General features: G+C 40.8%; 111 protein-coding genes and 4 tRNA genes (1 of these 115 running past the window's edge). 63 read left to right on the top strand and 52 right to left on the bottom strand.

Annotated elements, in window-relative coordinates:
• Positions 1-52: 52 nt before the first annotated feature.
• Positions 53-2,137, top strand: a complete 2,085-nt coding sequence (gene fusA / locus KK487_RS15085) for an elongation factor G (RefSeq protein WP_013466210.1) — start codon at positions 53-55, stop codon at positions 2,135-2,137.
• A 183-nt stretch (positions 2,138-2,320) separates the two neighbouring features.
• Here fusA and mdoH read toward each other — a convergent pair whose 3' ends face one another.
• From mdoH to KK487_RS15015, 14 genes are all read right to left on the bottom strand, one after another.
• On the bottom strand, positions 2,321-4,285 hold the full coding sequence (gene mdoH, locus KK487_RS15080; RefSeq protein WP_036957039.1) for a glucans biosynthesis glucosyltransferase MdoH: 1,965 nt from the start codon (positions 4,283-4,285) through the stop codon (positions 2,321-2,323).
• Positions 4,257-5,876, bottom strand: a complete 1,620-nt coding sequence (locus tag KK487_RS15075; protein WP_028834694.1) for a glucan biosynthesis protein G — start codon at positions 5,874-5,876, stop codon at positions 4,257-4,259. The genes mdoH and KK487_RS15075 overlap by 29 nt, the downstream gene beginning before the upstream one ends.
• A 323-nt stretch (positions 5,877-6,199) precedes the next feature.
• A complete protein-coding gene (locus KK487_RS15070) occupies positions 6,200-8,857 on the bottom strand; it encodes an ExeM/NucH family extracellular endonuclease (protein WP_138764458.1) in 2,658 nt (885 codons plus the stop codon).
• Positions 8,858-9,131: 274 nt separating this feature from the next.
• Positions 9,132-10,139 (bottom strand): porphobilinogen synthase, encoded by a 1,008-nt coding sequence (gene hemB / locus KK487_RS15065; RefSeq protein ID WP_008108557.1) that lies wholly within the window; start codon positions 10,137-10,139, stop codon positions 9,132-9,134.
• Positions 10,140-10,152: 13 nt separating this feature from the next.
• A complete protein-coding gene (locus tag KK487_RS15060) occupies positions 10,153-12,012 on the bottom strand; it encodes a sensor domain-containing diguanylate cyclase (RefSeq protein WP_128583422.1) in 1,860 nt (619 codons plus the stop codon).
• Complete coding sequence (locus KK487_RS15055) at positions 12,012-12,797, bottom strand: TatD family hydrolase (protein ID WP_128583421.1); 786 nt, start codon at positions 12,795-12,797, stop codon at positions 12,012-12,014. The genes KK487_RS15060 and KK487_RS15055 overlap by 1 nt, the downstream gene beginning before the upstream one ends.
• Positions 12,797-13,306: a hypothetical protein gene (locus KK487_RS15050; RefSeq protein ID WP_090495089.1), complete on the bottom strand. Its 510-nt coding sequence runs from the start codon at positions 13,304-13,306 to the stop codon at positions 12,797-12,799. The genes KK487_RS15055 and KK487_RS15050 overlap by 1 nt, the downstream gene beginning before the upstream one ends.
• A 1-nt stretch (position 13,307) precedes the next feature.
• Positions 13,308-14,048: a twin-arginine translocase subunit TatC gene (gene tatC / locus KK487_RS15045; protein WP_013466202.1), complete on the bottom strand. Its 741-nt coding sequence runs from the start codon at positions 14,046-14,048 to the stop codon at positions 13,308-13,310.
• Positions 14,049-14,097: 49 nt separating this feature from the next.
• A complete protein-coding gene (gene tatB, locus KK487_RS15040) occupies positions 14,098-14,430 on the bottom strand; it encodes a Sec-independent protein translocase protein TatB (RefSeq protein WP_013466201.1) in 333 nt (110 codons plus the stop codon).
• Between the two features lie 5 nt (positions 14,431-14,435).
• Positions 14,436-14,696: a Sec-independent protein translocase subunit TatA gene (gene tatA, locus KK487_RS15035; protein WP_013466200.1), complete on the bottom strand. Its 261-nt coding sequence runs from the start codon at positions 14,694-14,696 to the stop codon at positions 14,436-14,438.
• A gap of 79 nt (positions 14,697-14,775) precedes the next feature.
• Complete coding sequence (ubiB, locus tag KK487_RS15030) at positions 14,776-16,377, bottom strand: ubiquinone biosynthesis regulatory protein kinase UbiB (RefSeq protein WP_013466199.1); 1,602 nt, start codon at positions 16,375-16,377, stop codon at positions 14,776-14,778.
• A gap of 17 nt (positions 16,378-16,394) precedes the next feature.
• Positions 16,395-17,054: a ubiquinone biosynthesis accessory factor UbiJ gene (locus KK487_RS15025; RefSeq protein ID WP_013466198.1), complete on the bottom strand. Its 660-nt coding sequence runs from the start codon at positions 17,052-17,054 to the stop codon at positions 16,395-16,397.
• A gap of 12 nt (positions 17,055-17,066) precedes the next feature.
• A complete protein-coding gene (gene ubiE, locus KK487_RS15020) occupies positions 17,067-17,822 on the bottom strand; it encodes a bifunctional demethylmenaquinone methyltransferase/2-methoxy-6-polyprenyl-1,4-benzoquinol methylase UbiE (RefSeq protein ID WP_008108541.1) in 756 nt (251 codons plus the stop codon).
• 108 nt (positions 17,823-17,930) lie between these two features.
• Positions 17,931-18,890: a GGDEF domain-containing protein gene (locus KK487_RS15015; protein WP_013466197.1), complete on the bottom strand. Its 960-nt coding sequence runs from the start codon at positions 18,888-18,890 to the stop codon at positions 17,931-17,933.
• 342 nt (positions 18,891-19,232) lie between these two features.
• Here KK487_RS15015 and KK487_RS15010 point away from each other — a divergent pair, with 342 nt between their 5' ends.
• Positions 19,233-21,011, top strand: coding sequence for a DUF885 domain-containing protein (locus tag KK487_RS15010; protein ID WP_013466196.1), 1,779 nt, complete (start codon positions 19,233-19,235; stop codon positions 21,009-21,011).
• Positions 21,012-21,088: 77 nt separating this feature from the next.
• Positions 21,089-22,570, top strand: a complete 1,482-nt coding sequence (locus KK487_RS15005) for an FMN-binding glutamate synthase family protein (RefSeq protein ID WP_016899068.1) — start codon at positions 21,089-21,091, stop codon at positions 22,568-22,570.
• A 70-nt stretch (positions 22,571-22,640) separates the two neighbouring features.
• Here KK487_RS15005 and mtnK read toward each other — a convergent pair whose 3' ends face one another.
• Entirely contained in the window at positions 22,641-23,858 is a 1,218-nt protein-coding gene (gene mtnK / locus KK487_RS15000; protein ID WP_249365139.1) for an S-methyl-5-thioribose kinase, read from the bottom strand.
• Positions 23,859-23,988: 130 nt separating this feature from the next.
• On the opposite strand from mtnK, the gene mtnA reads away from it, so the two are divergent.
• Entirely contained in the window at positions 23,989-25,014 is a 1,026-nt protein-coding gene (mtnA, locus tag KK487_RS14995) for an S-methyl-5-thioribose-1-phosphate isomerase (protein ID WP_016899069.1), read from the top strand.
• A 63-nt stretch (positions 25,015-25,077) separates the two neighbouring features.
• Here the strand turns inward: mtnA and KK487_RS14990 are convergent, their stop codons facing one another.
• Genes KK487_RS14990 through KK487_RS14980 form a run of 3 tightly spaced genes read right to left on the bottom strand, consistent with a single transcriptional unit; the run spans position 25,078 to position 26,917 of the window.
• Positions 25,078-25,620 (bottom strand): 1,2-dihydroxy-3-keto-5-methylthiopentene dioxygenase, encoded by a 543-nt coding sequence (locus KK487_RS14990; RefSeq protein WP_128583419.1) that lies wholly within the window; start codon positions 25,618-25,620, stop codon positions 25,078-25,080.
• Complete coding sequence (gene mtnC / locus KK487_RS14985) at positions 25,617-26,303, bottom strand: acireductone synthase (protein ID WP_016899071.1); 687 nt, start codon at positions 26,301-26,303, stop codon at positions 25,617-25,619. The genes KK487_RS14990 and mtnC overlap by 4 nt, the downstream gene beginning before the upstream one ends.
• A complete protein-coding gene (locus tag KK487_RS14980) occupies positions 26,300-26,917 on the bottom strand; it encodes a methylthioribulose 1-phosphate dehydratase (RefSeq protein WP_013466190.1) in 618 nt (205 codons plus the stop codon). Before KK487_RS14980 ends, mtnC begins: the two co-directional genes overlap by 4 nt.
• A 106-nt stretch (positions 26,918-27,023) precedes the next feature.
• Here KK487_RS14980 and KK487_RS14975 point away from each other — a divergent pair, with 106 nt between their 5' ends.
• The 3 genes from KK487_RS14975 to KK487_RS14965 are packed head-to-tail and all read left to right on the top strand — an operon-like array spanning position 27,024 to position 30,410.
• Complete coding sequence (locus KK487_RS14975) at positions 27,024-28,166, top strand: methionine aminotransferase (protein ID WP_013466189.1); 1,143 nt, start codon at positions 27,024-27,026, stop codon at positions 28,164-28,166.
• Positions 28,154-28,927 (top strand): amidohydrolase, encoded by a 774-nt coding sequence (locus KK487_RS14970; RefSeq protein WP_016899072.1) that lies wholly within the window; start codon positions 28,154-28,156, stop codon positions 28,925-28,927. The genes KK487_RS14975 and KK487_RS14970 overlap by 13 nt, the downstream gene beginning before the upstream one ends.
• A gap of 58 nt (positions 28,928-28,985) precedes the next feature.
• Positions 28,986-30,410 carry a mannose-1-phosphate guanylyltransferase/mannose-6-phosphate isomerase gene (locus KK487_RS14965; protein WP_016899073.1) on the top strand — a complete coding sequence of 475 codons (1,425 nt, stop codon included), beginning with the start codon at positions 28,986-28,988 and terminating at the stop codon, positions 30,408-30,410.
• Between the two features lie 89 nt (positions 30,411-30,499).
• On the opposite strand, the gene KK487_RS14960 is transcribed toward KK487_RS14965, so the two are convergent.
• From KK487_RS14960 to KK487_RS14950, 3 genes are all read right to left on the bottom strand, one after another.
• Positions 30,500-32,656, bottom strand: coding sequence for a response regulator (locus KK487_RS14960; RefSeq protein ID WP_013466186.1), 2,157 nt, complete (start codon positions 32,654-32,656; stop codon positions 30,500-30,502).
• Between the two features lie 80 nt (positions 32,657-32,736).
• Positions 32,737-33,393 (bottom strand): helix-turn-helix transcriptional regulator, encoded by a 657-nt coding sequence (locus tag KK487_RS14955; protein WP_008108518.1) that lies wholly within the window; start codon positions 33,391-33,393, stop codon positions 32,737-32,739.
• Positions 33,394-33,606: 213 nt separating this feature from the next.
• Positions 33,607-33,978 carry a histidine triad nucleotide-binding protein gene (locus tag KK487_RS14950; protein WP_013466185.1) on the bottom strand — a complete coding sequence of 124 codons (372 nt, stop codon included), beginning with the start codon at positions 33,976-33,978 and terminating at the stop codon, positions 33,607-33,609.
• A gap of 92 nt (positions 33,979-34,070) precedes the next feature.
• Here KK487_RS14950 and KK487_RS14945 point away from each other — a divergent pair, with 92 nt between their 5' ends.
• Positions 34,071-34,673: a DUF2057 domain-containing protein gene (locus KK487_RS14945; protein WP_013466184.1), complete on the top strand. Its 603-nt coding sequence runs from the start codon at positions 34,071-34,073 to the stop codon at positions 34,671-34,673.
• Positions 34,674-34,730: 57 nt separating this feature from the next.
• Here KK487_RS14945 and KK487_RS14940 read toward each other — a convergent pair whose 3' ends face one another.
• Positions 34,731-36,572: a M1 family metallopeptidase gene (locus KK487_RS14940; protein WP_096038836.1), complete on the bottom strand. Its 1,842-nt coding sequence runs from the start codon at positions 36,570-36,572 to the stop codon at positions 34,731-34,733.
• A gap of 142 nt (positions 36,573-36,714) precedes the next feature.
• Here KK487_RS14940 and murB point away from each other — a divergent pair, with 142 nt between their 5' ends.
• From murB to KK487_RS14895, 9 genes are all read left to right on the top strand, one after another.
• Positions 36,715-37,725: a UDP-N-acetylmuramate dehydrogenase gene (gene murB / locus KK487_RS14935; RefSeq protein WP_096038835.1), complete on the top strand. Its 1,011-nt coding sequence runs from the start codon at positions 36,715-36,717 to the stop codon at positions 37,723-37,725.
• Positions 37,722-38,714 (top strand): bifunctional biotin--[acetyl-CoA-carboxylase] ligase/biotin operon repressor BirA, encoded by a 993-nt coding sequence (gene birA, locus KK487_RS14930; RefSeq protein WP_024602235.1) that lies wholly within the window; start codon positions 37,722-37,724, stop codon positions 38,712-38,714. The genes murB and birA overlap by 4 nt, the downstream gene beginning before the upstream one ends.
• A complete protein-coding gene (locus KK487_RS14925) occupies positions 38,711-39,409 on the top strand; it encodes a type III pantothenate kinase (RefSeq protein ID WP_024602234.1) in 699 nt (232 codons plus the stop codon). Before birA ends, KK487_RS14925 begins: the two co-directional genes overlap by 4 nt.
• Before the next feature lie 126 nt (positions 39,410-39,535).
• Positions 39,536-39,611, top strand: a tRNA-Thr gene (locus KK487_RS14920).
• Between the two features lie 39 nt (positions 39,612-39,650).
• A tRNA-Tyr gene (locus KK487_RS14915) sits at positions 39,651-39,735 on the top strand.
• A 46-nt stretch (positions 39,736-39,781) separates the two neighbouring features.
• Positions 39,782-39,856 (top strand) — tRNA-Gly (locus KK487_RS14910).
• 10 nt (positions 39,857-39,866) lie between these two features.
• A tRNA-Thr gene (locus tag KK487_RS14905) sits at positions 39,867-39,942 on the top strand.
• 135 nt (positions 39,943-40,077) lie between these two features.
• Positions 40,078-41,262, top strand: a complete 1,185-nt coding sequence (gene tuf / locus KK487_RS14900; RefSeq protein ID WP_013463851.1) for an elongation factor Tu — start codon at positions 40,078-40,080, stop codon at positions 41,260-41,262.
• Between the two features lie 320 nt (positions 41,263-41,582).
• Positions 41,583-41,723 carry a hypothetical protein gene (locus KK487_RS14895; RefSeq protein ID WP_164907914.1) on the top strand — a complete coding sequence of 47 codons (141 nt, stop codon included), beginning with the start codon at positions 41,583-41,585 and terminating at the stop codon, positions 41,721-41,723.
• A 158-nt stretch (positions 41,724-41,881) separates the two neighbouring features.
• Here KK487_RS14895 and KK487_RS14890 read toward each other — a convergent pair whose 3' ends face one another.
• The 4 genes from KK487_RS14890 to KK487_RS14875 all read right to left on the bottom strand — a co-directional run bounded on the left by KK487_RS14890 (position 41,882) and on the right by KK487_RS14875 (position 45,453).
• On the bottom strand, positions 41,882-42,793 hold the full coding sequence (locus KK487_RS14890) for a hypothetical protein (protein WP_036957063.1): 912 nt from the start codon (positions 42,791-42,793) through the stop codon (positions 41,882-41,884).
• A gap of 174 nt (positions 42,794-42,967) precedes the next feature.
• Complete coding sequence (locus KK487_RS14885) at positions 42,968-44,158, bottom strand: dipeptidase (protein WP_036957064.1); 1,191 nt, start codon at positions 44,156-44,158, stop codon at positions 42,968-42,970.
• Positions 44,159-44,218: 60 nt separating this feature from the next.
• Positions 44,219-44,464 carry a YheU family protein gene (locus KK487_RS14880; RefSeq protein WP_008114225.1) on the bottom strand — a complete coding sequence of 82 codons (246 nt, stop codon included), beginning with the start codon at positions 44,462-44,464 and terminating at the stop codon, positions 44,219-44,221.
• Positions 44,461-45,453, bottom strand: a complete 993-nt coding sequence (locus KK487_RS14875; RefSeq protein WP_036957066.1) for a hydrolase — start codon at positions 45,451-45,453, stop codon at positions 44,461-44,463. Before KK487_RS14875 ends, KK487_RS14880 begins: the two co-directional genes overlap by 4 nt.
• A gap of 588 nt (positions 45,454-46,041) precedes the next feature.
• Here KK487_RS14875 and KK487_RS14870 point away from each other — a divergent pair.
• Complete coding sequence (locus KK487_RS14870) at positions 46,042-46,542, top strand: hypothetical protein (protein ID WP_013466172.1); 501 nt, start codon at positions 46,042-46,044, stop codon at positions 46,540-46,542.
• Positions 46,535-46,768 (top strand): helix-turn-helix transcriptional regulator, encoded by a 234-nt coding sequence (locus KK487_RS14865; protein ID WP_013466171.1) that lies wholly within the window; start codon positions 46,535-46,537, stop codon positions 46,766-46,768. Before KK487_RS14870 ends, KK487_RS14865 begins: the two co-directional genes overlap by 8 nt.
• A 77-nt stretch (positions 46,769-46,845) precedes the next feature.
• Here KK487_RS14865 and KK487_RS14860 read toward each other — a convergent pair whose 3' ends face one another.
• Positions 46,846-47,262, bottom strand: coding sequence for a TIGR02444 family protein (locus KK487_RS14860; RefSeq protein ID WP_013466170.1), 417 nt, complete (start codon positions 47,260-47,262; stop codon positions 46,846-46,848).
• Positions 47,249-49,168 carry an ATP-binding cassette domain-containing protein gene (locus KK487_RS14855; protein WP_013466169.1) on the bottom strand — a complete coding sequence of 640 codons (1,920 nt, stop codon included), beginning with the start codon at positions 49,166-49,168 and terminating at the stop codon, positions 47,249-47,251. The genes KK487_RS14860 and KK487_RS14855 overlap by 14 nt, the downstream gene beginning before the upstream one ends.
• Positions 49,169-49,300: 132 nt before the next feature.
• Between KK487_RS14855 and KK487_RS14850 the strand changes: the two genes are divergently transcribed.
• Positions 49,301-49,504 carry a YheV family putative zinc ribbon protein gene (locus tag KK487_RS14850; RefSeq protein WP_008114218.1) on the top strand — a complete coding sequence of 68 codons (204 nt, stop codon included), beginning with the start codon at positions 49,301-49,303 and terminating at the stop codon, positions 49,502-49,504.
• Between the two features lie 11 nt (positions 49,505-49,515).
• On the opposite strand, the gene KK487_RS14845 is transcribed toward KK487_RS14850, so the two are convergent.
• Positions 49,516-49,731, bottom strand: a complete 216-nt coding sequence (locus tag KK487_RS14845) for a SlyX family protein (RefSeq protein ID WP_013466167.1) — start codon at positions 49,729-49,731, stop codon at positions 49,516-49,518.
• Entirely contained in the window at positions 49,718-50,716 is a 999-nt protein-coding gene (locus tag KK487_RS14840) for a WD40 repeat domain-containing protein (RefSeq protein WP_013466166.1), read from the bottom strand. The genes KK487_RS14845 and KK487_RS14840 overlap by 14 nt, the downstream gene beginning before the upstream one ends.
• A gap of 195 nt (positions 50,717-50,911) precedes the next feature.
• On the opposite strand from KK487_RS14840, the gene fkpA reads away from it, so the two are divergent.
• Positions 50,912-51,664 carry an FKBP-type peptidyl-prolyl cis-trans isomerase gene (gene fkpA, locus KK487_RS14835; RefSeq protein ID WP_013466165.1) on the top strand — a complete coding sequence of 251 codons (753 nt, stop codon included), beginning with the start codon at positions 50,912-50,914 and terminating at the stop codon, positions 51,662-51,664.
• A 59-nt stretch (positions 51,665-51,723) separates the two neighbouring features.
• Here fkpA and KK487_RS14830 read toward each other — a convergent pair whose 3' ends face one another.
• On the bottom strand, positions 51,724-52,194 hold the full coding sequence (locus tag KK487_RS14830) for an Rsd/AlgQ family anti-sigma factor (protein ID WP_013466164.1): 471 nt from the start codon (positions 52,192-52,194) through the stop codon (positions 51,724-51,726).
• Between the two features lie 507 nt (positions 52,195-52,701).
• Between KK487_RS14830 and hemE the strand changes: the two genes are divergently transcribed.
• On the top strand, positions 52,702-53,766 hold the full coding sequence (gene hemE / locus KK487_RS14825; protein WP_013466162.1) for a uroporphyrinogen decarboxylase: 1,065 nt from the start codon (positions 52,702-52,704) through the stop codon (positions 53,764-53,766).
• A 73-nt stretch (positions 53,767-53,839) separates the two neighbouring features.
• On the opposite strand, the gene sthA is transcribed toward hemE, so the two are convergent.
• Together sthA and KK487_RS14815 are read right to left on the bottom strand one after the other, a co-directional pair.
• Positions 53,840-55,270 (bottom strand): Si-specific NAD(P)(+) transhydrogenase, encoded by a 1,431-nt coding sequence (sthA, locus tag KK487_RS14820; RefSeq protein ID WP_016900074.1) that lies wholly within the window; start codon positions 55,268-55,270, stop codon positions 53,840-53,842.
• Between the two features lie 13 nt (positions 55,271-55,283).
• Positions 55,284-56,417, bottom strand: coding sequence for an acyl-CoA desaturase (locus tag KK487_RS14815; protein WP_013466160.1), 1,134 nt, complete (start codon positions 56,415-56,417; stop codon positions 55,284-55,286).
• Between the two features lie 130 nt (positions 56,418-56,547).
• On the opposite strand from KK487_RS14815, the gene fabR reads away from it, so the two are divergent.
• The 5 genes from fabR (at position 56,548) to leuD (ending at position 62,243) form a co-directional block, all read left to right on the top strand.
• The gene (gene fabR / locus KK487_RS14810; RefSeq protein WP_013466159.1) at positions 56,548-57,165 is read left to right on the top strand and encodes an HTH-type transcriptional repressor FabR; all 618 of its coding nucleotides are present in this window, start codon (positions 56,548-56,550) and stop codon (positions 57,163-57,165) included.
• A gap of 395 nt (positions 57,166-57,560) precedes the next feature.
• The gene (leuA, locus tag KK487_RS14805; RefSeq protein ID WP_036957067.1) at positions 57,561-59,114 is read left to right on the top strand and encodes a 2-isopropylmalate synthase; all 1,554 of its coding nucleotides are present in this window, start codon (positions 57,561-57,563) and stop codon (positions 59,112-59,114) included.
• Entirely contained in the window at positions 59,111-60,187 is a 1,077-nt protein-coding gene (leuB, locus tag KK487_RS14800; protein WP_013466156.1) for a 3-isopropylmalate dehydrogenase, read from the top strand. The genes leuA and leuB overlap by 4 nt, the downstream gene beginning before the upstream one ends.
• Positions 60,188-60,243: 56 nt before the next feature.
• Positions 60,244-61,644 carry a 3-isopropylmalate dehydratase large subunit gene (gene leuC / locus KK487_RS14795; protein ID WP_008465616.1) on the top strand — a complete coding sequence of 467 codons (1,401 nt, stop codon included), beginning with the start codon at positions 60,244-60,246 and terminating at the stop codon, positions 61,642-61,644.
• Entirely contained in the window at positions 61,644-62,243 is a 600-nt protein-coding gene (gene leuD, locus KK487_RS14790; protein ID WP_028834822.1) for a 3-isopropylmalate dehydratase small subunit, read from the top strand. The genes leuC and leuD overlap by 1 nt, the downstream gene beginning before the upstream one ends.
• 51 nt (positions 62,244-62,294) lie before the next feature.
• Here the strand turns inward: leuD and KK487_RS14785 are convergent, their stop codons facing one another.
• The gene (locus KK487_RS14785) at positions 62,295-62,588 is read right to left on the bottom strand and encodes a hypothetical protein (RefSeq protein WP_036957068.1); all 294 of its coding nucleotides are present in this window, start codon (positions 62,586-62,588) and stop codon (positions 62,295-62,297) included.
• Between the two features lie 385 nt (positions 62,589-62,973).
• Here KK487_RS14785 and KK487_RS14780 point away from each other — a divergent pair, with 385 nt between their 5' ends.
• Positions 62,974-63,570: a hypothetical protein gene (locus KK487_RS14780; protein WP_028834823.1), complete on the top strand. Its 597-nt coding sequence runs from the start codon at positions 62,974-62,976 to the stop codon at positions 63,568-63,570.
• 74 nt (positions 63,571-63,644) lie between these two features.
• Here the strand turns inward: KK487_RS14780 and KK487_RS14775 are convergent, their stop codons facing one another.
• Positions 63,645-64,025 carry a hypothetical protein gene (locus KK487_RS14775; protein WP_013466152.1) on the bottom strand — a complete coding sequence of 127 codons (381 nt, stop codon included), beginning with the start codon at positions 64,023-64,025 and terminating at the stop codon, positions 63,645-63,647.
• A 95-nt stretch (positions 64,026-64,120) separates the two neighbouring features.
• Here KK487_RS14775 and KK487_RS14770 point away from each other — a divergent pair, with 95 nt between their 5' ends.
• Complete coding sequence (locus KK487_RS14770; RefSeq protein ID WP_013466151.1) at positions 64,121-64,564, top strand: tellurite resistance TerB family protein; 444 nt, start codon at positions 64,121-64,123, stop codon at positions 64,562-64,564.
• Between the two features lie 7 nt (positions 64,565-64,571).
• Here the strand turns inward: KK487_RS14770 and KK487_RS14765 are convergent, their stop codons facing one another.
• Entirely contained in the window at positions 64,572-65,138 is a 567-nt protein-coding gene (locus KK487_RS14765) for an NADPH-dependent FMN reductase (protein WP_013466150.1), read from the bottom strand.
• Between the two features lie 116 nt (positions 65,139-65,254).
• Here KK487_RS14765 and KK487_RS14760 point away from each other — a divergent pair, with 116 nt between their 5' ends.
• Entirely contained in the window at positions 65,255-66,151 is an 897-nt protein-coding gene (locus KK487_RS14760) for a LysR family transcriptional regulator (RefSeq protein ID WP_028834824.1), read from the top strand.
• Between the two features lie 5 nt (positions 66,152-66,156).
• Here KK487_RS14760 and norR read toward each other — a convergent pair whose 3' ends face one another.
• Positions 66,157-67,722 carry a nitric oxide reductase transcriptional regulator NorR gene (norR, locus tag KK487_RS14755; RefSeq protein ID WP_028834825.1) on the bottom strand — a complete coding sequence of 522 codons (1,566 nt, stop codon included), beginning with the start codon at positions 67,720-67,722 and terminating at the stop codon, positions 66,157-66,159.
• 165 nt (positions 67,723-67,887) lie between these two features.
• Here norR and hmpA point away from each other — a divergent pair, with 165 nt between their 5' ends.
• A complete protein-coding gene (gene hmpA, locus KK487_RS14750; protein WP_028834826.1) occupies positions 67,888-69,069 on the top strand; it encodes an NO-inducible flavohemoprotein in 1,182 nt (393 codons plus the stop codon).
• 39 nt (positions 69,070-69,108) lie between these two features.
• Here hmpA and KK487_RS14745 read toward each other — a convergent pair whose 3' ends face one another.
• On the bottom strand, positions 69,109-69,762 hold the full coding sequence (locus KK487_RS14745; RefSeq protein ID WP_028834827.1) for an endonuclease: 654 nt from the start codon (positions 69,760-69,762) through the stop codon (positions 69,109-69,111).
• Between the two features lie 252 nt (positions 69,763-70,014).
• Between KK487_RS14745 and KK487_RS14740 the strand changes: the two genes are divergently transcribed.
• Complete coding sequence (locus KK487_RS14740) at positions 70,015-70,395, top strand: hypothetical protein (protein WP_013466145.1); 381 nt, start codon at positions 70,015-70,017, stop codon at positions 70,393-70,395.
• Positions 70,396-70,424: 29 nt separating this feature from the next.
• Here KK487_RS14740 and KK487_RS14735 read toward each other — a convergent pair whose 3' ends face one another.
• The gene (locus KK487_RS14735) at positions 70,425-70,868 is read right to left on the bottom strand and encodes a PaaI family thioesterase (RefSeq protein ID WP_013466144.1); all 444 of its coding nucleotides are present in this window, start codon (positions 70,866-70,868) and stop codon (positions 70,425-70,427) included.
• Between the two features lie 198 nt (positions 70,869-71,066).
• Here KK487_RS14735 and lexA point away from each other — a divergent pair, with 198 nt between their 5' ends.
• The 5 genes from lexA to KK487_RS14710 all read left to right on the top strand — a co-directional run bounded on the left by lexA (position 71,067) and on the right by KK487_RS14710 (position 76,353).
• Positions 71,067-71,684 carry a transcriptional repressor LexA gene (gene lexA, locus KK487_RS14730; protein WP_008114166.1) on the top strand — a complete coding sequence of 206 codons (618 nt, stop codon included), beginning with the start codon at positions 71,067-71,069 and terminating at the stop codon, positions 71,682-71,684.
• Between the two features lie 493 nt (positions 71,685-72,177).
• Entirely contained in the window at positions 72,178-73,320 is a 1,143-nt protein-coding gene (gene coxB / locus KK487_RS14725; RefSeq protein ID WP_013466140.1) for a cytochrome c oxidase subunit II, read from the top strand.
• Complete coding sequence (gene ctaD / locus KK487_RS14720) at positions 73,320-74,912, top strand: cytochrome c oxidase subunit I (RefSeq protein ID WP_028834828.1); 1,593 nt, start codon at positions 73,320-73,322, stop codon at positions 74,910-74,912. The genes coxB and ctaD overlap by 1 nt, the downstream gene beginning before the upstream one ends.
• Positions 74,912-75,442, top strand: coding sequence for a cytochrome c oxidase assembly protein (locus KK487_RS14715; protein ID WP_013466139.1), 531 nt, complete (start codon positions 74,912-74,914; stop codon positions 75,440-75,442). Before ctaD ends, KK487_RS14715 begins: the two co-directional genes overlap by 1 nt.
• A gap of 35 nt (positions 75,443-75,477) precedes the next feature.
• A complete protein-coding gene (locus tag KK487_RS14710) occupies positions 75,478-76,353 on the top strand; it encodes a cytochrome c oxidase subunit 3 (RefSeq protein WP_028834829.1) in 876 nt (291 codons plus the stop codon).
• Here the strand turns inward: KK487_RS14710 and KK487_RS18650 are convergent.
• Complete coding sequence (locus tag KK487_RS18650; RefSeq protein ID WP_081745118.1) at positions 76,256-76,564, bottom strand: DUF2909 family protein; 309 nt, start codon at positions 76,562-76,564, stop codon at positions 76,256-76,258. The two genes, KK487_RS14710 and KK487_RS18650, sit on opposite strands and share 98 nt — an antisense overlap.
• A gap of 14 nt (positions 76,565-76,578) precedes the next feature.
• Between KK487_RS18650 and KK487_RS14700 the strand changes: the two genes are divergently transcribed.
• The 13 genes from KK487_RS14700 to KK487_RS14640 all read left to right on the top strand — a co-directional run bounded on the left by KK487_RS14700 (position 76,579) and on the right by KK487_RS14640 (position 89,014).
• A complete protein-coding gene (locus KK487_RS14700; protein ID WP_013466137.1) occupies positions 76,579-77,319 on the top strand; it encodes an SURF1 family protein in 741 nt (246 codons plus the stop codon).
• Complete coding sequence (locus KK487_RS14695; protein ID WP_013466136.1) at positions 77,309-77,803, top strand: hypothetical protein; 495 nt, start codon at positions 77,309-77,311, stop codon at positions 77,801-77,803. Before KK487_RS14700 ends, KK487_RS14695 begins: the two co-directional genes overlap by 11 nt.
• A 12-nt stretch (positions 77,804-77,815) precedes the next feature.
• Entirely contained in the window at positions 77,816-78,805 is a 990-nt protein-coding gene (locus KK487_RS14690; protein ID WP_024602181.1) for a COX15/CtaA family protein, read from the top strand.
• Between the two features lie 12 nt (positions 78,806-78,817).
• Complete coding sequence (gene cyoE, locus KK487_RS14685) at positions 78,818-79,747, top strand: heme o synthase (protein ID WP_013466134.1); 930 nt, start codon at positions 78,818-78,820, stop codon at positions 79,745-79,747.
• A complete protein-coding gene (locus KK487_RS14680) occupies positions 79,744-80,361 on the top strand; it encodes an SCO family protein (RefSeq protein ID WP_028834830.1) in 618 nt (205 codons plus the stop codon). Before cyoE ends, KK487_RS14680 begins: the two co-directional genes overlap by 4 nt.
• A gap of 163 nt (positions 80,362-80,524) precedes the next feature.
• Positions 80,525-80,797, top strand: a complete 273-nt coding sequence (locus KK487_RS14675; RefSeq protein ID WP_024602184.1) for an STAS domain-containing protein — start codon at positions 80,525-80,527, stop codon at positions 80,795-80,797.
• A gap of 8 nt (positions 80,798-80,805) precedes the next feature.
• A complete protein-coding gene (locus KK487_RS14670) occupies positions 80,806-81,168 on the top strand; it encodes a response regulator (RefSeq protein ID WP_013466131.1) in 363 nt (120 codons plus the stop codon).
• A gap of 14 nt (positions 81,169-81,182) precedes the next feature.
• Positions 81,183-83,258 carry a chemotaxis protein CheA gene (locus KK487_RS14665; protein WP_013466130.1) on the top strand — a complete coding sequence of 692 codons (2,076 nt, stop codon included), beginning with the start codon at positions 81,183-81,185 and terminating at the stop codon, positions 83,256-83,258.
• Positions 83,240-83,725, top strand: a complete 486-nt coding sequence (locus tag KK487_RS14660; protein WP_013466129.1) for a chemotaxis protein CheW — start codon at positions 83,240-83,242, stop codon at positions 83,723-83,725. Before KK487_RS14665 ends, KK487_RS14660 begins: the two co-directional genes overlap by 19 nt.
• A 48-nt stretch (positions 83,726-83,773) precedes the next feature.
• Positions 83,774-86,473 carry a methyl-accepting chemotaxis protein gene (locus KK487_RS14655; RefSeq protein ID WP_096038831.1) on the top strand — a complete coding sequence of 900 codons (2,700 nt, stop codon included), beginning with the start codon at positions 83,774-83,776 and terminating at the stop codon, positions 86,471-86,473.
• Between the two features lie 69 nt (positions 86,474-86,542).
• A complete protein-coding gene (locus KK487_RS14650) occupies positions 86,543-87,373 on the top strand; it encodes a CheR family methyltransferase (protein ID WP_024602187.1) in 831 nt (276 codons plus the stop codon).
• Entirely contained in the window at positions 87,357-87,974 is a 618-nt protein-coding gene (cheD, locus tag KK487_RS14645) for a chemoreceptor glutamine deamidase CheD (protein ID WP_013466125.1), read from the top strand. The genes KK487_RS14650 and cheD overlap by 17 nt, the downstream gene beginning before the upstream one ends.
• Positions 87,975-87,982: 8 nt before the next feature.
• Positions 87,983-89,014 carry a protein-glutamate methylesterase/protein-glutamine glutaminase gene (locus tag KK487_RS14640; protein ID WP_028834833.1) on the top strand — a complete coding sequence of 344 codons (1,032 nt, stop codon included), beginning with the start codon at positions 87,983-87,985 and terminating at the stop codon, positions 89,012-89,014.
• A gap of 3 nt (positions 89,015-89,017) precedes the next feature.
• On the opposite strand, the gene KK487_RS14635 is transcribed toward KK487_RS14640, so the two are convergent.
• Positions 89,018-90,043 carry a polysaccharide deacetylase family protein gene (locus KK487_RS14635; protein WP_128583457.1) on the bottom strand — a complete coding sequence of 342 codons (1,026 nt, stop codon included), beginning with the start codon at positions 90,041-90,043 and terminating at the stop codon, positions 89,018-89,020.
• A 42-nt stretch (positions 90,044-90,085) separates the two neighbouring features.
• On the opposite strand from KK487_RS14635, the gene KK487_RS14630 reads away from it, so the two are divergent.
• Complete coding sequence (locus KK487_RS14630) at positions 90,086-91,357, top strand: MATE family efflux transporter (protein WP_033102781.1); 1,272 nt, start codon at positions 90,086-90,088, stop codon at positions 91,355-91,357.
• A 4-nt stretch (positions 91,358-91,361) separates the two neighbouring features.
• On the opposite strand, the gene KK487_RS14625 is transcribed toward KK487_RS14630, so the two are convergent.
• Together KK487_RS14625 and nfuA are read right to left on the bottom strand one after the other, a co-directional pair.
• Entirely contained in the window at positions 91,362-91,631 is a 270-nt protein-coding gene (locus KK487_RS14625; RefSeq protein ID WP_033102769.1) for a hypothetical protein, read from the bottom strand.
• Positions 91,632-91,644: 13 nt separating this feature from the next.
• Positions 91,645-92,220, bottom strand: a complete 576-nt coding sequence (gene nfuA / locus KK487_RS14620) for a Fe-S biogenesis protein NfuA (RefSeq protein WP_013466120.1) — start codon at positions 92,218-92,220, stop codon at positions 91,645-91,647.
• 146 nt (positions 92,221-92,366) lie between these two features.
• Between nfuA and KK487_RS14615 the strand changes: the two genes are divergently transcribed.
• Complete coding sequence (locus KK487_RS14615; RefSeq protein ID WP_138764171.1) at positions 92,367-94,916, top strand: M14 metallopeptidase family protein; 2,550 nt, start codon at positions 92,367-92,369, stop codon at positions 94,914-94,916.
• 2 nt (positions 94,917-94,918) lie between these two features.
• On the opposite strand, the gene KK487_RS14610 is transcribed toward KK487_RS14615, so the two are convergent.
• Positions 94,919-95,596: a ComF family protein gene (locus KK487_RS14610; RefSeq protein ID WP_036957090.1), complete on the bottom strand. Its 678-nt coding sequence runs from the start codon at positions 95,594-95,596 to the stop codon at positions 94,919-94,921.
• A 74-nt stretch (positions 95,597-95,670) separates the two neighbouring features.
• On the opposite strand from KK487_RS14610, the gene bioH reads away from it, so the two are divergent.
• The 3 genes from bioH (at position 95,671) to KK487_RS14595 (ending at position 97,673) form a co-directional block, all read left to right on the top strand.
• On the top strand, positions 95,671-96,408 hold the full coding sequence (gene bioH / locus KK487_RS14605) for a pimeloyl-ACP methyl ester esterase BioH (protein WP_036957092.1): 738 nt from the start codon (positions 95,671-95,673) through the stop codon (positions 96,406-96,408).
• A gap of 92 nt (positions 96,409-96,500) precedes the next feature.
• The gene (locus KK487_RS14600; RefSeq protein ID WP_008112879.1) at positions 96,501-96,809 is read left to right on the top strand and encodes a hypothetical protein; all 309 of its coding nucleotides are present in this window, start codon (positions 96,501-96,503) and stop codon (positions 96,807-96,809) included.
• 6 nt (positions 96,810-96,815) lie between these two features.
• Positions 96,816-97,673 (top strand): putative metalloprotease CJM1_0395 family protein, encoded by an 858-nt coding sequence (locus tag KK487_RS14595; protein ID WP_013466116.1) that lies wholly within the window; start codon positions 96,816-96,818, stop codon positions 97,671-97,673.
• 66 nt (positions 97,674-97,739) lie between these two features.
• Here the strand turns inward: KK487_RS14595 and KK487_RS14590 are convergent, their stop codons facing one another.
• From KK487_RS14590 to greB, 4 genes are all read right to left on the bottom strand, one after another.
• Complete coding sequence (locus tag KK487_RS14590; protein ID WP_013466115.1) at positions 97,740-100,064, bottom strand: Tex family protein; 2,325 nt, start codon at positions 100,062-100,064, stop codon at positions 97,740-97,742.
• A 168-nt stretch (positions 100,065-100,232) separates the two neighbouring features.
• A complete protein-coding gene (locus tag KK487_RS14585) occupies positions 100,233-100,811 on the bottom strand; it encodes a CBS domain-containing protein (protein WP_013466114.1) in 579 nt (192 codons plus the stop codon).
• Between the two features lie 55 nt (positions 100,812-100,866).
• Complete coding sequence (locus tag KK487_RS14580) at positions 100,867-101,172, bottom strand: hypothetical protein (protein WP_024602195.1); 306 nt, start codon at positions 101,170-101,172, stop codon at positions 100,867-100,869.
• A gap of 124 nt (positions 101,173-101,296) precedes the next feature.
• Positions 101,297-101,770, bottom strand: coding sequence for a transcription elongation factor GreB (gene greB, locus KK487_RS14575; protein WP_024602196.1), 474 nt, complete (start codon positions 101,768-101,770; stop codon positions 101,297-101,299).
• 183 nt (positions 101,771-101,953) lie between these two features.
• Between greB and ompR the strand changes: the two genes are divergently transcribed.
• Both ompR and envZ read left to right on the top strand, forming a co-directional pair.
• Positions 101,954-102,673, top strand: coding sequence for an osmolarity response regulator transcription factor OmpR (ompR, locus tag KK487_RS14570; protein ID WP_016899332.1), 720 nt, complete (start codon positions 101,954-101,956; stop codon positions 102,671-102,673).
• Between the two features lie 5 nt (positions 102,674-102,678).
• A complete protein-coding gene (envZ, locus tag KK487_RS14565; protein ID WP_016899331.1) occupies positions 102,679-103,992 on the top strand; it encodes a two-component system sensor histidine kinase EnvZ in 1,314 nt (437 codons plus the stop codon).
• 41 nt (positions 103,993-104,033) lie between these two features.
• On the opposite strand, the gene KK487_RS14560 is transcribed toward envZ, so the two are convergent.
• Together KK487_RS14560 and speE are read right to left on the bottom strand one after the other, a co-directional pair.
• Positions 104,034-106,076: a glycoside hydrolase family 97 protein gene (locus KK487_RS14560; RefSeq protein ID WP_016899330.1), complete on the bottom strand. Its 2,043-nt coding sequence runs from the start codon at positions 106,074-106,076 to the stop codon at positions 104,034-104,036.
• 139 nt (positions 106,077-106,215) lie between these two features.
• Entirely contained in the window at positions 106,216-107,079 is an 864-nt protein-coding gene (speE, locus tag KK487_RS14555; RefSeq protein ID WP_013466096.1) for a polyamine aminopropyltransferase, read from the bottom strand.
• A 199-nt stretch (positions 107,080-107,278) separates the two neighbouring features.
• Between speE and speA the strand changes: the two genes are divergently transcribed.
• From speA to KK487_RS14535, 4 genes are read left to right on the top strand one after another with little or no spacing between them, the layout of a single operon-like run.
• Positions 107,279-109,159, top strand: a complete 1,881-nt coding sequence (gene speA, locus KK487_RS14550; protein WP_013466095.1) for a biosynthetic arginine decarboxylase — start codon at positions 107,279-107,281, stop codon at positions 109,157-109,159.
• A 60-nt stretch (positions 109,160-109,219) separates the two neighbouring features.
• Complete coding sequence (gene yihG / locus KK487_RS14545) at positions 109,220-110,092, top strand: 1-acylglycerol-3-phosphate O-acyltransferase, YihG family (RefSeq protein WP_008109502.1); 873 nt, start codon at positions 109,220-109,222, stop codon at positions 110,090-110,092.
• An 18-nt stretch (positions 110,093-110,110) separates the two neighbouring features.
• A complete protein-coding gene (gene yihG, locus KK487_RS14540) occupies positions 110,111-111,031 on the top strand; it encodes a 1-acylglycerol-3-phosphate O-acyltransferase, YihG family (protein WP_013466094.1) in 921 nt (306 codons plus the stop codon).
• Positions 111,028-112,287 carry a mechanosensitive ion channel family protein gene (locus KK487_RS14535; RefSeq protein WP_016899329.1) on the top strand — a complete coding sequence of 420 codons (1,260 nt, stop codon included), beginning with the start codon at positions 111,028-111,030 and terminating at the stop codon, positions 112,285-112,287. The genes yihG (KK487_RS14540) and KK487_RS14535 overlap by 4 nt, the downstream gene beginning before the upstream one ends.
• On the opposite strand, the gene chrA is transcribed toward KK487_RS14535, so the two are convergent.
• Positions 112,247-113,398: a chromate efflux transporter gene (gene chrA, locus KK487_RS14530; protein ID WP_024602198.1), complete on the bottom strand. Its 1,152-nt coding sequence runs from the start codon at positions 113,396-113,398 to the stop codon at positions 112,247-112,249. The two genes, KK487_RS14535 and chrA, sit on opposite strands and share 41 nt — an antisense overlap.
• Before the next feature lie 184 nt (positions 113,399-113,582).
• Between chrA and KK487_RS14525 the strand changes: the two genes are divergently transcribed.
• Positions 113,583-114,215 (top strand): YiaD family glycine zipper/OmpA-like lipoprotein, encoded by a 633-nt coding sequence (locus tag KK487_RS14525; protein ID WP_016899327.1) that lies wholly within the window; start codon positions 113,583-113,585, stop codon positions 114,213-114,215.
• Positions 114,216-114,319: 104 nt separating this feature from the next.
• Positions 114,320-114,985, top strand: coding sequence for a hypothetical protein (locus KK487_RS14520; protein ID WP_036957095.1), 666 nt, complete (start codon positions 114,320-114,322; stop codon positions 114,983-114,985).
• 14 nt (positions 114,986-114,999) lie between these two features.
• On the opposite strand, the gene KK487_RS14515 is transcribed toward KK487_RS14520, so the two are convergent.
• Positions 115,000-115,343: the end of an ABC transporter transmembrane domain-containing protein gene (locus tag KK487_RS14515; RefSeq protein WP_036957096.1), read on the bottom strand. Its footprint extends 1,435 nt past the window's final position; the window shows 344 of its 1,779 coding nt (coding positions 1,436-1,779); its start codon lies off the right edge, out of view — the gene reads right to left on this strand; it ends in the stop codon at positions 115,000-115,002.

Genomic DNA, 115,343 nt, shown 5'->3' with positions numbered 1-115,343 from the left:
TAATGCTATACTCCCGCCGAATAATTTATCGACTTTATTAAGAGTAAAATTAATGGCAGATTTATCGAAGTACAGAAACATTGGTATTTTCGCGCACGTTGATGCGGGTAAAACCACAACTACTGAGCGTATCCTAAAGCTTACAGGTACTATCCACAAAACAGGTGAGGTTCATGATGGTGAATCGACTACCGATTTCATGGATCAAGAAGCTGAGCGCGGTATTACTATCCAGTCTGCGGCAGTAAGCTGTTTCTGGAAAGATCACCGTTTTAACGTTATCGATACTCCTGGACACGTTGACTTCACCGTTGAAGTTTACCGTTCACTTAAAGTATTAGATGGCGGTGTGGGTGTATTCTGTGGTTCTGGTGGTGTTGAGCCACAATCAGAAACTAACTGGCGCTACGCGAATGAGTCAGGTGTTGCACGTATCATCTTCGTAAACAAATTAGACCGTATGGGTGCTGATTTTTTCCGTGTAACAGCGCAAGTACAAAAAGTACTTGGTGCTACTCCACTTATCATGACTTTACCAATCGGTATCGAAGATGAGTTCTGTGGTGTTGTTGATGTTTTAAACAAAAAAGCATACATCTGGGATGAGACAGGTCTTCCAGAAAACTACACTATTGAAGACGTTCCTGCAGACATGGTAGAGAAAACTGATGAATACCATGAAATGCTTATCGAAACTGCTGTAGAGCAAGACGATGACCTAATGGAAGCGTACATGGAAGGTGAAATCCCTTCAATCGAAGACATCAAGCGTTGTATCCGTAAAGGTACTCGTGACCTTGCGTTCTTCCCTACATTCTGTGGTTCTGCATTCAAAAACAAAGGTATGCAACTTGTACTTGACGCAGTAGTAGATTACCTACCTGCTCCTACAGAAGTTGATCCTCAACCTCTTATGGATGAAGAAGGTAACGAAAACGGCGAGCATGCAATCGTATCTGCTGACGAACCTTTCAAAGCGTTAGCATTTAAGATCATGGATGACCGTTTCGGTGCATTAACATTCGTACGTATCTACTCTGGTGTGCTTAACAAGGGTGACACTATCCTTAATGCATTTACTGGTAAAACTGAGCGTGTTGGCCGTATGGTTGAGATGCAAGCAGATGAGCGTAAAGAGCTTACTTCAGCGCAAGCGGGCGATATCATCGCTATCGTTGGTATGAAGAACGTGCAAACTGGTCACACTCTTTGTGATCCTAAGCACCCAGTAACACTTGAGCCAATGGTATTCCCAACTCCAGTAATCTCGATTGCTGTACAGCCTAAAGATAAAGGCGGTAATGAGAAAATGGGTGTTGCTATCGGTAAAATGGTTGCAGAAGATCCATCTTTCCAAGTTGAAACTGATGAAGATTCAGGTGAAACTATCCTTAAAGGTATGGGTGAGCTTCACTTAGATATCAAAGTAGATATCCTTAAGCGTACTTACGGTGTAGACCTTATCGTTGGTCAACCACAGGTTGCTTACCGTGAAACTATCACTCGTGAAATCGAAGATAGCTACACGCATAAGAAACAATCTGGTGGTTCTGGTCAATTCGGTAAAATCGATTACCGTATCAAGCCTGGCGAAGTGGGTTCTGGTTTCACGTTCACATCTTCAGTTGTTGGTGGTAACGTACCTAAAGAATTCTGGCCTGCAGTTGAGAAAGGCTTTAAGTCAATGATGAACGAAGGTGTTCTAGCTGGCTTCCCAGTACTTGACGTTGAAGTTGAACTTTTCGACGGTGGCTTCCACGCCGTGGATTCATCAGCAATCGCATTCGAAATCGCAGCTAAAGGCGCTTTCCGTCAGTCTATCCCTAAAGCGGGTGCACAACTTCTTGAGCCAATCATGAAAGTTGACGTGTTCACGCCAGAAGATCACGTAGGTGACGTAATCGGTGACCTTAACCGTCGTCGTGGTATGTTAAGCGACCAAGAAGCTGGTTTAACTGGCGTTCGCATTAAAGCAGACGTACCGTTATCAGAAATGTTCGGTTACATCGGTTCACTACGTACAATGACATCAGGTCGTGGTCAGTTCTCTATGGAGTTCTCACACTACGCACCATGTCCACAAAACGTAGCTGACACAGTAATCGCTGCAGAAAAAGAGAAAAAAGCGGCTAAGTAATTAGCACTTTAACTCTTTAAAAAAAACCCGCACTTGTTGCGGGTTTTTTATTGTCTGAAGGTTATTAAGCTCGAAAATTAAAACGTGCGGTCATAAAAAAGGAACAACAGTTAGTTGCTCCTTTTTTATTTATTATGACTATACCAATCTTCAAAATAGCTGACTTAATTAAGCGAATTGGTATTAATTTAGCTTATTAGCTGTTTTTGTGATGAGTGCTTTAAACTTCTTACGATGTGATTCACTACTAAAGCTCTGAATAGGCATGGTTACTTTATGTTCTTGTGGTAACAGCGGTATTGCTGTTGAATAACGCCCTGCAGGTGGAACGGTTATCTCTTTGAGGTGTACTTTAAGTGCCGCTAATGTTGCATCATTATCGACTTCACTCGGGCAGAGAAAAATCCCCCATTTTCTGAGCTTAACGCCTAGCTTGATACTACTTGAATAGCGCACAATAGGTGCAGCGAGTATGAGCCCTAATAAAATAGGAGATAACCACCAAAAAAAGACTGGCGTAAAGTAATAAGCAACGCTACCCCATACAATGGCAATCAGCGAAGAAAGCAATGTATAACTAAACGCTTCTTTCCATGGCACCATTCTGCCTTCACGCGGTTGAGCGTCCCATTTTACTTTTTTACCTAAAAATACACAGACTACAAAATATGCATGAAAAACCATCATTAATGGTGCCACAATAATGGCAAACACGGTTTCAATTATAGACCCTAAAGTAAGTTTTAATGCACCACCAAAGCGCTGCTTACGGTGTACTAAGGTAACAATCACGCCCATGAGTTTAGGCAATAATAAAATAATGATAGTTAGGTAAAGTAATGAGTCAATGAGTTCTGTTTTGGCTATTTGCCAAGTTGGAAATAGTTGATAGGCGCGATTAAAATAGACATCGCTATTTAAAGCGCGTGTTACCGCATCTATGGTACTTAACGCCAGCATAGATAACCAAATGAGTGATGATATATACGCGGTTGCACCCAGTAAAAAATGCAGCTTACTCATTAGCTTTAATTTTGCTGATGATAATAAGCCAAGGTGTTGAATATTACCTTGAACCCAGCGTCTATCGCGTACAGCATAATCTAATATGTTGCTCGGAACTTCCTCGTAACTGCCTTCAATATCGGCAAGTAATAATACGTCCCAATTCGCGCTATGTAATAAAGAGGCTTCCACAAAATCATGACTTAAAATTTCACCACCAAAAGGCGCTTTACCTTTTAGTGTTGGCAAGCCACAGCAATCAATAAATGCTTTGACGCGAATAATGGCATTATGGCCCCAGTAATTGGCTTTGTCGGTCTGCCAAAAAGCAGAGCCGGTAGCTAACATTGGACTATAAAGAATTGAAGCGAACTGTAAAAAGCGTCCAAAAAAGGTATCTTGGCGCACAGGAATAGGGATAGTCTGAATCAATCCCGTTTGTGGATTATTTAGCATACTGGTAGTGAGCTCTAGCATGCATTGGCCAGTCATTACACTATCGGCATCCAATACAATCATATGCTCGTATTGGCTACCCCAGCGCTCACAAAAGTCGGTTAAGTTACCCACTTTACGATGTTTGTTATCTTCACGGCGACGATAAAATACCTGCTTTGCAGTATCACCTAAGCGCTCACATAACGCATGCCATGCACTTAATTCATTACTAGCAATAGTTGCGTCTTGTGTATCGCTTAGTAAATAAAAATCAAAGTGTTTTAATTGCCCTGTCGCTTTTAATGATTGTAAGCTGACTTCAAAGCCTGCAATCACTCTGTGCGTATCTTCGTTATATATAGGCATAACCACAGCTGTTTTTTGCTGTGATAGTGCTTCACTGTTAATAGAGACCGGCTTTATTTTTTTAAGTGTGAGTGGATCTATCCGAAATAGCTGCAGTATAAAACCAATACAACCACTACAAAATGCGGTGACTATCCACGCAAAAGTAATAGAAAATAAAGCAAGAAGTGCATACTCAAGCAAGGTCATGCCATTTGAGTTTAAAATTTCAAACATAATTGAAATGCCATAGCCTGAAAGACCAATAGCAGCGATAGCAAATAACCACACACGAAGTGTTTTAAAAGGCATCGGCGTGCCTGCGCTTTGTTTACTTGATGTCATTTGGATACCAAACATAGCTCCATACCTCGCTCACTTCTTTATTACGTAGCTTTAGCGATAAACGCATATCTACAGGATCACTACCTTGGGGAGCGACTTTAAAAGCAACACGCCAACCTAATGATTTTGGTAATTTTTGCACTGTAATATCGCGGGCTTCACCGGTAGTCAGCTGAAGATCTGCGCTAAGTGCTAATTTTGCTGATAACTGATTGATATCAGGGCCGGTAAAGTCAACAGTAAATTGACGATGGCTTTTTGGCGGTGGATTATCTTCACCAGGTAATGCGGCACTACCGATACGCGTTCTAGCTACTTTGGCCAAATTATTTTGGCTTAGATAATCATTAAACGTCGTCATCTTATAGCTAAACTTTAATGCCTCTCCAGCTTTGAACGGCTTTTCAGGAACCCAATAACTTACAATATTATCGTTTGTTTCAGTATCTGTTGGAATTTCTACTAGCTCAACACGGCCATTGCCCCATTCACCTTGTGGTTCTATCCAAAGGCTAGGGCGGTCATGGTAATGCGCTTCTATATCAAAGTAGTTATTAAAGTCACGGTCACGCTGCACAAGGCCAAAGCCTTTTGGATTCTCATATGAAAAAGAGGTTACACTGAGTTGGGATGGATTATTAAGCGGACGCCACACCCAATTACTCTCTTGTGACTGCGTGAGCAAACCATCTGAATCATGTACTTCAGGGCGGTAATCATCAAAAAACTTAGTGCTATTTTCACCGTGATAAAACATGCTCGTTAATGGCGCTATACCTAGCTTTTTAACATCTTTACGCGCAAAAATTTGCATGTCGACGTTAACTCGTGTCTGTGTGTTTGGGTCTATTTCAAACTTGTAGGCTCCCGCTACCGATGGGCTATCGAGTAAAGCAAAAATAGTAATATTAGTTTGCTCTGGTGTTGGTTTTACTAACCAAAACTCTTTGAATGAAGGAAACTCTTCACCAGATGTTTGTGCGGTATCAATTGCCAATCCGCGTGCTGATAAGCCATAAACTTGATTAGGTCCAACTAGGCGAAAATAAGAAGCGCCCTGAAACACCATAATTTCATCTTTATAGTCATCGTTATTTAGTGGGTAGTGCAATCTAAAACCAGCATGCCCTAACTGTGTACCTTCAACACTTTTCGCTATTTCATCTTTTAGGTGTGCTGCTGTTCCATCATATTGATAAAAGTCTGTGCTAAATGGGAGACGGCTAAGCTTGGCATCTTGATCAACGATATTGATTTTGACTGGGGTTTTATATAAAAAACCTGGGTGAAATAGTTGCAGCTCATAAAGCCCTTCATCTTTCCATACCGATTGATCGTGTTTGAAGCGGATTGAGCGGTAGTCTTGATAATCAATACTATTAAGCGCCTCTATTTGTATGTTTTTAGGTGCAATGTAATCTTGCTCAGCAAGCTTTTTAGCACGCGCACTTATCACATCAAATAAGCTGCCTTGTGGTATTGCCGCTTCTAATGAGGTTGCTGCAATGGCGTTGTTCGTTCCCCACAGTGAAAAAACTATCAACATCCCTACCAAAGGTTTAAAAGCCCTTTGACAAGTTGATATAAGGTGAATGCGTTCTTTCATTTTGAATCCTTTATAAAAATATATTTACAGCGAGAGTAACGTCTATCTCAATGGTTTTTATATGGGTTAGCAGGACTGGGCAATTATCGTTTTAGCGCAGGTGTAGTAACGCAGCTTCACACTTTGTATTTATTAAACAATAAATGAAAGGTGTGAAATTTGATAAAGGCCATATCAAGGTTTGCATAGATAGTAAGCAATGTTTGCTGAAGCTTGTCTGAATTACATTTGTATAAAAAATAAAAAAGCCGCGAAAGCGGCTTTTGAGTAACTATATAGATATTTTAGGTCACAATACCTAATTGTTAACCGACTAATTAAGCTTAATCAGCATACTTTGTTGCTTTGTACGTTAATTTAACATTACCAAAAGGAATGGCGCCGTTTACACGCACTCGCCACTTACCTTCTTTAGGGTTGGTAAATGAACAGCTTTCGCTATTACCGAAGCTTATTGAGGCGCAATCTTTTCTGAAAAGAGTCGGGTTTCTTTTATGGCGTACAAATAAGTTTGCATCACCCCAGCCACCGTCAAGGCTAACCGTTAGCTCGTCATAACCTTGTGGGATTTCAAAGCTGTAGCTTTTCCACCAAAACCACCCGCCAATATTATTAATTTCGCCAATAATTACTTCAGGTTCTGGCTCAGGTGGCGCGATAATGGTCGAGCGAATATCGACAATAACAGGGTCATGATCTGACGCTCTGTAAGGACCTTGAGCATATAAGGTTGATTGTTGTGCGTCAGATTTAAACTCAACGTTATAATCAAGCGAGATAGGCTCATCGGCATTAATGTGCCAATCGGTTGCACTGACTACTTTATTTAATAAGCTTGGACTGACTAGGGCGTGATCTAAACTACCCGCTCGGCCAGAAAAGCTATAAGAGTAACCTAAAGTGTTGCCATCTAGCTCAGCAACCACATTTTTAAGGCCTTTATCAGCAAATGCACGGATAGGATCTTCCATTGCATAGGCGTTCATGTCGCCAACAAGAATGATATCTTCATCATCAACCCCTGTTGGTTTGCTATTTAACCAATCAGCAAATGCATTGGCGCCAGCAGTTCGAATTTCGTTCCAACATGCTTGGCCGTCATTTTGATCAGCGTTTCCACCAGTTGCACTTCCACAACCACCTTTAGATTTTAAGTGAGCAACGGCAACAGTAAAGACTTCTTCTGTCTCTAAAGACTTAAAGCTTTGCGCAATAGGTGCGCGATTGCTGTAGTCAAAAGGCGCGTCAGTTGTAATCGCTGCTGTTCCTACTTGCTGTACTTTATCAGCACGATAAATAAGCGCGGTAGTAATAGCGTCGGTGCCGATTTTATCAACGCCAAAGTCCACAAATGCATATTGATTTTGACTGTCGGCATCATTAAGTGCATTTACTAAGCTTGCAACTGCGCTAAATTCGCCAAAGCCGTCATTTTCAATTTCCATTAAGCCAATCACATCAGCTTGCATAGCACTGATAGCACTAACTAGTTTGGCCTGTTGACGAATTAATTCTACTTCTGAGTCAGCGCCTCGGCTAGTTGGGAAACCGCTGCCTTGGCCGTCGCCATTAAAGTAGTTAAGTACGTTAAAGCTGGCAACACGTAAATCAGCGTCAGGGTTTAACTCTGGTGCATCGGTACGCGGATTCGTTGCTATAAACTGAGGTGTGACCGTTGGGTGAATACGGTAAGTGCTAAAACTGTACGCTAGGGCGCCAGTAACGGTATTTACTGTATCGCCAGTACGCAGCGTATTCTCTGCTGATAATCCAGGTACAGGGTAAGCAATAGGGTCGCGATTTTGACGAGTTGAGCCATCATCTACGAGTATTTTTTTAGTTAGATTTTGCGCTTCAACCGCATTTGCTGCCGCACCAGGAAGTGCAACTTGTGTCCCTTGATATAAACGTTCGGTGGCAAGCTCTAATTCACCGTAACGACCTAAACCATAGTTATTCGTGACAACTAATGGCTGCTCTAGGGTCACCAACATACCTTCAAATGCTTCTAACTCACTTTGATCGATAACGGGTAAAGTGATTTTAGTCGGATAAGCTGAAAGGCCGGTATCACAAATAGCAACTTGGCTAACATCACCAATTTGGGTGGCATCAAAGTACTCTTCAACAGTACCTTGTACGCGAACATGGTCGCCAACATTAACATCAGTATTGGTAAAGTAAACAAATACACCTTCAGAAGTAAGGGGATTTGCATCTTCATCACTATTAAGTGAATTTACAAAAAAGCCTTTGAGCTGATCATCTGCTTGGAAATCAGCTGTCACAACGCCTTCAAATTCAACCACAGTGTTAACCAGTCGACTGCTTGCGCCTTCACCTTGAATACTGCTAATTAATGTTTTATCAGCGCCACATAGTAAAGGATCTTCAGGTTCTGGCTCAGGATTAGGTGAAGAATTCCCTGCAAAGATACCTAGATCACTAAAATCATCTTGATCAAATTGCAGCCATAGCTCACTTGGATTAAAAGCGCCATCGGCATCAGTGCGTCCGTTTAATTGAGTTTCTTTACGGCGCAGTGTTTTATTTTGTGTTTGTACGCCACCTTCAGACCAAAATGAACCTGGATCTACGCCGCGTTGACCAAAGCTATCAATAACGGTTGAGCCTTGCGTAAGTACCAGTGCGTCATCACCATTAAAGTTAGTGACGGCGCTGAGTTGATCTGCTTTTTCTTTTAATTCAACTGAAGCATTACCATTAACAATGACATACGTGCTATTAGCAGCAAGTTCACCGGTTAAATCGAGCGTATTGTTTGCCTCTGTATTGCCATTTGAATAGAGACTTAGGGTGTAGCCATCCAATGACAGTGGGGTTGTCGAATTATTAAATAGTTCTACTGCTTTATTATAGCTACTGCCCTCTACGTATTCTGATATAACGAGGTTAGCGGTAGCGGGTGCACTGAGGCTTGCTAACACAAGCGCCAATGGCGTTATTTTTGTTTTCAACATTATTATTTTTTCCCGTGTTTTTGTTTCCCCAAATGGGACGCTTAGTGTAATGAAAAATGATTACAAATAGAATACAGAATGTTAACAATATTAAGTTTTGTTATTTTTTGAGGTAGAACGTACAGTTGTGTGTTTGGTTTTAGGTAAGGCAGAGCCTGTGTAGTGTGATTACTATCTATAAAAATAGGGGGTAACGCTGCATAAATGCCAACTATGTGTTGTTCTTAAAAATAAAAAAAGGGCAATAAAGCCCTTTTATATCAATATGCTTTTATTATTTATTTAAATAGCGGGCAGCCTGCTTTGCAAAGTAAGTCAGAATGCCATCAGCACCTGCACGTTTAAATGCTAATAAAGATTCCATAATAGTGGCTTCCTCACTCAGCCAGCCGTTATCAATAGCGGCTTTATGCATCGCGTACTCACCACTTACCTGATAAGCAAATGTTGGTACACCAAATTCATCTTTAACGCGGCGTACAATGTCTAAATAAGGCATACCTGGCTTAACCATTACCATATCGGCGCCTTCTTGCAAATCAAGAGCCACTTCGCGAATAGCTTCATCAGAGTTGGCAGGATCCATTTGGTAAGTTTTTTTATCAGCGCCTTTTAAGTTTCCTGCTGAACCGACAGCATCTCTAAATGGGCCATAGTAGCTTGATGCATACTTTGCTGAATAGGCCATAATGCGAGTGTGAATAAAGCCATCGGCTTCAAGGGCTTCACGAATTGCACCAATACGCCCATCCATCATGTCTGATGGGGCAACAACATCAGCACCTGCATGTGCGTGTGATAGCGCCTGCTTAACTAAAATTTCGGTAGTGACGTCATTAATTACATAACCTGCATCATCAATAATGCCGTCTTGACCATGCACAGTAAATGGGTCAAGTGCAACATCGGTGATCACGCCAAGCTCTGGAAAGGTTTCTTTTAATGCGCGAACAGTTCTTTGTGCTAAGCCATCATCGTTATACGCTTCTTCAGCGAGTAGAGATTTTTTATCTGCAGGGGTAACAGGGAAAATAGCGAGCGCAGGGACGCCTAAATCAACTAATTCTTTAGCTTCTTCTAGCAGTAAATCAATTGATAAACGTTCAATGCCGGGCATCGATTCAATGCTTTCACGACGATTTTTACCTTCAAGCACAAAAACAGGATAAATAAGATCATTAACACTCAGCTGGTTTTCAGCCATAAGGCGACGAGAGAAATCATTACGGCGCATTCTACGCATGCGAGTATATGGGAAAAGGTCTAGTCCAGATTGGGCCATAAGTTATACGCTCCTACTGTGAGATTGGAAAATTAACCACTTGATTGCGGCCATGTTGTTTTGCTAGATAGAGTGCCTTATCGGCACGCTCAGTAAATGTTTCAGGGTTATGAACATCATCGGCAATATGAGTATAAACACCGGCACTAATGGTGTATTTAATCGTAGTACCTGCAACACTGACAGTGTTTTTTTCTATTGCGCACCGTATTTGCTCGGCAATAGCTAACGCACCTTGATTATTAGTATTGGGTAGCAGGACGACAAATTCTTCACCACCATAACGCGCCACTTCATCAAGAGGACGTTTTAATTGTTGTTTAATAACATCACAGACTGCTCGAATTACCTGATCGCCGGTTAAGTGGCCATACGTATCGTTGATTGCTTTAAACTTATCTATATCAAGCATAATGATGCTCAAGGGTGTTTGCTCACGGCGTGAACGGCGAATTTCCATGATTATTTTTTTATCAAAAAAGCGTCTATTTTTTACCCCTGTTAGAGCATCTTCCATATTGAGTTGTTCAAGCTCACGGTTTTTATCTTCAAGTTCCCTAAGCGTGACTTGTAACTCAAAGGTGCGCTCATCAACTTGGTTTTCAAGTTCATGACGAGTGCGCTCTTGTAATTCAATCCGCTCATTTAAGAGCGCATCTTGCGCTGCACTTTTTGCAATCAATGCCTGTTGTGTTGTGACTTGCTCATCGCGTTGTAATATAAATAATTTTATGACGGTGTAGCTTAAACAAAATGAGCAGCTTAAAGAGGCCGCGAAGGTGAGTATTAAGCTGGATCTAGTGACGGTATACAGGCCTGTTAACGCAACGGAAAAATGAATGACTACAATTAAAAAGAACCCAAGTGCCATAAATAGAGATTTATTGGGGCTCGTGGGGTTTTTTCGTAGGTAAAATAATGTTGTGACAACATGATAACTTAAAATGACAGGAATGCTTAAAATAGCAAACAAAGCCACGCTTGGAGTAGGCAGCAACCCTATAAGTACAATAACCAATGCATATAAGGTGGTAATTATTGTTTGCCCTTTAACTAAGTTGGATTTAATGGGTATGCAAACATGGCGCTGTAAAGGAAGAAACAATACCGTGATCAGCATTAGCAAAATAGGCAGCATTAACTGTTGCAAGGCTGCTATGCTTGGGGGGGCATAACGAAACCCAAACCCGCCTAAATATGCTAAAAATAGGCTAAGCATCAGTGTAATCACACCGGCATAGGCAAAATAATGTTTACGTGAAAAAGCAAATAAAACCAAGCTACTGATAGCCAAAGAAAAAATAAATCCAATCAGTAATCCATAGTGCAAGTTAAGCATACTTTTATGGGCTAATAATGTATCTTGTTGCCATAAGGTGAGGGGGACGCGAAGCCCGATTCCCGCATTATTATTAACGTTAAGATAAACGGTGGTTTCGCTGTTAGCGGGAAGTGTTAATTTAACCAGCAAAGACTCACTTTTAATCGCTCTATCAGATAAAGGAAGAGCATCACCAAGATGTTCCGATTTTAGTTGCTTCTCACCCATAAAGTGGTACAGGTATACATTGTTTAGAAGTGGGTTATCTAACGATAAAATTGGCTCTGTTGGCTTATTAAGATAATTATTTAGTTGAAATTTAATCCACACAGGGCGAGTTTCAAGACCTAAATTAAGCGGTTTATTATTAAGTAACTGCCATTGTTGTAAGTTGCTTTGTTGTGCATCTTCTAATGAATTTGGGGTAAATGAATAATGAATAGACTCTATTTTTTTTGAACTAAATTCGCTATTTATATCGATTGCACTTGCAGGGAAACAGGATGTAAAAAACACCATGATGAATGCCAGCAAGGTGCTAAAGATGCGCATTATTTTTTCTCTAATCCAAATAAGCGATTAAAGTTTTCACGAGTATGCTTTGCCACTTCAGATGCCGGAATGCCATAAAGCTGAGCAAGCGTGTCACACACATAATGCAGCAATGCTGGCTCGTTTCGTCTTGATTTTGGCTTTGGTTTAACAGTACGAGGAATTAAAAATGGCGAATCGGTTTCTATTAATAAACGTTCAATAGGAATACTCGGTATAAGTTGCTGTAACTCCTCGCCACGTCGTTCGTCACATACCCAGCCGGTAATACCAATATAAAGTCCTAAGTTTAAGTAACCTAAGAGTGCTTGTGCATTACCTGTAAAGCAGTGCAGGACACCGCGAACAGTAAACTCTTTTAAAATAGTGAGCATATCCTCACTGGCATCACGTTCATGCAAATAAACAGGCAAGTTGAGTTTTTCAGCTAATGCGAGCTGACGACGCAAAACAGCACGTTGTATATCTCTAGGGGAAAAGTCGCGATTGTAATCTAGTCCGCATTCACCTATGGCAATAACCTGCTCATTTTGAGCGAGCTGAGTAAGTTGTTGCTCAAGCTCAGGGGTTGCTGTTTTAGCGTCATGAGGGTGAATACCAGCGGTAGCATATTGATTATAGTGCGCAGCAAGTGCTAATGATTCTTCACTGGAGCTGATATCACAGCCAATAATCAGCATTTGGTTTACGCCCGCATCTTTTGCTCTGGCGAGCACCTCTTGATGCTGACCATCAAATTGATGATTAGTTAAATTTACGCCAGCATCAATTAACGTGTATTGCATTACTGAGTACGTTTTACACGAATTGAACGGTTTTGATCTGCTTTTTTAAGTAAAAAAGAGTTGAATACGCCACGGCTAATAATAACAGTATCGCCTTCGTCTAATCTTAAGCTATCTGAACCAATTTGACGCCATTGCTGGTTATTTTCTAAGGTAATGATTAGCTCACCATAAGGTGCTTTTTTAACAGATGAAATCTTTGACGTAATAGACTCTTCACCATTTTCCGCAATTTCTTTATGCTCTAAACCAAACTCTTTTGCTTTAGTGGCCACAGGCGCTGTTGCAGCGGGAGCCTCAGCTTTTACATTTGTTTGTGCCGATTTGCTTAGCTGGCTTTGTGCTGGTTGTGTTAAAGACTTTCCGGCAATGGTGTTGTCGTAGCAGAGTAAACGATTAAAGTCGTTTTCAATAAAACTACAGGCTTGCAAAGCTTGCTCATTAATAGGAGTAGCGGCTAAAACCGGTACGCTGACTAAAGCGAGTAAAGAAAGTAAATACTTGTTCATATTATTCCTTAGATTCTTGTTGTGGTTTTGCGGTATAAAATTTAGCTAAAATTAAACCAAGCTCAAATAAAAGCAGCATAGGTAGTGCCAATAGGGTTTGTGAAAGCACATCAGGTGGCGTTAAAAACATTGCCACTACAAATACGCCAACCACTATATAGGGACGCTTTTCTTTTAAACTTTGTGTGGTTGTTGCACCGCTCCAGCAGAGCAACATAATTGCAACTGGGATTTCAAATGCGATCCCAAAAGCAAAAAACAGCTTGAGCACAAAGCCTAAATAACTACTTATATCGGGCGCAAGCGTCATCATTTGCGGCCCTACACTGGTGAAAAACCCTAAAATTATAGGCAGCACCACAAAGTAACAAAAAGCAATGCCACTATAAAATAAGATAATACTGGAAGCCAATATGGGCATCAGCATTTTCTTTTCATGTTGATATAAACCCGGGGCTATAAACCCCCAAATTTGATGCAAAATCCAAGGAATGGCAGCAAATAAAGCAACAAATAACGTCAGCTTAAAAGGGGCAAAAAACGGTGCAGTAACATCCGTTGCAATCATAGTGGCTGTACTAGGTAAATGAGCAACTAAAGGAGCGGCTACAAAGGTATAAATATCGTTTGCAAAGTAAATTAAGCCAATAAAAATCACTAAAATACTTAATAACGATTTAATTAGCCGGTCACGTAATTCAATTAAATGAGCGACAAACCCTGATTTTACTTCCTCAGTCATTGTGTTTTATACCGTGTATTAATTGCATGAAAAAAAGAGAGTGCTATGTTCACTTTGAGTCATCTGTTTGTTGGCTATTTGATGCTGGCGTTTGACTTTTTTTATAGCTATGGGTGACTGATTGCGCCGCTTGTTGTAGCTCAGAAACAGAGTTTTGTAGGTCAGGACTTAAATCTTTAAGACCTTGTTGCTCTGCTTTTTTTAGATTTTCGTGTAGTTCATGTACACGAAGCTCCTCGCTCACCTCCGCTTTTACGGAATTGGCCATTGCTTTTGCTGTTTTAACCCAACGGCTCACAGTTCTAATAGCGACAGGTAAGCGCTCAGGACCAAGCACCACCAAACCGACAATAAATACCACAACAAGCTCCCACATTCCCATGCTGGTTAAACCTTGTCGTTGTCTTTAGTTTTGCTAGTTGTACTTGAATCGATAGGTGTTGATTCTGCTGATTTTTCAATGTGTTCTGTTTTATTTTCGCTGGCTTGTTTTTCAGCGCTTTGTTCATCCGACATCGCTTTTTTAAAACCTTTAACTGCGCCGCCTAAATCACCACCGATACCGCGTAGCTTTTTGGTACCAAATAAAAGTACAATGATTGCAAGTACAATTAATAGCTGCCAAATACTAATACCACCAAACCCCATGGTTTTCTCCTGCTTTTAAAGCCGTTAATATTAAGATTAAATGCTGATTATACGCCCACAGCGGTAAATAGCACTTAGTTTATGCGCGGCGCCAAGCCGCTATAAAGCCAACTACAGCACAGCCTAAGACAACGCCAGCAGCCATTAAGTTGTGTTGTAAATAAAATAATGCTGAAACAATCATCGCTGCACTACTAAAAAGTCCTAAAACCAAGGGCTTATGTGAAACCGTTGATGTTGGAGGTTGTGCGTGCGGTGCTCGTTTTAAATTTTGATAAATTAAATCAGGCAACTCAGGCATTTTTTCTGCCCAAAACGGTAAGTTTGCATACATTTGCTTTAGTACAGAAAGCGGGCCAACCTGTTGTTTTACCCAGTCTTCTAAAAACGGTTTTGCGGTTTTCCACAAATCTAGTTGTGGATAAAGCTGGCGACCTAAGCCTTCAACATACAACAAGGTTTTTTGTAATAATACGAGTTGTGGTTGAACCTGCATATTAAAACGACGTGCAGTATTAAATAAATTAACCAGTACATGGCCAAATGATATTTCAGCAAGTGGTTTATTAAAAATGGGCTCGCAAACGGTACGAATGGCAAATTCAAACTCTTCAATGCTGGTATCGGGCGGCACCCATCCTGAATCAACATGTAGCTGAGCTACTTGGCGGTAGTCACGATTAAAAAAGGCAATAAAGTTTTCAGCTAAATAACGTTTATCTTCTTTGTTAAGTGTTCCCACAATGCCGCAATCTATGCCAATATATTTAGGATTGTGCGGGTTTTCGCGCGACACAAAAATATTGCCAGGGTGCATATCTGCATGAAAAAAACTATCGCGGAATACTTGGGTAAAAAACACTTCCACTCCGCGCTCAGCTAGTAATTTCATATTGGTATTTTGTGCCATCAGTGCTTCAGTATCTGACACCGGAATTCCGTAAATTCGCTCCATAACCAGCACATTATTGCGGCTGTAGTCACTGTATACTGTTGGAATATATAGCGATTCTGAGTCTTCAAAATTACGCTTTAATTGAATGCCGTTAGCACCCTCACGCATTAAGTCTAGTTCATCGAGTAATGTTTTTTTATACTCTTTAACCACTTCTACAGGGCGTAAGCGTTTCGCTTCATTAATTAACTTACCAACAACTTTAGCTAATTTTTCCATTAAGGCTAAATCGGCATTAATTTGCTGCTCAATGTTAGGGCGAATAACTTTAATAACAACATCTTGCGATTCGCCCTGCGCGTCAACGAGGGTGGCAGTATGCACTTGAGCAATTGAGGCCGATGCCAAGGGGGTTTGTGAAAACTCGCTAAATAGCTGGCTAATATCATCTATTTCTAATGCTTTTTCGATGATCTTTTGCGCTAATTCACCTTCAAAAGGTTCTACCTGATCTTGTAAAAATGCTAACTCTAGCGCGATATCGTGGGGTAACAAGTCACGACGGGTTGAGAGCATTTGGCCAAATTTTATCCACACCGGGCCAAGTTGTTGCAGCGCTAAACGAAGTCTTAAGCCCGGGGGTTTATTTTTGTGTTGGTTGCGCAACCAAAACAAACTTCCTCGTGCAAGTTTAGCAAACCAAGGTACTTTGTGTTTTGGAATAAGCTCATCGAGTCCGTAGCTAAGCAGGGTTTTAGTTATGTAATACAGTCGGGCAGTTGACACAAAAAATCCTTAGCGCGTTAAAGTGCTTTAATTAGGGCGTTAATGCGTTGCTCAATGGCAGCAACTTGGCTTTTTAGTGCTCTATTTTGTTGTTTAAATTGCGCAAGCTCTAATGGGTGAATTGTAATTGCCAATTCATCTTGGAACAGGCTGATCAAGGTGCTATCGAGCTGTGATTTTGCTTTTTTACCTTGCTGCTTAAACGACTGAAAGTGCAAATAAAGTTGTTGTGCAGGTGCATCCCCAACATACTTTGCTAGTTGCTCTGGCCAATCAATGTCTAAACTTGAAAAGGCGGAACTATAATTTTGAGCTATGTTTAAATCCCCTTGCAAATCAAGTTTGTCTTGACGTATAAGCTGGGTAAGCATGGCTGGATTTTTAAGAGCTAACAAGGTGTTTATATTGGCACTGATCATACAGTCAGCGTCAGCATGTGCTAATGCAGTGTAAAGATGTAGCTGCTGATTGGCATAAGTAATGGCTATTTTTTGCTGCCAATCTCTAACTTCAACTAATAAACGCTGATGTTCTACCGCTTTTAGCTTATCGACTAAGCTCGGGTCGAGTTTAAGCGCTTGATTTAATACTTGTTCAATAAGCGAAAGCACAAAGCTCGGTAGCATAAAAAAACTGCTTTCAGCCGATTGTTCTTTATTGTTTTCTTCAAGCGCCATAAATTACTAACCTTAGTATTTAAACCCACGGTGAAGTGCAACAATGCCGCCTGTAAGGTTTTGATAAGTTGCTTGTTCAAATCCTGCTTCGACCATCATCGCTTTTAGCGTTTCTTGATCTGGATGCATACGAATTGACTCAGCTAAATATTGGTATGATTCACTGTCGTTAGCAACCAACTTACCCATAGTAGGTAAAATGTTGAAAGAGTAAAAATCATATGCTTTGCTCAACAATTCTTGCTCTGGTTTTGAAAACTCAAGAATGAGTAAACGACCACCTGGCTTTAAAATACGATACATAGAGCGCAGCGCTTTATTTTGATCCGTCACATTACGTAAACCAAAAGCAATCGTAATTAAATCAAAGCTATTATCAGGGAAAGGCAAGGCTTCGGCATTCATTTGTACGTAATCAATGTTGCCTACAAGGCCTAAGTTATGCAGCTTTTCGCGGCCTACTTTTAACATTGAAGAGTTTATATCACCTAAAACAACCTGACCGGTTTCGCCAACAAGCTGGCTAAACTTTGCAGTTAAATCGCCAGTACCACCGGCTAAATCTAATACATGATGACCTTTACGAATACCTGAGCTGGCAATTGTTTGACGTTTCCATAAACGATGAATACCAAAAGACATGAGATCATTCATAACATCGTACTTTGTCGCAACAGAATGAAATACATCAGCAACCATAGAAGCTTTTTCGGTTTCGGCAACAGTTTTATAGCCAAAATGCGTGGTCTTTTCAGGGTTCTCGTTCATGATTAATCTCTATCGTGGTAATAAAGACTAGTGTACTTGATTGTGCACCAAGGGTGCAATTTGAATATGATTTATCAGTTAATTTTATTGTTTGAACAGTGTACTGGGTTATTGAGAAGAGCGTGACTTAAAAGCGGCGTTTGAGGCACTTTTAACTAGCTGGTTAAAGTCGCCTTGTTGTTGCTCAGTGATCCCTAGTGAGAGAGAAATGGGGGGTAGTTTTAGATCGCTTTTTGAACTAATAAAACGTAGCTTTTCAACTCCGCTTATCACTTTTTGTGCAATAAGGTTAGCGGTTTCGGGCTCTATGTTAGCAAGTAAAACGATGAATTGATCTTTTGCAGAGCGCCCAGCTAAGCCACTTTGCGAAACATATTTTTGCACTTGCTTAGCCACTTTATTTAAAATCACTTCGCCAATGGCATCGCCAAAATTATTAATAAAATGCTCTAAATTATCAATTTGAATTGCAATAGCTGAGATTGATTTGTCTTGTTTTAACCATAACTGTGTTTGTTTGGTTAAATAATGGCGTTTATATAAGCCAGTTTGTGGGTCAATCACATGTTGTTTGCGTAAGGTATTAAGTTGTTTTTTAGTTGCTTCGTGTAGTTTTTTGGCCTGACTTAGTTGGTGTTTAAATTGTGCTTGTTGCGTTAATAAAAGCTGAGTTTGTTCATTAAGCCTTTCTAAAGCAATACGGCTGTTGGCAATATTATTTTCATCTAGAGAGTGCATACAGTCATTAACATGACCTGCAAAGTCATTTAGCTTTTTTTCGGTCTGTTGAGCATTTTGCGATAGTGAATTGATCACGCCATTGACGTTTTCAATTATTGCTACTTCGGTTTTATGCCCTTGATTTAAATATTCAAAATAGAGTTGTTCAATAAACAGCTCATCAATATTTTGATGGGCATCTATGGCATCATCAATGGCATTATTAAGCGCAAAATGGATTTTACTAATGTATGTATACACAACTTGAAAATTTAAGGGGGTAGGAGGCAAAACATGATGCTCTAAAAACATACATACTTTTGTCATTTTTTCTTGTGCTAAAGCCATGGAATCATGGAACATCATTTGCAATTACCAACCAAATACGCATAAATGCTGATTTATAAAACTCGTCCAATGAGGCAATTTGCTTCCAAGCAACGATACAATAATCATTATATCCGTTATTTAAAAGTAAAATGAGTCGGAGTTGGCTAAAATAGCACTATAATTTCAATAACCGTTGTTTTTCTGAGCAATTACTCTAAGTTATTTATAGTTTTGTATTAACTTAAGTTAATACAATGTCTCACGGGCGTATATTTTGCGCAGTTGGTCGTATATCTATTTGCTATTTATCTAGGCTACGATAGGTTTATCACATCTGTAATATTACTAAGATCACTCACTATGAATTTATCTCTTTCAAAACAAATGCGTCTTTCCTTATTAAGTGTCACTTTAGTGTGCTCACTAAGCGCGTGTCAGCTCACCGCAATTAATGCGGATCAACAATTTACGCAAGCGGCTGAAAATATCGTACAGCATCGCCAAAATGTTAGCCCGTATAGTAACCCCGAAGGAGTTGATGGCTACTTATTACCTAATTTGTCAGCTGAATTTTTAGCGCAGCAATATCAAAAAAACACCCAGTTATTAGCAGATTTAGATGCCATAGATGTAAGTAAGCTCAGTGATGAAAACCAAATTAACTACAGTATTATTCGAGCGCAAGTGCAAAATAGTGTTGATGAATATGTATTTAATACGCACTACATGCCTTTAACGTCAGAATATGGATTCCATTCAAGCCTATCGTTTATTGTTAATAGCTCTGATTATAAAACCGCACAAGATTATCAACACTATTTAAAGCGATTACAGCAAGTTCCGCGCTTTTTTGAGCAAAATATGGCATGGATGCGCAAAGGATTAGAGGTTGGTTTAACTCAACCCAAAGCGGTGTTAATTGGTTATCAAGACTCGATTACTGCTTACATTGTTGATGACGTCACACAATCTGAATTTTATAAGCCATTTTTAAACAATACCGCGGGTTTAAGTGATAGTGAATTTGCAGATTTGCAACAACAAGCTAAAGCAATTATCAGTAGCCAAGTTATTAATGCCTACAAAGACTACTTAACTTTTTTTAATAACGAATACTTACCAGGCGCACGTAGTGATATTGGTATTTCGTCAACACCAAATGGTGAGGCCTTTTATGCAAATCGTGCTAAATATTACACCACCACACAAATGACCCCAAAAGAAATACATGAGCTGGGTTTAGCGGAGGTTGCGCGCATTCGTAGTGAAATGGAAGCGGTTATTAAAGAAGTAGGTTTTAAAGGCACGTTTGCAGAATTTATCCACTTTTTACGAACAGATCCGCAGTTTTACGCCACAACGCCTGAGCAATTATTAAAAGAGGCCGCGTATATTGCCAAAAAAATGGATGCGCAGTTGCCTAAATTATTTCATACCTTACCGCGCAAACCTTATGGCGTAGCGCCGGTGCCTGCCAATATTGCTCCTAAGTACACTACTGGGCGCTATTCGGGTTCGAGCCGTGATGATCAAGCCGGCTTTTATTGGGTGAATACCTACGCTTTAGATAAACGACCACTCTACGCTTTAGAAGCATTAACTTTGCACGAAGCTGTTCCGGGTCATCATTTACAAATATCACTCAATGCAGAACTTGAAAGCTTACCTAGCTATCGCCGTGATGCGTATTTATCAGCGTTTGGTGAGGGCTGGGGACTGTATTCAGAGTACTTAGGTGTTGAAGCGGGTTTTTATCAAGACCCGTACAGCAACTTTGGTCGTTTAACCTACGAAATGTGGCGTGCTGCACGTTTAGTGGTTGATACGGGTATGCACATGTACGGCTGGAGTCGTGAGCGTGCAATGAATTTTATGGCCGATAATACGGCGCTTTCATTACACAATGTAAAAACAGAAACCGATCGTTATATTTCATGGCCTGCACAAGCGTTGTCATACAAAATTGGTGAGTTAACAATTAAACGTCTGCGTGCAGAGGCCGAGCAAGCATTAGGTCAGCAGTTTGATATTCGTGAGTTTCATCATCAAATATTACGCCATGGTTCAGTGCCTTTGTCGGTGCTTGAGCAGCAAATACGTTTGTATATACAAGCAGAATTAGCAAAAACAGATAGCTAAAAGCGCATTATTTTGAAACTATAAAAGTGTGGTGTTATTTAATGACATCACGCTTTTTTAGCATTTAAGGATAAGTAATGAGTCAATTTATAATGTTCAGTATCGATGTGTTTGCCAGCTTATTTATTGTTGTATTTGGATTGCTGGTTATATTAATTGCTATTTTTTATGTTCGAGATGTTACCCAAACAAAGCATGCTATTAGGCGTAATTATCCAGTAATTGGACGTTTTCGCTACTTTTTTGAACGCCAAGGTGAGTTTTTTCGTCAGTATTTTTTTGCTCTCGACCGTGAAGAAATGCCCTTTAATCGCGCCGAACGCAGTTGGGTATATCGGGCTGCTAAAGATGTTGATCATACGGCTGCTTTTGGTTCAACCCAAAGCTTAGAAACGACAGGCACCGTAATGTTTATGAACTGCGCATTTCCTACCTTAGATGAAGAAGCCCTAGCGCCTAGCAACGTAACGCTTGGGCCTTATTGTAAATTTCCTTACACCACAAATTCGTTATTTAATATATCGGGCATGAGCTTTGGCGCGTTATCTAGTCCTGCTGTTCGTGCACTCTCAAAGGGGGCAAAATTAGCCGGTTGTTGGATGAACACGGGGGAAGGCGGACTTAGTCCGTATCACTTAGAAGGTGGTGCCGATATCGTGTTTCAAATTGGTACGGCTAAATATGGTGTACGCGACGAGCAGGGAAATTTAAGCACAGAAAAACTAAAAGCCGTTGCTGCACACCCAGCAGTTAAAATGTTTGAGCTGAAAATGAGCCAAGGTGCCAAGCCAGGTAAAGGCGGTATGTTACCTGGGCGAAAAGTGAATGCTGAAATTGCTAAAATAAGAGGCATACCTGAGGGGCAGGATTCAATTAGCCCAAATGGGCACCCAGAAATAAAAAATCCAAACGATATTTTAGACATGCTCACCACGATAAGAAGTACAACCGGTAAACCGACAGGCTTTAAAGCGGTAATTGGTGAACATGCTTGGTTAGAAAGTTTATTTGCCGAGATAAATCATCGTGGTATTGAGTCTGCACCCGACTTCATTACCATAGATAGTGCTGATGGTGGTACCGGCGCTGCGCCTCAGTCTTTACTCGATTCGGTGGGGTTACCGCTAAAAGAAAGTCTTCCTTTAGTTATTCAGTTACTAAAAAAGCATGGCCTTAGAGAGCGAGTTAAAATTATTGTCTCTGGCAAATTAATTGTGCCCTCAAAAGTTGCGTGGGCATTAGCACTAGGTGCCGACTTTGTTGTGTCTGCACGTGGACATATGTTTGCACTAGGCTGCATTCAGGCTATGCAATGTAATAAAGATACCTGCCCCACAGGAATTACTACGCATAATGAACGTTTACAGCGTGGTTTAAATGTTGAGGATAAAGCGCAGCGGGTCGCAAATTATAATAAATACATTCATTACGGTGCGGGGCTTATTGCACATTCTTGTGGCGTTACCAGTGCTCGCGAATTAAAACGCAAACATGTGCGTATAGTGCAAGAGAGCGGTCTTTCTGAGCCACTAGATAAAATGTACGAGCACTATCATTAAATATAGCTTAAAAGGCGCTTAAAGCGCCTTTTTTAATAAAATAAAGACTTAGTTTAGGGTCAAACAGACCCTAATTTAAATGGCTTATTAGCAAGCTGAAAAACGCGTCTTTAGTATCGCAAGTGTGGGCATTTAAAATCAATTGCTCACCCAGTGCTAATGTTTGTTTTTGTACGTTTAACCGTGCGGCCTCATCGGTAATGCCTTCTATATCAATTACATTAGCAAGGCCTATAGTGCGTCTAATTAGCTCTATGCCACAGTAGCCAATAGCATCTTGTAAAACATGTTTCATAAAATACTCTGCGTAGCCTGAAGCTTTAAGTGTCTCATCAGTTGTTTGCTTATTTATGAGCTCAAACCACTGTTGTTCAAATGTGGCGTAGCATTCAACCAATGTACTTAATAAATGGGTTTGATAATTACGACGTGCTACAAAGTCGTCAATGCGACCGTGCTGAGCACAGTAATTTAGTAGTAAGTTACCGATAAAAGATCCAATATCAAAGCCAATAGGGCCAAAAAAGCCAAACTCAGGGTCGATCATTTTAGTGGTAGTTTGATTAACAAAAATACTTCCGCTGTGCATATCGCCATGCAACAAGGTTTGTGGGTTCGATAAAAAGTTAGCTTTTAGCTTTGCTACTTCAAGTTTTAATGCCCCGTTTTTACGAATAGCCTCAACTTCAGTTTGTAATTGTGCCGGATAGTTGTTGCGTTCATGCTCTGTGTACGGATCGCTAAAAAATAAATCTTCAGTAATTTGGCACAGTTCAGGGTTGGTAAATTGGTTAATACGTGCTTTTTTATCTTGCGCTAATAAATAAAAATCAGAGTTATAAAAGCCCGTTTGGCTTAAATATACAGCTACGTGGTGAGCAAGGTTTGGAAATTGTTCAGCATTATTGTGCGCTGTACGCAAAATTTGCATATCACCTAAATCTTCTAAAATGGTCAGGGCTAAGTCTTTATTGTAATGTAAAACAGTAACCGTATGCGCAGGGCAAATAGCCCCATGATTAAGTAAAACTTCTGCCTCTATGCGTGCTCTATCAAGTGTTAATGGCCACGACTCACCTACACAACGCGCATACGGTAAAGCTTGCTTTAATATAATACTGTTGTTTTGCTCATCCGTAATTCTAAATACTAAGTTGAGATTACCGTCACCAAACTCATAAGCGGCAAGCGCTTGCCCCGGCTTAAAAAAGTCGTATTGATTAGATTCAATTAACGAATTGATGTAATTAATAGCGTGCTGTGCATTAAAAGCAACATAGTTAGTCATGGTTTTATTCTCAATAAAGATGCATTTAAGCATTCTATACCTTTAAATGTTTAGATGTCTACAAGTCTAACTTGAGAGTTCTTCAAAGTGGTGTAAAATAACCCTACGCACTTCTAATCTTTTGAGCCTTATGCAAAATTTAATCGCAAGCAGTTTAAAATATGAAAATAGTACGCTGAGCGTACTTGATCAATATTTGCTTCCTCATCAACAAGTGTGGCATGAATGCCACACTGTAGAGACCATGAAAGAGCTGATCATCAGCTTAAAAGTGCGTGGTGCGCCACTTATAGGCTTAGGGGCCAGTTTATTAATTGCTTATTTAGCTGAGCAAGGTATGACTAGAGACGCGCTTGCAACCGCCATAAATGAGCTAGAAGCCACTCGCCCAACAGCGGTTAACTTAATGCATTGTATGGCGGCGTTGCGCCAAGCGCTTAAACAAACTGATTATGTTGCCAGTATTGTTGCAACGGCTGAGCAGTTATTTATTGAAGACATTGAGCTATGTGAGCGTATGGCAACACGTGGTGCCGAGCTAATAAATAGCGGCGACAATATATTAACTCACTGTAATACCGGCGCTTTAGCCACTGCGGGCATAGGTACTGCATTGGGTGTTATTTATAAAGCACAACAAGTCCATGGCAATGTCCATGTGTGGGTGGATGAAACGCGCCCCTTACTGCAAGGTGGGCGTTTAACTGCGTTTGAATTGGAGCGTTGGCAAATACCTTACACGCTAATTTGCGATAACATGGCGGCCAGTTTAATGGCTGCAGGTAAGGTAGATAAAATTGTTGTAGGGGCTGATCGTATTGCTGCTAATGGCGACTTTGCCAATAAAGTCGGTACTTATAATTTAGCGGTGCTTGCGCATTTTCATAATATTCCATTTTATGTGGTGGCACCGGTTACTACGCTTGATGTAAAGACTGCCCAAGGTAGCGATATAGAAATAGAGCAACGTAATCCACAAGAAGTGCGTGGTGTTAGTGGTAGTTTTGGCGAGGCATTGTGGGCTCCCACTAATGCTAATGTATATAACCCCGCATTTGACGTAACACCCGCAAAGTTGGTTACTGGGTGGGTGTTAGATACCGGTGTTTATAACCAGAGTCAGGTAGAAAATGGCGTGCTCTTAAAGCTGAAGTAATTTTGCGATGCGTTTGGTCCACGTTATGTTTATTAGTGTGGACCAGGGTTTTGAATGATTAACTTACGGTAATAATGGAAAGTGCTCTGCAATCGGTGATTCCGTGCTTTGTGCTACCCAACCTTGTGTATTGTTAAATAGACGAATAGCGGTAAATTCTGGGACGCTACCCATATCAAACCAATGAGGTGTCAGTTCAGGTACTGAGATCAAATCGCCTTGTTGGCAAAGTACTTGGTACACTTTACTGCCAATGTGTAAGCAAAATAACCCTTGGCCTTTTACAAAAAAGCGCACTTCGTCTTCGCTGTGAGTGTGTTCAAATAAAAACTTTTTGCGTAATTCTGAAGCATCAGGGTTGCCTTTAGCTAGTGATATAACGTCAACAGTTTGATAGCCGCCTTGCTGTTTTAAGCGTTCAATATCGCCGCTGTAGGCAGTTAAAATATCATTATTACTGGTGCTTTCAGTGATCTCGGTATTTGCCTGCCATTGCTCAAAACGCACATTAACCTTAGCAAGTTCAGCGGCAATATTTTGAACGTCACTACTGGTCAGCAGTGCATTAGTGGCGTCAGAATCTGCAAAAATAGTGAGTTGGCTCATGCTAAATGCTCCGCTTTAAATTGGCTAAAATCGTTAATGTAGCTGTGCTTTGATGAGCTTTCTTGCCCATCGCGAATTAAATGTAAAGTTTTAAGCCCAGCGGTTTTTGCAGCATCAAGCTCTGCAACTACATCACTTAAAAACAATACTTCGTCTGGGTTAAAAGGCAATTGCGTTATTATGTTTTCATAGGCGCTTGGCGCTTGTTTGGCGCCTACTTTGGTATCAAAGTAATCACTAAATAGTGGGCGAATATCGCCAAAGTCAGAATACTGAAAAATTAAATGCTGTGCTTTCACAGAGCCCGACGAATAAACGTATAACTGTTGGCCAGCTTGCTTTTGTTGTTGTAAAAATTGATAAGCATCTGGGTATAAGTGACCAGTAAAATCACCGTTTTCATAGCCTGTTTGCCAAATTAAACCTTGTAATTGCTTAAGTGGCGTTATTTTTTTATCTTCTTCAATCCAAGTAAGTAAAGTGCTAATAACGGTGTCGATATCGGCATTAGGCTCGTTAATTTCAGCTTTTACAGCGCTAATTTGTTCTGCTACTTCAGGCTGTTCTGTGTGACCGCGCACAAATGCAGGCAGTTGTTGTGCGGCATAAGGAAATAGCACATCTTTTACAAACGAAATACGCGTAATAGTGCCTTCAATATCAGTTAGCAATGCTTTGATCATAGTGCGGTTCCTGTTATTTTTAAGCGTTCTAGCTCGCAACTAAATAAAAACTCTAATGCCTCTAAATGGCGGCGAACTTCATCAATGTTACGGCCAACAGCATATAAACCATGACCTCTGATCAATACGGCATGCTTAATTGGTGAGTGTAAGTGATGGTCGCTCACAAGTAGGCTTAAACGGTCTATATCTTGATCGTTATCGAAAATAGGGATGGCCAGTGATTCTAAGTGCGATGTAATACCGCTGAGCGCTTTTTGCATCTCGTAGCCGGTTAGTTCAAGCTGATGGCGTTGAATAATATTTGAAAGTACAGTTGCCGCTACCGAGTGAGTATGTAAAACATATTGCGCGTCAGGAATAAGTTGATACAAGCTCAAATGCAGTTGTGTTTCGGCTGAGGGTTTTATTGCCCCAGCAACACGCTCACCTAAATGATTTAATTGTAGAAAATGCTCAGGCATTAACGCGCCTTTGTCGTGGCCACTGGCTGTGACTACAAAGCCCGTGCTGGTGCGGGCTGAAAAGTTTCCACCTGTTGCGGGTACCCAACCTTTTTGACTGACCCATTTTCCGGCTTCAATAAGTTCTGAAATAGCGGTATTGTTTTGCATACATTCCTCACTAATGAGCATAAAGCTATTTTTTTAGACGGCTATACTTCTGTTTTAAGCAATGATAGCATCGCTTTGGGCGTAAAACCATCATTAAGGGTAACCAGTGTTTGAAAGTAAATTGCCAAATTTAGGCACCAGTATTTTTAGTCAAATGACTGCTTTAGCAAATCAATTCGAAGCGATTAATTTATCGCAGGGTTTTCCTGAGTTTGATGCTCCTGAGCTACTTAAAAAACAGCTTAATCATTATGTGCTTGAAGGAGTTAATCAATATTCACCTTCATCTGGTGTACCGCGCCTGCAGCAACAAATTGCCCAGTTAGCAAAACGAAAATATGCGGTTGAAATAGATGCCGCGCAGCAAGTAACGGTAACCTCAGGGGCAACCGAGGCGCTGTTTGTTGCCATTCAAGCGCTAGTGCGCGAAGGTGATGAAGTCATTGTATTTGACCCTGCTTATGACTCTTACCAGCCAGCGATTGAATTGGCCGGTGGTAAGTCAGTTAATATTGCTCTGCATGCTCCGAGTTATGTAATTGACTGGCAAACGGTGGCTGCGGCTATTAATAGCAAAACGCGGGCTATTATTATCAACACTCCACATAACCCAAGTGGTAAAACGTTAAAACAGCACGATATTAATGCCCTAAAAGCCTTAGTCATCGAGCATGATTTATACCTGATAAGTGATGAAGTATACGAGCATATTACTTTTGATAAGCAACCACATTTAAGTGTGTTACGAGATGAGGAATTGTTTGCTCGCAGCTTTGTGATCTCAAGCTTTGGCAAGACTTTTCATAGCACTGGTTGGAAAATGGGTTACTGCATCGCACCCGCTACACTTGCGGTCGAGTTTCGTAAAATTCACCAATATGTGACTTTTTCAAGCTTCACGCCTGCGCAACATGCACTCGCCGATATGTTAGAACAGCAAGGTGAGCATGTGGATGCGCTAAGTGAGTTTTATCAACAAAAACGCGATGTGCTCAGTAATGCTCTACAAGATAGCCGCTTTAGCATTTTACCAAGTGAAGGCACTTACTTTTTACTGCTTGATTACAGTGATGTATCGGATTTAAATGACGTAGAATTTTGCCAATGGTTAGCAGAACAAGCAGGCGTTGCAGCCATTCCACTGAGCGTGTTTTATCAGCAACCAAGCAATGATAAAGTTATTCGTTTATGTTTTGCTAAAAATGATCAAACCTTAATAGAGGCGGCACATATTTTATGTCAACTTTAACCTTCGCATTATTACAAAGCTCGCTGCATTGGCTCGATAAAAAAGCCAATTTAGCTATGTTTGAAAAACAGCTTGCTAATATCACCAATCAACCTGATTTAATTGTACTTCCTGAAACCTTTGCCACTGGATTTGCGGTTAACCTTGACTGTGGCGAAGCTGAAAATGGCTCAGTACTGAGTTGGCTCAAGGCACAGGCGAAGCACTATAATGCGGTAATTGCAGGCTCGGTATTGGTAACCCAAGGAAGTAAAAAAGCGAATCGGTTTTACTGGGTACAACCAAATGGAGAAGTGAGCTATTACGATAAACGGCACTTATTTTGTTTAGGTAACGAAGGCGAGTTTGTAGTGGCAGGACAAACGCGTGAAGTGTTTGAACTCAATGGGTTTAAAATATTGCCACAAGTATGCTACGACTTACGGTTTCCGGTGTTTCAGCGCAATAACAATGACTACGACGTGATGATAAATATTGCCAATTGGCCAGCAGCAAGGCGCAATGTATGGGACACTTTATTAATGGCACGAGCAATGGAAAACCTATGCTACGTGGTTGGCGTAAACCGGGTTGGTGAAGATGGCAATGGTATTGCTCACAGTGGTGGAACTGCAGTGTATGACTTTAAAGGTGAGCCACTGATTAAAGCGAATGACGACCAGCAAGCACTACTAACAATCATGTTAAATAAAGCGCCGCTTGATGAGTTTAGAGCTAAATTTCCGGCACATTTAGATGCTGATGCTTTTACATTGGTATAAATTAGCGCCCAGCCGATAAAGTGCTAAAATAGCCGCTGATATTTTTATTGGCGGCTTTATGAATACAACCCTTATTACACCGGTAATTTTAGCTGGCGGCATTGGCACACGGCTTTGGCCGCTGTCGCGCCAAGCAATGCCAAAGCAGTTTTTATCTTTGCTTGATAATAAAAACCAGCAGTCGTTATTGCAAAGCACGTTAGTGCGTGTTGCAACTGAGGACTTTAATCCCGCTATTTTGGTCTGTAATGAGCAGCATCGATTTATTGCCGCGCAGCAGGCAGCATTTGCAAAGCCCCATGCCATAGTACTTGAGCCAGAAGGCAAAAATACCGCACCAGCCATTGCCCTTGCCGCGCACTATGCATTAAAAAATAATATTACAGGTCCTTTGTTGGTGATGCCTGCCGATCATTATATTGAAGATTTTATGCCATTAACTGCTCAGTTATCTGATGCGGTGACACTGGCTGAGCAAGGTAAATTAGTTACATTTTCAATTACGCCAACAGAGCCGCATACCGGTTATGGCTATATCAAACAGGGCACAGCAATTATAGGTACTGCTTGCTTTGAGGTAGACCAGTTTAAAGAAAAACCTGATTTAGCAACTGCATCAACCTATTTAACTGAGGGCGGTTATAGTTGGAACAGTGGAATGTTTTTATTTACTCCCGCTGCATATCTAAAAGAGCTGGAACGCTTTGCGCCAAAAATAGCTAAAAGTGTTGCTAGTGCCACTGATTTTAAACAAGACTTAGCGTTTACAAGAGCAAATACTCATGCACTTGAATCTTGCCCAAGTGACTCGATTGATTATGCTATTTTAGAGCGTAGTAATAATGTGGTGGTAATGCCCGTTGCATTAAATTGGAGCGATGTGGGTAGTTTTTCTGCACTCGCAGCGTTGAGTAAAAAAGATCCACAGGGTAATAGCCCACACCAAGAACATATCGCCCAAAACAGTAGTAACAACTTAGTTATTAGCGAAGATGGACACACAATAGCGACGTTAGGGGTAAGCGATTTAGCGGTTATTCATACCCACGACGCCACTTTAATTGCTGATCAAAATGCGCTTGATGCCCTCCCGTTATTACTCAAGCAATTGACAACAACACATAATAACAAACTGACACACCATCAGGTGGTTTACCGCCCTTGGGGAAATTATCGTACGCTGGTAGAAAGTATCGGTTTTAAAGTAAAAAAAATAACCGTTAATAGTGGGGCTAGGCTCTCAACGCAGCGTCATCAGCATCGCGCTGAGCATTGGGTTGTGGTGTCGGGCACTGCAGATATATGTATTGACCAGCAAAGCTTAACGCTGACCCATGACCAGTCTTGTTATATTGCTGCAAAACAGCTGCACAGTTTAGCGAATAATCAGCCCGAGCCCTTAGTTGTTATTGAAGTGCAAACGGGTGCCATTTTAGATGAAAGCGATATAGAGCGATTTGACGATATATACGGCAGAAAATAACAGTATAAATAGTGAAAATGCTTGATTATTTGTCACTGCAGTAAAACTTGGTAGCCCGTAGCCCGTAGCCCGTAGCCCGTAGCCCGTTTTTACCCTAGTCCTTGCCGTACATACTTTAAATACGCCTCTAAACTGTGTTGCCACAGTGTGCTGGCTTCATTTAACGAGTTATTTAATGGTTTTTTATCTAGTAAGCGTCGCTCAATTTTTTTTAGAGCTAGTCCATAGCTATTAAAACCAAGTTGCATAGCGGTGCTAGCTTGGCGATGTAATAACTTAATGCATTGCTCGGTGTCTTGCTCTAATAAAGCTTGGCAACGGCTCAGCTTATTACGAGCAGAAAGAATAAATTCATTATAGATAGAAGATACTTCATCAATACTAAAAGAGCTTGTCAGGGTGTCTGTTGCGGTTTCATCGTATAACGTATCAATCAGCTCGACAGCAATATTAGCTGTTTGTGTTGACTGTGAATCACTCAATGCTTGGCGTAGTTTCTCTTGCTTTAATGGCTTGCCAACAATGTCTTTAATACCCAGTGCTAAGTATTCTTTTATTTCATCAGGGCTCAAACTGGCAGTAAAGGCCAGCACCGGCGTTCGCTGATTTTTATGCTCCACCCGTTTGAGAGTTTTTAGTACCTGTTGCCCTGTTAAATCGGGTAAGTTCATATCAAGTAGCACCACATCAAAGTGGTATTTTTTCATCAACTCAATCGCACTTTTGCCATCTTTAGCGAGCTTAATTTTATGCTCGTCGTCAGCCATAAATTCAACGGCAATTTTTTGGTTCAGATCTAAATCTTCAACAAGTAATACATCGAGTCCGGTTAAATAGTCCTTACTTTGATGGCGTTGCTCTACGAGACTAAGCTCACCAATAGCTAACGTCATGTTAAAGCTAAATACACTGCCTACTCCCAGCTCACTGGTAATTTCTAGCTGGCTATTAATTTTATCGAGAAGGCGACTGGTTATAGCTAGTCCTAGACCTGTTCCGCCTTTTTCTTTACCGGCACTGCTTTGAATGTAGGGCTCAGTTAAATAATCAATTTCATCTTTTTCAATACCAGGGCCTGAATCGAGTACGCTTACTTTAAGGGTATGATCTAGCTGGGTTTCATTAATTAAGTCTATTTGTACTTTTACCATCCCCGTATCGGTAAATTTAATCGCATTACCGACAAGGTTAATAATAATTTGTCTGAGTTTTTGTTGGTCGCAGTAGTAACAGGCTTTGTCGGGGATATTACAGGCGAGCTCAAATTTAAGTTGTTTTTGTTCGGCCAGAGGGCTTAACAGCAAACATAAGTTTTGCAGCCACGTTTTAAACTCTATGTCTTCTTCGTACAGGGCTTCGTCGTGCTGATCTAAGCTTGCATATTCCAGCACTTTATCTACCAGTAAGTTGAGTGACTCAGCTGAGTTGATAATGGCCTCACAATAGGCTTTGTTACGGCTGTCGCTGGTTTGATTTAATACCAGTTGTGCACTGCCTAATATGCCGTTTAGTGGTGTGCGTATTTCATGGCTGATGGTGGATAAAAACAGTCCGCGAATTTCTAAATCTTTATGAGCTTTTTCGGTGAGTTTATTAAGTCGTAATTCCCTGCGCTCATTACATAACAACGCCATACCTGCAGCATAGAACATGGGGGCAATAACACTATTTAAAAATAACAGTGAGTTAAACCATGAATTTAAAATGGCATCCTGTTGTGCAATGTCATCCATAAATAGGCTTCGGGTAATAAAACTTGCTGCAACTAAAGTTAAAATAATTATGTAAACAATACTGGCGTTAGGGTAGGGTTTTCGCGCATATTTTATAAATATAAATAATAAAAAAGTGGCCTCTACAATATGCTGCAAATCAGAAATATATACCCGTGAGCGCATTGAGGGCTGTAAAAATGTGAAATAAACAAGCAGCAAAGCGCTGAGCGCTGTAAATAGGCAAACAAACTTAAGGCCACGACCATGATAATTTAAAAATTGACTCAGTGACAAACAATGCACAATAGAGGCTAAAAACATCATGTTATTAGCAAGGGTAATGGCAATCTGATCAGGAATTTTGCCTATTAGCGCAAAACTAACAATGGCAGCTAATAGCAGTAAAGGATAGAAAATATAAAGTAACGTGCCGGGAACATGCTTATTGGTACGCCAGGTTAAAAAGTTCAGTAGCGTCATCACTGTCATAACGGCGATACTGGCAAAATAAAGCGTAAATGAGTCGAGCATTAAGACCCCAACAGCGTTTTTTAAAGAAGATATAAAAACAGGCACTTAAAGTGCCTGTATGGTATTTATTCAAACAAACGTTAACGAATTTCGTCAGGAATGTTTTGTTGTGCCCAAGAAAGTAATTCAATACGGTTACGACATTTAGTTTTTCTAAATGCACTGTATAAATGAGTTTTAACCGTATGCGGGCTAATACTTAACTCTTCAGCAATTTCTTTATTTTTAGAACCATTACTCATTAACGAGATAATTGCTTTTTCACGCTTCGTTAGCTTTATTGGTTCAATATCACCATCAGTTAGCTTATGCAGGGCATCTTTATTAAATTGCAGCATGCGGTTAAGCGCATTACACATAATGTCACGACGATACCAAAGCTGATCTTCGAGTAATAAACGAATCCCTTTCATGAGTACATCGGCATTATCTGTGGTGTAAAATACACCACGAATACCGCTAAGTAATGCGCGATTAGCAAGCTCTGGGTTTTCATCTAAATTGAACAACACAATATCGCACTTGATGCGTAAATTAACGAGTTGCTCTTTTAGCTTTGTCCATGCGTCTTTACTTGATGTTTCAATGAACAATAAGCGAGTACCTACCGGAACATCTAAAATATTTGTACCCGTAGTTACGTCAAGGCCTTGCGTTTTTAACAATGGCTCTAAAACGTTAATACCAATAGTGTTAATTGGTTCTTCATCTAACAACAAAAAGGCTGAACTGCTCATGTTTTTTTACTCTTTTATAAAGCTGGCTAATTAATTTTACCACAATCCCTACACACCTTTTGTATTAGAAAATCATTATTTCACTGGAGAAAAGGTGCGATTTCCGATTATTTAAACATAAAATGTTGCAAATAAGTAATTGTTTTTTTTCGTGTAGTAAGAAAAACGCCGTATTTTTGATTTTTTTAAACTAATCTAAGATTTAACTAAGCACTATAGCGCCGTTTTTTTAGTTTCTTGGTATGGAGGCCAGCCCATTTCTTTACCTGCGAGCATATGTAAATGTATGTGATACACAGTTTGGCCACCATGTTCATTACAGTTCATCACAACGCGGTAGCCGTCATCGCTAAAGTTGTGTTGCTTGGCCAGTTTTGCGGCGACCGTGTATAAATTACCAACTAAATGTGAGTTTTCATTATTTATATCATTTATAGTGGCAATTGGTTGCTTGGGAATAATTAATACATGAAATGGCGCTTGAGGATTAATGTCTTTAAACGCTAGCGTGTCATCGTCTTCGTAAATAATATCTGCTGGAATTTCGCGATTAATAATTTTAGTAAAAATAGTCTCTTGGCTCATAATGATGACTCTAATTTATTTGATTAATATATGTGTCACTAATGACAAATTTTGCTAGCAGTGTCAAACTGAAATCAACTAAAGGAGTAATTATGCGTAAATCAATATTATTAGGCAGTGTAGCGGCGCTCTTAGTGAGTGCATCGAGTTTGGCAGAAAATATTCACTTTCCTGAGGAATTTGTTCCTTTGCAAGTGGGTGAACGAATAATTGAAAGTTCGCTTTTTAGTCGTGTTGATGATGTTGAATTAGCACCGGGTACTTATCAGCTAAAACTTAAATACACAGATTTATATGACTTAGGTTATGACGATCATGAAGTGATTGAGTCAGAACCTTTTTGGGTGAATGTAACCATTGAAGCGGGTAAAGATTACACCTTAGTATTTAATCGTGCTGAAAATGCGGTAGCGGCAAAAGTATTTGCTGAGGCACCGCAAGTGAGTTTAAAAGCAAAAGGCAGCACCTTAGCTAAGCCATTAAATATTATTGCCGAACGACAAGTTCAAAGCGCACAGTTTAACCAGCAAACAACAGCAACCCCAGCGGGCCCGCAAAAACCGAGTCGTCCCATTAAACCGATTACGCCAATTAATGGAAAAGGCATGCCAAGTGCGGCAAATATGCTCGACTTTTGGTGGCAACAAGCAACGCTCGCTGAAAGGCAGGCTTTTTTAGATAAAGTAACAAAATAATTAAGCATTAAAAAAGGGCCAAATTGGCCCTTTTTAGTTTATTGGTAACGCTATTATTTATTCAAATAACGCGTCAATGGTACCTTGTGCAAGTGGGTGATAACCCGGACGTGCTTTTAAGTACACGCTTTGTGCCCAGCCTTTTTTACCATGTGTAATAAGTGCTTTGTAAAGTGGCACTATTAGCTTACGACGACCAATACCCGATAAGTGTTTATCAAGCGCAGGGTAAATCGGTTGGTAACCGTTACCCACTGCTAGCATGTACCATGCAAATGCGCGTTCTGCGTTAGTTGATTGGGTTAAGTTAAACTCGCCGTCTAATTCAGTCATTTTTTCAATGCTTAAATCGCGCGGTAGGTTATTTAAAAAGTGCAGCCACTCATGCACTGTCCAATTTGCAGTAGGTAATTGTGCGGCAGTTGTATCCCCCTTTAACCATGCTTGTGTTGCAGCATCTACTTTATCGAACGCATCAGAGGTAGGGTTAGGTGCATCACTTGGTAAACCTGGCTCAAAAATCCACTCGTTCACTTTATCCATGCTCACTACACCAGGGTACTTTTCAATTAAGTTAGCTTTGATGTAAGTCACAAATTGCGCAGTGGTTAGCGATTTAAACGCAAATTCATTAAAGTAAGTTTTAACAAAGTCATCAAACTTATCACGGCCATATTTTTCTTCTAGGTAGATTAAAAATAGCTGACCCTTTGTGTAAGGCACTGAGCTAAACGCATCATCCGGATCGCGGCCATTAAGTTTTAAATTAAGGCGAGTGTCTGGTGCATCAATGGTTTTAAGTTGCGCACGCAGACCAGCAGCATCAAGCGCTTGCTCCATTACTGCACGGTCGCGACCAAATACTTCTTCCATAATGCGGTTTTCAACGTAAGAGGTAAATCCTTCGTTTAACCATAAGTCTTCCCATGTGGCATTGGTTACTAAGTTACCAGACCAAGAGTGAGCAAGCTCATGTGCAATCAGGTTAACTAGGCTTTTATCGCCAGCAACAACGGTTGGGGTAATAAATGATAGACGCGGGTTTTCCATGCCACCAAATGGGAAGCTAGGCGGTAGCATAAGTAAGTCATAGCGACCCCAAGCATATTCACCATACATCGCATTGGTTTTGTCGATCATCGCTTGGGTGTCATTAAACTCAGCAACTGAGGCATCCAAAATAGTCGGTTCAGCAAAAATACCGGTTTGTTTAGACATCGCTTTAAATTCTAAGTTACCAGCACCAATCGCAATTAGGTAAGGCGAAATTGCTTGTGGCATATTGAAGTGGTAATCACCGTCTTTATAAAGGGCATCTTTATTATCGGCACTCATTACCGCACGCACATCTTCAGGGGTATGAATACGTGCAGAATAAGTCACACGCATTGCTGGGGTATCTTGCACAGGGATCCAACTACGTGCATGTATCGCTTGCGATTGACTATACATAAACGGGTGCGTTTTACTGGCTGTTTGCTCTGGCGTTAACCACTGTAAGCCCGACGCTTCTGGGCGACTGTTGTAGTAAATACGGACTTTTTCAGCTTGGCTTTTAAATGTAATGGTTAGTTTTGAGCCTTTAACATCGTCGCGATTAGCAAGGTTAAAACTGGCTTTATGCCAATTGCCATTGGCTGTTTGATACATCACTTTATCAATATCAAGATCGCGGGTATCAAGTACTAGCTTTGTGCTTTTCGCGTTTTGCCATTGTAGCGTATGCTCAACAAAACCTTCTAATTGCTTATCGGCAAAGTCGATGTCTAAATCAAGGTTTAAATGCGTGGTGATAACATCATCAAGGTTGGCGTAGGAATTTTGATCAATAGCGCTAGCCATTACTTGCGAGCACATACCGGCCATAGCGAGGCTTAAAAAAAGAGGTTTGATTTTCATAATTACCTTGAGTACAAATAAAAAAGTACCCGTTTTATAACATGATTGCCACAGTGGGTTGAACAATTTTTACAAGCTGATGCGCAATTTGCGACGATGAGTTAAACTAGAGCGATTAATTACTGGTACCTTTAGGACCCTTGTGGCGCACTCATTACAACCCCTACATACATTTGCATTAAGTAGCCAATGCCAAAATTTTATTGAGATCACCGACTCAGCGCAGCTTCAAACTCAGAGCTTTAACGCGCCTTTTTGTCTGTTAGGGGAGGGCAGTAATACCATTTTTTTAAATGATTATGCTGGCACGGTTATTAAAATGGCGACCCAAGGAATTAATATTACTGAACGGGAAAATGATTTTTTAGTCAGTGCGGCTGCCGGTGAAAATTGGCATCAATTAGTGACTTACTTGCTTGAGCAAAGCATAGCAGGGTTTGAAAATTTAGCACTCATACCTGGCACAGTCGGTGCTGCGCCAGTGCAAAATATTGGTGCCTACGGTTTAGAAATAGCACAATTTATAGAAGCTGTTGACTATTTTGATATTAATAGCAACTGCTTCAAATCTTTAACTAATCAGCAATGCCACTTTGCTTATCGTGAATCGGTTTTTAAACACGCGTTAAAAAATAAAGCGGTGATCACCCAAGTGCACTTTAAACTGCCAAAAATATGGCAACCAGTACTCAGTTATGGACCGCTACAACAACTAAAAAACCCGACGCCACAGCAAGTATGTGAGCAGGTGATACAAACACGCAATAGCAAACTCCCAGACCCTTATAAACTAGCTAATGCTGGGAGTTTTTTTAAAAACCCCATTATTACGAATGCTGCGTTAGTGCCGTTACTTGCGCAGTTTCCTGAGTTACCTCATTACCCACACGGAGCCGGTCATCATAAAGTTGCAGCGGGGTGGTTAATAGAGCAAGCGGGATTAAAGGGATATAAGATTGCCGGTATTGAAGTGCATCAGCAGCAAGCTTTGGTGCTCGTTAACCATGGTCACAGTACAGGGGATGATTTGATCAGCATGATCACCCATATTCAAAACACTGTTTTAGCGCGCTATAACATAAACTTAGAACACGAAGTGCGGTTAATTGATCAACACAATGAATGCCATATCTCTTTGGAGCAATCAGCATGAAAGCACCTGATGGAAACAAGCTGGCTATTTTAAATGCGCTTAATAAAGGCGGGTTTGTCTCTGGGCAAGCTTTAGGAGAGGAATTAGGAATTAGTCGTGCCGCTGTTAGTAAACACATTCAAAGCCTACAAGCTATGGGCTTAGATGTATTTAAAGTTACAGGTAAAGGCTATTGCTTAAATAACCAAGTAGGATTACTTAATCAGGAAAAAATACAACAGCTTTATGCTGAGTTAGGGCAAAATACCGCTAATATTGAAGTGCAGCCGCTCATTGATTCAACCAACAGCGAACTAATGCGCCGCATTCAGGCTAAAACACCACTTCAGTCGGGCACGGTAATCGTTGCCGAAATGCAGCAAGCAGGTCGGGGGCGTCGAGGGCGTGTATGGCAATCGCCATTTGGTGCCAACTTATACTACAGCTATTTTTGGCGATTAGATGATGGTTTACAAGCCGCTATGGGTGTATCGATTGCGGTTGGTTTAGCGGTGTATGATGCGATAAAAGCACTTTATGGTATTGATGTAGAGTTAAAGTGGCCAAACGACATTTACATAAACAAACAAAAGCTCGCTGGCGTATTAGTTGAATTAGACGGGCAACCACAAGGGCCCTGTCAGTTGGTGATAGGAATTGGTATTAATTTAAATATGCCACAAAGTGCAAGTCAGCACATTGACCAAGCATGGACAGATTTAAGTCAGCACACCCAGCAGCTAGATAAAAATCAATTAGTAGCTTCATTAACTTATTGGTTAGAGCAGCGCTTAGCGCAATATCGCGAGAACGGCTTACAAACTATGTATCAACAATGGAATGCATTAAATGCGTTTGCAGGCGAGCAGGTAGAGCTTAATACTGGGCATCGTAGTTGGCGTGGCATTTGTGAAGGTATAGATGCGCACGGTGGTGTACGTATTCGCCAAGACGGCGAAGTAAAAAGTTATTATGGCGGCGAGATTTCATTAAGAAAGGCGCAAGCATGAGATTGTTAATTGATGTAGGTAATACTTCACTCAAAGCCGTATTGTGGGAAAACGGGCAAATACAGCCATGTGATATTAATAATATTTCATGGCAGCAAATTACGGTTGTTATTTACGCTTGTGTTGGTCGTAGCGAGTTACTTAAACAATTATTAGCGCAAGCCAAAACGCATAATATTGATTGTTTTGAGGCTACGGTTAGTAGTGAGCTTGGTGGGTTGCGCTGCGCGTATCAGCAAGTAGGTAATTTGGGTATAGATAGATGGTTGGCGCTTATTAGCGGTTATACGCTTTACCCTAATACGGCTGCTATTGTTGTTGATGCTGGCACGGCTACTACTATAGACGTTCTCAATAATGATGGGCAGCATCTAGGAGGCTGGATATTACCTGGGCTTGATTTAATGACCTCATCACTCACTCAAAATACTCAGCGGGTATTTGATGATGCAAACACGCCATTTGCTAATGAGCTTGGAAAAAACACCCCTAATGGGTTAAAAAACGGAGCCTTAGTGGCAACTATGGGTGCCATTGAGCAAGCAAGATTGCATTTAAAGACAAAAAATAGCCTCTTAATTTTTGCGGGTGGTTATGGTCAGCTGTTACAAGGGCATTTTTCACAGAGTATTTTCGACCCAATGCTAGTAATGAAAGGCTTAAATTACTGGTATGAGTTAGCTAAAAAGAGTTAAAAACAACAAAAAAACAGCTTTTTGCGCGAATAGTGAGCATTTGAAGCATTAAATCACATTTTTTTTAATTTTTTGGTTGCATCCCAATAAACCTTACTCTAGAATCTCGCCCCGTACTAAAGCAGTGCCGACTTAGCTCAGCTGGTAGAGCAACTGACTTGTAATCAGTAGGTCAACCGTTCGACTCGGTTAGTCGGCACCACTTTCCTTTTACCGGAAGTGCTTAGTAAAGAATTATCGTGGAGGGGTTCCCGAGCGGCCAAAGGGATCAGACTGTAAATCTGACGGCTCAGCCTTCGCTGGTTCGAATCCAGCTCCCTCCACCACTTTATTCTAGACGGTTAGAGGTAGTTTAAGAACAGGTTCCTTAAAGCGGGCATCGTATAATGGCTATTACCTCAGCCTTCCAAGCTGATGATGCGGGTTCGATTCCCGCTGCCCGCTCCAATTTGATGATGCTGATATAGCTCAGTTGGTAGAGCGCACCCTTGGTAAGGGTGAGGTCGGCAGTTCAAATCTGCCTATCAGCACCAGTCAATCGAATCGCCTTAAACACTTCCTTTATCTGTCAGAAAAAACTATTTGAAATTTGAAAAAATTAACTTAATCTACCTATGGTGGATTATTTTCATATGTAATCTAGATACACAAAACTGATAGGTTCCGTCATGGCAAAAGAAAAGTTTGAACGCGTAAAACCGCACGTAAACGTTGGTACAATCGGCCACGTTGACCACGGTAAAACTACACTAACTGCAGCAATCACTAACGTACTTGCAAAAGTATACGGCGGTGTTGCTAAAGATTTCGCATCAATCGATAACGCTCCAGAAGAGCGCGAGCGTGGTATCACAATCTCAACTTCACACGTTGAGTACGATACGCCTACTCGTCACTACGCACACGTAGATTGTCCTGGTCACGCCGATTATGTTAAAAACATGATCACTGGTGCTGCTCAAATGGACGGCGCTATCTTAGTAGTTGCTGCGACTGACGGTCCTATGCCACAAACTCGTGAGCACATCCTACTTTCTCGCCAAGTTGGCGTTCCTTACATCGTTGTATTCATGAACAAATGTGACATGGTTGATGATGAAGAGCTACTTGAGCTAGTAGAAATGGAAGTTCGTGAACTTCTTTCTGAATACGACTTCCCAGGTGATGACTTACCACTAATTCAAGGTTCTGCACTTAAAGCACTTGAAGGCGAAGAGCAATGGGAAGCTAAAATCGTAGAGCTTGCAGAAGCACTAGATACTTACATTCCAGAGCCAGAGCGTGACATCGATAAGCCATTCATCATGCCTATCGAAGACGTTTTCTCAATCCAAGGTCGTGGTACTGTTGTAACTGGCCGTGTTGAAGCTGGTATCATCAACGTGAACGACGAAGTTGAAATCGTTGGTATCAAAGAGACGACTAAGTCTACTTGTACTGGTGTTGAGATGTTCCGTAAGCTTCTTGACGAAGGTCGTGCTGGTGAGAACATTGGTGCACTTTTACGTGGTACTAAGCGTGAAGACGTTGAACGTGGTCAAGTACTAGCTAAGCCTGGTTCAATCAAGCCACACACTACATTCACTTCAGAAGTATACGTACTTTCGAAAGATGAAGGTGGTCGTCATACTCCATTCTTCAAAGGTTACCGTCCACAGTTCTACTTCCGTACAACTGACGTAACAGGTGACGTACAGTTACCAGAAGGCGTAGAAATGGTAATGCCTGGTGATAACGTTAAGATGACTGTAACGCTAATCGCGCCAATCGCGATGGACGAAGGTCTTCGTTTCGCTATCCGTGAAGGTGGCCGTACTGTAGGTGCTGGTGTTGTAGCAACTATCGTAGAGTAATAATTAACGTTTAAGTTAATTGTTAGAAAAAGGTCACTTAGGTGGCCTTTTTTAATGGCTGCGATTTACATCATGTGAAGGTGGCGCAGTTACCTTAGGCGTAGGTGCTTTGTAGCAACGTTCAACGAGTAATAATTAGCCTAGCTAATTAATACGAAAAAACCCGAGCTTAGCCTCGGGTTTTTTAATGTCTGCAATTTACTTCATGTGAAGGTGGCGCTCTTACCTTAGGGGTAGGTGCTTTGTCGCAACGTTCAACGAGTAATAATTAGCCTAGCTAATTAATACGAAAAAAACCGAGCTTAGCGTCGGGCTTTTTAATGTCTCAAGAAAAATACAGGTTTCAGGTATTAGGTGCGAGGCTTCAGGCAGAGCAAAGCGGTATTAATTTGATCATCGTAGCATGGGTTGAGTTTTATCGAACTCAGAGGATAAAGCATGAAGGTGGCGCACTTACTTAGGCATCGGTGCTTTGTAGCAACTATCGTAGAGTAATCATTAGTTGTAATGCATTAAGCATTAATAAAACCCGAGCTCAGTCTCGGTTTTTTTATGCCTGAGGTAAAATGTAATTATTAATGTTATCGCTGTAACAAAGTAGGAGTATGGACTTAATTAGTTAGTAACCAGCATTCTTACGTAATTCATCAAGCATATCTTGGTTACCCATCATTTCGTCAAGCGTTGCCCTGACTGCATTGTCAGAGGTATTGTCATAAACTGAAAGTAGATGTTGCGCCATTTGCTTCGTATAACCACCTTGTTTATTTTGAGCTTGGTAGTATTGCGCCATCAACCCTTGTGCAGCTAAGCGACGGATATAATCATTCGAGTCTTGCTCTAACAAGTTTGTAAACTGCTCTGCAAGGCGGTAATCAAGTACCGGTGTTTGAGTTGATAACTCAACAGCTTGAATTTTAAACTTTTCGTCACTACTGTTGTTCGCTAAATTTAAAATGTTACCCACTACTTCATAGTCATACTCAGGCATAGTAGATTTATTTAGAATATACATATTCATTTGCAGTTGGCTCAGTGCAGCTAACCTATTTAAATCAGAGATGCTTGGATCTAAAGTTTGCTCTCTTAATTGAGAGTTTATTTGTTTAGCATAATCAGGTTCTGATTTGATCCTTAAATCATAGTCTTCTGGTAAATCTGCATAAAAGCTATAAAGAGGATTTTGCTCACGTCGTTTTTCATCTTCTTGCTGCTGTTTTTCCTCTAGTACGTCAAGAACAAGCTCCTTAAATTCGTCGGTATCTTGTTCTTGATAAGAGTCATTAGCGTGCAGTTTTAAGTTTGCTATTTTGCGTTGTAGCGAACTTACTTTCTTGCTTAGTTCGTCAATTAGGGCTTCATTTGATTGCTGGTATTCTGCAGGAGTACTAATAGAAACTGTGGAGCTTAGCTGTTGCTGGTTGGGTTTATTAAGCGAACTGGCCTGATCTTTAAAAAATGTTCCGTAGCATGAAATTACCAAGGCAAGTGTTGCTATAGCAATCGCAATAGTTCCTTTGTTTATAGTCATAAAATAATCAGCCTCTAAAATGGGTAATTTATCTGTTTTCGAAATATAAGTCTGTTAAAAAGTGTGTTAAATGAGGGTTAAATATACGGGTTAATTAAGAATGCGGGGCGTGAGTGGCGAAATACGGTGTTTAAAGTGGCTATAAGCGCTAGACCTAAGCCTAGCGCGTAAAGCTTAATGAGATTTTGCGTATTGCTCAGCTTGCTTCCACACTCTTAGCGTATTGCCGCTTAAAATCTTTTTAATATCGCTATCGCTGTAGTCTCTGTCCATTAAACCTTGAACTAGATTGGGGTAGCTAGACACATCTTTTAAACCGATAGGCAGTGAGTCACCTACGCCGTCGTAATCAGAGCCAATACCAACATGCTCTATACCAATTAACTTCACAACGTGATCAATATGATCAAGCACTTGCTCTAAGCTTGCAAATGGGTAAGGGTTTTTAGCGCGGTACATCGCATCAAAATCTTTACTTAACTTAGTACCATCTTTTTTTACCGCTTCTTTTTTACTTTTTAACTGTTTGCCCCACGTACCTGCTTTAGCAGTAACAAAGCTTGAACCAAAGTTAATTTGAATCACACCACCGTTCTTTTTAAGAGCTAATAACATGTCGTCATTCATATTACGCTCAAAACCTGGTGTGTATTTACGTAGTGATGAGTGTGATGCAATCACAGGGGTGTTAGACAGTTCCATCACTTGATAAAACGCATCGTCCGAGATATGAGACACATCAATCAGCATGCCGATGTTATTCATCTCTTTTACTAGTTCTTTACCAAATGGGCTTAGGCCTTTCCACTTGCGACGAATATCGTATGATGAGTCAGAAATATGGTTGCTTTGCGAGTGTGCAAGGGTGATATAGCGCACACCACGGTCAAAAAAATGCTGTAGGTTGTTTAAATCGCCTTCAATGGGTGAGCCGTTTTCCATGCCCATAGCAATCGACATTTTACCTTGCTTAAATTGTGCTTCGATATCGCTTGTTGAGCTGGCAATGGCAAACTTGTCAGGTGCACGTTGTGCTATTGCTTCCATACCATCAATAAGTTGATTCGCTAATTGAAAGCTTTTGCCTTTGCCTTCAAACTCTAAATGAGCAGGAATATAAATCGACATAAATGGCGCGTTTAAACCGCCTTTTACTGCACGAGGGTAATCAAAATCGCCGCCATCAGTAGCTTTAGTTACATCAGCCCATTTTGCGTGAATACGGTAAGGTACATCAATGTGGGTATCGATTAAAATGGTATCGTGTGCAAGCTTAATTGCTTTATCCGAGGGAGTAATTTCTGCGTGTACTGCACCTGTTAATGCAATCGACATTGCAATAACTATTGAGCTTAGTTTTATCATTTATAATGGCTCTTTAAGTTAAAAAAGCCATTGTCTATTTTTACGCCGTGTCTGACAAGTTTACTCGTCGAATTGCGCTTCACTCTGTAGTGCTTTGAATTCACTTTTAGAAATTATGGTGACCGACTCATGTAGCTCAGAGAAAAATACCATAGCTTCGCCGCTTTTTAATTGCTGATTTACTTGCGCTACTTTACTTTCAATACTGAACTCTTGTTCGCCATAGTCAGTGCCTTCGCGCAAAACGTAGCTTTCAATTAGGTTGTACAGTGTGTCTTTATCAAGTTGTTCAAAAGGAATAATCATAGCCACTCTTTATCGGTGTTATTAAATACACATTGCTTAAAATAATCAGGCACCACTTGCTCTAACCAAAACACGGGTTTAAATGGGTTGTTACCGCTAATAAAACCTACGTGGCCGCCCCTCTCTGAGATGCGCAGCGTAACATGCTTACTTACATCCTGACTACTTGGAACTGCTTTAATCGACAGCATAGGGTCGTCTTTGGCATGAATAATTAGTGTGGGTGTCGCAATATCTTTTAAATACGGCATAGCACTGGCTTTTTTGTAGTAGTCGTGCGCATTTTCAAAGCCATGTAGCGGTGCTGTAAGCTGGTTATCGAACTCTAATAAATCGTCAATTTCCATTAACTGATCGGTGGTGATCGGTATCTGCTGTTTAATTTGTGGGAGTTTGCGTTGCATCGACTTTTTCATCCGATCGAGCAAATATTTTTGATAAACTTTACCTAAGCTTTTACGAATAACATCACTGGATGATGACAAATCATAGGGCGCAGATATCACAGCGGCTGCACTAAGCGGGCAGTGAATGTGTTCTTCCCCTAAATATTTAGCCAGCACATTACCACCCAATGAAAAGCCGACAGCCACAATCGGGCGCTTTGGAAATTGCTGTTTTAAATGGTTTATAAAAAAGGCTAAATCGGCAGTGTCGCCACTATGGTAGGCTCTTGGCAAGCGATTGACTTCGGTTGAGCAGTTTCTAAAGTGCATTAGCACCACTGCAAACCCTTGCTTTTTTAATGCTTTCATCATGCCTTTGGCATAAAAACTATTTATGTTGCCTTCAAGTCCATGAAGTACCACTGCGAGCGGCGCCGTTTCGTTATGCGGGAGTGACCAAGCAAGCTCAATAAAGTCACCATCGGGTGTATCAAGTTGCGCAAGTTCGTAGCGAGTATGGTGAAAAGGGCGAAAAAAACGCGGCATTATGGTTTGAACGTGTCGGTTGGTCATCCACCATGCGGGTTTGAACTTAGGGATCATGTCTGTACTACGCACTTTGCAATAAACGAAGCGCTAGTGTAGCAAATTTTTTATATTTAAAAATAAAAAGCGCCTAATCAGTAAACTAATAAGGCGCTTTGTGCGTCGTGCTTAATGCTGTTCTTTAATATCTGCATCGTGTACTTTTTTCATGAAAAAATACACAAAGAAGAGGCATAAACTAATAACGACGCCTAAAAATCCAAATGATAAAAATAGTACTGGGTCGCTAAAAAAATCTCTAAAGAATACGTCCATAATGGCCTCCTGATGTCTATGGGTTAATCATAGGCTGGCTTGGCAGGGCTTGATATGATCCAGATCAAGCTATTTAAAAGATTATAAAATGGGCAATGCAGATGTTGATTTTGATCAATAAAGTTAAGTCGATTTTGCACTTTTTAGTAAATTATCTGCGATTTTTTAATCACTTTTATAATAAAGATGGTCAGCAAAGTTCAGCTTTGAATAACCGTTGCTTTGTTTTAGGTTAAATAAAATAAACCTAGTGTTAAATATATTTGACATGGCTAAGGAGTGAACTTATAGTTTTAAAGTCAAAAATATTTTACTTGGGGTTAGCTTTATATGACTCGTTCAGAGCACTTTAAAGAATTTTTACAAAGCATAAGTTTTAGAGAACTGACGCTGAGTATCGATTTACTAGTAAGCGTGTACATATCTTACTTTTATGTAAACAGCCTAATGAATGCGAGTACGCAGCAGCTTAGTTCTGTTTCTTGGTTATCTGGTTTATTGCTACAGGTGTTAATTTATTCTGTGATACTTATAGTATTGAGCTATTTATTACTTTCATTTATCAGTGATAATGAATTAAATCAGCCACCTGATGTGAGAGAAAAGCAAATAAATTTAGTGGGTTATAAATATAAGGCCATAATATTACAGACGGGAATTTGTGTTGCTATTGTTCAGTATCAAATTGAAGCTAATAACTGGGGCCCAGCCATTGAATATAATATTCCATACTTACCAATGCACGTCATGGTAGGTGCTTTTTTGATTGCCGAAATAGTCAACTATATAGCGCAGCTTTATAAAGGTAGAACGGGTAATATTTATGAGTGAGTATGTAATAACTAACTCTATTCGAACATTACGCTTTTTACGCGATGAAATGACGCAAAAGCAATTAGCAGATGCTATTGGTGTAACTCGGCAAACGGTAATGGCAATTGAGGCAAATAAATATTCACCCTCTCTAGAAGTGGCTTTTAAAATTTCTATAGTTTTTAACTTGCCATTAGAAGAGGTGTTTCAATACAAAGCCAAAGATATGCAGCTTGGTTTATAAAACAAACCAAAGTAACCACGTATATTACGAGCTAATATTCATAATATAAGTGATATGATGAAAATAATGGTGAAAAATCATGCCAAATATTTATCGCTGTTATTGGGCGTTGAACAGGCTGTTAAATCCATACTATTAACTACATCAATCAATATTATTTGTTGCTGCTTTTCTAACTTCAACTCGGCGCCGAGAAGTGCTTTTCGAATTGCGGCGTAATCGGTAATCTCGGTTTGAATTGTTTTTAAATAGGCGCGGGTAGTACGTAGAGGCTTTAATACCTGCTGCTCAAATTCACTAATAGATTGTTCAAGCTTGCTCAGCTGTGTTTGGTTAATAGCTAGATTGAGAGAATCTAAGTAATACAGCAACAAGCATAGGTTGACGTTTTTACCTTGCAGGTTTTGGTAATCTAACAGGCGCGCTTGCATGCCATCTTCGCTATAAAGCTGACATGCAAACTGCCAAAAATCGTTGCTGTTAAGCAAGTTCATCGGCGAATGCCTGTTCTTTTTGTTCCATCTCTTCAAGGGCCATTAATAACTCTTCTTCAACATTATTAAGCTTAGGCGTAAGTGTGGCTTGCTTGGTAATTAGCTCTTTGAGCTTAGCTTTATTTTCATCGTTATAAAGTGTGTTATCGCCGAGCGCCTCTTCAACGTCAGCTAATTCTGCAGCAAATTTATCCAATTGTTTTTCAAGCTTTTCAATTTGCTTTTTAAGCGGTTGAATCGCTTTTCTAAACTCGGCCTCTAAGCGCTTTTGCTCTTTTCGGTTTACTTGTGAGTGGGCTTTTGGCTCGTCATCGGTGTCGCTTTTAGCGGCTTCTTTATTAGCATTAAGCAGCCACTGATAATACGCGTCTAGGTCGTAACCAAACTGAGTAACTTCGCCGTTATCAACTAAGTAAAATTCATCAGCGGTGTTTTTAAGCATGTGGCGATCATGCGATACCGTGACCATAGCGCCTTCAAAGCCTTGTAATGCCATAACCAATGCGTGGCGCATTTCTAAATCAAGGTGGTTGGTTGGCTCATCGAGTAACAGTAAGTTTGGCTTTTGATAGACTAACATAGCTAGCACTAAGCGCGCTTTTTCGCCGCCTGAAAAAGGGGCAACAGGGTCGAGTGCTTTATCGCCTACAAAGGCAAAGCCGCCTAAAAAGTCACGCAGTGATTGTTCGCTGGCTTTAGGGTTTAAACGTTGCAGATGAGTGACGGCACTGGCTTTTAAATCAAGTGATTCCAATTGATGCTGCGCAAAGTAGCCAATGTTTAACCCCTGATGCTGAAACACTTCACCTGCTTGAGGTTGTAAGTCACCAGAGAGCAGCTTAATAAGTGTTGATTTACCTGCGCCATTTCTACCAAGCAGCGCGATACGGCTACCTGGCACTAAGTTCAGCTTAATACTGTTTAAAATGGTCACATCACCATAACCGGCTTTAGCTTTGTCGAGTGTCATTAGCGGGTTAGGCAGAGCGGTTGGCTCGGCAAATTCAAAATCAAATGGCGAGTCAGCATGTGCAGGGGCAAGTTTTTCCATGCGTTCTAGCGCTTTAACGCGGCTTTGTGCCTGTTTGGCTTTACTGGCTTTAGCTTTAAAACGAGTAATAAATTGCTCTAAGTGGGCAATTTGATCTTGTTGTTTTTCAAACATGGCTTGTTGCTGTAATAAACGCTCAGCTTTTTGGCGTTCAAACTGCGAGTAATTGCCTTTATATACATTGATAAGTTGTTTATCTATATGCCAAATTTGATCAACCACCGCATCTAAAAACTCTCGGTCATGAGATATCAGTACCAATGTACCAGTGTAGGCACGTAAAAAACGCTCAAGCCAATACACAGCATCTAAATCAAGGTGGTTTGTAGGCTCATCCAGTAACAGCAAGTCGGCATCGCGAATAAGCGCTTGGGCTAAGTTTAAACGCATACGCCAACCACCCGAAAATGCACTTACTGGGTTTTCTATTTGGTTATTAGCAAACCCTAAGCCATGTAATAGCTCTCCTGCCTTGGCTTCTATGCTATAGCCTTTAATATTTTCAAGCTGAATATGCACTTTAGCTTGAGTGTCGCCATCATTGGTTTGCTCAGCTTCACGCAAAGCAATTCGTAGCGCATAATATTCAGGGTGGCCTTGCAGTACGTAATCTATAGCGCTTATTTCAAGGGCGGGGGTTTCTTGTTTTACTGAGGCCAGTGACCAATCTTTAGGAATACTGCAATTACCGCCATCCAACGAAAGCTCAGACTTTAATAAACTAAATAGCGTTGACTTACCACAGCCATTAGCACCAACAAGGCCTACTTTGTGCTCTGGAAATAATGTAGCCGATGCATTTTTTAATAAAGCTTTGCCACCGCGAAGCAGTTCTATTTCTGAGATTTGGATCATAAATACGTTACTTTACTGTGCCTTGATTGAATTGCGGCCATTATAACACGGATCTTATTAGCTATATCAATCGTATCAAGTAGGCAAATATTGCGATAAAATAACGTCAGTCAAAATGGTAGGAAAAACGAAGTGAAACATAAAAAACGATTTATTGCTGGAGCAACGTGTCCTGAGTGTAAAACCATGGATATGTTAATGCTCTACAAAGAGCATGACGTAGAAAAAGTTGAATGTATGCAGTGTGGTCACAAAATGGCTCAACCAGAGCAGGCTGTGCAGGCATCAACACGCCAATTTGAACAGATCATTGGCGTGTTTAATCCAGGCGACTAAACCTAAACAGTTTAGTAATGCGGTGGCGGAGGCTCCGGCATATTCGACATCATAGGTTGCGATGCTTGCGACTCTTTAAGTTTTTCAGCCAGCAATTCGGTTTGGCGCTTTATTTTTGCCAACTGTTGCTGGTGAACTTTTATTTCATCATTCAAAATTTCAATTGTTTCGTCTTGAAAAGCCACTTTAGCCTCAAGTTCCATTAGCCGATGTTCAATTGTGTTCATTTGGTTCTCGTATAATAAAGCGCTCAGCGATTCCGCTCGAGCTTTCAGTTAACAATGATTTACCGTTATCTGTAAATGCCACATCAAGTACCACTGCCGATTTGGGCTTACTGCCTTCTCGCGGAGTGACTTGCCATGTTTGAATTTTTTCACCGCTGGTTAGCTGCCATAAATCAACCCGTTTATTGGGTGAACCGGTTGCTAATAAAGTGCCTTGATCGTTAAAGCGCACTGCGGTAAAAATTTTCTGACGCGCAATATACTTTAGTTTACTAACAAGGTCACCTGTAGTCAGCTTCCATACATTTGCTTGTGCCATACTGTCGGCGGTAAAAGCATAGCGCCCTTGAGGATCTAAAGCGACCTGCGTTACTCGGGTTGGGTGATTAAAGCGATGAACTACTTGCCCACTTTGAGTATCCCATAAGTAGGCAACATAATCGTTAGAGCCGCTTAGTGCATAGCGCCCGTTGGGTGATAGGTCAACGGTATTTACTTTTTCTTGATGGCCTAAAAATTCAATGCGCCTACCTGTGTTAAGGTTTATAAATACCACAACGCCATCGCTGCGCCCGTAAACAACACTTTGGCCTTGGTTGCTAATGGCAATATCGCGAATGCTGGCTTTTTGTATTTTATAAAAGCCTTTATTTTTGCCGGTGGCAATATCCCAGACCGCAAAGGTGGTTTTTTCGGCGGTAACAGCCACGCTATTATCAAAAGCAATGGCTACGGCATAAACTAAGCTATCTTCAGCCTGCTGTTGAAACCATTGGTATTTAAGCGCTTGCTGTTGATTATCCCAAAGGGCGACCCCATGATGGATAGAAGACACTAAGCTGTATTGACCATCGTGCGATAACGCAGATGAAAAGGCGCCCTGTGCAGTGTGCTCAAAACTGGCCACTGCTTGTTGTTTTTCATCACTACATGCAATTGTTAATAAACAGCAAGTGGCGACTAAAAAAGTACGAAATAACGACATATTACAGGTATTTCCTCTTAACTCTTAGTGACTGAGAGGTTAGACTAGGTCTCGTTAAACGCCTAGGTTGTTTGTCTAATCACTGGATATGTTTTTAGTTTAGCTATTAAACAAGCAGCCTACCATGTAGGCCGTTAATCTTTAACTAGTAATATTACAATAAATGGCAACTGCAAAGTGTGTCGGAGATTTAAAATGAGAAAGACGATTAAATTGTCATTGATTGCAGCGTCAGTTTTAGCGCTTACAGCTTGTAATCAAGAAGCAAAAAAAGAGCAAGCAGACGTTAAGCTAGATACTGTAGCACAGCAACAAGCGTACGGTATTGGTGCATCTGTGGGTAACTTTTTAAATAAAGACCTAGCGGATAAAAAAGAAATTGGTATTGAATTAGACCAAGCTTTATTAATGCGAGGCTTTGAAGATGCACTTGCGGGTAATGCAAAAATTGACGAAGAGAAAATTCGTGAAGTACTAACAGCATTAGACGAATCAGTGCGTACTAAACAAGAAGAAAAAGCAAAAGTAGAGTCTGAAAAAAGCAAAGCTGAAGGTGAAAAATACCTAGCTGATAACGCTAAAAAAGAAGGCGTGATGGTTACTGAGTCTGGTTTACAGTACGAAGTAATGAGCGAAGGCGAAGGCGCAAAACCAGTAGCAACTGATGTGGTTAAAGTACATTATAAAGGCACATTGTTAGACGGTACTGAGTTCGATAGCTCTTACTCACGTAACGAGCCGACAACGTTCCCACTAAACCGTGTAATTCCTGGTTGGACTGAAGGTTTACAACTTATGCCTGTAGGGTCTAAGTACAAATTTACTATTCCTTCAGACCTTGCTTACGGCGATCGTGACTTAGGTAAAATTCCTGCTAATTCAACACTCATTTTTGAAGTTGAATTATTAGAAATTCAAAATGATGCAGCAGCTGCCGCTGCAGAATAAGCGTTATAGATAATAAAAAAGGGACCTTAGGTCCCTTTTTTATTACGTTGAATAACTAATTAGTCAGTGTGATTAGAAAATAAGTTATCAATCAGCTCATCTTCAAGTGCAAAGCGCGCTTCGAGTGCTTCACCCATTACTGAAAGATCGTTATCAAAGCCTTCTAGTAAATCTTCAGCGTCTACCTCAGCGTACTTATCGTTGAAATCCAGAGCGATGTCAGTGGTATCTGAAATACGTGGGTATATCGTATTAGCGAGTTGCTGGCTTTCTAGGCCTTTCTTTTCGCAGGCTTTAGCAATATCGTCGTACACTTCAAAGTGGCCGGCAGATAAATAATCCATTAAAATTTGGCAAAATGCCTGAATTTGTGATGGTTCAGGCAAAGACTGATCTTTTTTCTCATAAGGTGAAAAGCCTGCAATTTTACAGTAAAGCACAATCAACTCTTGGCGTTCGTTTAACCAATTATCGATGACCGTATGGCTACCCCCCCACTTTTGTTGAGCTTTTTCTACACGCTTCAGCATAATTCTTCTCCTAAGCTGGGTTGGATTTTTTAAATTAAAAATAAAACTTATGTTATCCAAGATATATTTAATTGGCGTGTATATCAACAAGTAAAATAGATGTAATACCAGAGGGAATTTTGTTTAAGGGTATAAGTTGTAAGTAATTTATTCCAGGCAAGAAAAAACCACCTATTACGGTGGTTTAATTTCTTTATTAGACTTGTTTAAACAAGCATTCTTATTTTTATTAGAGATTTTTATTATTTTTATATTAACAATTTTTGTTATTGTTTTGTTAACGCGGGAGATACAATATCAAGCTTTTTTAGATGTTGCAAATAGTTTAATGAAAAGTTTTTATTATTAACGTTTGTTTGGTTGTTTTATGTACAAAGTAACATGAAAATTAAAAATTACTTGATCTAGCGCTACTCTGTAGCGATTTAATCGCTTAGCGATAGAGGGGGCGTGAATATGGTGGTACAATCTTGCACAATTTCTAAAAGCCCTAGGACTCTATACGCTATGAGCGAATTAAAAAACGACCGTTATTTACGTGCCCTTGCCAAGCAACCTGTTGATGTCACGCCGGTATGGATGATGCGTCAAGCAGGACGTTATTTACCTGAATACCGTGCTACACGTGCACAAGCGGGCGATTTTATGAGCCTGTGTAGAAATGCTGAGTTAGCCTGTGAAGTAACATTACAGCCTTTGCGCCGTTACCCATTAGATGCAGCTATTTTGTTTAGTGATATTTTAACTATTCCCGATGCAATGGGATTAGGCTTGTACTTCGAAACAGGCGAAGGCCCTAAGTTTGAACGCCCAATTTCGTCACTAGCTGATGTTAAAAAAATTCCTAAACTTGATCCTACCGATGAGCTTGGCTATGTAATGAACGCAGTGAGCACTATTCGTCGTGAACTTAAAGGCGAAGTGCCATTAATTGGTTTTTCTGGTTCGCCTTGGACACTTGCAACTTACATGGTTGAAGGTGGTAGCAGTAAAGTATTTGGTAAAATCAAAAAAATGGCGTTTGCTGAGCCGCAAACACTGCATTTATTACTCGATAAACTAGCTGATTCGGTGATAGATTACTTAAACGCGCAAGTTAAAGCGGGTGCGCAATCGCTAATGGTATTTGACTCATGGGGCGGTGTACTAAGCCCGCGTGATTACAATGAGTTTTCATTGCAATACATGCATAAAATTGTTGATGGCTTAATTCGTGAATACGATGGCCGTAAAGTACCGGTTACTTTATTTACCAAAAATGGTGGTCAGTGGATTGAAGCGATTGCCGCAACGGGCTGTGACGCAGTAGGTTTAGATTGGACTATTAACATTGGTGATGCTAAACGTCGTGTTGGCGATAAAGTTGCACTGCAAGGTAATATGGACCCATCAATGCTTCATGGTACGCCTGATCGTATTCGCCAAGAGGTTGGTACTATTTTAGAAGACTTTGGTACTGGCAATGGCCATGTATTTAATTTAGGCCACGGTATTACACCAGATGTTGACCCAGAAAATGCCGGTGTATTCATTAACGCCGTGCATGAATTAAGTGCGCAATATCATAAATAGTTTCTAAATAACGATGAGTTATTAAAAAAGCCCGCTTGATTCAAGCGGGCTTTTTGTTACCTAGTGCTTAATATTACTTAAACAAGCGATTTAAACCATTTAACGCCGCAACTCGGTAGGCTTCTGCCATCGTTGGGTAGTTAAACGTGGTATTTACAAAGTAGTCGATGGTGTTGCCACCATTTTTTTGTTCCATAATAGCTTGGCCAATATGCACAATTTCAGAGGCACGCTCACCAAAGCAGTGCACGCCGAGTACTTCTTTGGTTTCTGTATGAAATAATATTTTTAAACTGCCCACATCGGTGCCTGCAATTTGCGCGCGGGCTAAATGTTTAAATTGCGCACGTCCCACTTCATACGGTACTTTTGCAGCAGTTAATTGCTGCTCTGTTTTACCGACAGAACTCATTTCAGGAATAGTATAAATACCGGCTGGAATATCAATAATCAGCTTTTCATCACAATTACCACACGCGATGGCATCTGCGGCAATTCGACCTTGATCAAAGGCAGCACTCGCAAGGCTTGGATAGCCAATAACATCACCTACCGCGTATACATTGTCTACTTCTGTTTGGTAGGTTTCGTTTACTTTTATCTGTCCGCGGCTATCTGCTTTTAAGCCAATGGCTTCTAAATTAAGGGTATCAGTGTTACCTGTTCGGCCATTGGCAAATAAAATACAGTCAGCTTTAACACGTTTGCCCGATTTTAAATGCATAACAACGCAGTCATCACGGGTTTCAATGCGATCAAACTCTTCGTTATGACGAATTACAATACCGCTATTCCAAAAGTGATAGCTTAATGCATCAGATATTTCAGCATCCATGAACGCCAATAAGCGATCGCGAGTATTCACTAAGTCGACTTTGGCACCTAGCCCTTTAAAGATAGACGCATATTCACAACCAATTACACCCGCGCCGTATATAAGTACGCGATGCGGGTCGTGTTCAAGGCCTAAAATAGTGTCACTTTCGTAAATTCGTGAGTGGGTGAAATCCACCCCTGGTGGGCGATAAGGTCGTGAGCCGGTAGCAATAACAATCGTTTGTGCAGTAAGGCGCTCAGTAGAACCGTCATTACGTCTAATTTCAATAGTGTGCTTATCAACAAAGCTAGCGTCGCCTTGAAACATATGAATGCGGTTACGATCGTAAAAACTGCTGCGTAAGTTTGACTGCTTTGAAATTACCGAACTGGCATGGCGTAAAATATCAGGAAAGGTAAGTCTTACCGGACGCTCGCCTACGTTAAATAAAGGATTTGCTTTGTATTCAATGTAGCGACTAACAGAATGACGAAGTGCCTTTGAAGGAATGGTACCCCAATGTACACAGCCACCACCCACGGCTGTTTGGCGTTCAATAACCGCTACTTTTTTGTTACTTTTAGAGAGGTTCATAGCGGTCCCTTCACCGCCAGGACCCGTGCCAATAATGATTGCATCATATTGGTATGTCACGGGTACTTTTTTCTTTTCTGGTTGTTTGGCCACAGCCACTCCTATTTTAACTAAAAGAGGCTTTTAATAACCTCGCATTAAGTGCTAGCCATGCCTGTTTTTGTGTTTCCCAGGCGGCCTCAAGCTCGTGATATTGTGCCATTAATGCCGACTTTTCACACTGCTTTGCCATATTATTTTTTTTAGCTTCCAACACTTGTTTTTGTAATGAGCAATAATTTTGCAGTTTTTTAAGCAACAAATCGTACTCTTGTTGTAATAATGTAAGCTTATCTTGCGCTAAAGGCAATTTTGCGAGGCGACCTTGTGTTTTGCTCATCAAGGTTTCTGCTTTAGCTTTTTCTATGCGCTCAACCGGTGTGCGCTTTAATTTACTCGCTAAACCAAGTGCAGCTAACGAGCGGATCATCCATTTAGTTGGGTCGTAATGAAACCACTTAATGCCGTTGCGGTAATCGCTAGCAAAAATATGATGAAAGTTATGATAACCCTCGCCATAAGTAAATAAGGCTAAAAAGCCGTTATCGCGTGCGGTATTTTTTTCTGTGTAAGGGCGAGAACCCCAAATGTGCGCAACAGAGTTAATAAAAAAGGTAAAATGCTGGCTCAGTACTAAACGAAGTAGTCCCGTTAGTAATAACATGCCCCACACATCACCTAACATTAAACCTAATACCAGTGGTAAACCAACATTCATGGCAACTACCAGCTTTAAGTAATGTTTATGTTGCCACATCACTATTTTATTGCGTTGTAGGTCGCGGCAATTGCTGTAATCACCGTAGCTATCGCCTTGGTAGTCGCGCAGCATCCAGCCTATGTGACTATACCAAAAGCCGTTGGTAGCGGCATAAGGGTCTTTTACAGGGTCATCAACTTGACCGTGGTGAATACGATGATCGCTGCTCCAATGCAGCGCACTGTTTTGCAAAGCAAACGCGCCGCCTAAGGCAAAAATAAATTCAACGACCGGGTGTGCGTTGTAGGTTTTGTGCGCCCATAAACGATGGTAACCCGCAGTGATCGATAATCCCGCGAAAAACATGCAAGCTACAAAAGCAGCCCATTGTGTGCCTGTAAAGCCATAGTTAAACCCATACCAAGGTACAAGTGTAACAGCAGCCAAAAACGTCAGGCTAAAGAAAAGGACGTTGGTCCATATAAGTGGTGGTTTTTTCATCTTTCTCATTTCTCAGCGTACAACTGTACGCTAAAATAATATTTCAATCTGCTGCCGTCAAGTATTAGACTGTACTATTAGCTATTTTTTTAATTAAAAATTTATTACAAATTCATTCAGGGAGCTGTTGATGTCGGGCGTTAGAGCACAACAGAAACAAAAAACACGACAAGCATTAATTGAAGCTGCTTTTAATCAGCTTAGTGCTGATCATAGCTTTTCAAATTTGAGCTTGCGTGAAGTAGCGCGCGAAGCCGGTATTGCGCCCACCTCTTTTTACCGTCACTTTAAAGATATGAACGAGCTAGGTTTAACCATGGTTGATGAAGCGGGTTTAACGCTGCGTCAGCTGATGCGTCAAGCTCGTAGGCGAATAGCCAGTGGCGGCAGTGTAATAAATACGTCTGTGGTTACTTTTATGGAGTTTATTGATAACTCTAGTAATCAATTTAGATTATTGCTGCGTGAACGCTCAGGTACCTCAAAAGCATTTAGAGCGGCAGTAGCACGTGAAGTGAAACACTTTATTTTAGAGCTTGCTCATTATTTAGAAAGTGAAACGCCCTGTGATGCGATTCATGCGTATATTCAGGCAGAGGCTATGGTTACGTTGGTATTTAATGCTGGCGCCGAAGCGCTAGATATTGAAGGTCAGCAACGCGATGAATTAATTGAGCGAGTTATTTGGCAGTTACGCTATATTACTCGTGGTGCGTCAAATTACGTACGCGCAGAAAAGAAAGAGTAAATATTAAAAAAAGTTAAAATAAGCACTGTACTTTACGGTGCTTGTTAATTTAAACGCCACGCCCTCCAAGGTTGAATTCTTTATCTCTTTTTTATCTATTTATTGAATTTAAAATCCCTTAAAAGTCTTGTGTAATTATTTTTATGGCATTTTTATGCTTGCACCTACTGCGCTGCAATGATAAAAATAAGCCTCATTGGACACACACACAAGAAAACAAATGCAAACTAATCGTTTAATTACACTAAAACTAAACCTCTTACTGCTGTGGCAAGTGAGCGGGGATTAGTGTGTTTGCATTGAGCTAAACAACAAAACCCCGCAATTGCGGGGTTTTTTTTATCTCGCTGCAGGGATAAATCGAAATTTGGGTAACACAGGAATGAGGGGCAGTTATGCAAGAGCAAGATAAAGTATGGATTTTTGATACCACCTTACGTGATGGCGAACAGGCACTTAAAGCAAGCCTGACTGAAGATGATAAAATTCAACTAGCGCATACCATTAGCCGCTTAAATGTGGATGTCATGGAAGTGGGCTTTCCGGTTTCGAGCCCCGCTGACTTTCGCTCAGTGCAGCGAATTGCCATTGAAGTAAAAGGCCCTATTATTTGTGGCTTAGCACGCTCGGTTGCCAAAGATATTGAAGCCTGTGGCGAGGCGCTTCGCAGTGCACAGCAAAGCCGTATTCATACTTTTATTGCAACCAGCCCTTTACACCTTGAGCATAAACTACGTATGAGCTTAGATGATGCAACCGCGATGGCGGTTAAATCAATCAAGCTTGCCCGTAATTACACTGATGATGTGGAATTTTCATGTGAAGACGCAGGACGTACACCACATTGGGATTTATGCAAAATAGTTGAGCAAGCTATTAATGCCGGTGCATCCACGATTAACTTGCCAGATACCGTCGGTTTTGTAACGCCAGATGAATACGCAGCAATGATCCGTCATTTAATGAACAACGTGCCAAATATTGATAAAGCCCGTTTAAGTGTGCATTGCCATAACGACTTAGGCTTAGCCGTTGCTAACTCTGTTGCTGCCGTTCAAGCCGGTGCGCGCCAAATCGAATGCACCATTAATGGTATAGGGGAGCGCGCGGGTAATTGTTCACTTGAAGAAGTGGCGATGATCATGAAAATGCGCAAAGACCATTTAAACGTATATACCGATATAAAAAGCGAAGAAATTTACCGCGCCTCTCGCCAAGTAGCCAAAATTTGTAATATGCCGGTACAGCCAAATAAAGCGATTGTTGGCGAAAATGCGTTTGCCCACAGTTCAGGTATTCACCAAGATGGTGTATTAAAAGCGCAAAATACCTATGAAATTATGTCACCTGAAAGTGTGGGTGTGCCAAGTAATCAATTAAATATGACCTCGCGTTCAGGGCGTCATGTTATAGAGCATCGCTTAGAAGAGTTAGGTTATCAAAAATCTGATTACGACATGGATAGCTTATACCAAAGTTTCGTTGCGTTAGCTGACCAAAAAGGCACAGTATATGACTACGACCTAGAAGCAATGATTTACTTTAATCAAATCAGTGACAAAGATGAAAAATATCAATTAGAGTTTGTTCACTCTACGTCGAACTCTCAATCGGTAGCCAGCTCAACGATAGGTTTGTTGATTGATGGCGAAGCAAAACAAGAAGCGGCCACAGGTAACGGCCCGGTAGAAGCCTCATTTGCAGCCATTGAGCGCTTAACTGGTATGAGCGTTGAAATGATTGAATACAATTTAGAGGCCACCGGCCAAGGTGCAAGCTCATTAGGACAAGTGAATATTATTGCTAAATATGATGGCCGTCCTTATCACGGTGCCGGTATTGCGGCCGATGTGGTCGAAGCCTCAGTACGCGCTATGGTTCGGGTTTATAACTTAATTTATCGAGCACAAAAAGTGTCTGATTTAAAACAACAAAGGAAAGCAGGATGAGTAAAACACATTACAGCGTTGCCGTATTAGCGGGCGACGGTATTGGCCCAGAAGTTATGGCAGCTGCAGAGCAAGTGCTTGATGCAGTAAGTGATAAGTTTGGCTTTACTCTGAACCGTGAACACCATGCTATTGGTGGCGCTGCCATTGATGAATTTGGCAAAGCACTTCCTGATACGACCTTAAAAGCGTGTGAAAACGCCGATGCTATTTTATTTGGCTCCGTGGGTGGCCCTAAGTGGGAACATTTACCACCGAATGACCAACCGGAGCGCGCGTCATTGTTACCACTGCGCAAGCACTTTGGTTTGTTTTGTAACTTACGCCCTGCTCAGTTGTTACCCGCATTAAGCGCTGCATCACCACTACGTGCTGATATTAGCGAAAAAGGGTTTGATATTTTATGTGTGCGCGAGCTAACGGGTGGTATTTATTTTGGTGAGAAAGGCCGCAGTGGCGAAGGGGCAGAAGAAACTGCATTTGATACGCAAACTTATTCACGTAAAGAGATAGAGCGCATTGCACGTTTTGCTTTTGAGGCCGCTAAGTTGCGCAGCAATCATGTGACCTCGGTTGATAAAGCCAATGTTTTAGCATCAAGCGTTTTATGGCGCGAAGTGGTAACCGAAGTGAGTAAAGACTTTCCAGAAGTGAGCTTAGATTACATTTATGTAGATAACGCAGCGATGCAACTGGTTAAGCAACCTAGCCAGTTTGATGTATTACTTTGCGATAATTTATTTGGTGATATTTTATCGGACGAGTGCGCCATGATCACCGGTTCGATGGGGTTATTACCGTCGGCAAGTTTGAATCAATCAGGCTTTGGCTTGTATGAACCCGCGGGTGGTTCAGCGCCTGATATCGCCGGGAAAGGGGTGGCAAACCCAATCGCACAAATTTTAAGTGCCGCATTAATGCTACGTTACTCATTAGGCCAAGACGAAGCGGCTCGTACGATTGAAAAAGCAGTCGCAGAGGCGGTTGAAGCCGGTGTGGGAACGCCAGATATTTATCCGCAGGGCGGCTATACCACCACCGATGTAGCAGCGGCCATCGTTTCACGCATTTAATTATTAAAGCCACAGCACCGTCAGGCTGTGGCTCAATCAGATCAGGGAGTTAGCAAGTGGCCCAAACCTTATACAATAAAATTTGGCAAGCACATACCGTTGCCAGTATTAATGAGCAAACCGATTTACTTTATATTGACCGTCATTTAGTACACGAAGTGACGTCACCACAAGCATTTGCAGGCTTACGTGAAAAAAATCGTAAAGTGCGTTGTCCAGAAAAAACCATTGCCACCATGGATCATAATGTTTCAACTAAAAGTCGTTCACTGGATGCAGCCAGCGAAGTCTCTAAAAATCAATTAATGGCACTGGATGCAAACTGTAAAGAATTTGGCATTTTGCTGTACGACTTAAATTCAGTAAACCAAGGCATAGTGCATGTTATTGGCCCTGAGCAGGGGATTACTTTACCAGGTACCACTATAGTCTGCGGCGATAGTCATACTTCAACGCATGGTGCGTTTGGTGCCTTGGCACATGGTATTGGTACCTCAGAGGTTGAGCATGTATTAGCTACGCAAACGCTACAGCAAAAAAAGGCGAAGTCGTTAAAAATTCAAATTAACGGTGTATTACGCCCTACAGTAACAGCTAAAGATTTAATTATGGCGGTTATTGGTAAGCTAGGCACTGCTGGTGGCACTGGCTATGTGGCGGAATTTTGTGGTGAAGGCATAGAAGCTCTATCAATGGAAGCCCGTATGACATTGTGTAACATGAGCATTGAAATGGGTGCCAAGGCAGGTTTAATTGCCCCAGATAAAATCACTTACGAGTACTTAAAAGGGCGCCCGTTTGCACCTAAAGGTGCTGATTTTGATGCCGCTGTTGCCTACTGGGAAACTTTAAAAACGGATGATGGTGCTCATTTTGATTTAGAAGTAGAGTTAGATGCAGGCAGTATTCAACCGCAAGTTACTTGGGGGACTAATCCAGAGCAAGTGATTGGCGTTGATGAATGTATTCCAGATCCAGATAAAGAAACCGATTTAATTAAAGCCGATGCAATTCGCAGTGCGCTTAAATACATGGGCTTAAAAGCGGGCGATAAACTATCAAGCGCCAAAGTAGACACGGTATTTATTGGCTCATGCACCAACAGCCGCATTGAAGATTTACGCGCTGCAGCAAAAATTGTTGAAGGTAAACAGGTTTTAGCTGGTATTGAAGCGCTGATTGTTCCAGGCTCAGGCTTAGTTAAGCAGCAAGCTGAAGATGAAGGCTTAGCCGATATTTTTAAAGCTGCAGGGTTTGAGTGGCGCGAGCCGGGTTGTTCGATGTGTTTAGCTATGAACGATGACCGTTTAGGAGCTGGTAAACGCTGTGCTTCCACCTCGAATCGTAATTTTGAAGGTCGCCAAGGGCGCGGCGGGCGTACACACTTAGTGAGCCCTGCAATGGCGGCAGCAGCTGCAATACATGGTCACTTTGTTGATATTAGAGGAGAAGCTTAATGAGCATCTATTTTAGCGGCTTAATGGCCCCACTTGATAAAAACAACGTCGATACCGACCAAATTATTCCTAAGCAGTTTTTAACTTCAACCAGCCGTGATGGTTTTGATGCAGCACTGTTTTACGATTGGCGTTATTTAGATAATGGCGAGCCAAACCCTGAATTTATTTTAAATCGTCCTTGTTACCAAGGTGCGCAAATATTATTAACCCGCGATAATTTTGGCTGTGGCTCATCACGCGAGCACGCACCATGGGCATTAAAGCAATATGGGTTTGAAGTGATTTTAGCTGAAAGCTTTGCTGATATTTTCTTTAATAACTGTGGTAACAATCAAATGCTTGCTATTACATTGCCAGCGCAAACGCTGGAAGAGTTATTTGTGTTAAGTGAGCAGCACGACGATATTCACATTGATGTGGATCTTGAAAACCAGTTACTTACCAGCAATAAGTTTGCGCCAATTCGCTTTGATATTCGCAAAGACGTGAAAGAGCGTTTATTAAGTGGCTTAGACTTTATTGGTGTAACCGAAACCCTCAATCCGCAAATTGATGCGTTTGAAAAGCAGTTAGCCGCAGAGAGACCGTGGCAGTAACCTTTTACATATGAAACTGGAGCGCAACTTAGGTTGCGCTTTTTTAATCGCTTATATTAAAAAACCACGCAATAAGCTTGCTAATGTAATCATTGCAATTAGTAATAAATTGAGAGTTTTAAATTTCTGGTAGCGGACTACCTTTGGGTCGTTGATAGTCGAAAAAAAACCATCTTTAAATGACTCAGCAAGATTGGCATAGGGTGTCCCATCTAATGAATTTTGTGATAATTTTTTCCATTGTTCTGGGTGCTGCTCAGCAAGGTGTTGATATATGTGCAGAGTGTAGCGATTTTGAATAATTAATAGTAATACGATGATTATTAAGCCGATATATTTTTCCATTTAAATATGTGCTCCGCGCTAAAACTGGCTTTACGTTTATACCAATCCGCAATAATACTCAATCATTTTGCGGGGCTAAACGTGTCGCTATCTGTGTTAAAAAATTCTAATTTCGAACAACTAAATAGCGAATTTTTTGCCTAGCTATCACCCCGTTTTTCCTGCCTCAAAATAGACCGCTTAATTAAGCGAATTGGTATTAGTTATTTCCCCTTTATCAAACAACAATATTTAATTTCTTATCTTCTTTCAAGCGATATTTTTTTACTAATTAATTAAAGTAAAACCCTATTGTTCTGTTAATTTTTATTGCTGTTCATCGTGATTATTTTCTTTGTGTTTGCTTAAACGCTAAGCTGATTTTTTACATGTTTAGGGACACATTATGAAATTATTAACAGCTGCAGCGTTTATGCTGGCATCCACTGCTGCATTAGCACGTCCAGCGCCTTTGGTATCAATTCCAAGTCATGATAGCTTTTTCAATAGTATTGCTGCTCACTGCGGTAAAGCTTTCGAGGGTAAAGTAACGGTTGATAATGCAACAGGGCCGAGTTCATTTGCCGATAAAAAGTTAATTATGCATGTGCGTAAGTGTAATGACCGTGAGTTACAGGTGCCGTTTCATGTCGGTGATGATGCTTCACGTACGTGGATCATTACTAAAACAGGTAGTGGTTTGAGCCTAAAGCACGATCATCGCCATAAAGATGGCAGCGATGATGTGTCTACTATGTATGGCGGTCATACTGTGGATGCGGGTTTTGCTAATATGCAGTCATTCCCTGCAGATCAGTATTCAAAAGAGTTATTTGTTAGCCAAGGCATACCGCAATCGGTAGGCAATACATGGCAAATGTATATTTACCCTGAACAGTTCACTTATCGACTTATTCGCCAAGGTCGCGAATTCCGTGTTGATTTTGATTTAACTAAACCTATCACACCACCGGCTGCGCCGTGGGGATATGGCGTTAACTAACTTAGTTCAGGTTAACTACAGTAAAACCACAGGCTATTTTAATACTCAGTGGTTTTACTGAAAATAACGAGGTGTTATTTTTTTGAGGTTTTTTCTGCAGGCATTTCACACTGCACAAATACACTGAGCGGTGGCTGATAAGCACGCGGTTTAGTTGGAAAGCGTTGGTACTCCTGCACGCCCTCAGTCACTTTTAACATAAAAGGATTATCGTGACATAAACGATTTGCGTGGCGCAACAAAAACACACTTTGGTTTCTAAAATGTGGGTAGTCGTCAGACTGTATTTCTAGGTGGTAATTGTTAGTGTCTATTTGAGTTTGCTTATAATGCACCTTTTCATCAAAATCATAAAGTCGCTGCATTTCACTTTGCTCTGCCGACACACTCAAACACCCCGTTAATAAACACCAGCTAATAATTCCATGTATGTAATGATTGGCTTTTATACTCATAAACCTTTAACTCCATCTTGATTTTGGGTAGTGTGATCAGCATATCTATTAAACCCGTTATGATATAAGTCTAACACCCAAAAAGGGGAAATGTGATGTTCAAGCAAATTAAACAGCTTTTTTCGAGTATTGATCAGCAAGATTATGATATTGAACAACATGATTTAAAAACAGCGGTTGCCGCATTATTAATTGAGGTAATGCGAGCGGATAACGATTTACAGGCTGATGAGCAACATACGCTAAGTCTAACATTAAAAAAATATTTTGATTTAACGGATGAAGCAGTAGATGAGTTAACCGAGCAAGCAAGTGCAAGCTTAGATGACGCCATTGATTATTTTCAATTTTCTAAGCAAATTAACAATCAATGTAGTGCACAGCAACGCATTGATATAGTTGAATTACTTTGGCGTTTAGCGTACTCCGATGGAGAACTTGATCCACAAGAAGAATACGTTATTCGTCGTGTTGCTAATTTATTGTATGTTACCCATGAAGACTTTATTGCTGCAAAGCTTGCAGCAACAAAGTTATAGTGGCTGCTTATTTAAGCTTACTTGCTACGCTAACTAACTGCTGTGCAAGACCAGCCACTTTTTCAGCGGTAGCGGGGTCGCTAATTCGACCGTTGTCATCTAATAAAGTATGAATAGCCGGTACTGCCAGTTGGTTCGCTAATACTAAGCTGCCAATGCCTGATAATATATCACGCACATGATTTAAGCCCCGTAAACCGCCCAACCCACCTGGTGAGGCTGCATATAACGCGGTTACTTTATTTGCAAATGCAGGCTCTGCGCCTTGTTCGGTGCGCGATGCCCAATCAATAGCATTTTTTAACACGGCGGTAATAGAGCCATTATATTCTGGGCTGGCCAGCAAAATGCCATCGGCTGCGCGAAGTTTGTCTTTAAGTTGTTGTACACCGGCTGGTGTGCCTTGTGCCTCGAGATCTTCATCAAACATAGGAATGGCTAAGTCTGCGAGTTTAATCACTTCTACTTCAGCGCCACTTTCTAAAGCAAAGCGTGCCGCTTCGTTAATGAGTTTTTGATGAAAGCTATCTTTACGTAAGCTACCTGCTAGGGCAATAATTTTTGGTGTTGTCATGAGCTGCTCCTGATAATGAGTTTGTATAATGTGACTTTAACAAATAATCACTTGCAGAAAAGCCAAATAAACGCAAAACTTGTGTGCGTATATGCACAGATTAAAGAGTAGTTATCATGGCAATTCAATTTAATGATTGGCAAGACCTGAAGGTTGCTTACGAGGTAGCGCGCTTAGGTACTTTAACTGCCGCGGCCGAAGTGTTAGATGTTCACCATAGTACGGTGCTCAGGCGAATAAATAACTTAGAAAAAAGCTTAAATGCGCGACTATTTCATCGCCATGCTCGCGGCTACAAAGTCACAGAAATTGGCGCTAAGTTATTTACCACAGCACAAGCGATTAATGGTGAACTAGAGCGCCTACATAATGACATTATTGCTGCAGATAGCACCTTGCAAGGTAGCTTGTTACTCACCACAGTTAGTGGCTTTATTGATGTATTAAGTGAGGTGTGTGAGCAGTTTCAAACCTTGCATCCGCAAGTGCAATTACAAGTGATTATGGATCAAAAACGCTTACGTTTAGATCATGGCCAAGCACATATCGCAGTAAGAGCTGGACCCAGACCGGATGAGGGTGATTATATTGCTCAGCATTTAGCGGCGCTCTCGTCAGGATTTTATGCATCAAAGCATTACATTAGCCGTTATGGGTTGCCACAAACATTAGCGCAACTATCGCTGCATAGCTTTGTGTCAGGTGTAGCAGGGTATAATGCCAAAGTGCCTTACTTTGCATGGGTTGATGAAAATATTCCCCCGTCGCAAGTTAAGCTAAGAGTGTCAGAAACCTCAGAAGCGACCCGCGCCATCGTTAAAGGACTCGGTATTGGCGGATTACAGCATGATGTTGCAGCGCAATACTCTGATTTAGTCCCTGTACTGCCTAATGAACTGAGTTGGCCAACCGATTTGTGGCTGGTTACGCATCATTTAGTGCATCGAACGGCAAAAGTTCAAGCGTTTAGTCAGCTATTAAAAAATTATTTTAAGCAGCGAAAGTTAAGTTAAAAAGGCTACAACGATTTTTTTATTGAAACACCTAAGCGCTTGGCTAGCCGCGTTAAGTTAGCGCGGTCGACCTGTAAACTACGCGCTGTGCTTGCCCAGTTATAATTATGTTGTTTAAGTTGCTGTATTATAAGTTGCTGAGTATAGGTATCTGTGGCTTGCTTTAACGAAATGTTGTTTGCTAAAGGTGGGATTACAAGCTGGTTTGAGTGTTCAAGAGCTAAGGTGTTAACATCGCTTAAATTTAGCTCACAATGCGCAGGTTCAATAGTAATAATTGGTTGCTGCCACTGATGTTGTTTAGCCTTTAATGCAGCCCGATTAATCACATGCTCAAGCTCCCTCACATTGCCTGGCCAGTCATATTTTTTAAGCAGCAGTTGCGTTTCAATACTGAGTTTTAGCTGTTTAATAGCGAGCTTGCGGGCTGTTTTTTCTGCAAAATAACCGGCTAATAAAATAACATCTTCATCACGGGCTTTCAATGGAGCGACTGTGAGTGGATAAACACTTAATCGATGGTACAAATCGGCGCGAAACCGTCCTTGTGTTACTTCGTGTTTTAGGTCGCGATTGGTTGCTGCAATCACTCTAACATCGACATATTTAAGTTCATCTTCGCCAACGGTTTGTACTTCGCCACTTTGCAGTACGCGTAATAATTTACTTTGCATAGCCAGAGGCAGCTCGCCGATTTCATCTAAAAATAAGGTGCCGCCATCGGCTAACTGAAATTTACCTTGGCGGGCATTTTGGGCGCCGGTAAAAGCGCCTTTTGCATGGCCAAAAAATTCACTTTCTGCGAGGTTTTCAGGCAGTGATGCACAATTTAAATGAATTAATGGCTGATCTTTACGTGCGGAGTGTAAGTGAATATTACGTGCCACCAACTCTTTGCCGACCCCAGTATCACCTAAAATAAGGACACTAAAGTTTGATGCCGCAACCAGTTTTATCTCATTTTTAAGCGTTTGTATTGCTGAGCTTTGGCCAATAATTTCACCACCATCACGTTTGAGCGCCTCACGGTTTAACGCTTGTACTAATTCACTAGAGTGCTGCGCATGTTGTTTGTAATGGGCAAGCTCTAGGGCTGTTTTAAAGTGCGCACTGCACAAGGTTTGTAAGGTGTTGAGTGTATCAGTGGTAATACCGTCAAACGCATTGGCGTTAAGGCTATCAAAGGTCAGAATGCCAAGTAGTGCGTTTTTATCATAAAGGGGTAACCCTAAGCAGGCATGCACTGGAATATCACCGGTTTTAGCCAGTAGTAGCCCGTCGTATGGATCAGGTAGTGGACAGTCATGTGCAAATTGCAGAGCCAAACGACTACTGCAGATGGCTTTAAGGCGAGGATGCTCCGCAATATCAAAACGTCGTCCTAGGCTATCGGGCATAAGCCCTTTAATGGCTAAGGGTTTTAATTGCTCACCTTGGCGAATTAATAATGCACTGGCATCGCTGGGAATAACACGTTCAACCGTGGCTAAAAGTTGCTCAAAACTGTGAGCATGTAACGTACTTTGCGCAAGTTCTAATGCAACTTGCGTCAGGTTGAATTGTTGGTTCATGTCAAAATGACCTTTTAGTGTATTTTTACAGGTTTTATAGTAGGTCATAAAGACCCATTTTGTAAAGCGAGTTAATTTAACCTTTTGAATATTATAGGTTTAATTGGTTGGCACACTCTGTGTAATGCTAAATGCAAGCAGTTAGTTATTACATAGGAAATAAACATGTTATCCGATAAAACCATACAAATAGTTAAAAGCACGGTGCCATTGCTTGCAGAGGCAGGTACGGTCGTAACCGATCATTTTTACAAGCGCATGTTTAGTCATAATCCCGAGCTTAAACATATTTTTAATATGACTAATCAAGAAACGGGTCGTCAGCAATTTGCATTATTTAATGCGTTGGCTGCGTACGCGCAAAATATTGATAATTTAGCCGTGTTAAAAGAGGCGCTAGCGCGAATTAATCATAAGCATACCAGCTTAAATATTTTACCTGAGCATTATCCTATTGTGGGCGCACATTTAATCGGTACGTTAAAAGAGCTTATTCCTGAGCAGTTTACTGCCGATGTTGAATATGCGTGGCGCGAAGCCTACGGTGTACTTGCTGATATTTGTATTACCGAAGAAGCGGCATTGTATGCGCACAGTAAAAACAACCATGGTGGCTGGGCAGGCACGCGCCAGTTTGAAATTACTGATAAACATATTGAATCTGAATTCGTAACTAGTTTTACGCTGACACCTGTGGATGGTAAAGCAGTTATTACCTACAAGCCAGGACAGTACATTGGCATTAAAGTTAAGCCTGAGGGCGCAGAATATGAAGAGATCCGCCAGTATTCTATTTCGCAAAAGAGCAATGCTAAAAACTATCGTATTAGCGTTAAAAAAGAGTGCCAACCAAAGCCTGGCGTGGTGTCTAATTATTTACACTCACTAGAGCAAGGCGCACGAGTAGAGTTATACCCGCCAGCGGGAGATTTCATTTTAAAAAATGAGGCAACTCCAGTGGTACTTATTTCAGCAGGCGTTGGCCAAACCCCGATGATGGCGATGCTGCAAACGCTACTTAGTGGTGATAAAAATCAAGCGATTAGTTATTTGCACGCGTGTGAAAACAGCCGCGAATTTTCATTTAAAGGGTATTTAGCGCAGCAAACGGCAATGCATCCACAGCTAAAAACATTTACTTGGTTTAATCAAGGTGGCGAGGAGTGTGATTTCACTGGGCTAATGGATTTATCGGTGCTTGAGGCATCATTACCTATTAGCGAAGGGGCATTTTATTTGTGTGGACCAGCATCATTTATGGCTTACGTAAAAGGCCAGCTACTTGATTTAGGTGTGCAAAGCTCAAACATTCACTACGAAATATTTGGACCACACCAAGCGTTATAGGTTAATTAAAAGCGTGTGTTACACGCTTTTAATTTAAACTTACAGCTTTTTACTATTTGTGTTAGCAGCATAAGCTTGTTGTTGCCAAGCATTAAATAGCTTTTGTTGTTTAGCTGAAATTTTTAAACCATACGTTTTTTGCATGTAAGCGTACGCATCGGCAATGCGTTTACGTGCATGAACAGGCGGTTCAACAACACGTTGTTTAAAATTAACTTTAACCTCACAGCGACCATATTGCGTCGCGTTTTGGGCTAACATGCCAAAGCGGTAGTTTGAGCGATCGGCGTTAATTTCACCAATTGCAGGGGCTAAATTGTTTATATCGGCTTCCATCAAGCGAAACTTAGCGCTAACTTTGCGGCAGTTTTTACGCCCACCATCTTGCCAACATTGTAACTGGTGACCAAATTCCCATGCAGGGACAATATGTTCCCATTCAATTCGCAGGGCACGTTGATTTACTTTGCCTGAGCGGGTTAGTGTGTTGCGAGGCACGTAGCCACAATGGGTAGGGTCGGGTACCAACTTTTTGCCTTGTTTTTTTATATCGCAACCACAATAAATACTTTTAGCGTTTTCGGGAAGGGTATTAATTAAGTGCTTTTTGGCACTCGAAAACCGCGTAAATTGTTCGCCCATTGCTGAAAAACAAGCACAGCAAGCCAACAAAGCTAAAATAAACCGAATCATATCCATCACATACGTGAACTACAGGAGCGGCTAGTTTAAGGCCTAGAATAAAAAAGTAAACTGCCGCCGGCATGCTTTAATTTTAATTTGCGTATTTTGTGTAGGGCGTTTTTTAGGAGTAAATAGTGGGCAATATTCAGAGGCTAACGCTAAAAACGCGTTAATGCAGTGATTCCTGCGTTGTTGATTTGGTATAACGGTAAAACTGCGTTAAAGTTTGCAATGAGATTAATAGAGGGTAAAAACGAGATAATGTCGGAAATTCAATTTTTAAATGTAGATCTAGAGCTTGAGTCAAAGCAAGATATTAGCGTATTAGTTGCTGATTTAAAAAAGGTCGCAACTATTTTACATTATGATAAAGACGAATACCGTCAACTTGCTCGCATTGAGGTTGCAGGTGAAATAACCACGCCAGATAAAGCGATTAATCACTTGTGTGAGTTAATCGAGTCGTGTTCACGCAATGCATTAAAGCAATGGTTGAGTTGTTCACGCAGAACTTTCGATATTGGGTTTGAGTCTGGCACTTCGCCAAAATGCTTTAACCAAGCCTTACATGCAGATACCTTGTTACGTATATCTGCAATTGGTGCAGGCGTAGAAATTACTATTTACCCTTTCGAAAAGTAATTTAATTTCAACCTTGGTTAATTGACTTACTAGCCTTTTCGCTCTACTACGGCTGCGGTCATACGTGATACGCAGCAAAGCTCATTGCGGCTATTGGTTATTTTAATATCCCAAACCGAGCTGCGCTTGCCGATATGATAAGCTCTCGCTGTGGCCGTTAATGTGCCATTGCGTGATGCCTTTAAATGACTTGCACTGATCTCTTGGCCAACACAATAAAACCGATTGAAATCAACCACAAAATTAGCGGCATAACTTGCTACTGTTTCAGCAAGCACCACATTTGCACCACCATGAACGATACCCATAGGGTTATGATGCTCTGGAATTGCCGGCATAGTTGCCACTAAGTAGTCATCACCAATTTCACTGATTTCTATTCCCATGGTTTTCATGAGTGTCCCTTGGCCTGTAATACCTTGATCTAATTGCTTACAAAACTCTAATGTAATCGGTTGATGCCAAATACTCATGCTAGCTCCTTGGATAAGTAATTGAGAATTAAAATTTATTAATATGATAATGCGTTGCTAATAATTACATTTATCACCCTGCTTTTAAAGTAGGTTATTGTTTGATGATAACGGCATATAAGGCATTAATTTATATTTGCGATTTTTAAATAACTGTATATACTCACAGTTAATTGTACTGTATGGAAAACCAGTTGTATGCGACCATTAACGAAACGCCAAGCGCAAATACTCGAACTCATTAAAGTGTTTATTAAAGACACTGGTATGCCTCCTACACGTGCCGAAATTGCACAAACACTGGGTTTTAAAAGTGCGAATGCTGCAGAAGAACACTTAAAAGCACTGGCCAAAAAAGGTGTGATTAAAATGAAGCCAGGCGCGAGTCGGGGCATTCAGCTTGTTGAAGAAGAGGAGCCAGAGCAGTTAGGCTTACCTTTAATTGGCAGGGTGGCTGCCGGTGAGCCTATATTGGCGCAACAGCATGTAGAAAGCCACTGTAAAATTGACCCTTTAATGTTTAAACCTGCGGCCGATTTTTTATTGCGTGTTAACGGTATGAGTATGAAAGACATTGGTATTATGGATGGTGATTTACTTGCTGTGCATAAAACCCAAGTTGCCGAAAATGGACAAGTTATTGTTGCCCGTGTTGACGACGATGTAACCGTGAAGCGTTTAGAAAAAGCGGGCAGAAAAGTACTCTTACATGCTGAAAATGATGAGTTTTCAGCTATTGAGGTCGATTTAGAAAATGAGTCGTTCAATATTGAAGGCTTAGCGGTAGGTGTTATTCGTAACGCTGACTGGATGTAGTATTAAAGCATAATTTAGCGCTTAATAGTGATTAGGCGCTGGGTTTGTTAGCAGCACAATGTCTAACTTATCAAATGTATGACTATATGTTGTTAAGTGCTTCTCCTATCATAAATAAAATCACTAAATACTTTATAAATAAACAAATTTACTCTGCTTTTTTAAGTTAACAATTTTTTATATTTCTATCCTGTAATTTCAATACACCCCTTACTAAACCTGACTCTTAGATTAATTGCCTGACTAGTTGCTATTTTTTTAGCTGCGCATTTTAAAAAATACACCTTGTTTATTTTTCATACTCACCTTGCTTATTGTTTATTTTTTAACTAGTTATTAAAGAGCTGGAATAAAAATAACTCACAGCTTAGTCGTTTTGAGAACACACATTTACTAAATCCAGCACCCTTATAAAAAATAAAAATAACGAATAGGCGTTTAAGCCGTATGCCTCTTCGCTTTGCGTCAGCAATAGCATCAAAGGAGCCGTCACATGGGTAAGCTGAGTTCTTCCTTGTGGCTTATATTGTTTGTTTTTTCGCAGAATGTGCTTGCTAATAGCCAATATAATATGCGTAAAGGCGTAACCGATATAAGTAATAATGTATACCAACTGCACATGACTATTTTTTTAATATGTTGTGTGATTGGGGTGATCGTGTTTGCCATTATGTTTTGGGCACTCATTCATCATCGCAAATCTAAAGGGGCTGTCCCTGCCCAATTCCATGAAAGCACCAAAGTAGAAATACTGTGGACTGCGATCCCTTTTGTCATATTAATTGTTATGGCCATTCCTGCGACTAAAACCTTAATTGCCATGGAGGATGCCAGCAAAGCTGATCTCACCATTAAAATTACAGGCTCACAGTGGAAGTGGCATTACGAGTATATGGGGGAGGACGTTGAGTTTTATTCCATGCTAGCTACACCTCAAAATGAAATAACCAACCTTGCTGATAAAAACCCGAATTATTTACTCGAGGTCGATAAACCGCTGGTACTACCAATTAATCAAAAAGTACGTTTTTTAATGACTTCAGATGATGTTATTCACTCATGGTGGGTGCCTGACTTTGCCGTTAAAAAAGATGCAAACCCTGGGTTTATTAATGAAACATGGACCAATATTAATGAGGTTGGTACTTACCGTGGGCAGTGTGCAGAGCTTTGCGGTAAAGATCATGGTTTTATGCCTGTTGTGGTAGAAGCTAAAACAGAAGAAGACTTCAAAACGTGGTTAGCAGAGGCTAAACAAGCCAAGCAAAAAGCAGCTGCAGCAGACGCTGCGTTATTAGACCAAGTTGTACCAAAAGAAGAGCTGATGGCGCTTGGTGAGCAGGTTTATATGGCGAGCTGCGCGGCGTGCCATCAGCCAACAGGATTAGGCTTGCCGGGTGTTTTTCCGGCTCTTAAAGGCAGCCCAATAGTCATAGGTGATATCAAAGGGCATATAGATATTTTGCTCCACGGTAAACCAGGTACGGCTATGCAGTCTTTCGCAAAGCAATTATCAATCAAGCAAATAGCAGCTGTTATTACCTATAAACGCAACGCGTGGGGTAATGACACTGGTGATGTAATTCAACCGAGCGAGATACAAGCGGCACTGGATGCTGATGGGGAGGCTAAATAATGAGTAGCATTGCAGAACAACCTAATACCAATGAGGCTCATCATGCCCATCAACCTGCCACAGGCTTTAAGCGCTGGTTATTTACAACCAACCATAAAGATATAGGTAGCTTATATTTAATTTTTTCACTCACCATGTTTTTAATTGGTGGGGCAATGGCGATGGTTATTCGAGCTGAGTTATTTCAGCCGGGCCTACAACTGGTTGATCCTCACTTTTTTAATCAAATGACCACAGTGCATGGTTTAATAATGGTGTTTGGTGCGGTTATGCCAGCCTTTACCGGCTTGGCAAACTGGATGATCCCGCTAATGATTGGTGCGCCAGATATGGCCTTACCGAGAATGAATAACTGGAGCTTTTGGATTTTACCGTTTGCGTTTTTAATCCTATTAGCTTCATTATTTATGCCTGGTGGTGGCCCTGCATTTGGTTGGACCTTTTACGCGCCGCTTTCCACCACTTATAGTAACGACAACACAGCAATGTTTGTATTTGCTGTGCATATTATGGGTATTAGTTCGATTATGGGGGCCATTAATGTGGTGGTCACCATAGTAAATATGCGTGCTCCGGGTATGACGTGGATGAAGCTGCCGTTATTTGTGTGGACATGGTTGATCACGGCGTTTTTACTTATTGCAGTTATGCCGGTACTTGCTGGTGCAGTTACTATGGTGCTCACCGATAAATACTTCGCGACCAGTTTCTTTGATGCCGCTGGTGGTGGCGATCCGGTGATGTTCCAACATATTTTTTGGTTTTTTGGTCACCCTGAAGTTTATATTATGATTTTGCCTGCCTTTGGCATTATTTCTACGATTGTTCCCACCTTTTCACGTAAAAAACTATTTGGTTATGCCTCTATGGTGTATGCCACCTCCTCCATTGCCTTGTTGAGCTTTATTGTGTGGGCGCATCATATGTTTACCACTGGTATGCCCGTGGCGGGTGAGTTGTTTTTTATGTACGCGACTATGCTGATATCGGTACCTACCGGCGTAAAAGTATTTAACTGGGTAGCGACTATGTGGCGCGGGTCTATTAGCTTTGAAGTGCCAATGCTGTTTAGTATCGCATTTATTGTGTTGTTTACTTTAGGTGGTTTTTCGGGGTTGATGCTAGCGATTACACCTGCCGATTTCCAATATCATGATACCTATTTTGTGGTTGCACACTTTCATTATGTACTCGTAACGGGCGCGGTGTTTTCTATTATGGCGGGGGCTTATTATTGGCTGCCAAAATGGACCGGAAACATGTTCAATATTACCTTAGCAAAATGGCATTTTTGGTTGTCGTTAATAAGTGTAAATGTGCTGTTTTTCCCAATGCATTTTGTGGGGTTAGCCGGTATGCCACGCCGTATTCCAGATTATGCGCTACAGTTTGCTGATTTTAACGCCATTATTAGTATAGGTGGGTTTGCCTTTGGTTTATCGCAATTATTATTTGTGGTGGTTGTGTATAAATGTGCAAAAGGGGGCGACAAAGTGCCTGCAAAAGTTTGGGATGGAGCTGAGGGGCTTGAATGGGAAGTTGATTCACCTGCGCCTTATCATACGTTCTCAACGCCGCCGGACATTAAATAATGACTCACTTGCCGTTATTAAAAAAGCTGGTGGTGATTTGCATTGCAATGTTTGCATTTGCATTTGCCATGGTCCCTTTGTATGACGTGTTTTGCGATATAACGGGGCTTAATGGTAAGCCCTCGTTAGAGCAGGCACAGCAAAGTACCTTGGTCACTGAAAATAGAGAAGTCAGCGTTAGTTTCACTACGCATGCGCAAAGTGGTGCGCCTTTTGAAGTTAAATCTAAAGAGTACAGTGTAGATGTAAAGCCTGGGGCTATGCGTGAAGTTAAGTTTAGCGCTAAAAATAACAGTAATGAAGATAAAGTAATGCAGGCTATACCGTCGGTAGCACCAGGAAAAGCGGCCAAGTATTTACACAAAATAGCGTGTTTTTGCTTTGATCAGCAACCGTTAAAGGCAGGTGAAGAGCTGGAGTTTACATTATTGTTTTATGTAGATACTGAATTACCCAGTGATGTAGAAGAGTTAACCCTGTCTTATACCGTATTTGATATTAGCGAGCGGCTAGTAGCCAGTAATAACTAGCTTATAAAACTAGTGAAAAACTAGGAGCAAATAAAATGAATCAAAAATATGAACATTATTATGTACCAGAGCAAAGTCCATGGCCAATAGTTGGGGCAGTTGCGTTATTTTTTATTGCGGTAGGCGCAGCCTTAACCGTAATGGATATGGGCAAAGAGGGTGGTAATGGCGTTTACTTGTTATACGTAGGTATAGCTGTACTCCTTTACATGCTGTTTAGCTGGTTTAAAAATGTCATACACGAGTCTGATCAAGGGCTTTATTCTGCACAAATGGACCGTTCTTTTAGGCAAGGTATGAGCTGGTTTATTTTTTCAGAAGTGATGTTCTTCATGGCATTTTTTGGGGCGCTTTTTTATGCTCGCATGTTTTCTGTGCCTTGGCTTGGAGGTGCGGATAACAACGCCATGACAAATGAAGTATTGTGGCCGACGTTTGAAGCCATGTGGCCATTGCTAAATACCCCAGGAGGCACTTCGACCCAAGCGATGGGCTGGCAAGGGTTGCCGCTTATCAACACCCTTATTTTGCTGGCCTCGTCGGTAACTTTACATTTTGCCCATGTGGCGATGGAAAATAATAAACGTACCCCACTCAAAGTATGCTTGGGAGCGACCATTTTACTCGGAGTGTGCTTTTTAGGGCTGCAGGTAGAAGAGTATATATATGCTTATAACGATCTTAACTTAACCCTTGATGCGGGCATTTATGGCAATACCTTCTTTTTGTTAACCGGCTTTCACGGCATGCACGTCACCTTAGGAACAATTATTTTATTGGTGGTGTTTTTACGCATTATGAAAGGACATTTCACTAAAGATAAGCACTTTGCCTTTCAAGCTGCAGCTTGGTACTGGCATTTTGTTGATGTTGTTTGGCTGTGTTTGTTTGTATTTGTGTATGTGCTTTAGTGATTAAGGGAGACTGATTTGCCTTAATAAAACCAAGTTTTAGTGCGGCAATCACCATCACTAATACCACAACAGAAAATAACACCCGACGCCCTAAAAAGTGAGACATAGGGCGTCCATTGGTTTTCCCTGACACCATAATTAATAAAGCACGAAATAAATTAAATAATATAAATAATAACAGTAGAACAATAATAATTTTAATAATCACTGGATTATACCCTTATGCAGTTAGTTGTATTTAACAAACAAAAGCTTAGCTCAATAATAACAATTTGCTTGGTTGTTATTGTGGTATTGGTTTGTGTGCGACTAGGGTTTTGGCAATTACAGCGAGCAGAACAAAAGCAACAGCAGCTTAGTGCCATTGAAAATATACAACAACATGGCGTAATGAGCTGGGCAGAGTTACAACAGCTGCCAAAAGAGTGGAACAAAACCGGTGTATTGGTTTCGTTAAATGGTTATTTTGACACTAATAATTATTGGTTGCTTGATAATCAAATCTATAATGGTCAGGTTGGTTACGACTTACTGGCATTATTAAAACTGTCTGATGAATCACGCTTTTTGTTAGTGAACTTAGGCTGGGTAAAAGCAGAACGTTCAAGAGAAATCCTACCAAACGTAACAATACCTAGTGGTAAATTTACGTTAACGGCACAAATTAAAGAAGATAATTTAAGTGGCTTTACCTTAGCCAATAACAATACTCAGTCGGATTTAGCCAAACGAATTCAAATCATTGATTTACAAGCATTGAGTAGCCAATCTAATCGCCCTTTAGTGAATTTTATGGCTTACCGCCAAGGTCAAGCTGATGAAATTGCTGCCCCTCATTATGAAGCCGTTGTTATGAGTCCAGAAAAACATTATGCCTACTCAGTACAGTGGTTTTTAATTGCGGTTGCCTGTGTGGTGGTCGCTATTTTTGCAAGCAGGAAGAGGATAGATAATGAAAAATAAACCCCTGTTACTCTTTGCTGTGTGCTGCGCTATTCCCTTAGTGCTGGCTTACAGCGCGTTAAAACTTGATTGGCTACCTACAGCAATTACTAACCATGGTGAATTTTTAGAGCGTGAAATTAAGCTAGACAATTGGGCGCAGCATAATCCTAAGCAATGGACCATCGCTTTAAATTATTCAGCACAATGCAAAGCGTCTTGCACAGAGCAATTAGCCGCTTTAGACAATTTATATGTTGCCCTTGGCAAAAACCAACACAAAGTTGATATGGCTATTATGGGACAGCCTGAGCTAGTTACAACGCGTTGGCATGTTATTGATGAGCAACAGCAGTTAAAACCTGCCAGTTTGTATTTAATCGATCATATGGGGCTAATTGTACTGGAGTATCCATTTAGTTCTCAACCACAAGAAAACCGTTTGATCCAAAAAGGGTTATTAAAAGATCTAAAAAAATTACTCAATTACTCTCGTTCGAGCTAAGTAGAGGATGCTATGTATAAAAACTATAAAAATTTGGTATTAGCAACGAGTTTATTCGCATTAATTGTGGTGGCTCTGGGCGCATACACGCGTTTAAGTGACGCAGGGCTTGGTTGTCCCGATTGGCCTGGTTGTTATGGCTTTTTAACCGTGCCTAAACACGAAGCAGAGATTGCACAAGCGATTCAAAGTTATCCCGATATGATATTTGAAAAAGCAAAAGCATGGAAAGAAATGATCCATCGCTACTTTGCAGGCACGCTTGGGGTATTAATTTTAGTGTTGTTTATTTTAGCTTTTCTAAAGCGTCAGTACCCAACCACGCCTGTAAGGTTGCCTATGATATTGCTGCTGCTTGTTATTTTTCAGGCCGCATTAGGTATGTGGACGGTTACTATGAACCTACAGCCGCTTATAGTTATGGGGCATTTGCTCGGAGGATTTAGTATTTTAGCGTTATTAACGCTATTGTATTTGCGTCTGACCAGCCAACCTATTACGGGTGGTGATGCGGGCGCAAAACCTCACTTTAAATTAAGCCTCGTGGCATTAACGGTACTGATTTTACAAATCGCCCTTGGTGGTTGGTTAGCGGCTAATTATGCGGCTCCACATTGTAATGGCTTACCGCTGTGTAGTTACGCTCAGCCTTTTTCATTCAGTAGTGTCTTTCAGCTCCCCCTTGAGCACAGTAATTATGAATTTGGTGTGTTGTCGCAACAGGCGCGTATGTCTATTCATTTACTGCATCGAATATGGGCCTTAGTTACTTGCATTGTTTTAGCCTTGGTGATGTGGCGTATATACAGTCATGCCTATTCGCAAAAAATTAAAAGCTGTACGGTGAGTGTGTTAGTGGCGTTATTCTGCCAGATAGCTTTAGGGTTAGCCGTGGTGCATTTTCATTTTCCGTTAGGCGTGGCACTGGCGCATAACTTAATGGCTGCCATACTGTTATTAACTATGGTTAGGTTATGTTATTACCTAAAAGTACGTACTTAGAGGGGAATGATTATGGCACTTACAATTAATAAAAAAGCAATGCAGCCCGTTTACAGCGCATCGTTATTGACTAAAAGTTACCACTTAATCCAAGATTATTTGGCAATAAGTAAATTTAAAGTAGTGGCTATGCTAGTGTTAACAGCATGGGTTGGCTTAGCGCTAGCCCCTGATGTTGGCAGAGGTGTTGGGGTTCAGTTCATCAGTTTATTAGGGATTGGATTACTCTCTGCGGCCGCCGCAGTCATCAATCATGTGGTTGATAGCGAAATTGATAGCAAAATGGCACGCACCCGCCATCGCCCTGTTGCTAAAGGGCGTTTAAGTAAATTACATGCACTGAGCTTTGCTGCTGTGATTGGCGTTGCGGGCTTTATTATGCTGATGTTGTGGGCAAATACGCTCACAGCCATACTGACCTTATTTGCACTTGTTGGTTATGCGTTTATTTATACGTCATTTTTAAAACGTGCCACACCACAAAATATAGTTATAGGGGGATTAGCCGGTGCAATGCCTCCATTACTCGGTTGGGTGTCTGAAACAAATCAAATGGCGGCAGCCCCTTGGTTGCTGGTGATGATTATATTTACCTGGACCCCACCTCATTTTTGGGCGCTCGCCATCGCGCGTAAAAGTGATTATGAGCGGGCTAAAATCCCCATGTTACCGGTCACCCATGGTATCGATTTTTGTAAAACATGCGTGCTTGCATATTCGGTATTACTCGCCATTGTATGTGTGTTTCCTTATTTGATTGGCATGTCAGGGCTTATTTATCTAAGCGGGGCATGTCTTCTCAATATTGTATTTATATACAAAGCAATTAACTTAAAGTTTGCCGCCAAAGAAGACACTGCGATGGATTTATTTCGTTTTTCGATTATTCATTTGATGATACTATTTATCATCTTATTTATAGATAAATGGCTAGTTATATGAAGCAGTTATGGTGTGGTTTAGTTGTTTTTTCAGTACTCTTTTTATCGGCCTGTAGTGATAAAAAAAATTTACAAGATCTTGATGCGTTAGTTTATGAAACCGCAAAACCGTTATCTGACTTTTCGTTGAGTGATCAACAAGGGAAGTTAGTAACCAAACAGCAGTTTTTAGGCCAGTGGAATTTAGTGTTTTTAGGTTACACAAGTTGCCCTGATATTTGCCCGATGACGCTAGCTAAGCTCAACAATGCCTATAAAAATTTGCAGGCTGAGTATCCACTACAAGTATGGTTTATATCTGTTGATCCTAAACGTGATATTGCTCAAAAACGTAAAGAGTACATAGATTACTTTAATCCAGATTTTTTAGCTGTATCAGGTGAACATAAAGACTTATTTCCATTTGTCCGCGAGCTTGGATTAATTTACGCAATTAGTGATAGTAATGAATCCGACTATGCGGTGGATCATAGTGCATCTGTTGCCCTTGTTGATGGCAGTGGCGCACTAAGAGCTATTTTTAAGCCTGAATTTAAACAAGGAGATGTGCCTTTGGTTAATACTACAAAATTAACCGCAGAATTTATTAAAATAGCCGAATACTACAAAAACTAGCTTTTAAAGGTTTTACGATTTTAAAGGGGCTTTATGCCCCTTTTCGCGTTTTTTATTAACGGTTTTTAATTAATTAGTTATTTTTTAGTCGTTTTTATGGCGTTTTCATTATCTCGGTCTAAGCTTTTGTTATGGATTGAGTTGATAAGGAAAAGCTTAAAAAATGCTTAAACTACCAAACGAACTTTCAATTGTTCATGTTGAAGTTTTACATCAAGATTTATTAAGCGAACTTAATAATAGCCGAGATATTTGCTTAGATATTAGCGATGTAATGTCTGCTGATACGGCCTCGGTTCAACTTTTATGTGCCCTACAAAAACATCTCCTTACTATTAATCAAAAAATTGCCTGGGTTGGCAGTAGTGATGCATTAACCAATGCCATTGATCAACTCGGTTTAAGTGAATACCTAGCACCAGAAAGTACTAATTAGAGGTCTATATGAAAAGAATATTAGCTGTAGATGATTCTGCATCAATGCGTCAAATGGTGAGTTTTACGTTAAAAACAGCAGGGTTTGATGTTACCGAAGCCAAAGACGGTAGTGAGGCATTAGCGATTGCCAAGCAGCAAGGTTTTGATGCAGTTATTTCTGATGTAAATATGCCTGTTATGGATGGGATCACGCTTATTAGAGAGTTAAGAGGGCTTCCGAATTACAAGTTTACACCGCTACTTATGTTAACCACAGAATCGGGTATGGATAAAAAGGTAGAAGGGAAAGCTGCTGGGGCAACAGGGTGGATTGTAAAGCCCTTCAATCCAGATCAACTATTAGCCGTGCTAAAAAAAGTAATCCGCTAACCTAGGAGTGCACTGTGAGTATTGATTTAAGCCAGTTTTTTGAAGTGTTCTTTGAAGAGAGTTTTGAAGGCCTCGATGTTATGGAGACTGAATTACTCAACTTAGTGCCGGGCGAAGAAGACTTAGAAACCATTAATACTATTTTTAGGGCTGCCCATTCTATTAAAGGAGGCAGTGCTACCTTTGGGTTTAATTCAATCGCAAACTTCACTCATGTTCTAGAAACATTACTGGATCAAATACGTGAAGGTCAGCGAAATATAAGCAGTGAACATATTAACTTATTACTTAAATCAGTAGATTGTTTAAGAGCCTTGTTGCATTCGCTTAAAGTACAGGAAGAGCCTGATTTAAGCCAAGCTGACTCATTACGAGAGCAGTTTGAAAGATTACTTGGCATGCCTGAAAGTGAAGCCGTAGTGGCAGAAGCCAGTGTTGAACAGGTCATTATTAATACTTATCAAATTGATTTTAAACCGCATTTTCATTTGTTTAAAACGGGTAACGAACCGCTGTTTATGATCAGTGAATTAGCTGAACTTGGTGAATTGGAAGTACAAGCGTTTACAGATGTCATACCTGATATTAAAGATTTAACGACCGATGAATGCTTTTTATATTGGCGATTTTTCTTAAACACTGACCGTGACGATCAAGCAATTAGAGAAATTTTTGAGTGGGTTGAGGACGATGCCGATATTAAAATTGAGCTTTGCGGTGGCTTATTTAATGATGGTAAAGCAGCAGAAGCTGCAGTGGTCAACGAACCTGTTATTGAAACACCAAAAACGGTTGTTGAACCCAAAACCAATAAACCAAAAGCACCAACCAGTGCAAAAGCAGCGCCTGAGTCAACTTCCATTCGTGTTGGCATTGATAAGGTCGACTCACTGATTAATATGGTTGGAGAGTTGGTCATTACCCAAGCGATGCTAAATCAGCTTAGCGAACAAGAAATGACGCCTACCACGGTGACCTCGCTTCAAGAGGGGCTTGCGCAATTAGCGCATAACACCCGCGACTTACAAGAAAACGTGATGCGTATTCGCATGCTGCCAATTAACTTTGTGTTCAGTCGTTTTCCACGTTTAGTACGTGATATTGCCCAAAAGCTTAATAAAGAGGTGGAGTTAAAGCTGATAGGAGAACAAACAGAATTAGATAAAACCGTTATGGAAAAAATATCCGATCCTATGGTGCATTTAGTAAGAAACTCATTGGATCATGGTATTGAAACGGTAGAAAAACGTATTGCAGCAGGAAAAGATCCTGTGGGTAAGGTTACATTAAATGCCTTTCATCAGGGCGGCAATATCGTCATTGAAATTATGGATGATGGCCAAGGTCTTAACACTCAAAAGATCAAAGAAAAAGCGATTACCAATGAAGTGATCGCCGCTGACAGTGAGCTAACAGATGATGAAATTAACGAACTCATTTTTATGCCAGGATTTTCTACCGCTGATGAGGTCAGTGACTTATCTGGCCGTGGTGTGGGTATGGATGTGGTTAAGCGTAATATTCAATCATTAAATGGCTCGGTAGAAGTGACATCTGCTGCTGGAATTGGTTCTACTTTTACTATTCGGCTACCGCTCACTTTAGCTATTTTAGATGGGCAATTAGTCAAAGTAGCCAAGCATACTTACATTATTCCACTGATCTCGATTGTAGAATCGTTGCAAATTGATATTGCAAAAGTAAGCCGTGTTGGTAAAGACCTAGATGTACTCAGATTACGTGATGAATACATTCCTATTTTACGTTTATACGACATTTTTAATCACCAAAATGCCATTGAATCGTTAGATAAAACCTTACTAGTTGTCGTGGAAAACGATAATCAAAAAGTAGGGTTACTTGTCGACGATTTACTTTCACAACAGCAGGTGGTTATAAAAAGCTTAGAGGCTAATTACCACAAAGTGGATGGTGTGTCGGGGGCAACGATTTTAGGTGATGGGCGTGTTTCGTTAATTTTAGATATTAGCGGCTTGATAAAGCTTTCAGGGTTAAAAAAGCCAGGTAGCCAAGCATTGAGTATTGAGCCATCGACCATCTTGGAGGATTCATGTTCTCTGAATCAATAGCATTAAATAGCAATATTGAACTACAGCGCAAAGAGGGCATTAAGCAGTTTCTCACCTTTATTATGGCTGAAGAAGAGTACGGAGTAGATATATTAACGGTGCAAGAAATTCGTAGCTGGGAAGATATAACCGCACTGCCAAATGCCCCTGAGTACGTAAAAGGCGTGATTAATTTACGCGGCACCATTGTGCCAATTATTGATTTACGATTGCGCTTTGGTTTACCCACCATTGAGTATGGACCGTTAACGGTAGTCATTATTGTAAAAGTTGAGTTTGAGCAAGAAAGTAAAGTGATGGGGATCACGGTAGACGCCGTAGCGGATGTTTACAGTATTGCTGAGCAAGACGCTAAAGCAGTGCCGAGTTTAACCCAAACAAATGAAAGTGAATATGTCGCAGGGCTAGTGAATGTGGGTGATAAAATGGTCGCGCTAATTAACCTGCAGGCAACCATGAATATTTAGCGGTAATAGTAACTAAATAAAGCAAATAACTTAAAGGTGGTGATAAGCATGGGATGGTTTAGTAATTCAAAACAGTCTAAATCAAGCAATGATTTGATTATAAATGCATTGCATAAATCATTAGCAATAATTGAATTTGAGCCTAATGGAAGAATCATTACTGCCAATGTTAATTTTCTTCGTGTAATGGGCTACTCACTCGCTGAGATTCAAGGCCAGCACCATTCTTTATTTGTAAGCCCTAGCGAAACGCAAAGTGATGAATATCGTCAATTTTGGCAGCGTTTGAACGCGGGTGAATTTATTTCAGATGAATTTAAGCGTATTGGAAAAAATGGCAAAGAAGTCTGGATCCAAGCAACATACAATCCTGTTATAGACTCGCAAGGGCAAGTACTTAAAGTCGTTAAATTTGCAACAGACATTACTGAGCAAAAGTTAAAAGCGGTTGAAGCTGCAGGCCAAATTACCGCAATCAGTAAGTCACAAGCGGTTATTGAGTTTAATTTAGATGGAACCATTATTGGCGCTAATGATAATTTTTTAAAAACATTTGGTTATCAGGCAAATGAAATACAAGGGCAGCATCATAGATTGTTTGTTACTTCTGAATATGCAAATAGCCAAGAATATCAAGCGTTTTGGGATAAACTTGGGCGTGGCGAGTATGACAGTGGTGAGTATTTAAGAATAGGTAAACAAGGCGAGGAAATTTGGATATATGCCTCTTATAATCCTATTTACGATATGAATGGTAAGCCATTTAAAGTGATTAAGTACGCCACCGATATCACAGCGCAAAAAGAGCTAGAAAAAACCTCTAAAAAAGCGGCCGACTTGGCTAACGCATTAAAAGTATGCCAAGCAAGTGTGATGATTGCTGATAAAAATTTAAACATTATTTTTGTGAATGACTGCATCAAGCAAATGTTTAAAGCACGTGAAAAAGAGTTGCAAACTGTTTTACCTAGTTTTTCAGTCGCTGGGTTAATGGATATCCGTGTTGATGAGTTTCATCAGGAACTAGCTAATCAGCAAGAGCGACTAAAAAACTTAGATGCTCCTTATAAAACTACGTTGAATTTAGCTGGTCTTATTTTTGACATCATTGCTTCTCCTTGGACTAATCAAGATGGCAAGTGCTTAGGTACTATTGTTGAATGGCAAGATATTACTGATGAGGTGTCTAAAGCGGATGCTGAACGTGCTAGAGCGCAAGAAAACTTACGTGTTCGCCAAGCATTAGATACCGTGGCAACCAATACCATGATTGCTGATGCCTCGAATGTCATTGTGTATATGAATAGCGCAGTGAGAAATATGATGAGTGTTGCGCAAAATGATATACGCACTGACTTACCTAACTTTGATAGCAAGAACTTACTTAATCAAAGTATTGATATATTTCATAAAAATCCAGCCCATCAGCAAAATATGTTGGCTAAGTTAACGGATACTTACAGTACAGAAATTAAAGTGGGCGGCAGAACCTTTGGTTTAGTGGCAAACCCTATAATCACCACAGACAATGAGCGTATTGGGACGGTAGTTGAGTGGGAAGACAGAACCGCAGAAGTTGCTATTGAAAAAGAAATTGCTCAATTAGTCGGCGCAGCAAGCAAAGGTGATTTAAATGCACGAGTAGCTGAGCAAGGTAAAGATGGCTTTTTCTTACGTTTAGCTCAGGGTCTTAATAGTTTAGTTAAAGTGGTTGACGATGCGGTAACTGATACTGGCAATATGCTCGATGCCATGGCCACTGGTGATTTATCTAAACGGATTGAAAAAGAATACCAAGGCTCGTTTGAAAAACTTAAAACAGATGCAAATGCGACAGCAGATAAACTAACTGAGGTTATTAACCGAATTAATACATCAGCCACTTTGGTGGCCAGTGGAGCTGAAGAAATTTCACAAGGCAATGCTGATTTAAGCCAGCGCACAGAAGAGCAAGCGTCATCGTTAGAGGAAACGGCCTCTAGCATGGAAGAAATGACCAGTACAGTTCGCCAAAACGCCGATAATGCTAAAGTGGCAAATGACTTAGCTGAAGAAACCTGTGATAAGGCGATTCAGGGTGGAGAAGTGGTTAATAAAGCGGTAACCAGCATGTCTGCGATTAATGAATCGAGTAAGAAAATTGCCGACATCATTGGAGTGATAGACGAAATAGCATTCCAAACCAATTTGCTTGCACTTAATGCTGCCGTAGAGGCTGCTAGAGCCGGTGAGCAAGGCCGAGGTTTTGCGGTTGTTGCAGGTGAAGTACGTAACTTAGCGCAGCGCTCGGCAGGTGCAGCGAAAGAAATTAAAGAGCTAATTAGAGACAGTGTTGGCAAAGTTGCTGACGGTAGCGCGCTTGTGAATGAGTCAGGTGTGACGTTACAAGAGATTGTGGTATCAGTAAAACGCGTAACACAAATGATAGCCGATATTACCCAAGCCTCTGAAGAGCAAAGTGCAGGTATTGAGCAAGTAAATAAAGCTGTATCGCAAATGGATGAAATGACCCAGCAAAATGCGGCATTAGTTGAACAAGCATCGGCTGCAGGTGAATCAATGGCGGAACAAGCCAATGAAATGCGCCGTTTACTGCACTTTTTCTCATTAGGCCAGCAAGATATGGCAGTGGTATCGCCTGTTATTCGCACACCTGAAATATCTCATCAGCAACAAAATAGCTTCGTTAGTAATAAAAGCAAAGGTGAAAATTTTGTAGACTCGGCTGAAGAGTGGGAGGAGTTTTAAACTCACTTTAGTTAGGTTCACCTGCAATGTGTGCGTGAACCTCGCTTTATTTTTAAATGAGAGCAAATAATGAAAGAGTTTTTATTAACGGATAGTGATTTTAAGGAAGTGGCTCATTTAGTTTATAACGCCTGCGGTATTGTACTAGGAGAGCATAAGCGAGAGATGGTCTACTCACGCTTGGCAAGACGAATTCGTGAGCGAAAATTAACAAACTTTTCAAGCTACCTCGATTACTTAAAAAATCATAAAGATCAGGAGTTTGATGCATTTATCAATGCCATTACCACTAATCTAACCTCTTTTTTTCGTGAAATGCATCACTTTGAGTTTATAAAAGATCAGTTAATACCAACCCTGTTAAAGACAAATAAACAGACTAAGCGCGTTCGAATTTGGTCTGCAGGCTGCTCTACCGGTGAAGAGCCCTATAGTTTAGCAATGACGCTGCAAGGAGCTTTTCCAAGTGATTGGGATGTGAAGATATTAGCCACTGATCTTGACTCTAATGTACTGGCGAAGGCGCAAAGTGGTATTTATACCGCAGCGAACGTAAATGGTCTTGATGATGCTTTACTAAAACGCTGGTTTTTAACCAGTAAAGATGGGCAAAGTTATAAGGTTAAACCTAAGCTGCAGCAATGTATTTCATTTAAGCGTTTAAACTTATTACAAGACTGGCCAATGAAAGGGCCGTTTGACCTGATTTTGTGCCGAAATGTAGTGATTTACTTTGATAAAGAGACAAAGGATCAGCTTTTTAACCGTTATGCCGATATTCTTAATGACCAAGGTTATTTATTTTTAGGGCATTCAGAAACCATGGGTAAAGAGCATGTTTTATTTAAAAACTTAGGGAAAACCATGTATCAAAAAGTAGCCCATGCACACGCAATTTAAGCCAGTATTAGCGGGTTTTGAGCATATTAAACGCTATTGGGACGCCTCGCGAGATCGTGTGGTCGCTAAGGTATTACCAGGTGAGTTTTATGTTTCTAAAAATGATGAGCTAATCACCACCGTCCTAGGATCGTGTATTGCTGCCTGTATTTACGACGATAAGCTAGGCATAGGCGGGATTAACCACTTTATGCTACCAATTCAAAAAGGTGAGCGAATTGAGCAAGCGCATAGTTTAAGTTGTCGTTACGGTAATTGGGCTATGGAATATTTAATTAATGAAGTGCTTAAAAATGGCGCATCCCGGGCAAACTTAAAAGTAAAACTGTTTGGGGGAGGCAAAATAATTAGCGCCATGACAGATATTGGTATTGGCAATATCAGTTTTGCCAATGCATATATAGCAGAAGAAGCGCTAAATTTAGTGGCGCATGATATGGGCGGGCCTTGGCCACGAAAAATATTTTTTAATCCTCATAATGGAAAAGTACAAGTTAAAAAGCTACGTAACTTACACAATAATACGATTGAAAAACGTGAAGTGCGTTACTTACATAATCTTGAGCAACAAACAAAAGCCACTGATATAGAGCTGTTTTAAGGATGGCTATGATTAAAGTATTAATAATTGATGACTCGGCACTGATCAGACAATTGCTGACAGAGATACTGCAACAGGCAAAAGATATTGTGGTAGTAGGTGGTGCACAAGACCCATACGAAGCCCGAGAGATGATCAAAAAATATAATCCGGATGTACTAACGTTGGATGTTGAAATGCCAAAAATGGACGGCATTAGTTTTTTAAAAAACCTGATGCGCTTACGTCCTATGCCGGTTGTGATGATTTCTACACTCACACAAAAAGGTTCACCCATTACGCTTGAAGCGCTTGAGATTGGTGCAGTTGACTTTATTGCTAAGCCAACAGTTAACGTTAAGGAGCAAATGAGTCAATATGCTGATATTGTTCAGCAAAAAGTCAGAGTGGCAGCCAGTGCACGGGTTCGAGGCTATAAAAAAAATAGTGCTGTAGCAGAACCTATCCCCACTAATGCCGAATTTTTAGTAAATAAAGTGATTGCGATTGGTGCGTCAACCGGAGGCACGGAGGCGATAAAAGAAGTACTTATACGCATGCCAAAAAACTGCCCACCCATTGTAATAACGCAGCATATTCCTCCTGTATTTAGTACCTCATTTGCAGAGCGAATGCAGCGCACTTGTACCATTAACGTAAAAGAGGCACAACAAGGCGATAAGCTGGTAGCAGGATGCGCTTATATAGCTCCCGGCGGGCTACATTTACGCATTAGCAAACAAGGTAGTGCATTATATTGTCAGCTTGATGATGGTGAACCTGTAAATAGGCATAAGCCCGCAGTAGATGTACTGTTTAACTCATTACTTGAAATTGGTGCTAAGTATATTGTTGCCACACTATTAACCGGTATGGGAAGTGATGGCGCGAAAGGTTTACTGGCGTTAAAACAACAAGGGGCTTATACATTGGCACAAGATGAGTTTTCGTCTGTGGTATGGGGAATGCCCAAGGCTGCTATTGATATCGGGGCTGCAAATGAGGTCGTACCGCTGGATAAAATGACCCAGCGGTTATTAAATCAAGTGATTAAAAAATAGAATTTAATTGATCACCCAAGGCTGTGAAAACCAATAATAACTGCCTGCTTTTTTTATTGATGGGGCGGTGCAGTTAAAGCGAGAGCGGCCTTTATTAAGCTGCTTTGGCGGCGTCACCTCAACCGTATTATCGTTTAACCAATTTAAATTAGCTTGCCCAATGCTTGATACATAACAGGCAAATTGGCTTTTATGAAAGTCATCAGTCTCTAGATTTATAGTTAACGACGGTGGATTTTGTGTGGTTACACTATCTTTATAGGTTAGTTTATTAATAGTAAAAGCAGTTGAATTGAGCTTGGTAATTAACGTATCTAATTTGCTATAAAAACCAGATGCGGGAAAACGTGGTAAACGGCTAAAATTAGAATGTTGATTAACTGCACCAGAGTGCTGACCAATGCCAATAAAGCCTAGTTCAGTAACGAGAGCTTGTAGCTGATTGTTAAACTCTCCGTATGGATAGGCAAGGTATTTATAATCGTGGCCTATTTCTTCTTTTATACGCTGCTGTGAACTAAGAATGTCGTTTTTAGTGCGTTCACGCCATTGGCTTTGTGTTTCATTTTCGCGCTTTTTATGCAGATAGTTATGCTCGGCACTATGATTGGCAATAAGGGCGCCTTTTTTTGCAAGCTCTCTGAGCTTATCCCATCCCATCACATAACCCGCTTGTTCATCAATGAGTTTTGGGTTTACAAAAATAGTGTACGGATAGCCAAATTTCTCAAGAATAGGCGCAGCTTGTTCGTAGTTATTGTTATATCCATCATCAAAAGTAATCGCGAGCGTTTTATCGTCTAAAGCCTTACCTTGTTTTAATGCGCTAATCAGCTCATTTAGTGGAATAACGTTAAAGTTATGCTCTTTTAAATAATTTAAGTGTTTAGTAAAAGTGTTGGCGCTTACACTGGTCACCGCGGGAAGGGTTTCACTGACGTGATGATACTGTAGAATAACAGCTGCTTGCGCACGTAAAGAACCACAAATCAGGAACAATAATACTAAATGAAACAATTTCTTATACATAATAAAGCACACCATAAAAGCTTGTTGTTGTTAGCCGGTCCAATGATATTATCAAATATTACTGTGCCGTTGTTAGGAATTGTTGATACGGCAGTGATTGGTCACCTGGGGAGTGCGCATTATTTAGCGGGAATTGCCTTAGGTTCTACCGTGATCTCCATTTTATTTTGGCTTGCTGGTTTTTTAAGAATGAGCACCACTGGGCTGGTGGCACAGGCTTACGGTAAAAATGATTTAACTCAGTTGGCAGCTTTACTCAAACGCAGTTTGTTATTGGCCAGCAGCGTAGCTTTAATTCTGATTTTATTATCCCCCCTTATAAAACACGCCATTGCTTATTTATCTGCTGCCAATAGTGATGTGCTCAATGAGGCCTATCGGTATTTTAGTATTCGTATTTTTAGCGCCCCAGCAGCGCTATGTAACTTAGTATTATTAGGCTGGATGCTCGGCGTTCATTATGGGCGAGGGCCATTTTATTTATTGTTAGTCACTAATATTACCAATATTGTACTCGACATTTATTTTGTAGTTTATCTTGATTGGGCGGTTGCAGGGGCGGCTTGGGCATCATTAATAGCGGATTACACGGCTTTAATTTTTGCTTTGCTGTTAGTGGTTCAGCTAGCTAAAAAACAGGGCATAAGCTTAGCGGTTGCAAATTGGTTTAGCATAGAAAAAATGGCAGGATTATTAAGTTTAAATCGCGATATTTTTATTCGCTCTTTAGTATTGCAGTTATGTTTTAGCTTTATGACCTTTTATGCTGCACGTATAGGTGAAACTACATTGGCAGCCAATGCGGTACTACTCAACTTTTTAATGTTGGTCAGCTTTGCGCTTGATGGAATTGCTTATGCGAGCGAGGCAAAAGTAGGCCAAGCGAAAGGTCAACAAAGTGTTGAAAAGATAAGGCTATGGGTAAAAATAAGCGTATTTTGGGGCATGTTGTTTGGCATTTTGTATAGTGTATTTTTTATATTATTTGGCAGCTCTATTATAAAGCTGTTGACTAATGTACCTGAGGTTATTGAAGAGGCTACTGATTACTTACCGTGGGTAATTGTGCTGCCAATTTTAGCAATGAGTTGTTTTTTGTTTGATGGTATATTCGTTGGTTTAACACGTGCTAAAGCAATGCGAAATAGTATGCTGTTATCGGCGACAATAGGTTTTTTTGGGGTGTTTTGGTTGTTTCAGTCGTGGCAAAATAATGGCTTATGGTTAGCAATGAGTTGTTTTATGCTAATGCGGGGTGTAACACTTATAATTAAATATCAGCAGCTAAAAACTAATAATCAATTACTTGATTAAACCGTTATTTCCATAGATCGGGGTCGTTATTTTTGGCAGGGATGTTTTTCAATACTTGCGAAAAACGATTGGCAAAAATACCCGCGTAGCCCCAGAATGCAAAAAACAATGCCGGCGCTAAAATTACTATGCCAATGACTTGTAAACTATAATGGTTGTAATAACCCAAAGTGATAAACATCACGGCCAGCACAAACAGTGCTAGGCCGCGAAAAAAGCGCTTTAGACTCAACTTAGGGTCGCTCCCTAAGCGGTAAATGAGTGGCTTTAGCATAGTGGATTAATACTTAGTAATAAGAGTGCTCGCCAGCTTCGTGATCGGTTATGTCAGCCACACCGGTGATCTCATCAAACTTAGCAATCATTTCTTTTTCAATGCCTTCTTTTAGTGTGACATCAATCATAGAGCAACCATTACAACCACCACCAAATTGAAGCACAGCAATACCAGCAGCGGTGATCTCTACTAAGCTTACTTGGCCGCCATGATTTGCAAGTTGTGGGTTAACTTCTGTTTCTAACATGTGTTGAACGCGTTCATTTAGGCTTGCGTCTTCACCTAGCTTACGTGCTTTAGCATTAGGCGCTTTTAGAGTTAGCTGCGTGCCCATTTTGTCAGTAACAAAATCAATTTCAGCTTCGGCTAAAAAAGGCGCGCTTTCGGCATCAACAACAGCGTCAAAACCGTTAAAGTTTAGGCGAATATCGCTCTCTTCTACCGCGTCTTCTGGACAATAAGAAACACCACATTCAGCTTGTGATGTACCAGGATTAACAACAAACACACGAATATTCGTTTGTTGAGATTGATCTGCTAATAGCTTAGCAAAATGCGCTTGCGCTGTTTCGGAAATTGAAATCATAAAACCGTCTATACTTGACTAAATTACTCGGATACTGCATATCATACTCCGCTCATCGTGTTGCGGCTAGTGTTGAACGTAAAAAGTTGGCATCTATTTTAAGCAATGGTAGCGTGCAATTAACAAACATTTTTAGAGTGATTTATATGCGGTTTATATTAACAGTAGTGGTGATACTAGCCAGTTTTTCAAGTGTGGCAAAGCCCCTGTCGTATTATTTTGAGCAACAGGTTGAATTTGATCCCAGCATTCCAACACCTGAAAAAGTACTTGGTCATCAAGTGGGTGAATGGCATGTAAGGCATGATCAGCTTGTACGCTATATGGAAATTTTGGCTCAAAAAAGCGATCGAGTTAATTTTGAAGTAATAGGTCGTACCCACGAGCAGCGCCCACTAGTTATGCTCACTATTACCGCAGCTAACAAACTAAAAAATATAGAACAAACTCGCCAAGCACACTTAGCTCGCCTAAATAACTCAAACAATAAATTAGCAGAGCAGCCAAGCGTTGTGTGGATGGGTTATAGCGTTCATGGTAACGAATCGTCAGGGAGTAATGCTGCCTTGCTAGTGGCTTATTATTTAGCAGCCGCGCAAGGTGATGAAATAAATGAGCTACTTAACAACACGGTGATTTTACTCGACCCGTCGCTTAACCCAGACGGCTTAGCACGTTTTGCTAATTGGGCTAATAGTAATCGTGGAATGAACTTATCGTCAGATCCGCAAACGCGTGAGCATGTAGAGAGCTGGCCAAGTAGCCGTACTAATCATTACTGGTTTGATTTAAATCGTGATTGGCTTTTACTGCAGCACCCTGAGTCGCGAGCGCGTATAGCCAAGTTTCATTATTGGAAGCCTAATATTTTAACTGACTTTCATGAAATGGGACCAAACAGTAGCTATTTTTTCCAGCCAGGGATCCCTAGTCGTAAACACCCCATTACCCCTGAAGAAAATGTGAGCCTAACCAAAGCAATTGCAAATTATCATGCAAAAACTTTAGATGAAAACAACGCACTGTATTTTACAGAAGAAAGCTTTGATGACTTTTATTATGGCAAAGGTTCAACTTACCCTGATGTAAATGGTGGTGTCGGTATTTTATTTGAACAAGCAAGTTCTCGCGGTCATATTCAAGAAACGATCAATGGCCCGCTAACTTTTGCGTTTACGATTAAAAACCAACTTTTAACGAGCTTATCTACGTTTAAAGCAGCGATTGATAACCGCCAAGCTTTGCTAGAGTACCAAGCTAACTTTTATAACAAAGCAGTTACATTAGCAAAAGATGAAGACTATCAAGGCTATATTGTTCAAGGTGGGGAAGACAAAACACGTACTAACGACTTTTTAAGCATACTTAAACAGCACCAAATTAATGCTTATCCAGTTAAAGAGGGACTAAAAGCTGAAGGTAAAAACTTTACCGCTAATAGCTATTTTGTGCCGCTTGCGCAACCACAATACCGATTAGTTAAAGCTATTTTTAGTGAACAGCAAAACTTTGCCGATAACACTTTTTACGATGTATCAGGTTGGACATTAGCGCATGCGTTTAATTTACCATTTGCTAAAGTAAACAGCCGCTGGGGATTAGAGGTTGATACTACGGCTTGGCAAAAAGCAAAACAGCCTGTTTTTACGCCGCTAACTAAAAACTATGCCTACGGATTTGCTTGGGACGACATGCTTGCCCCAAAAATGCTCAATAGTCTGTTACAGCAAGGTATTAAAGCACGTGTTGCATTAAAACCATTAACCGCAACATCAACGAGTAATGAGATAAATTTTGATGCTGGCAGTATTATTATCCCTGCAGGACTGCAAACAGAGACTAATTGGGTGGCAAAGCTAAATCAAGCACAAAGCCAATTTGATATTGAAATTAAGCCAATTACCACAGGCTTAACCAGTAAAGGTGCCGACTTAGGCTCGCGCTCTATGGCGGTTGTTTCTGCGCCTAAGGTGTTATTAGTTGGCGGTAAAGGGGTTAGCCAATATGAAGCAGGTGAAGTGTGGTATTACCTAGATCGCTTTGTAGGCGTAGCGCCTACCATTGTTGAAATGAACCGTTTAGCGTCTTTAGATCTCAGTAATTACAGCCATATTGTGTTGGCGCATGGCGATTATTCGACATTATCTGATACCGACAAAGTGGCAATTAAAAGCTGGGTGAGAAAAGGCGGCGTTATTTGGGGTCATAAAGGCGGGGCAAAGTTCTTAGCTGATCAGCAGTTATTAAAAGCAAACTACTTATCACGTAAAGATGTTGCCAGCGCATTTGATACTCAAGGTTTAAAATATGCAGACAAAGACCATCTAGCGGGTCGCCAGCGTATTGCAGGCGCTATATTTAATACTGATGTAGATACTACGCACCCACTGACGTTTTCATTTAAGCGTGACACTCTGCCAGTATTTAAAAACAGTACCTGGTTACTTGAAGCCTCGCAAGCGCCGTTTGTAAATATACTCACCTATACACAACAGCCGTTACTTGCTGGTTTTACTGATGCAGTTAATGTAGAGCAAGTGGCCGGCGGTGCTGCGCTAATGGCTCACTCTTATGGTCGAGGTAGTGTGATTGCGATGACAGACAACCCTGTATTTAGAGGTTACTGGTATGGCACCAGCCGATTATTAAGTAACGCTTTATTTTTTGGTCATACCTTTCGTGTCAGTGGTAACTAAATCTAAAGTGGCGTTAAACAGGTCGTAAATGCCCAGACTTGTTTAGCGCCCGCTTCTTTTAGCGACAAGGTGGCTGCATTGAGTGTTGCACCTGTGGTCATAATATCATCAATAATGACCACCGTTTTACCCTCTAAATTGGCAGTACATGAAAAAGCCTGCTGTAAATTTTTTATCCGCTTTGTTTTGCTCAGTTGTGACTGTGCCGAGGTGTTTTTATTGCGTATTAAAACATTATTCAAGACCTTAAAGGATGACAAACAAGGCTGCCATACTTGGGTAACCTGATTAAATCCTCGACTAAAAAAACGCGACTTGTGCAAAGGTAAAATAATAAATACAGCAGCAGCTAAATGCTGTTTATTTGTAAAAATAGTAAGTTGTTTTTTGATGACTTGCTGCAGTGCTTTTTTGTAATGAATTTGATTATTAAATTTGAGTTGTTTTAGCCATAAATCAAAAGGGGGTTGATAAAAAGTGCAGGCAAATAGTTTCTCAAAGCTGCAGTTAGGAAACATTTCTACAATATCTGGGCGGTAAAATAAATTGTCATACTCAGCCAAATCTAGCAAAGGCAGGTCATCTAAACAAAACTGACATAGTCCCAGTGAGCTGTGTATTTGATTCTGGCACAACACGCAATACGAGGGAAAAAGCCAATCAGTTAGGCTAAGTTTCATTCGCTGATTCTCCTCATTACAAACTCCCCCTAAAACGCTATCATAGATTTAAGTTTGGTTAAGGTTAGGCAAATATGCAAAATGAATGTGTGTTGTTGCATGGTTGGGGAATGAACCAAGGCGTGTGGCAGTTAATAAAACCAGAATTAGAATTTTTATATTCTGGTAAGGTACGTTGTTTAGACTTACCTGGTTACGGTGATCATGATGTCTCTTTGGATCCGTATACTTTACATGATGCAGCTCAGTTGGTGAGTCAGCAATTAAAACCAAAATCTGTTTTGATGGGATGGTCTTTAGGCGGTTTGTTTGCCATTTATATTGCCAAACATTGGCCAGAAAAAGTGTCAAAAGTTATTTTAGTTGCCTCTACTCCTTTTTTTGTAGAGCAATTGCCCTGGGAAGGTATTAAACCTAAAGTGCTCACACAGTTTAAAGAACAGCTATTGCAAGAGCGTTCAAAAACGATAGAGCGCTTTTTGGCGATTCAAGCGATGGGCAGTGAGTCGGCGCGAGATGATGTAAAACAGCTAAAACAACTATTGAGTCAGTCACCGCCGCCGAGTAATCAAGCATTAAGTGTGGGGTTAGATATACTGCAAAGTGAAGACTTACGTGAATTATTTTCTCACTGTCCCGTCGCGATTAGTGGAATTTTTGGGCGTTTAGACTCTCTCGTTCCTTATCGAGCAATTGAAAAAATGGTCGCACTTAATTCTGACTTTGAGTACGAAGTAATAGACAAAGCATCACATGCGCCATTTATTTCTCATAAAAACGAATTTTTATCTGCCGTTAAATCAATGCTTTGAAGCAAAGCCATGAATACAGCGGTTTAAAGCTTTATTTTGCGTGATTTTTGAGCGATAATTAAACAATATTTATTTGCTGGAGGTTTATTATTATGCCGATTGGATCTGTATTTAATAGCGGTGTTGAAGGGTTTAATAGAGCCAGCCAAGGTATTGAAAAGGCCAGCGCTGAGATTAACCGTGCCAGCATAGAGCAGCAAGATGATTCTCAATTAGCGCAGCAACGTCAATTAACGGCTGCTCGCCCTGAAGAAGCCGTAACCGCGCCGGTATCCCAACCTGCACGAATTGATGATGCATTAGTAAACTTAAAAGTTGAAGAGTTTAATGCCAAGGCTAACACGCAATCAATTCAAACTGCAGATGATGTACTAGGCACTTTAGTTGATATTAAAGTGTAATTCCTCATGAATATCGTCACGCCGTTTCCGTCTATCAATATAAACACTGCAAATGTTTATACGGAGACTGCTCGGCGTGACAATCAGTTACGTGAAGTCATTCCCCCAGCCGCTGCAAACACCGCCGGTAGTACTGAAAACAAAGCTCAAAGTGATGCAGAAAAAGCCAAACTACCTGGTAACAGCGATAGTTCAACTTATACTGCAAGCGGCAAAATTGCAGACAACAAAATTATTGAACAACGCGAAGGCAATGCTGATAGTGATCAAGATGATGCCGAGCAAGAAAAACAGCAAGCTGCCGAAGAAGTTAGTGAGCAAGAAGAGCTTCAACTTGAGCAAGAACAGCAACAAATTAAAGAGCTCAAAGCTCGCGATACCGAAGTGCGAACCCACGAGCAAGCGCATGCGGCTGTTGGTGGACAATATGCCGGTTCACCCAGTTACGAATACCAAAGAGGCCCCGATGGCACTAATTATGCCGTAGGTGGTGAAGTACCGATTGATGTTGGGGTTATCAATGGCGATCCGCAAGCAACCATCGATAAAATGCAAACGGTACGTGCTGCTGCACTAGCACCAGCAGAACCCTCAGGTGCCGACAGAGCGATTGCGGCAGACGCCACACAGAAAATGGCTGCCGCACAAGCTGAGTTAGCTTCAGCTGATGACGAAGACAGCAGCGAAGATAAAAGTAGAGTCAGTGCGTCGTTTTCTAATAGTGAAAGTTCAGAAGTAAAAACCGCTAAAAGCGAAGAACAATCGCGTGATATTGAAGTTGAAGCGCGTGCAGGACGCATTGCTAGCTTTTATCAACTGGCGACATCACCCGCGATTCAGAGCGAATTTTCAGCGCAAATTTAGCTTATTTAAAATGCATAAAAAAAACCGCCTAGGCGGTTTTTTTTATTTTTAAATATATCGTTTAAATTACTTTTTCACTTTTGCGTTAGCAAAGGCGTCAGCAAAGGCATTCCCCATCATCGCATTGCCTGTATCGCGTTTAGGCTTAGGCGCTCGTGCTTGGTTGGTATTATTGCTGCGAGGCTTTTGCTGTGCCGCAGCAGCTGCTTTATTGCTGGTGTCTATGTCGTCATCTAGGCGCATAGTAAAACTAATGCGTTTACGGGCAGCATCGACTTCAACCACTTTTACTTTAACAATGTCACCTGCTTTAACCACTTCGCGTGGGTCTGAAATAAACTTGTTAGTAATAGCTGAAATATGTACGAGTCCATCTTGATGAACACCCACATCAACAAATGCACCAAAATTAGCAACGTTAGAAACCACACCTTCTAAAATCATACCAGGCTTAAGGTCACTAATTTTTTCAACACCGGCTTTAAACTCCGCGGTTTTGAATTCAGGACGTGGATCGCGACCTGGTTTATCAAGCTCGCTAATAATGTCAGTCACGGTTGGTAAGCCAAATTTATCGTCAATATAGTCGTTTGCAGCGAGTTTACTTAAAAATTCACTGTTACCAATTAAGTTATTTACGTCTACCTGATTATGTTCACAAATACGCTTAACGATTGGGTATGCTTCAGGGTGAACTGATGAGTTATCTAGCGGATCGCTGCCATTATTAATGCGTAAAAACCCGGCCGCTTGTTCGAATGCTTTTGGCCCTAAGCGTTCTACTTTTTTCAATTGACTACGTTTTGTAAATGACCCATTCGTGTCACGGTAGTTTACAATGTTTTGAGCCAACGTTTTGTTTAAGCCAGAAACACGTGCAAGCAAAGGCACTGAGGCCATATTTAAATCAACCCCAACACTGTTTACACAGTCTTCTACTACAGAAATTAGGCTTTGCCCAAGTTGGCTTTGTGATACATCGTGTTGATATTGGCCTACACCGATAGACTTAGGCTCTATTTTAACTAGTTCAGCTAATGGATCTTGGAGGCGACGTGCAATAGATACTGCACCGCGTAAAGATACATCTAAATCTGGGAACTCATTAGCGGCAAATTCAGACGCAGAATACACCGAAGCGCCGGCTTCACTGACCATAATTTTATTCAGTTTAAGCTCGGCATTGGCTTTGATAAGTTCGCCAACCAGTTTATCTGATTCGCGAGAAGCAGTGCCGTTACCAATCGCAATAAGCTCAACTTTATGTTGGCGGCATAATTGCTCGAGCGTACGCAGTGATTTATCCCAATGATTTTGCGGTGCATGTGGGAAGATTGTTTGTGTAGCGAGCAGTTTTCCTGTGCTATCGACTACCGCAATTTTACAACCAGTACGCAAGCCAGGATCTAAACCAAGTGTTGTGCGAGGGCCTGCAGGCGCTGCCATTAATAAATCTTTTAAATTTTTAGCAAATACGTCAATGGCACCGGTTTCGGCTTTTTCACGCATTGCGGCTAAAAACTCGTTTTCTAAGTGTAGCCCAAGCTTAATTTTCCATGCCCACTGCACCACAGTTAATAACCATGCACTAGCAGGTTTGTTTTTAATATCTAGGCGGTAATGATCACTGATCATTTGGGCACATAACTGGGCTGGATTTTCAGCACTTGGCTCAGGGTTAATCGTTAACTGTAAAATGCCTTCATTACGTGCTCTTAGCATGGCTAATGCACGGTGCGAGGGCACTTTTTTTAACGGCTCTTGATGTTCAAAGTAGTCTCTGTATTTAGCACCTGCTTGTTCTTGCCCGTCAATTAACTTACTCTCAATCGCCCCATTTTGACTAATATGGCTTCTAAACTTAGCGAGTAATTTAGCGTCTTCAGCAAAACGCTCCATTAGAATAAATTTGGCACCATCAAGGGCTGATTTTGTATCAATAATGGCTTTATCGGCATTAATATAGTGAGCAGCTTCAGCTTCTGGGTCGAGCATTGGGTCGTTAAATAACGCATTAGCAAGAGGTTCTAAACCGGCCTCAATAGCGATTTGACCTTTAGTGCGACGCTTTGCCTTATAAGGCAAGTATAAATCTTCAAGCTCGGTTTTACTTTGCGCTGCTTTTATATCAGCTGCTAATTCCCCGGTAAGCTTATTTTGAGATTCTATCGTCGATAGAATAAAGCCACGACGTTCTTCAAGTTCACGTAAATAAGATAAACGTTGTTCTAGAAGGCGTAGTTGGGTGTCATCTAATCCACCGGTCACTTCTTTTCTGTAACGGGCAATAAAGGGGACGGTTGCGCCTTCATCAAGTAACTTTGTTGCTGCAACCACTTGTTGCTGCTGTGCATTTAGCTCAGTTGCTAAACGTGCAGAGATATCGCTCATGCAAAAACCTTTTAATACAAAAAATAAGACCAGCTAAGAAGTTAACTGATGCGTCAATGTCTTGAATAATATCACAGGGGAAGGTAATAAAAAGCTCTTAAAGCAAGCTATTTTACTTGCTTTAAGATGCCATTACTGGGGTTGGAACTATACTAATAAAAAGCTGATTTAGTGAGGGTGCTCTATACTTTCGAGTACTTCACTAAATGTGTGCGCTATTGGACTAATATGAACAGGAATTTGCAGCTTACGTGCTATATCGCGTGCTGAAATTAAACCACTTATTTCATTATTAGCCGCAGTGACTAATAAAAACATAGCGCCATGATGTTCCATAGTTTGCAGTGCATCACCAATGCATGAGTAGCTTAAGCTTTTCATACTTACACCCATTAAATTACTTAGCGGTGTCATTAAATAGCGCAAGCTAATTTCACTACGAGGCAAGCCTAAACGCTGTGCTAAAATCATGATTTTTGAGCTTTGTAAATCAGCACTCGCCACTATACCTACTAGCTTTTGCTGCTCATCAGTTACCAAAATAAAATCAGAGCGTTGAGTCGTTAACTGTTTTGACGCTTGTTCAATTGTTGTATCAAACGATGCACGCATCGGGCTTGTATCAGTAAAACTAGTCACCACTTGTGTAGCAGGTGAAGTTAAATCAATGACAGCTTCATTAGTAAATGTATTCGCAATAGTGCCATGCGAAATATCTTGGGTACGGAGTTCTTTAAAGTTAGACATAATATCCACCTAATTAGTTATAAAATTTAATAATGTTTAAAAGCAAGTTATTAAACTAAATAACGGGTGGCGCTCGCGGGTGTGCATGGCTGTAAGGTGTGACTAAAAGGCTGCTTTCATAATGAAAGTAAAACGCTAAAGGAAGTGGTTGAATTTCTCTAAGCGCAATAACACCGACATGAGAATCTATATCGGTGTCGAGGTTTGCTTGGTCAGGAGAGTCGCAAACAATAAATTCTGCAGGTGTAAAACCAGCATCAATTTGCGTATTTTTGGGTGTTGCATGCAATGTCAAACTTACACTCATAAAGAGTGTAAACAATAGGGCATTTTGTAATATGCGCGCTGTAATGTTTGACATAGTGACGACCTTAATTAACTACTCTCAAATTAATACATCATAACTTGAGTTACTTTAGTTATAGCTTACTCAGATAATATAAACAATAAAAAGTTAATATGATCTGAATCAAAACTAAGCCGTTTTATTTTTGGTAGGAAATATTATTTACATACCATTGCTTAGCACCTTGAGGGGTCATGACCTCAAAATCATCGTCTACTTGTTTTTTTAATAATGCTCGCGCCATCGGTGAGTCAATAGAAATGTAATCGTTGCGATCATAAATTTCATCGGGACCGACAATTCTAAACTTCTTACACTCCCCAGCCTCGTTTTCTATTTCAACCCAAGCACCAAAAAAAACTTTGCCGTCTTGCACGGGTGAGTAATCAACAATTTTTAAATCGGGGATGCGCTTACGTAGATAGCGCACTCGGCGGTCTATTTGGCGTAATAGACGCTTGTTATACTGATAGTCTGCATTTTCAGAGCGGTCACCAAGGCTTGCAGCCCAACTCACAATTTTAGTGACTTCTGGGCGTTTTACATTCCAAAGATGGTCATGTTCTTGCTGAAGTTGTAAATAACCTTCGCGAGTAATTAAGTTTGTTTTCACGCCGTGTTCTTGTTTAATTTTCATGTGTGGCACGGTATTAAAATAAAGGCAGCTTGTCGAGATAAAATAGCCACCAATGGGTTTGAAATGTTCAGTAACAATCTAAGCACTTAATTAGTTTTTTATTATTAAGTTTTTCATTTATATTAACTATTAATAAATTATAAAAATAAGCAACAGATTATGGGACAAGAGACAGTAAAAGTATTAGTGGTTGATGACGATAAACGTTTGCGCAGTTTGCTTGAGCGCTATTTAGTAGAGCAAGGATTTATTGTTAGAACAGCCGCAGATTCACAGCAAATGGATAGGCTTATTGAGCGTGAAAACTTTCACTTAATGGTGCTTGATTTAATGCTGCCCGGAGAAGACGGGCTCTCTATTTGCAGACGGTTACGTCAAAAAGAAAACCAAATCCCAATTGTGATGTTGACCGCTAAAGGTGATGAAGTAGACCGCATTATTGGTTTGGAGCTCGGTGCTGACGATTATATTCCTAAACCGTTTAATCCACGTGAGTTACTTGCCCGCATAAAAGCAATTTTACGTCGCCAATCAAAAGAAGTGCCAGGGGCACCTTCAGCAGAAGAGAATTTAATTGAGTTTGGTAAATTTACTTTAAATTTAGCCACACGAGAAATGAGCGAGGGGGATAATACCGTATCGCTCACAAGTGGTGAATTTGCCGTATTAAAAGCGTTGGTATCTCACCCTCGAGAGCCGTTAAGTCGTGATAAATTAATGAACTTGGCAAGAGGTCGTGATTACAGTGCGCTAGAGCGTAGTATTGATGTGCAAGTGTCACGCCTTCGCCGTATGATTGAAGTGGATGCGGCTAACCCGCGTTATATTCAAACTGTATGGGGATTAGGTTATGTGTTTGTTCCTGATGGTGAAAAGTAATAATTATGGGGATGTTTCCACGTAGTGCGTTTGGGCAAACTGTTTTTTTAGTAGCAGCTTTGTTGCTGATTAACCAAATTGTATCCTACGTCACAGTAAGTTTATATGTTGTTAAACCCACCATTGAGCAAGTTAATTTGATGCTTGCTAAGCAAATTAAAACTGTATTTATTGACTGGGAAGATGGTGTTGAAGTAACCGATGAAGTTTCAGAAAAGTTTTTTGCAATAACCGGTATTGAGGTGATGACTCAGCGTGAAGCGATGCGCAATGGCTTAGGGCAAAGTCGTGAGTATTCAGGGCTATCGCGAAGTATGTCAGAGCAGTTGAATGGGTTTTCTCGGGTACGCATTAGTCAAACCGATCCACTTATTTATTGGGTGGAAGCCCCGCAAGCACCGGGCTATTGGGTTAAAGTCCCCTTAACCGGATTTAAAGAAAGTAATCTTGAATTTTTAACTTTTTACTTATCCAGTATAGGCTTTTTAAGTGTATTAGGCGGGTGGTTATTTGCAAGGCATTTGAACCGACCATTAAAAGCACTGCAACAAGCGGCAATAAAAGTAGGCGTTGGTGATTTTAGTACTAAGTTACAAGAACAAGGCTCAAGCGAAGTTATTGAGGTAACGCGCGCTTTTAACCAAATGTCGCGAGGTATAGCAGCCCTTGAAAATGATCGTCGATTACTCATGGCCGGTGTCTCTCACGACTTACGCACACCGCTTACCCGTATTCGGTTAGCCACAGAAATGATGGTTGATGAAGATGATTATTTACGCGAAGGTATTATTTACGATATTGAAGATATGAATGGCATTATTGATCAGTTTATTGAATATTTACGCCATCATAAACGTGAAGAACAAAGCTATGAAGATATCAATGCGTTAGTAGCCGAAGTCGTACAAAGTGAATTAAAGCATCAACGTGTTATTACGTTTGAAAGCAATCCTAACCTAGGTAATATTCCCATAAGCTCAGTGGCTATTAAGCGAGTAGTGACGAATATGATTGAAAATGCACTGCGTTACTCGCAAGGGGATATTGAGGTGCAAAGTTATTTTAATAGCAATAAAAAGTACGTCATTATTGCGGTTAACGATAATGGCCCAGGTATTCCTGAGAGTGAATTAGAATCAGTGTTCGAACCATTTAAGCAAGGTGACGCTGCACGAGGCAGTGAAGGCAGTGGTTTAGGCTTAGCTATTATTAAACGCATTATAGACATGCATAATGGCAAGGTTGTGCTCTCTAATCGCCCTGAAGGTGGTTTAAGTGCGCAAATATATTTACCGGTTAAAGTGGTTAATCAAAACTAAATAAAGCTATCCGCCGTTATATGCGGATAGCTTTAACCATTTTATAGTGCTTTAAAACGAATGGCTGTACCACCACTGGTGGCCAATTTTAGTGTGAGTTTATCATTTGCGGTAACAGTGCGTTTTTCGATTTTTAAATCGTAAGGGTTGTTCTTCCACTCTGCCTTATCACCATCTTTGTAGATTTGCGCTTCAAACTGTTTATCTTTATCTAAGAAGTCGAGTTTAACCTCAATGGTGCGGGCGTTTTCATCAGTTACAGCGCCTAAGTACCAGTCATTACCAGTGTAATGATCGCGTTTACGTTCTTTTCGTGCAAATACAATAAAGTCGCCTACTTCTCCATCAAGCGCAATACTTTGTTGCCAATCGGTCGGTACGTCTTGAATAAATTGAAAAGCATCGGGCTTAGCTAAATAATTTTTAGGTAAATCAGCCGCCATTTGAATTGGGCTGTACATTACAACATAAAGTGCTAATTGCTTTGCAAGTGTTGTTTGCGGGCGATTTGTATCGCCACCTAAGCCATTAAAGCTCATATCAAAAATACCTGGCGTAAAGTCCATTGGGCCTGCCAGCATACGCGTAAAAGCAAGCATTGGAATGTGCTCTGGTGGATTGGGTGGCGTGCCCCATGCGTTAAATTCTTGGCCGCGAGCGCCTTCACGAGCAATCCAATTAGGGTAAGTACGGCGAAGGCCGGTGTCTTTTATTGGCTCATGAGTATTAATACTTATTTTATGTTTTGCAGCTAGCTTAACGTTGTATAAGTACTCATTAACCATAAATTGGCCGTCATGCCACTCAAAACGGGCAATGCCGTTTTCATCAATGCGTTTAATATTGCCACCATCGGCCACATAACCGGTTTTAATTTGGCTTACATTTGATTGCTCGTAAAGCGCAAAAGCGTCTTCCATTTGATTACGATAATTTGTTACGTTACCTGAAGTTTCATGGTGGCCAATTAACTGCACCCCTTTTTGCTTACCGTAGCGGGTAAGCTCCTCAATATCAAAGTCATCATATGCTTGGGTAAAGCTAAATACATCGCCATTAAAAAACCAGTCGCCATCCCAACCAGTGTTCCAACCTTCAACTAATACACCATCAAAGCCGTATTTTGCGGCAAAGTCCATGTAGTATTTAGTATTTTTTGTGGTAGCACCGTGTTTTTCGCCACTACCCCAAGTATTCTCATTGATGTGCATGCCCCACCAAATACCTACGTATTTGCCTGGTTTAACCCAGGACACATCACCGAGCTTATTTGGCTCATTTAGATTTAAAATAATATCTGAATTAACTAAGTCTACCGCATGTTCGCCAATTTGAATGGTGCGCCAAGGCGTATTAAATGCACCGTGCTTTTTGACTGCTATACCATCTGACCATGGCGTTAAATCGGCGCTAAAAGTGCCTGGGCGACGTTGGTTAAGCACCATGCCCGCATAATCGACTAGGGCTGCTTCATGAATACTGACATGCACGCCGTTGCCATTTTTAAAAGTAAAAGGGGTGTGAGCGAGTGCAGCATCTTGTAAGGCTGTGGTGTTGTAGACATATTCGTAACGATTCCAACCGCGAGCAGGTATCCACCATGCAGTGGCTTTATCGGCACCGGCGATGGCAAACTCGGTCAGCTCTTTAGTAATTTCTGTTTTTTCAAAACCGGCTTGTTTAGGGACTTCATAGCGAAATCCCACACCGCTATCAAAGGCTTTAAATCGCACTGTGTATGTGCCACCGTGGGGTGCGGGTTTATTAAAGGTAACGGCAATTTCATTGTGCTTGTCGACAACGGTTTGACGCTCTCCCCAAGGTTGCTGCCATTGACTATCTGTTTGTGAGCGAGTTACTTCACTAATAACAAAACCTTCATCAAATGGCGCTTGGCTTTTAAATCTAAAACCTAAATGTGACTGCGTAATAACAGGTTTACCGTTAAAGCTAATAGAATAGTAAGGAGATGAAGATTGATCAGATATGGTGATTTTAATTTTTTGATCAGGCGATTCCAGCATGGCTTCTTTTGCAAAAGCGCTGCTTGAAAGTAAAGCAACTAGCAGTAAAGGTAATCTCATTGTGTGTCCTTTATGTCAAATTGTAGACTATGAGCATAAAGTGAAGGTGGGGTTATTACGAGATGACTGCAAACGTATTCAGTGTAATTAAACACATAAAAAAGGGCTCTAGCGAGCCCTGTTTTATATTTATAACTTATTATTTTTTATCAAAAGCGCGTTTCATGTAATTAGGTGTTGCGAGTGCACCGTGATGAATGCCGCCATTGTAGTATTCACTATGCTGTGCAATTGTTGCTGCGCCGTCTTCTCTAAAGCCATTAAATGCCTCAGATTTGCGAGCTAGCGTCACTGACCATAACCCACTTGGGTAAATAGGTTGTGGGAATGGGAGTGTTTGTAAATCGTTAAAACCAACACTTAGCATAGCTTCGCGCATTTCAACCAACAGTGGCATATGCATTAATGGCGATTCACTTTGTTGTACCAGTATTCCACCAGGGCGAAGTGCGTTTAAACAGCTAGTATAAAACGCATGGTTAAATAAACCTTCACCTGGGCCTACCGGATCAGTACCATCAACAATCACTACATCAATAGACTCACCAGCTGCTTCGCGCATGTATTTAATGCCATCGTCAAACATCACAGTAGCACGTGGGTCATTATTTGATTCACATAACTCTGGGAAGTACTTTAACGACATTTGGGTAACCACTTCGTCAATATCTATTTGAGTTACAGTTTCTACGCTTGGGTGCTTGAGCACTTCACGTAACGTACCGCAATCGCCGCCACCAATAATAACTACGTTTTTTGGGTTTGGATGCGCCAGTAATGCTGGGTGGCTGATCATTTCGTGGTAAAAAAAGTTTTCACGGCTACTTACCATAGTACAACCATCAATGATCATTAAATTACCAAAGTCTGTGGTTTCAAACATTTCTACTTTTTGAAAAGGAGACTGTTTTTCATCTAACTTTTTGTTAATACGTAATGAAAATGCGCTGCCATCGCGGTCGCTAATTTCAGTAAACCACTTACTTTGATCTAAATTTGCCATAGTTGTTGTTACACTTTTGGTTGAGTATGAAAAAAAGGAGGCAATTCTGCCAGTGCTTGGCCTATTGCTCAATCAAATTTTACTCTCTTTAGCGAATAAAGTTAGCTATAAAGAGGGGAAAGTTCAATTTTTGTTAGCTTAGCAGATAGTGACGTATTAAAATGCCCCTTTACACCTAATTTAATAAAGAAGAGTTGCCATGACTTGGGGTTTAGAAACAGCACGTGCTACATACAATGTTGCTCATTGGAGCGATGGTTATTTTGATATTAACGCACAAGGTGAGTTGATAGCCTATCCTGATGGCGACCAAACAAAACCTGCCATTTCTTTAAGTCAGCTTACTGAGCAATTTAAGCAGCAAGGGTTAACATTGCCCGTACTGGTGCGCTTTACTGATATTTTAAAAAATCGTGTAGATACGCTCACCAATGCCTTTACTCAAGCGCGCACTAACCGCGAATATAACGGCAAATACACCTGTGTTTATCCTATCAAAGTAAACCAACAGCGCTCTGTTGTGAGTAAGTTATTAGCTCACCCAAGTGGCCTAGTGGGACTTGAAGCTGGTTCTAAACCTGAACTAATGGCCATTTTAGGGGTGGCGAAAGAGCCTATTACTATTGTATGTAACGGCTACAAAGACAGCGAGTTTTTACGTTTAGCCTGTATTGGTCAAGCAATGGGACACAGCGTTAAAATTGTGGTTGAAAAACTCTCAGAGCTAACCACATTGCTTGAAGAAATTGATAATTTAGGCATTGAACCGGCTATTGGAATTCGTATTCGCTTAAATTCGGTTGGCAAAGGTAAATGGCAAAATACCGGTGGTGAAAAAGGTAAGTTTGGTTTAACCGCAGGACAAGTACTCAGTGCAGTGGAAGTACTTAAGCAACATAGCAAGTTGCATTTAATGCAAATGGTGCATTTTCATATTGGTTCTCAAATCGCCAATATTCGTGATATCCATCGTGCCTTGCGCGAATGTGCTCGCCATTTTGCTGAATTAACTCAATACGGTGTACCGCTAAATACGGTTGATGTGGGTGGCGGGCTTGGCGTTGACTACGAAGGCTCTGGCTCACGCAGTGCCTGCTCAATGAACTACACAGTCGAAGAGTACGCGCGTAATGTAGTGAATGCATTTGCCGATGTGTGCGATCAGCATAACTTAACGCACCCTGCTATTATTACAGAATCTGGCCGTGCATTAACGGCTCATCATGCAGTGTTGATCACCGATGTCATTGATGTAGAAAAAGCACCGAATCATTTAAACCCAGAACCGCCATTGGAAAACAGCGCATTAGTGCTAGATGAAATGTGGCAATGCTTACAACGTTTGAACCCACGTATGGCACTTGAAATATATCATGATGCTATGCACTTATTTAGCGAAGCACACGATCAATACGTGCATGGTTTAGTGAGCATGCTAGAGTGGGCGAAAATAGAGCAGCTTTACTTTACGATTTTACACCGAGTTCGTGCATCGTTAAGCGTTAACGCACGCGCTCATCGCGAAGTGCTGGATGATTTAAACGAAAAGCTAGCCGATAAACTGTTTGTGAATTTTTCATTGTTTCAGTCATTACCTGATGTATGGGGTATTCAGCAGTTATTTCCGGTCATGCCCATCGAAAATCTAACGCAGCCGCTTACTCAGCGCGCGATTATCCAAGACATTACTTGTGATTCTGACGGGCAAATACGTGAGTACGTTGAAGGTGCAGGTATTGAAACTAGTTTACCTATCCCTGAATATACACAAGGTCAGCAGTATCATATTGCCATGTTTATGGTGGGGGCATACCAAGAGATTTTAGGTGACTTACATAACCTATTTGGTGATACCGACTCAGTCCATGTTGAGCTTAATGAGCAGGGATATGTATTAACCAATGCCATTAAAGGAGACAGCGTTAAGGATGTATTAAAATTTGTTGATTATGATAGCGAGTTATTAGCTGATAACTTTGCCACTCAAATTAATAAACTTGATGTATCAGAACACTGTAAAGAAGGGTACCTAGCCGAGCTCAATGCAGGGCTTGAGGGCTACACCTATTTTGAAGATTAATTTAGTTGCATAGTTAAGCGCGGTCTTAGTGGCTGCGCGATGTTTAAAGGAATAGAAGTAATGTCAGTTATTCGCAGTGTATTTAGTATTTTCTTTTATACAATAAACACTCTTTTTTGGTTTGTGCCTATTTTTATTTGTGGCATCGTTAAGTTAATCCCAATCAAACCACTACAAAAATTAATGAGCTGGACGGCCAAGCAATGTGCCTCTATTTGGGTGACCTTCAACACGTTAAATCAAACGTTATTAACGCCAACTAAACTTAATGTTATTGGCCTTGAAGAGCTTAAATTAAAAGATTGGTACCTAGTTATTGCGAACCATCAAAGCTGGGTGGATATTTTAGTGTTACAGCGGGTGTTTAACCGAAAAATACCTTTTTTGAACTTCTTTTTGAAAAAAGAGCTTATTTACGTACCTGTTTTAGGTTTGTGTTGGTGGGCACTCGACTTTCCTTTTATGACCCGTACCAGTAAAAGCCAATTAAAAAAGAATCCTAAATTGCGTGGTAAAGATTTAGAAACCACCCGTAAAGCCTGTGAAAAATTTAAAGAAATGCCAGTCAGTGTGGTTAACTTTGTTGAAGGGACGCGGTTTACAGCGCAAAAGCATGCGCGTCAAAATAGCCCGTTTCCTCACTTACTTAAACCGAAAGCGGGTGGTGTGGCGTTTGTAATGCAAGCCATGGGTGAGCAAATTTCTAAAGTGGTAAATGTCACTATTCATTACCCTGAGGGCATTCCTACCTTTATGGATTTTGCAGCCGGTAAAGTAAAACACATTGATGTACATGTTGAAGTAAAAGGCGTTAGTGACGACTTAATTGGTGATTACACTAATGATCCTGACTTTAGAGTACGCTTTCAAAGTGAATTAAACCGCGTGTGGGAAGAAAAAAACCAGACGTTGGTTAATCTCAAACAAAAATAACAAAATGAGCTGACAGTTATGCTAAAAAAATGGTTACCTAATTGGTTAAATGGCTTAATTGTTGGCTGTGTTTTATTTGCTAATTTAATAATATTTGGCGCATTAGTGCTTACCCTAGGGTTAGTTAAATTAGTGCTGCCCATACCTGTAGTGAGTAAATTATTACACAGTGCGTATAAAGGGTGGTGCAAAGGTAACCGCTTAGGGCTGTGGTTAGGCTGTAATAATATTAAAGTTAATATTAGTGGGGAGGTAAACGCCAACAGTTGGTATTTGCTAATCAGTAATCATATTAGCTGGCTTGATATTGCGGTATTGAGCTCGTTGGATGCATTGCCAGCCCCTAAGTTTTTTTTAAAAGATGAGCTTAAATACGTGCCATTTATTGGCACTGGTGCGTGGGCGATGGGTATGCCCTTTATGAAACGAGTGACCAAAGCGCAATTGGCTAAAAATCCGAATTTAAAAGGCTTAGATGTCGAGCGTACTAAGCGCAGTTGCCGTAACTTTCGTCATCATCCTACAACCATAGTTAACTTTGTAGAAGGTACGCGTTTTACTGCGCAAAAGCACCAGCATCAACAAAGTCCTTTTCAGCATTTATTAAAACCTAAGGCTGGTGGAACTGCTTTTGCCTTAGAGGTTTTAAACGAGCAGTTTGACGCTATGCTTAACACCAGTTTAGTGTATAGCGGTCAGTCAGATCATGTGTGTCGTAATATTTTAAAAGGCGAGTTGGAGTCTATTCATATTACTATTGAGGTTATGCCAATAAATACGCAGATGATTGGCAGTTACCAAACCGATAAGGCATTCAGGGCCCAGTTTCAGCAATACTTAAATAACTTATGGACAGTAAAAGATAAGCAATTAAGCGCTATTCATATTCAGCAAGCTAGTACTGAATTAACACCCAGTAAGGAAATTGAAATACCATGAGCAAAACACACCTACAGGAGCTAATTACTCCTTGGTTTGAAAAAGTCCCCGATGCTTTTTTTCTCAGCGCAATCACCGCCTCATCAATTGGCATTCTTTCATTATTATTTGTTTACTTATTTACTCGTCGCTTGATGTTACCGGGTATTCAAAAGGTGGTGACTAAACTCTCTCCTGAGCGTATTGGTTCATTGTCACCTATGTTAACTAAGCTGAATAAACGAATTGCTTGCTTGTTATGTTGTGTACTTTTTTTAGCCACATTTGATAGTGTTTATCCGGTTAATGCAATTGCTCAAGAGATCCTTAAAACCATTGGCCAAGCATTATTAATTATTTATATAGGTTTTATTATTAGCAGCATAGTGAGCATTGCTGGCGCTATTTATAACCAATTAGATTTTGCTCGCGAAGTACCTATTCAAGGCTTAATTCAAGTGGTTAAGCTGATCACCTTTATTGTGTGTTCAATATTAATTGTTAGTATTGTGCTTGAAAAATCGCCGACTTATATTCTCTCTGGTTTTGGTGCTATTGCCGCTGTTACTTTATTAGTATTTAAAGACACCATATTAGGTTTTGTCGCCAGCATTCAAATTGCCGCTAATCGTTTGGTGACCTATGGAGATTGGATCCAAGTAGATAACTACGGCGCCGATGGCGAAGTAATTGATTTAGGACTTAATACTGTAAAAGTGCGTAACTGGGATAACACCATAACGACCATCCCTACTTATATGCTGGTGGCCGGTTCATTTAAAAATTGGCGCGGTATGCAAGAATCTGGTGGGCGACGCATCAAGCGTTCTTTAAACATTGATATGAACAGCATCTTTTTAGTTGATGACGATTTTAAAGCGCAAATAGAAGCGGCTATACCACTGCAAGAATATATTCGACTAGGCACACTTCCCGATCCGGTGTCGAACTTAGGGCTATTTCGTCGCTATGCAGAGGGTTACTTAAAACAACACAGTAAAATCAATACCTCGCTCACACTTATGGTGCGTGAACTACAACCGCTTAATCATGGCTTACCGATTGAGTTTTACTGCTTCAGTGAAGACAAACGTTGGATATCGTACGAGCACTTACAAGCTGAAATTATGGACCATTTACTGGCCGTATTACCTGTGTTTGGGCTGCGCGCTTATCAAAGTGTCAGTGGGCAATTAAGCCCAGCTGACGGAGCCAATATGGCAGGTAAACCCAGCATTAAAGTGCCCAATAATGCTGTCCAAGGCCAACACCAATAAACAATAACAATAGCCACCAAATAGGTGGCTTTTTAATACGTAACCATGCAAACGCAGCAATCACTAATGCAATTTGCCAAATATTGCTTACGGCAGAAGTCCAAATGGGCGAATATAATGCAGCTGCCAAAAAGCCAACTACAGCAGCATTAAGCGCTGCAATTGAGCTGGCAAAGCGAGGATTACTGGCCAAGTTTATCCAGCTTTTTTGAAACGCCAGCATCAGTAAAAAACCGGGTGAAAATATCAATAATGTTGCGATTAGCGCACCCACTAATGGTTGTGCAGAGTTCAATTGTGCCCCCAAGTAGGTGGCTATAGTAAACATTGGGCCAGGAACGGCTTGGGCACTGGCGTACGCAGTTAAGAATTGATCATTACTCAGCGTTGGAACTCCCGCTTGCAAAACAGGTAATACAACGTGTCCACCACCAAATACCATGGCACCTGCTTGGTAAAAAGGCGCGAATAACGCAGCGTTTTCGCCAAGTGGGATAAAGCTGATGGCAAGTAGTAGTGCAAATAAGCCAAGAGCAATCCAATTGATGTTGGTTTTTTCTCTGCTAACATTTTCTGTAGATTTAGCTAAGTTAAGTAAAGGCCATAAAGCACCGATAATGGCAGCGGTTACTAAAATGGCGATTTGAGTGCCCAACATAGGAAATAAAATCAGTGCTAAAGTACTCATTATTGCCAGAAGTTTAAGTACCGCACTGGTGCAAAAGCTCTTCGCCATACTAAGGGTCGCATCAGCAACAATAACCACGGCAAATAGTTTCAAACCTGCAATAATAGCAAAATAAACAGCATCAAACTGATGTGCACTTATTGCAATTAGCACCATGATCAAAAACGAAGGCAGGGTAAAGCCTATAAACGCAGCGATACCACCGAGTACACCCGCACGTTCTACGCCAATAGCAAAGCTAACCTGACTTGAACCAGGGCCTGGCAGAGCTTGACTTAAGCTAATTAGCTGCGCGTAACGCGCTGTACTTAACCAGCGAAGCGAATCAACAAAGTGGTGCTTAAAGTAACCTAAATGCGCGGCAGGGCCGCCAAAGCTCATGCAGCCAAGCAAAAAAAACTGCCTAAAAATCGCAATTAACATAGTGTCCATCGCCTTTTGATAAATCATAAAATTGTCACAAACAAGTATGACATTATTATGAAACGCTATCACTACTTCCTTATTTGATAGGCAATATCAACGCTTATACGTTATTCTTCATTGTTGGTTCATACATATATTTGCATAATCGCAATAATAAATTCTAAATGAATAGGAAATTACCATGATGTTAACTAAATCACTTTTAAGTGTCACTGTCGTTGCTGTATTACTTTCTGGCTGTGAAATGAATAACACAGGTAAAGGTGCCGCTATTGGTGCAGCCGCGGGTGGTATTTTAGGTAAAGCTACAGGTAATCATAAAGATAAGCGTATTTTTATTGGTGCAGCTATTGGTGCGCTAGCGGGTGCTGCTGTAGGTGATTACATGGATAAACAAGAAGCTGCTTTTCGTGATGAGTTAGCGGGTTCGGGAGTTGAAGTGGTTCGTGAAGGCGATAACTTACGCTTAGTGATGCCCTCTAATATTACGTTTGCGACTGATCAATCTTATATTTCATCGGGCTTTCATGACACTCTAAATGCGATAGCAAGTGTAATGAATAAATACGAAAAAACCTACTTAAGTGTTGAAGGTCACACCGACAGCACGGGCAAAGACAGTTACAACATGACTCTTTCAGAGCAGCGTGCACAAAGTGTAAAAAACTACTTAGTGAACCAGCAAATTATGGCGGCACGAGTAAGCACGAGTGGCTATGGCGAATCACGCCCAATAGCGACTAACGACACAGCGAATGGTCGTGCGCAAAATCGCCGAGTAGAAATTCAAATTGTACCAAACACTCAAGGTTAGCTTTTGTAGTTACAAACCGCGTTTGCGCGCGGTTTGTGTACTTATTTAAAGGGCACTTTTAAATAAGTTAGTTGTCATAAGGAGTTCTTCATAGGGACATGTTTATGACAAATTGGCGTACAGCAATTATTTTATCGGTATGTTTACATGGGTTAGTTTTGTTTTTTTTAACTACCTTAAAAGCCCCTAAAATTAAACAGCCGCAATTAACGCCAATTAAAGCGTATATGGTGAATGTGCCTGCCAAAACTAAAGTAACGCAACAAGCCACTCAGCAAAGCGCTAATAAAAATGTTAATACAGAAATAACCCCAACCAAGCCTGTTAATGCAACCCAATCAAAACCACTAAATGCGACTAATAAAAAAACAAAGGAGACGACTGAGCCGGTAAGTACCACCTCCATAAACACCCACCCTGTAACCGCAACGTCTTATAAAAAGATCGACCTGAAAAAAGGGCTCAATAGTATTTTACAGCAACAAACTGGCTATTCTGATACTGCAAAGAATGACCCTCAGAAAAAGCGCATTACCGTCCCAAAAGAGCATGCAGGGAAGGTGAAGCCGCTATTAAAAATAGAGCAGCAAAATATGCAATTTACCACTTACCGACGAGGTGATAGCTGTTTTAAAAAGGTATCCGTTGGTGCTGGAGTTATGCCAAAAAATGACTTGCCAGATAGTTATATTGTTGGTGCAAAGTGCGATAAAACCAAGCTAACTGAGGCTTACGATACCGCAATGAATAAATGGCTTGATAAAAAGTAGCGACTAAATTGCAATCAATCTAGATTAAACTGTAATTCACATAGCTTTTGATACAAAGGGTTGCTTGCCATTAATTGCTGATGAGTGCCTGTGGCTTTTATTTCGCCATTTTCCATTACCACAATCATATCGGCGTGTTTTACCGTGGCTAGTCTATGGGCAATAATCAGCGTTGTTCTATTTTGCATTAAGTGCTCAAGTGCGGCCTGAACATGATGCTCGCTTTGCGCATCAAGTGCGCTGGTAGCTTCATCGAGTAGCAGTATTTCGGGATCTTTTAAAATGGCGCGGGCAAGTACAATACGCTGCTTTTGCCCACCCGAAAGCCTAACACCTTGCTCACCTAAAAAGCTGTTAT

The organism is Pseudoalteromonas sp. SiA1, assembly GCF_018732205.1.
Classification (GTDB): domain Bacteria; phylum Pseudomonadota; class Gammaproteobacteria; order Enterobacterales; family Alteromonadaceae; genus Pseudoalteromonas; species Pseudoalteromonas tetraodonis.
This window is presented reverse-complemented; position numbering and strand designations above follow the sequence as displayed.

What these genes read in the sequence shown, in the direction of transcription:
- KK487_RS14630 (WP_033102781.1), top strand. Translation starts at nt 90,086, where the DNA reads ATGATATTATCAAATATTACTGTGCCGTTGTTAGGAATTGTTGATACG.
- KK487_RS14580 (WP_024602195.1), bottom strand. Translation starts at nt 101,172, where the DNA reads ATGTCAAACATTACAGCGCGCATATTACAAAATGCCCTATTGTTTACA.
- KK487_RS14980 (WP_013466190.1), bottom strand. Translation starts at nt 26,917, where the DNA reads ATGCAAAACAATACCGCTATTTCAGAACTTATTGAAGCCGGAAAATGG.
- mtnA (WP_016899069.1), top strand. Translation starts at nt 23,989, where the DNA reads ATGCAAAATTTAATCGCAAGCAGTTTAAAATATGAAAATAGTACGCTG.
- cheD (WP_013466125.1), top strand. Translation starts at nt 87,357, where the DNA reads ATGCACACGCAATTTAAGCCAGTATTAGCGGGTTTTGAGCATATTAAA.
- KK487_RS14600 (WP_008112879.1), top strand. Translation starts at nt 96,501, where the DNA reads ATGCCGATTGGATCTGTATTTAATAGCGGTGTTGAAGGGTTTAATAGA.
- KK487_RS14965 (WP_016899073.1), top strand. Translation starts at nt 28,986, where the DNA reads ATGAATACAACCCTTATTACACCGGTAATTTTAGCTGGCGGCATTGGC.
- KK487_RS14745 (WP_028834827.1), bottom strand. Translation starts at nt 69,762, where the DNA reads ATGATTCGGTTTATTTTAGCTTTGTTGGCTTGCTGTGCTTGTTTTTCA.
- KK487_RS14870 (WP_013466172.1), top strand. Translation starts at nt 46,042, where the DNA reads ATGACTCGTTCAGAGCACTTTAAAGAATTTTTACAAAGCATAAGTTTT.
- tatC (WP_013466202.1), bottom strand. Translation starts at nt 14,048, where the DNA reads ATGACTGAGGAAGTAAAATCAGGGTTTGTCGCTCATTTAATTGAATTA.
- KK487_RS14970 (WP_016899072.1), top strand. Translation starts at nt 28,154, where the DNA reads ATGTCAACTTTAACCTTCGCATTATTACAAAGCTCGCTGCATTGGCTC.
- tatB (WP_013466201.1), bottom strand. Translation starts at nt 14,430, where the DNA reads ATGGGAATGTGGGAGCTTGTTGTGGTATTTATTGTCGGTTTGGTGGTG.
- KK487_RS14855 (WP_013466169.1), bottom strand. Translation starts at nt 49,168, where the DNA reads ATGATCCAAATCTCAGAAATAGAACTGCTTCGCGGTGGCAAAGCTTTA.
- KK487_RS14710 (WP_028834829.1), top strand. Translation starts at nt 75,478, where the DNA reads ATGAATCAAAAATATGAACATTATTATGTACCAGAGCAAAGTCCATGG.
- KK487_RS14640 (WP_028834833.1), top strand. Translation starts at nt 87,983, where the DNA reads ATGATTAAAGTATTAATAATTGATGACTCGGCACTGATCAGACAATTG.
- KK487_RS14625 (WP_033102769.1), bottom strand. Translation starts at nt 91,631, where the DNA reads ATGCTAAAGCCACTCATTTACCGCTTAGGGAGCGACCCTAAGTTGAGT.
- KK487_RS14585 (WP_013466114.1), bottom strand. Translation starts at nt 100,811, where the DNA reads ATGTCTAACTTTAAAGAACTCCGTACCCAAGATATTTCGCATGGCACT.
- KK487_RS14670 (WP_013466131.1), top strand. Translation starts at nt 80,806, where the DNA reads ATGAAAAGAATATTAGCTGTAGATGATTCTGCATCAATGCGTCAAATG.
- KK487_RS14520 (WP_036957095.1), top strand. Translation starts at nt 114,320, where the DNA reads ATGACAAATTGGCGTACAGCAATTATTTTATCGGTATGTTTACATGGG.
- KK487_RS14830 (WP_013466164.1), bottom strand. Translation starts at nt 52,194, where the DNA reads ATGCTGAAGCGTGTAGAAAAAGCTCAACAAAAGTGGGGGGGTAGCCAT.
- KK487_RS14675 (WP_024602184.1), top strand. Translation starts at nt 80,525, where the DNA reads ATGCTTAAACTACCAAACGAACTTTCAATTGTTCATGTTGAAGTTTTA.
- KK487_RS14560 (WP_016899330.1), bottom strand. Translation starts at nt 106,076, where the DNA reads ATGAGATTACCTTTACTGCTAGTTGCTTTACTTTCAAGCAGCGCTTTT.
- birA (WP_024602235.1), top strand. Translation starts at nt 37,722, where the DNA reads ATGAAAGCACCTGATGGAAACAAGCTGGCTATTTTAAATGCGCTTAAT.
- mtnC (WP_016899071.1), bottom strand. Translation starts at nt 26,303, where the DNA reads ATGATCAAAGCATTGCTAACTGATATTGAAGGCACTATTACGCGTATT.
- speA (WP_013466095.1), top strand. Translation starts at nt 107,279, where the DNA reads ATGACTTGGGGTTTAGAAACAGCACGTGCTACATACAATGTTGCTCAT.
- KK487_RS15025 (WP_013466198.1), bottom strand. Translation starts at nt 17,054, where the DNA reads ATGGCGCTTGAAGAAAACAATAAAGAACAATCGGCTGAAAGCAGTTTT.
- mtnK (WP_249365139.1), bottom strand. Translation starts at nt 23,858, where the DNA reads ATGACTAACTATGTTGCTTTTAATGCACAGCACGCTATTAATTACATC.
- lexA (WP_008114166.1), top strand. Translation starts at nt 71,067, where the DNA reads ATGCGACCATTAACGAAACGCCAAGCGCAAATACTCGAACTCATTAAA.
- KK487_RS14715 (WP_013466139.1), top strand. Translation starts at nt 74,912, where the DNA reads ATGACTCACTTGCCGTTATTAAAAAAGCTGGTGGTGATTTGCATTGCA.
- KK487_RS14785 (WP_036957068.1), bottom strand. Translation starts at nt 62,588, where the DNA reads ATGGAAAAATATATCGGCTTAATAATCATCGTATTACTATTAATTATT.
- fkpA (WP_013466165.1), top strand. Translation starts at nt 50,912, where the DNA reads ATGAGAAAGACGATTAAATTGTCATTGATTGCAGCGTCAGTTTTAGCG.
- KK487_RS14615 (WP_138764171.1), top strand. Translation starts at nt 92,367, where the DNA reads ATGCGGTTTATATTAACAGTAGTGGTGATACTAGCCAGTTTTTCAAGT.
- nfuA (WP_013466120.1), bottom strand. Translation starts at nt 92,220, where the DNA reads ATGATTTCAATTTCCGAAACAGCGCAAGCGCATTTTGCTAAGCTATTA.
- KK487_RS14680 (WP_028834830.1), top strand. Translation starts at nt 79,744, where the DNA reads ATGAAGCAGTTATGGTGTGGTTTAGTTGTTTTTTCAGTACTCTTTTTA.
- KK487_RS14760 (WP_028834824.1), top strand. Translation starts at nt 65,255, where the DNA reads ATGGCAATTCAATTTAATGATTGGCAAGACCTGAAGGTTGCTTACGAG.
- ompR (WP_016899332.1), top strand. Translation starts at nt 101,954, where the DNA reads ATGGGACAAGAGACAGTAAAAGTATTAGTGGTTGATGACGATAAACGT.
- KK487_RS15055 (WP_128583421.1), bottom strand. Translation starts at nt 12,797, where the DNA reads ATGCAATACACGTTAATTGATGCTGGCGTAAATTTAACTAATCATCAA.
- KK487_RS14595 (WP_013466116.1), top strand. Translation starts at nt 96,816, where the DNA reads ATGAATATCGTCACGCCGTTTCCGTCTATCAATATAAACACTGCAAAT.
- KK487_RS14860 (WP_013466170.1), bottom strand. Translation starts at nt 47,262, where the DNA reads ATGAACTTGCTTAACAGCAACGATTTTTGGCAGTTTGCATGTCAGCTT.
- yihG (WP_008109502.1), top strand. Translation starts at nt 109,220, where the DNA reads ATGTCAGTTATTCGCAGTGTATTTAGTATTTTCTTTTATACAATAAAC.
- KK487_RS14925 (WP_024602234.1), top strand. Translation starts at nt 38,711, where the DNA reads ATGAGATTGTTAATTGATGTAGGTAATACTTCACTCAAAGCCGTATTG.
- KK487_RS14655 (WP_096038831.1), top strand. Translation starts at nt 83,774, where the DNA reads ATGGGATGGTTTAGTAATTCAAAACAGTCTAAATCAAGCAATGATTTG.
- KK487_RS14950 (WP_013466185.1), bottom strand. Translation starts at nt 33,978, where the DNA reads ATGAGCCAAGAGACTATTTTTACTAAAATTATTAATCGCGAAATTCCA.
- KK487_RS14765 (WP_013466150.1), bottom strand. Translation starts at nt 65,138, where the DNA reads ATGACAACACCAAAAATTATTGCCCTAGCAGGTAGCTTACGTAAAGAT.
- KK487_RS14635 (WP_128583457.1), bottom strand. Translation starts at nt 90,043, where the DNA reads ATGTATAAGAAATTGTTTCATTTAGTATTATTGTTCCTGATTTGTGGT.
- KK487_RS14815 (WP_013466160.1), bottom strand. Translation starts at nt 56,417, where the DNA reads ATGAAAAAACCACCACTTATATGGACCAACGTCCTTTTCTTTAGCCTG.
- KK487_RS15050 (WP_090495089.1), bottom strand. Translation starts at nt 13,306, where the DNA reads ATGAACAAGTATTTACTTTCTTTACTCGCTTTAGTCAGCGTACCGGTT.
- KK487_RS15005 (WP_016899068.1), top strand. Translation starts at nt 21,089, where the DNA reads ATGAGTCAATTTATAATGTTCAGTATCGATGTGTTTGCCAGCTTATTT.
- coxB (WP_013466140.1), top strand. Translation starts at nt 72,178, where the DNA reads ATGGGTAAGCTGAGTTCTTCCTTGTGGCTTATATTGTTTGTTTTTTCG.
- KK487_RS14955 (WP_008108518.1), bottom strand. Translation starts at nt 33,393, where the DNA reads ATGAGCAGTTCAGCCTTTTTGTTGTTAGATGAAGAACCAATTAACACT.
- envZ (WP_016899331.1), top strand. Translation starts at nt 102,679, where the DNA reads ATGGGGATGTTTCCACGTAGTGCGTTTGGGCAAACTGTTTTTTTAGTA.
- hemE (WP_013466162.1), top strand. Translation starts at nt 52,702, where the DNA reads ATGAGCGAATTAAAAAACGACCGTTATTTACGTGCCCTTGCCAAGCAA.
- KK487_RS14770 (WP_013466151.1), top strand. Translation starts at nt 64,121, where the DNA reads ATGTTCAAGCAAATTAAACAGCTTTTTTCGAGTATTGATCAGCAAGAT.
- KK487_RS14960 (WP_013466186.1), bottom strand. Translation starts at nt 32,656, where the DNA reads ATGCTCGACTCATTTACGCTTTATTTTGCCAGTATCGCCGTTATGACA.
- hmpA (WP_028834826.1), top strand. Translation starts at nt 67,888, where the DNA reads ATGTTATCCGATAAAACCATACAAATAGTTAAAAGCACGGTGCCATTG.
- KK487_RS14780 (WP_028834823.1), top strand. Translation starts at nt 62,974, where the DNA reads ATGAAATTATTAACAGCTGCAGCGTTTATGCTGGCATCCACTGCTGCA.
- hemB (WP_008108557.1), bottom strand. Translation starts at nt 10,139, where the DNA reads ATGGCCCAATCTGGACTAGACCTTTTCCCATATACTCGCATGCGTAGA.
- KK487_RS14610 (WP_036957090.1), bottom strand. Translation starts at nt 95,596, where the DNA reads ATGAAACTTAGCCTAACTGATTGGCTTTTTCCCTCGTATTGCGTGTTG.
- KK487_RS14940 (WP_096038836.1), bottom strand. Translation starts at nt 36,572, where the DNA reads ATGAAAATCAAACCTCTTTTTTTAAGCCTCGCTATGGCCGGTATGTGC.
- mdoH (WP_036957039.1), bottom strand. Translation starts at nt 4,285, where the DNA reads ATGTTTGGTATCCAAATGACATCAAGTAAACAAAGCGCAGGCACGCCG.
- KK487_RS14700 (WP_013466137.1), top strand. Translation starts at nt 76,579, where the DNA reads ATGCAGTTAGTTGTATTTAACAAACAAAAGCTTAGCTCAATAATAACA.
- KK487_RS14590 (WP_013466115.1), bottom strand. Translation starts at nt 100,064, where the DNA reads ATGAGCGATATCTCTGCACGTTTAGCAACTGAGCTAAATGCACAGCAG.
- fusA (WP_013466210.1), top strand. Translation starts at nt 53, where the DNA reads ATGGCAGATTTATCGAAGTACAGAAACATTGGTATTTTCGCGCACGTT.
- tuf (WP_013463851.1), top strand. Translation starts at nt 40,078, where the DNA reads ATGGCAAAAGAAAAGTTTGAACGCGTAAAACCGCACGTAAACGTTGGT.
- KK487_RS14865 (WP_013466171.1), top strand. Translation starts at nt 46,535, where the DNA reads ATGAGTGAGTATGTAATAACTAACTCTATTCGAACATTACGCTTTTTA.
- ctaD (WP_028834828.1), top strand. Translation starts at nt 73,320, where the DNA reads ATGAGTAGCATTGCAGAACAACCTAATACCAATGAGGCTCATCATGCC.
- KK487_RS14945 (WP_013466184.1), top strand. Translation starts at nt 34,071, where the DNA reads ATGCGTAAATCAATATTATTAGGCAGTGTAGCGGCGCTCTTAGTGAGT.
- chrA (WP_024602198.1), bottom strand. Translation starts at nt 113,398, where the DNA reads ATGTTAATTGCGATTTTTAGGCAGTTTTTTTTGCTTGGCTGCATGAGC.
- KK487_RS14845 (WP_013466167.1), bottom strand. Translation starts at nt 49,731, where the DNA reads ATGAACACAATTGAACATCGGCTAATGGAACTTGAGGCTAAAGTGGCT.
- KK487_RS15015 (WP_013466197.1), bottom strand. Translation starts at nt 18,890, where the DNA reads ATGGCTTTAGCACAAGAAAAAATGACAAAAGTATGTATGTTTTTAGAG.
- leuB (WP_013466156.1), top strand. Translation starts at nt 59,111, where the DNA reads ATGAGTAAAACACATTACAGCGTTGCCGTATTAGCGGGCGACGGTATT.
- KK487_RS15070 (WP_138764458.1), bottom strand. Translation starts at nt 8,857, where the DNA reads ATGTTGAAAACAAAAATAACGCCATTGGCGCTTGTGTTAGCAAGCCTC.
- speE (WP_013466096.1), bottom strand. Translation starts at nt 107,079, where the DNA reads ATGGCAAATTTAGATCAAAGTAAGTGGTTTACTGAAATTAGCGACCGC.
- ubiE (WP_008108541.1), bottom strand. Translation starts at nt 17,822, where the DNA reads ATGAACGAGAACCCTGAAAAGACCACGCATTTTGGCTATAAAACTGTT.
- KK487_RS14880 (WP_008114225.1), bottom strand. Translation starts at nt 44,464, where the DNA reads ATGATTATTCCTTTTGAACAACTTGATAAAGACACACTGTACAACCTA.
- KK487_RS14875 (WP_036957066.1), bottom strand. Translation starts at nt 45,453, where the DNA reads ATGATCCCTAAGTTCAAACCCGCATGGTGGATGACCAACCGACACGTT.
- KK487_RS14990 (WP_128583419.1), bottom strand. Translation starts at nt 25,620, where the DNA reads ATGAGCCAACTCACTATTTTTGCAGATTCTGACGCCACTAATGCACTG.
- leuD (WP_028834822.1), top strand. Translation starts at nt 61,644, where the DNA reads ATGAGCATCTATTTTAGCGGCTTAATGGCCCCACTTGATAAAAACAAC.
- KK487_RS14535 (WP_016899329.1), top strand. Translation starts at nt 111,028, where the DNA reads ATGAGCAAAACACACCTACAGGAGCTAATTACTCCTTGGTTTGAAAAA.
- leuA (WP_036957067.1), top strand. Translation starts at nt 57,561, where the DNA reads ATGCAAGAGCAAGATAAAGTATGGATTTTTGATACCACCTTACGTGAT.
- KK487_RS14690 (WP_024602181.1), top strand. Translation starts at nt 77,816, where the DNA reads ATGTATAAAAACTATAAAAATTTGGTATTAGCAACGAGTTTATTCGCA.
- cyoE (WP_013466134.1), top strand. Translation starts at nt 78,818, where the DNA reads ATGGCACTTACAATTAATAAAAAAGCAATGCAGCCCGTTTACAGCGCA.
- KK487_RS14885 (WP_036957064.1), bottom strand. Translation starts at nt 44,158, where the DNA reads ATGATAAAACTAAGCTCAATAGTTATTGCAATGTCGATTGCATTAACA.
- norR (WP_028834825.1), bottom strand. Translation starts at nt 67,722, where the DNA reads ATGAACCAACAATTCAACCTGACGCAAGTTGCATTAGAACTTGCGCAA.
- KK487_RS14840 (WP_013466166.1), bottom strand. Translation starts at nt 50,716, where the DNA reads ATGTCGTTATTTCGTACTTTTTTAGTCGCCACTTGCTGTTTATTAACA.
- KK487_RS14775 (WP_013466152.1), bottom strand. Translation starts at nt 64,025, where the DNA reads ATGAGTATAAAAGCCAATCATTACATACATGGAATTATTAGCTGGTGT.
- KK487_RS15010 (WP_013466196.1), top strand. Translation starts at nt 19,233, where the DNA reads ATGAATTTATCTCTTTCAAAACAAATGCGTCTTTCCTTATTAAGTGTC.
- KK487_RS14650 (WP_024602187.1), top strand. Translation starts at nt 86,543, where the DNA reads ATGAAAGAGTTTTTATTAACGGATAGTGATTTTAAGGAAGTGGCTCAT.
- yihG (WP_013466094.1), top strand. Translation starts at nt 110,111, where the DNA reads ATGCTAAAAAAATGGTTACCTAATTGGTTAAATGGCTTAATTGTTGGC.
- fabR (WP_013466159.1), top strand. Translation starts at nt 56,548, where the DNA reads ATGTCGGGCGTTAGAGCACAACAGAAACAAAAAACACGACAAGCATTA.
- KK487_RS15060 (WP_128583422.1), bottom strand. Translation starts at nt 12,012, where the DNA reads ATGCGCATCTTTAGCACCTTGCTGGCATTCATCATGGTGTTTTTTACA.
- KK487_RS14695 (WP_013466136.1), top strand. Translation starts at nt 77,309, where the DNA reads ATGAAAAATAAACCCCTGTTACTCTTTGCTGTGTGCTGCGCTATTCCC.
- KK487_RS14525 (WP_016899327.1), top strand. Translation starts at nt 113,583, where the DNA reads ATGATGTTAACTAAATCACTTTTAAGTGTCACTGTCGTTGCTGTATTA.
- KK487_RS14660 (WP_013466129.1), top strand. Translation starts at nt 83,240, where the DNA reads ATGTTCTCTGAATCAATAGCATTAAATAGCAATATTGAACTACAGCGC.
- bioH (WP_036957092.1), top strand. Translation starts at nt 95,671, where the DNA reads ATGCAAAATGAATGTGTGTTGTTGCATGGTTGGGGAATGAACCAAGGC.
- tatA (WP_013466200.1), bottom strand. Translation starts at nt 14,696, where the DNA reads ATGGGGTTTGGTGGTATTAGTATTTGGCAGCTATTAATTGTACTTGCA.
- KK487_RS15075 (WP_028834694.1), bottom strand. Translation starts at nt 5,876, where the DNA reads ATGAAAGAACGCATTCACCTTATATCAACTTGTCAAAGGGCTTTTAAA.
- KK487_RS14895 (WP_164907914.1), top strand. Translation starts at nt 41,583, where the DNA reads ATGTCTCAAGAAAAATACAGGTTTCAGGTATTAGGTGCGAGGCTTCAG.
- KK487_RS14740 (WP_013466145.1), top strand. Translation starts at nt 70,015, where the DNA reads ATGTCGGAAATTCAATTTTTAAATGTAGATCTAGAGCTTGAGTCAAAG.
- KK487_RS14735 (WP_013466144.1), bottom strand. Translation starts at nt 70,868, where the DNA reads ATGAGTATTTGGCATCAACCGATTACATTAGAGTTTTGTAAGCAATTA.
- KK487_RS14890 (WP_036957063.1), bottom strand. Translation starts at nt 42,793, where the DNA reads ATGACTATAAACAAAGGAACTATTGCGATTGCTATAGCAACACTTGCC.